We start from the raw sequence: 104,173 nt of genomic DNA on the forward strand, positions 1-104,173 counted from the left end.
GATATCGATCTCGCGATCATGGAAAACGGCCAGTATGACGAAGGCTGGAAATACATCCACATGATGCCAGAAGAAGCCGCTCAGGCGACGGAAGACCTGGGGGCGAAAACCATGGTGCCAGGGCACGCAGGCCGGTTTGCATTGGCGAACCACAGCTGGGACGAGCCTTTCCGCCGCATAGCCACCGCCAGCAAAGGCCGCAGCTATCAGCTGCTCACGCCGGAAATGGGACAAATACTGGAAGTCAGTCAACCGCGCCAGGCCTTCGATGCCTGGTGGGAATAGCGTTATCAATTATCGAACGAGCAAGATGTAGAAGGAGGTGATATGTCCATGCCTAAAGATTTTATGGAATCTCTGCTTGAGTGGGTCGATGGCAACATGCAGCGCCCGCTGCGTATTGAAGAAGTCGCCAGGCAGTCCGGCTACTCTAAGTGGTACCTGCAGCGGATGTTCTCAGACTGGGCGGGGAAAAGCCTCGGCGCCTACATTCGTGAACGTAAATTGCAGTTAGCGGCAGAAGATCTGAAAAATACCGAGGACAAAATCCTCGATATCTCAGTGCGCTACGGTTTTGATTCGCAGCAATCTTTTACCCGCACGTTCGGGAAACGGTTCAATACCTCTCCCGGCGCCTACCGTCGCGAGCACGAACCCCCGCTTAATTAAGGCCTTTTCTGGGTGGGTATGCGCCGCTTACCCACCCTGTTTTCACTTACTTCAGTAAAGTCGCCCACCGCTCAACCCACGGGCCGGAAACCACTTCAGGCTCCGGATGGTCGTTGGCGTCAATCGTTAAAACCTCAGCAATGCGGGTTGCGCCCTGCTCCTGCAATAAAGCGTCAAACTGCTTGCCGCCGCCGCAGAAGTGGTCGTAGTTGCTGTCACCCAGCGCAATCAAGCCGTAATGCAGTTCAGGCTGGTAACCCAACTGATCTTTGATGGCCTGAAAAAGCGGAACAATGCTGTCCGGCAGATCGCCCTGCCCCGTCGTGGACGTGACCACCAGCGCATAATGGTTGCGGTAATATTGCCACTCGGTCAGGTCGGGATCTTCAAACACCTTTGCCTGATGGCCGTGTTTTTTCAGAATAGTTTCGGCTTCTTCCGCCACTAACAGCGCATTGCCGTACATCGTGCCTACAAAAATACCCACTTCGGCCATCGGTAACTCCTTAAGAATTAGAGACAAGGCTTATCCTGGCAGCTCGCCGGATCATACTCACTATTTTCAACATCCGGTAGCTGACCACGCCAGCCAAATTGTGTCAGCATTTGCATCCAGGTCTCATCCAGCCCCGCTTTTAGCGTCAGCGGTTCCCCGGTAACAGGATGCTTTAAAGAGAGCTGGCTGGCATGCAGCATCAGGCGCTGGCAACCGAAATGCTCCGCCGCCCCACGATTCTGACGCAAATCGCCGTGTTTGGAATCGCCAATAATGGGATGCCGAAGATGCGCCAGATGCCGCCGAAGCTGGTGTTTACGGCCAGTCTTTGGCTCAAGCTCCACCAGGCTGTAGCGCGCGCTTGGATAGCGCCCCACCGCCACCGGCATTTCAACCGTTGCCAGCCCGCGATAATGCGTCACTGCGGGCTGTGGCCCTTTGTCCTGGTCGCTAAATTTATCGGCGATTTTATCCAGCTCTTCAACCAGCGGATAATCCAGCACGGCTTCGTCCTGCAGCCAGCCGCGCACCACGGCATGGTAGCGTTTCTGCATTTGATGCTGCTCAAATTGCTGTGACAGCAGACGACCTACTTCGCTGGACAGCCCCATCAGCAGCACGCCAGAGGTTGGTCTGTCGAGGCGATGAACGGTAAAAACGTGCTGGCCAATCTGGTCGCGGACGGTTTGCATCACCACGACTTTTTCGTGCCTGTCCAGCCAGCTGCGGTGAACCAGCCAGCCGGACGGTTTGTTCACGGCAACCAGCCATTCATCCTGGTAAATAATCTCCAGCATCAACCCTGTTCCGCGTCAAACAGTGCATCCAGCTCAAGCAGCACGGCAAGGAGAGGTTCACGCACGGCATGCGTCGCATCCAGCGCCATCTCATAATAAGGGGCGATAGCAAAGGCGTCAGGCAGAGGATGCTGGCTGTCCAGCAGCGCGTGCATACGAGGGATCAGGACCCATTGTAACCATTCGTGGGGCTGCAGCGTATCCATGCAGAAAGGCTGCGTGCTCTCGAATGCTGTGGGATCGGGAGGCAGGCCCTGCCAGAGGGAATGATCGCGCAGGATCTGCTCAATGGTGAGTAAATGATGGCGAACCAGCGTCTGGCGCTCCATGAAAACCTCATTCGTCAGTGGAAAAGAGCGGTACAGAATAACACTTCTTCGCTGCCCGTGAAAAAGGCATAAAAAAAGGGAGCACTGTTTACACAGTGCTCCCGGTTCGTTTCGCAGCTAATCCAGCTACTTTTTATGCTCCCTGCTCATCCATGACAACTTTGTCCTCTGGTCTCCTGACCAGCAATCCATCGCCAGGGCTTCCTGCTGCCATCATCCTGATGGGTGTCCAACATCATCCTGACGCGAAATCCTTAAGTCTTCCTGACCCACCGCACTCCTGTTACGGCTCTCATTCTCCGTCCTGGAGGTGTCCTTTAACTCTGCCTGAGTTATCCATGCTTCATCTGTGAAGCCTTCCTTGTTCGCCATCCCGGCGGGTTCCTTTTGTAAGAAGCGACATCATCCTAATGTCTCCTTCATTACGTCGACATCCTGTCGATGGATATAGAATCCCCTATTTGCCCGCATGTGACAAGGGATGCAGCGGTGCTGCGGGCAAAAACTTTCATTCGGAACTTTCCTAAAACAAAAATAACTCATTGTTTTATAAAGGTATCGACAAATGAGAGTCGCTTTCATCTGCCGTCAAATGTAGCGATCTCTCACATGGCTTGTAAGAGATCTCTCACAAGGCCTTGGGCAAAAAAGCTAGATCACCTGTGGCGTTAAGGCATTCAGAAAGTCAGGAAGAGAGGCGGAAAGCACGGTCCGCTGCGGGGTGCCGATTCTTTCAAGCACCACTTCACCTGTCAAGTTGCACAGTGAGACAACTTCCATTTCATCGTCAGTCGTCGCTAAAAATAGCGTCGGAGATAACTTCAAACGCTTCTGCGTCACCAGATGACCAATCAAATTTTCCTGCACGCGAACAAAGTCGTCCTCGCTCCACGCCTGCAGCAGCGTCAGCGCAGTATTCCCATGTTCGGCGGGCATATCGCCGGCAAATTGCGTGGTGTAAAACGCTTCAACGGCAGGTTGGAGGGAAATATCCAATGCTCGCTCTACGGCGCTTAAATCCGCTTCGGGTATAAACGGCTGGGGCTGCCAGCGCACGTCTCCCCCGGTGGTCGTTACAATGCACGGCGAAGGAATGCCGTACAGTGCTTCACTGGCAGGCCAGCCTCCCGTTTCCTCCTGCCACTGGTCGCAAAAACGGCGGGTAAACTCTTTAAGGGCAAAGGCGACTTCGTTCATTAATTTCTCACTCGCGTAGGCTGGGGTACAATAAAAGCCAATTGTACCTTTATCTCGGTGAAACATGTCCTACGAAAATCACCAGGCTCTAAGTGGCCTGACGCTGGGTAAGCCCACGGCTTATCAGGATCAATACCAGCCTTCGCTACTGCAGGCCGTACCGCGCAGCCTGAATCGCGACCCGCTTGGCCTCCACGCCGACAGCCTGCCATTCAGCGGCGGCGACATCTGGACGCTCTACGAACTCTCATGGCTGAACAGTAATGGCCTGCCTCAGGTCGCCGTGGGCCATGTGCAGTTAGACGCCAACAGCGTCAATCTTGTGGAGTCCAAAAGCTTTAAGCTCTACCTGAACAGCTTCAACCAGACCCGCTTCGCCGACTGGGAAACCGTCCAGGTAACGCTGAAGCGTGATTTAAGCGCCTGCGCCGAAGGCGACGTCAGCGTGGTGCTGTTCCGCCTGCATGAGCTGGAAGGCCAGGAAATCGCAGCGTTCAGCGGAGAATGCATCGATGAGCAGGACATCACCATCGACAGCTACGACTTCAATGCAGATTATCTGCAACAGGCCGCGGGGGATGAGATCGTGGAAGAGACGCTGGTTAGCCACCTGCTGAAGTCCAACTGCCTGATCACCCACCAGCCAGACTGGGGCTCCGTACAGATTCGCTATCGTGGTCCAAAAATCGATCGCGAAAAGCTGCTGCGCTATCTGGTTTCCTTCCGCCATCACAACGAGTTTCATGAGCAGTGCGTAGAGCGCATCTTTAATGACCTGCAGCGCTTCTGCCAGCCGCACTCGCTCAGCGTCTACGCACGCTACACGCGTCGGGGCGGGTTGGACATTAACCCGTGGCGGACGAATACCGATTTCCATCCTGCTTTTGGCCGCCTGACCCGCCAATAAGTGCGAAATAGCTCCCAGCGCCAAAAGTGAATGTGGTTTACGGGTTGTTAAAGTGAACAAGCCAGGGCTATTGTAATCTGTGAGAACGGCACTTTTCGTTCCGTAAGGAGTTCACTTGATTACACATATTAGCCCGCTTGGCTCAATGGATATGTTGTCGCAGCTGGAAGTCGATATGCTTAAACGCACCGCCAGCAGCGACCTTTATCAACTGTTTCGTAACTGCTCACTGGCGGTCCTTAATTCCGGTAGTCAAACCGACAGCAGCAAAGAGCTGCTTTCTCGCTACCAGAACTTTGACATCAATGTGTTACGCCGTGAACGTGGCGTAAAACTCGAACTGATTAACCCCCCGGAAGACGCCTTTGTTGACGGCCGAATCATCCGCGCGCTGCAGGCTAACCTGTTTGCAGTCCTGCGCGATATTCTGTTTGTTAACGGCCAGATTACCAACGCAGGCCGTTTTCAGCATTTGAACAAAGAAAACTCTATTCATATCACCAACGTGGTGTTTTCTATTTTACGAAATGCCCGCGCGCTGCACGTGGGTGAAGCCCCGAACCTGGTGGTTTGCTGGGGCGGGCACTCCATTAACGAAAACGAATACCTGTATGCCCGCCGTGTGGGCACTCAGCTCGGCCTACGCGAGCTGAATATCTGCACCGGCTGCGGGCCGGGGGCGATGGAAGCACCGATGAAAGGTGCTGCCGTCGGCCACGCCCAGCAGCGCTATAAAGAAGGGCGTTTTATCGGCCTGACGGAACCTTCGATTATCGCCGCCGAGCCGCCTAACCCGCTGGTCAACGAGCTGATCATCATGCCGGATATTGAAAAACGCCTTGAGGCGTTCGTGCGTATTGCCCACGGCATTATTATCTTCCCTGGCGGGGTCGGTACCGCAGAAGAGCTGCTCTACCTGCTTGGCATTCTGATGAATCCGCACAACCACGATCAGGTACTGCCGCTGATCCTCACCGGGCCGAAAGAGAGCGCGGATTACTTCCGTGTGCTGGATGAATTCATCGTTAGCACCCTGGGCGAGAAAGCACGACAGCATTATAAAATCATCATCGACGACGCAACTGAAGTCGCCCGCCTGATGAAAAAAGCGATGCCACAGGTGAAAGAGAACCGCCGTGAAACCGGTGATGCCTACGGCTTCAACTGGTCCATTCGCATCTCGCCGGATCTGCAGATGCCGTTTGAACCGACCCACGAAAACATGGCTAACCTGCAGCTCTACCCTGATCAGCCTGCGGAAAAGCTGGCCGCCTCGCTGCGGCGCGCCTTCTCAGGCATCGTTGCCGGCAACGTGAAGGAGCCAGGTATTCATGCCATCGAAAAATACGGCCCGTACAAACTGCACGGGGACCCGGACATGATGAAACGCATGGATGTTCTGCTGCAGGGCTTTGTCGCCCAGCACCGCATGAAGCTGCCCGGCAGCGCCTACATTCCCTGCTACGAAATAGTGCGTTAACCTTCCAGGGCGGCCAGCGGTCGCCCTTCTTTTTCCTCTTCCACGTTCATTATTTACAATGAAGATAACCATTTAAAACCGCGTCTAAAATGCTTCTGCAATATATTTGTTAAGCTCTCCCCCCTGATTTATATCGTGCTTTTAAATAAATAACGCTCTGGTTTTACATATTACTCTATATAATCTCATTCACATTAATGGCAATGGCCTAATAGCTCCCCCATTTCAATAATATAAAATCATCATCTGCCGCCCCCAAGAAATATCAAGTCTCATAGAGTTGTTGTCTTTCGTACTAAACCAATCATTTACAATGCTTACAACTATTTATCAAATATGCATTATCATAATGAAAACAAGCTCGCAGCACCTCGCCGCACATCTCTTTATTCAGAAGTATTAAAACAAACGATCGCACTATAATCGCACTATATTTAAAACATCATTGCAGCATGCGCAGTTTAATTAAGAGAGAAAAAACATTAATTAAGAGAAAAAAACACTGAGCAGCCTGTAAACCATGCTCAAATACGCTCCCAATCAAAACTTTGCAGTGGTGGCTTTTATGCCTGCTCGTGGCCTAACTCATAACTTGCTCTTAGCTGTTTTCATCGCTCTGCCCATGCACGCTTTTGCTGGCCCGGTGATCAATGTGGGTCCGTTAAATGAGTATATCTATTCCGGTAAAAATACCCTCGCCAAACGCATTTATAACTCCGGGGATGCCACGGCATTTGTACGCGTTGAGGTTAGTGAAATAGTTTATAACGAGCATAGCCCGGCAAAGGAAATTCCGCTTGATAATGCGGCCATTGTTAACGGGCAGGGCGCCGGGGTTATTTCGTCCCCGCCGCGGCTAATTATCCCTGCGGGCGGAATGCAAACCAACAGACTGGTCTATACCGGCGCCCGGAATAAAGAGTCTTATTATCGCGTGCGTTATATTCCCGTCGTGCCGAAAAACAGGGATGAATTTACGCTCAGCAAGGACGAAGTTGAAAAGTATCAGGATGCCATCAACGCCAGCGTCAGCGTACTCACCGGGTTTGGCACCATTGTGACCGTTCATCCCGATAGTGTTCGCTTCGATACGCAAATTACGGATAAAGGTAAAAAACTGCGTATCAGCAACAGGGGGAATGCCTCCGTGGTTATCAGCGACCTGAAATCCTGCGATGCAACACTTAAAGACTGTAGCCCCCCCGTCAATATTCAATTAAGGCCCGGCCGGAGCCTGGAGCGGGACATTGTGCCGCAAAAAATCTGGCACTACACGCTGAATGAAGGTAGTCAAAAAAAGGCGCTGAAATCAGGTTCGTAATTTGAAGTAACCCTGTTCTCTCTCTTATCAAAAGGAATGATATATGTACGCAAAAAAAATCACTTTACTCGGTGCCCTTCTGGCGACGGCATCGGCGGTTCACGCTGCCCCTCTGCAGGTTGATTTCAACGTAGAGGCGGCGATCCCTGCTACTGATTTCTTCGTCACGCCAGTTAACGGCTGGAATGCCCAGACGCAAAAAATGGCATGGAATGCGGCGACGGGCTCTCTGGATGGGTTTTCTCAGCAGCTGCAAATGAAAAATTCCGGCGGGAGCATCAAAGCCTATCTGTCCGGGCAGCCTGTGCTCAGCTCGGCCAGCGGTACGGATACCATCGATCTCCAGGTGGCCATTGCCGGCCAGACGTTGCCGGTTGACGCCGTGTCAGCGGTCACGCTGTACAACACGACCGAAGCCGCAGCAGAGAAAACGGCCACCCTGACGGTAAGCCAGAAAGCGGCTGGCTCTAAACCAACGGCCGGGACCTACATCGGGGCCGTGACCATGATGTTTGATACCGATACGCCTTAATTTTAGCGGCAGCAGTATTCATGGATTGTTCGGTTACCGAACAATCGTGCATTGAGGAGAAAAGAGAGAGGGATTTCTCTTTTCTTTCTTCGGAAAGAAAATTTCAGGCGTTTGATATTATGGGATTCTTGCGTCCATTAACAGGGTCGTTATTTCTGCTTTTCAGCAGTGTAAATGTTTTGGCTCAGCCTGCGACGCTTGCCAGCCAGGCAGCGGCTATGCCGGATGATTTTCAGGCGTATTTCTTCAATGCCCCGCTTTCAGCCCGCATCATGGTAGATAACCGGGTCCTGGGCGATGCCATGATCATCGTGACGGAGGATAACCGGGCCAGGATTATCCATTTTACTGATAACGGCGACAGTGAGTTTAGCGAGGCCGAACGCCAGCGCTGGTTAAAGGCGTTCACTGACTTTGTTCCGCTTGGGAAGTGCAGTGACCATGCCTGCCCGCCGGGGCTGCTGGCGGCGGATTACAGCCTGAGCGATGCCCGCCTCGTTTTACTCACGCAGCAACCGGGAAACGACGCGAATAAATACTGGTATACCTTACCCGAAGATGGGGATTCAGGCCTGCTGCTGAATAACCAGCTTAACCTCAGCGGCAGCGAGCAGCAGTCAAGCATGAGCTGGAACGGGGGCCTGGAGGCGGCGCTGGGGAGCTGGACATTAATGAGCCAGTTTCAGCATGACCAGACCCGCAGCAACAGCCTCGGCAGCACTTCCCGCCATGCCATAACCTCTCTCTACGTTCAGCGTGAATTTCAGCAACACTTTCTCCGTACCGGGCTATTTACGCCGGACAGCCAAGGCCTGATGCGCCAGCTTTATACGCCGGGAGGCGGTATCAGCACGCTGGCGGGCATGATGGCGGGCAGCGGCGATGCACTACTGAAGGGCGGGGATATTCCGGCGCTTTATCCCGTCTACGTCTCCGCCAACCGTGAAGGTGTGGCTGAAATTTACCGCGACGGTACCCTGATAAATTCTCAGCCTGTTGAACCCGGCCTGCAAATGTTAGACACCGTGCCGCTGCCGGCCGGTATCTATGAAGTTGAAATTCGCCTCATTGAAGACGGCCGTGAGAGCAGCAGGGTCACTGAAACGATCAATAAACCCACCCGCTGGCGAACGCCGGGCCAGCGCCTGCGCTATAACGTGTTCGCCGGGCAGCAGCAGACGCTGTGGAACAGTGACAAAAATGAAGATAACGGTGAATTTGCGGCCGGGGCCAGCGTCAATTACCTGCTGCATCCGCTGGCGACGGTCGGCGTGGCCGTGCAGAAGACGGGGGAAGAGCGTCAGGCCGGGGTTTCACTCGACTGGCAGGCGGCAAAGCCGGTGCAGCTGTACGGTAATATCTGGCGGAGCAATCTCACCGGTCACGGGTTTGATACCCAGGGAATATGGTCGCACGCAAAGGGTAACGTCGCCCTCAGCCACAGCCGGAGCTGGTATCGCCAGGAAGATGAACCCTACCGGTATACGGCTCGCCCTTCGCTGGAACACAGCAGCGTGCTGTCCACCACCTGGCGCCTGAACAGCGAGAACAGCCTCACCGCCCGTCTGACGCACAGAAGCCGTCACAGCGGTATCGGTGCCGACGTGGGCTTTAATACCCGCACCGTACTTGCCGGGAACGCCATTAACTGGCGGCTGGCCGCGTTTGATCGCCCCTACGGCAATGGCAGCACGTTACGCAACCGCGGCGTGAGTCTCTCCGCCAGCTTCGCGCTCGGCGGGCAGAAACGCAGCGGCAATATCAGCGTCGGCAGCCGAACGGATACCAGCGGCAGCCGGGATCTCTATACCTCCGCCTCGGTCAATCAGACCTGGGACAAAGGCCCCGTGAAGATGACGACGGCGACGCTGACGGCGGACCGCCACGGCGCAGGGTTCAGCACTTACAACCAGTTTGATACGCCGATGATGGCGGGCACTTTCTGGGGGCAGAGCTCAACGCTGGACGGCAGGCTGTCCGGCGGCCTCAATACCGGCAGCCTGCTGGCGTTGGGTGGCGGGCGGGTCACAATGTCGAAACAGGCGGCACATTATCAGGGCGGCGGCATGATAGTGGATGTCTCCTCCGACGATAAAAATGCCGAACTGGTGGCGCTTTATCCGGGCGGTGCCGTGCCGCTCAAGCCGGGCAGGAACTTCATTCCGGTCGATGCCTGGCAACCCGGCACGGTGCAGATTGACTTCCCCGGCACGGAAGCCCCGGCGCTGAAAGTCGAGCCTGAATACCTGAGCTACCAGCATATTCGCGGGGGCGTCAGTGCGTATTCCGTGAAAGTGATGAAAACGGTGACGGTGATGGGGCGCCTGGTGGACGGCAATGGCCACGCCCTGGGCGGTGCTCAGGTGGTGAATCATGCCGGCAGGACGGTCACCGAATCCGACGGGCTGTTCACCCTCGAAGTGCATGAAAACAACCCGGTGCTGGCGGTGGAATACCGCGCAATGAACCAGTGTGAAATACGCCTGAATCCCACCACGCAGAAAACGGCCGATGAGATTATTTTCCTCGGCAATCTGACCTGTGACGAATTACCGCTGGCGGGGAACGCAGGCTATGCGGCCAGCAAAGCAGCCAGGAATAAGGACATATAATGTTTACCCGACAGATGTATATTATCGACTTCATTAATAACGCCCTGTTTCGCAGAAGAAATACGGCAGCACTGTCCGCGCTGCTTTTATTGGCGATGATATCCACAGTCAACGCTGCAACGGTGGACGTCACTACGGAGTTTATCGCCGACCTGCAGCAGCCGCAGAAGAATGCGTTTGTGAATACTACCCCGGTCTCAGGATTTTGTTCTCAGTACTCTAAGTATTGTAATGTGGGAGAGTTCAGTATTTTGATTCCTGGGGTATCGGCGGAAAAGTATTTTGACTCTACGAGTGATAACCCACGCAATTATACATCAATAACACTTGATGGCACGGCAAGGAATATTGTTTTAAGAGATGGTAAAACAGGGAATCAAATTACTGGGGTATTTCGTCTGGCTTTTTTTGGTATGCAACACACGTCGTTAGATGGATATAACATATTTAATGCAATGAATGGCACGGGTATTTATCCTCAGGGCGGGTGCTCAGGGCGGATTGGCGTTGGTATTGGTTCTTCGAATAGTCAGTTCAGACATGGATGGGGAGTGCCAGAAAAAAAGCTGACCTGCTACAAGGAGCTTGGTAACTCTTTTCAAGGTTATGTTCGTGTTTCCGATTTTAGCTTTGGCTATACGTTAGAAACACTCAATCCATTAGGTGTTTATAGCGGTGACTACGAAGGTGAAGTGGTTTATACCGTTGGTGAAGGCGAAGATATTGACTTTAATGCCGAAACAACCTCTGACACTGAAATTAGAATAAAAATAAAGGCGACCGTACGCCATGCCTTCCAGGTGAAGTTTCCCTCCGACGCGGAATTTATCAAGGTCAGCCTGGCCCCGAAAGGCGGCTGGAGCCAGTGGGCAAACGGTGGGCGTGTCCCTGATTCCCTGAGTCAGGAGGTCCCCTTCACCCTGTCGTCCACGTCCGGCTTCACTGTCAATATGCGCTGTGAGTATGATTTGGAGGGGGCCTGTGCGTTACGCGAAACAACATCCCCCACCGGAGAAAAAATACCGCTGGAGGTTTCTCTGACCTTACCGGGTTATAAAACGGAAAACGGAAGAGAAGCCAGAAATCTGCTGTTGAATTCGTTACCGGCTGGCCATGTTATTTTACCTCCCGGCGAGTTTGTTGTTCATCGTCGCTCACAGGTTGATTTTAAAGTCCGGAAACCCGGCGTTGAAACGATGGTGAAATCCCCAGGTTCAACCTGGAAGGGAGTCGTGACGCTATTGTTTGATGCTCAGGCGGACTAGGGAACGGAGAACCGAACGTTCTGTCGAAGATGGGTTATTCGGCGTATTGCGCGATAGCGCTGCTGAAGGATCCGTCTTCCTTTTCACCCCCACAAACTTGATAAACAGATCTTCTCTGCCAACCGCCAGCGTTTGAAGCCATCCCTCAGCACCAATACTAAGCTGCCATTTAATCGATTGCGCTCACACTTAAAAGCACAAACATTGCGACCTGAAGCAAATACTCGTTGAAAAATGCTGTTTTAGGCACTTTCTTTGGCAAAAACCGAGTTATTTGGTCAGGTTTAATTTATTGCATCATCCACAAGTGCTAGGCTTCGCGACCATAAATGTCATGTTGATGTCTATGAACAGACTGTTATGCGGATTTGTTGCTTAACAAACGTAGATTATCGCATTTGGGATCGCGATCACTGATACAGTGATGACATAAATGTATCTTTCCGCCCGCCGATAGTTACGGGCCACAACTACTTCAAAAACGCGCCCGGCCAGAATTTAGTTTCAGCAGTTATGCCTCACACATCGCGTTAACTGCGAATTTTTAAACATTGCACGAAACTTTCCTTTGGAGATGTAGATGGAAACCACTCAAACCGGCAGTATTGTCTCTGCTGAGAAAAAAGGCGCATGGCGCAAGACCGACACCATGTGGATGCTGGGCCTGTACGGTACAGCTATCGGTGCAGGCGTCCTGTTCCTGCCAATCAACGCCGGCGTTGGTGGCCTGATCCCGCTGTTCATCATGGCGATTCTGGCTTTCCCAATGACGTTCTTCGCACACCGCGGTATGACCCGCTTCGTGCTGTCCGGTAAAAACCCGGGCGAAGATATCACCGAAGTTGTAGAAGAGCACTTTGGTGTTGGCGCAGGTAAGCTCATCACCCTGCTGTACTTCTTTGCTATCTACCCGATCCTGCTGGTTTACAGCGTGGCTATCACCAACACCGTGGACAGCTTCATCACCCACCAGTTGGGCATGACTGCACCGCCGCGCGCTATCCTTTCTTTGATTCTGATTGTCGGCATGATGACTATCGTGCGCTTCGGCGAGCAGATGATCGTCAAAGCGATGAGCATCCTGGTATTCCCATTTGTTGCGGCTCTGATGATTCTGGCGCTGTACCTGATTCCAAACTGGAGCGGTGCGGCGTTTGAAACCCTGTCCTTCAGCGCAACCCCGGCAACCGGCAGCGGCCTGTGGATGACCCTGTGGCTGGCAATTCCGGTCATGGTGTTCTCCTTCAACCACTCCCCTATCATCTCCTCCTTCGCCGTGGCTAAACGCGAAGAGTACGGCGATGGCGCTGAGAAAAAATGCTCCAGCATCCTGGCTCGTGCACACATCATGATGGTGCTGACCGTCATGTTCTTCGTGTTCAGCTGCGTGCTGAGCCTGAGCCCTGCTGACCTGGCCGCGGCAAAAGCGCAGAACATCTCTATCCTGTCTTACCTGGCTAACCACTTTAATGCACCGGTTATCGCCTGGATGGCGCCAATCATTGCGATGATTGCCATCACCAAATCCTTCCTCGGCCACTACCTGGGTGCACGTGAAGGCTTTAACGGCATGGTCATTAAGTCTCTGCGCGGCAAAGGTAAGAGTATTGAAATCGGTAAACTGAACAAAATTACCGCGCTGTTTATGCTGGTGACGACCTGGGCAGTGGCGACGCTGAACCCAAGCATCCTCGGGATGATTGAAACCCTGGGCGGCCCGGTTATCGCGATGATTCTGTTCCTGATGCCGATGTATGCTATTCAGAAAGTACCGGCGATGCGTAAGTACAGCGGCCATATCAGCAACGTCTTTGTTGTGATTATGGGCCTGATCGCTATCTCCGCTATCTTCTACTCGCTGTTCAGCTAAGCAAGCTAAAGAGTCGCCCGCCAGGGCGACTCTCTTCCCCCAAGTCACTTACGCAGGGAAATCTTATGATTAGCGTATTCGACATTTTCAAAATCGGTATTGGCCCCTCCAGCTCACATACCGTCGGCCCGATGAAGGCCGGTAAACAATTTTCCGATGACCTGATTGAGCAAGGGATCCTGCGCGATGTCACTCGTGTAGTTGTGGATGTCTATGGCTCTCTGTCCCTGACAGGTAAAGGCCACCATACCGATATAGCCATTATTATGGGCCTGGCGGGTAACCTGCCGGATACCGTCGATATCGACGCTATTCCGCACTTCATCCAGGATGTAAACACCCACGGGCGCCTGATGCTGGCCAACGGTCAGCATGAAGTTGAATTCCCGGTGGACTGCTGCATGAACTTCCATGCCGACAACCTGGCGCTCCACGAGAATGGTATGCGCATCACCGCTCTGGCTGGCGACAACGTGCTGTATTCTCAGACCTATTACTCTATCGGCGGTGGCTTCATCGTTAATGAAGCCCATTTTGGTGCGCAGAGTGAAAACCCGGTCAGCGTGCCCTATCCGTATCAGAATGCTGCAGACCTGCAAAAACACTGCCGTGAAACGGGCTTATCGCTTTCCGGCCTGATGATGCAGAACGAACGAGCCCTGCATAGCCAGGAAGAGATCGACGCCCACTTTGCGGCGGTCTGGGAAGTCATGAGCAGCGGAATTGAACGCGGTATCACTACAGAAGGCGTGCTGCCGGGTAAAATGCGCGTTCCGCGCCGTGCTGCAGCCCTGCGTCGTATGCTGGTGACCACCGATAAAAACAACTCTGACCCGATGGCAGTTGTGGACTGGATCAATATGTTCGCGCTGGCGGTGAACGAAGAAAACGCAGCCGGTGGCCGTGTGGTCACCGCGCCAACAAACGGGGCCTGCGGTATTGTTCCGGCTGTGTTGGCGTATTACGACAAGTTCATTCGTCAGGTGAACGCTAACTCCTGCGCCCGCTATTTCCTGGCCGCCGGTGCTATCGGTTCTCTGTATAAAATGAACGCATCTATCTCCGGCGCGGAAGTAGGTTGTCAGGGAGAAGTCGGCGTAGCCTGTTCAATGGCTGCGGCAGGCCTTACTGAGCTGCTGGGCGGTAGCCCTACTCAGGTGTGTATCGCTGCGGAAATCGGCATGGAGCATAATCTGGGGCTGACGTGTGACCCGGTTGCAGGCCAGGTTCAGGTTCCGTGCATCGAGCGTAACGCCATTGCGGCAGTTAAAGCCGTGAATGCTGCACGTATGGCTATGCGCCGCACCAGCGAGCCTCGCGTCTGTCTGGATAAGGTTATCGAGACAATGTATGAAACGGGCAAGGACATGAACGCCAAGTATCGCGAAACCTCTCGCGGTGGCCTGGCGCTGAAAATTGTCGCCTGTGACTAAAAATTAAGGCTCCCGGCTGGGAGCCTTTCAGACGACTGACCAACTTCCGGTGAAAAAGAAAGATCCGCCGACTGGTTAAAAAACAGGAAAATCACTTTATTGATTTTCGGCTGATAACCACAAAGAGGGAAAAACCACGTTTTTTTCCTCTTTGTCAGCAACCTTTAAGGCTCCCGCTTGGGAGCCTTTTTCTTAGAGCGCCGCTTTCAAACGCTTCACGGCTTCCACCAGTTGCTTATCCGTTGCCGTCGCGTAGGAGAAACGCAGCGTGCGTTTATCCGCATGATCGCTAAAGAAGAACTCTCCCGGCACGTACACCACGCCTTTCTCCAGCGTTTTTTGTAGCCAGGCCGTGGTATCAAAGTCGTAGCGGAAAGCGGCCCAAAGGAACATCCCACCCTGCGGCTGGTTAAAGGTAATGTGCTCACCAAGCTCTTCTTCCAGCAGACGCGACAGCGTCAGGCACTTCTGCTTATAAGCCTCACGAATCAGCTCAATCTGCGGCTCAAGACGCCCCAGTTTCAGGTAAGCCGCCGCCAGCGCCTGCGTAAACGAGTTAGCGTGTAAATCAGTCGCCTGCTTAATGATGGCGACCTTTTGCTTCATCCACTCCGGGAGAATAATCCAGCCGACACGCAGCCCCGGAGCCAGAATTTTCGAGAACGTTGAGGTATAGACCACGTGATCTTCATGCCCTAACTCTGTGGCGACCTGAATCAGGGTCTTCTCGCGGCGATCGGTAAAGCTAATCGCCCCGTACGGATCGTCTTCAATAATCACAAAATCATGTTCGGCAGCCAGTTTCACCAGCTTTTCACGACGCTCAGCGCTCAGCGTTGTGCCGCTTGGGTTACCAAAGGTTGGCACCAGATAAACGCCTTTCACTCGCGTAGTTTTCAGCAAAGCTTCCAGCTCATCGACAATCATGCCGTGCTCATCCCCACCTACGGATTCAACCTTCGCGGCGGTCAAACTGAGGATTTGCAGCGTGGCCAGGTAGGTCGGGCGTTCAACGACGAAAACGTCACCTTCGTCTGCCAGCGCACGAATCAGCAAATCCAACGCCTGCTGGGAACCAGAGGTGATGAGCAACTGGTCGCTGCGCGTAGTAATCCCGCGAGCCTTGCACAGCTCAACTAGCTGGTCACGCAGCTCGGAATTGCCTTCGGTCAGGCCATACTGAAAAGCGTCGTTAAAGTTCTCTTCCAGCACTTTACGGGTCGCCAGCTCCAGCCCTTGTCTGTCAAACAGCTCACTGGAAGGAATGCCGCCAGCCAGTGAAATCACGCCGGGCATTTTGCTGTGCTTAAGAAGTTCGCGGATGGCCGAGGGTTGCAGGTTTTGAATGCGTTGCGCGAGGTGTTTAGTATTACTCATATTGATGTTCTCTATTTTTTTATGCGTTAGAAATATACATAGCCCGCTAACAACTACGCAATGGCTTTCCACCCGGCCCCGATAAGGTTTTGCGAGAGGCATTCCTGAATGCTGCGATGAGAATAGCTCATCATGGCGGGAAGTGTTAGGGTAGGCCCATCAGAGTGACGAGTTAATTTCTTATGGCTATTCATTTACTTATCGTCGATGCCCTGAACCTGATTCGCCGCATACATGCGGTGCAGGGTTCGCCCTGTGTCGATACATGTCTGCATGCGCTGGACCAGCTTATTGGCCACAGTCAGCCTACTCATGCGGTGGCAGTGTTTGATGACGAAGAACGTCGCGAAGGCTGGCGGCATCAAGTTCTGCCCGACTACAAAGCGGGCCGTTCGCCAATGCCAGACGACCTGCATGCCGAAATGCCAGCTCTGCGGGATGCTTTTACCCGTCGTGGCGTTCAGTGCTGGCATTCAAAAGGCAACGAGGCGGATGATCTTGCGGCCACGCTGGCGGTGAAAGTCGCCTCCGGCGGCCATCGGGCAACCATTGTGTCCACCGACAAAGGCTATTGCCAGCTGCTGGCCCCAACGCTGCAAATTCGCGATTACTTCCAAAAACGCTGGCTGGATGCGCCCTTTATTGCTCAGGAATATGGCGTTCAGCCGGAACAACTGGGGGACTTCTGGGGGCTGGCGGGCATCAGCAGCAGCAAAATTCCCGGCGTGCCCGGTATTGGCCCTAAAAGCGCCACACAGCTCATTAACCAGTTTTCTGACCTGGAAACGCTCTATCAGCGGCTCGATGAAGTCCCGGAAAAATGGCGTAAGAAGCTGGAGCTGCACAGAGAAAGTGCGTTTATCAGCCGCCAGGTGGCAAGGCTTGAGACGGATTTACAGCTCGACGGGAACTTACAGCAGCTAAGGTTGCCTGGTGCATTGCCTTCTGCATAACGCAAAAGAAATCCCCTTGCCCGGATGAGCAAGGGGTTGGTCATTAACGTTCGTCGCGACGGCCACCCACGGCCGCCCACCAACGGCGGATGTGAACGGTCACTTCTTCACGATCGTGGTAAAGCTGGCGGGCTTTGATTTCCGCGTTAATCCCGTTGCTCTCGAGGATTTCGCGGATCTGCGCCAGGTTTTGCGACACCTCTTCGTAGCGCTTTTTCATCGGCAACTTGAGGTTAAAGATAGTCTCACGGCACCAGCCGTTTACCAGCCAGGTTGCCATTAAATGGGCTACTTTCGCCGGTTTTTCCACCATGTCGCAGACCATCCAGGAGATGTTGGTGCGGGTCGGGCGGTATTTGAAGCCATCTTCGCGCAGCCAGGTGACCTGTCCGGTGTCCATCAGGCTCTGCGCCATCGGGCCATTATCAACGGACGAAACCCACATATTGCGTTTTACCAACTGATAGGTCCAGCCGCCCGGGCAGGCACCCAAATCCACGGCGTACATGCCGTTGGCCAGACGCTCGTCCCATTCATCGGCGGGAATAAAGACGTGAAACGCCTCTTCCAGCTTCAGCGTGGAGCGGCTTGGAGCATCCGCTGGGAACTTGAGGCGCGGGATGCCCATATAGAACGGCGAATTGTTGGTGGTGTAGGAGTAACCTGTGTAACAGCAGCCAGGGGCGATGAAGAACACATGCACAACCGGACGCTTCGGCGTTTCGTAGTTGGTCAGCACTCCGGCTTCGCGCAGGCTGGCACGCAGCGGCACGGTAAACTTGCGACAGAACTTCATCAGCTCTTTGCTTTCGTTGGTGTCGGCCACTTCAACCCGCAGGTCGCCGCCCTTTTCCACCACGCCCTGCAGCATGCCGACAATAGGCGTGATGCGGTCTTCCGGCGGTAAATCCTTTAGCAGCTCGCCGGCAACAAACATCTGGCGGGCAAAAATCAGGTCGCTGAACGGCAGCTCGCGCGCCAGCTTTTCCGCCTCTTCCGGCTGATAGCATTCAAATATGACATAACCGCTGTGCTCTTTAACGCGGGCAAAGCCGTAGACACCGCGCTGACCCGCTTTGTCGGTTATCTCTGCCGCACACTCTTTCTCGAATCCCTGTCGGCAGTACAAAATCACTTTATTCATGGCTTACGCCCTTACGTTTCAGGCGCACAGCACCAATTAACATCAATATCCAACCGGCCAGGAAGCTGACGCCGCCCACCGGGGTAACAAACGCCCACAGCCGCAGGTGCGACAGGGCCAGGCAGTACAAACTGCCGCTAAATAATACGGTGCCTAACGCCATAAAGACGCTGCTCCAGTAGAACCAGATGCTGATGCGACGCTGCATTGCCACCGCAAGGCCAAAAATCGCGAGCGTGTGAAACGCCTGATACTCAAGCCCGGTCTGGATCCATCCCATCTCTGCAACACCCAGAGACTTGCTCAATACGTGCGCCCCAAAGGCGCCCAGGGCAACAAAAACAAAACCGCTGATGGCGGCAAAAATCAGCATGAATCGGCTGGTCATGGTGTAACCCTAAAGTAAGGCGTGGCCGCGCCACGCGAAGGTTGCTTATTGTTCGTAGCGAAAACGGAATTTTTCTTGCTCACTGGCCGCCTTTGCCAGGATCCACTGTCGAAACGCGGCTATTTTACCCAGTTCTGCCTGGCTGTCATGACAAACCAGATAAAAGGCGTTTTTACTTACCAGCACATCATTGAATGGGCATACCAGACGGCCCGCTTCGATTTCCGTTTGGGCCATGACGTTATTGGCCAGCGCAATCCCCTGCCCGTGAATCGCGGCCTGGAGTACCATTGCGCTGTGGCTGAAAATGGGCCCTTGCTGGACATTAATATGGCTCACGCCAAGCTGGCGGGTATAAGTCTGCCAGTCGCGGCGCGAAGCGTCATGCAATAAAGTGTGCCTGGCCAAATCTTCCGGCGTTTTAATCGGTTTGTCGCCGGTTAGTAGCATAGGCGAGCAAACCGGCAGCAAATACTCAGCATAAAGTTTTTCGACTCTTAGCCCCGGCCAGTTTCCCCGCCCATAGAATATCGCCACGTCCACGTCGTCAGACAGCTTGTCTTCCTGGCGGTCCACCGCCTGAATTCGCACGTCGATGCCCGGATAAGCTGAGTTAAAGCTTGTTAAGCGAGGCACCAGCCAGTGAATCGCAAAACTGGGCAATAAACTCACCGTCAGCGCGCCTTTTGCACTGCGCGCCTGCAGCTTGCGGGTGGCTTCCGTCAGCTGGGAAAAAATCTCTTTAATATCCTGATAATAACTCTGCCCCTCCTCCGTCAACAGCAACGATCGGTTACGGCGGCGGAACAGCTTCAGGCCAAGAAAATCCTCCAGGGACTTGATCTGGTGGCTTACCGCGGCCTGAGTAACGAACAGTTCCTCAGCCGCTTTAGTAAAACTCAAGTGACGAGCCGCAGCGTCAAAAACGCGCAGCGCATTCAGAGGGGGTAATCGCTTAGACATGGGGTTATTTGGCTTAAGTGTTAATAAGAGTTAACAAACAGATAGCGTTTGTTTACCTATTAGTTTTTTTTATCTGAGCCATTATAAATTGTCCGTTGAGGATGCACCAGCAAATACCTATAGTGGCGGCACTTCCTGAGTCGGAACGAAAAGTTGTCTGGAATGCGTGTTCTGGAGGGCTTTTGGCTTACGGTTGTGATGTTGTGTTGTTGTGTTTGCAATTGGTCTGACATTTCGGACCACGGTAGCTAAGCTACCCCTTTTCACTTCCTGTACATTTACCCTGTCTGTCCATAGTGATTAATGTAGCACCGCCGAATGCGGTGCTTTTTTTTGCCTGCAGTTTTACTTCTTCAGCTCAACCATCTCTTTCACGTCCGAACGGTTAATCTGCTGCATATTGCCGTTAGCATCTTTGTACTTGATCATCCCTGTTTCGTCATCGGTTTTTGGCTTACCTTCAGAGACAATCGCGCGTCCATCGTTGGTGTGCATGATGTAGTTCGGGCTGGAACAAGCTGCAAGTGCAAAGGTCATCATACAGGCAGAAACAATAGCGATAGATTTGTTCATTATTCTTCTCCTTGTGGATAGCGTTTAATGCTGTTTAAGTCTTTCCTACTAACATGCTTAAATATTAGTCCAACAATAATTAGCATAACCTGCTTCTCACATTCTGCCAGGAGAAACAGACAATTCCGAGAAAGACGGAAACCTTGTGCCAACGCCAGTTTTGCGCGACGATCTGTGCATTGAACTGAGGATCCCCATGACAGCATTTAACCCCGCTCATTTTCGCGCGCAATTCCCCGCGCTGGCAGATGCAGGCGTCTATCTCGACAGCGCGGCCACGGCGCTAAAACCCCAGGCCGTGATCGACGCTACCCAACAGTTTTACAGCCTGAGTGCCGGGAACGTTCACCGCAGCCAGTTTCCAGAAGCGCAGCGTCTGACGGCGCGCTACGAAGCGGCACGTGACCAGGTAGCACGTTTGATCAACGCCGAAAGCGGTAGATCCGTGGTCTGGACCCGGGGCACAACCGAAGCCATAAACCTGGTTGCGCAGTGCTATGCCCGCCCTCGCCTCAAAGACGGGGATGAAATCATTGTGAGTGAGGCAGAACATCACGCCAATTTTGTGCCGTGGCTGATGGTGGCTGAGCAAACCGGTGCGAAAGTGGTGAAACTGCCGCTGAATGACCAGGCTCTGCCCGATCTTAACCAGCTTCCTGCATTGCTGCATGGCCGCACTCGTATCCTGGCGCTTGGGCAAATGTCTAACGTCACCGGGGGCCGCCCCGATCTTGCAAAAGCTATCAAGCTTGCCCACAAAGCAGGCGCCGTCGTGATGGTTGATGGCGCGCAGGGCATTGTTCACTGCCCGCCGGACGTGCAGGCGCTGGATATCGACTTTTACGCCTTTTCCGCTCATAAACTGTATGGCCCGACCGGCATCGGCGCGCTCTATGGCAAAGCAGATCTCCTTGAGCAGATGTCGCCGTGGCTCGGCGGCGGGAAAATGATTACCCATGTCTCATTCGACGGGTTTAAGACTCAGCCAGTGCCCTACCGCTTTGAAGCCGGGACGCCAAACGTCGCGGGCGTCATTGGCCTTAGCGCTGTGCTGGAATGGCTTGAAACTGTCGATTTACAGCAGGCGGAAAACTGGAGCCGTAGCCTGGCCACGCTCGCGGAGTCCGAGCTGGCAAAACGCCCCGGTTTCCGTAGCTTCCGCAGTCAGGACTCCAGCCTGCTGGCGTTTGACTTTGCGGGCGTTCACCATAGCGATATGGTCACGCTGCTGGCCGAATCAGGCATTGCGCTGCGGGCGGGCCAGCACTGCGCGCAGCCCTTGATGGCCGCATTAGGCGTTAGCGGAACGCTGCGCGCCTCTTTCGCCCCTTACAACACACAGCAGGATGTGCACGAACTGCTCGACGCAGTCGGTCGCGCCCTCGATATTCTGGTGGACTGAATGCAGGCTAATCATCCCTTTGGCACAGAAATTAACGCAGATATGCTGCGTAGCACCTTCGAAGCGCAGCGGCAGTGGGAAGACAAATACCGCCAGCTGATTTTATTGGGTAAGAAGCTGCCGGCGCTGCCGGAGGCATTAAAAACCGAGAGTATTGAAATCAGCGGCTGCGAAAATCGCGTTTGGCTGGGCCACGAGCGCCTGCCGGACGGAACGCTGCACTTTTACGGTGACAGTGAAGGACGCATCGTTCGTGGCTTATTGGCGGTGCTGTTGACCGCGGTAGAGGGGAAAACCGCCCGGCAGCTATTGGAAAACGATCCGCTAAGTCTGTTTGACGATCTGGGGCTTCGCCATCAGCTAAGCGCTTCCCGCAGCAGCGGGCTTACGGCCCTTGCCGCGGCCGTTCAACAGGCCGCGCACGAGGATTAATCAGGCGGCGGTTCGTGCCGCCTTCGCCATCATCTTCTTCAGCACATGAGACACCGCCACAAAAGCAAAGCTGGCGGTTACCATGGTCGCCGCCCCAAAGCCCGAGGCACAGTCCATCCGTTTTGGACCTTCGGCGGTGCTTTTCATCGCGCAAACTGAGCCGTCAGCCTGCGGATACACCAGCGCTTCAGTTGAAAATACGCAGTCTACGCCAAGCTTCCCTTTACTGTTTTTCACCACGCCGAAATCACTTTTCAGGCGTTCACGCAGCTTCGCCGCCAGCGGATCCTGAATAGTTTTAGCCAGATCGCTAACCTGAATCTGTGTCGGATCGATTTGCCCACCGGCTCCCCCCGTGGTCACCAGCGGGATCTTATAGCGGCGGCAATACGCGATCAGCGCCGCTTTTGGCCGCACGCTGTCAATGGCGTCGATAACATAGCTGAATCCCTGGCTAAGCAGCTCAGCGGCGTTGTCAGCGGTAATAAAGTCATCCACCACCGTAACCCGACATTCAGGATTGATCTCCTTGATGCGTGCGGCCATGACTTCCGTTTTGGCCTGGCCTACGCTGTCTTTCAGGGCATGGATTTGGCGGTTGGTGTTGGTGACGCAAACGTCATCCATGTCGATTAGCGTAATGGCCCCAATCCCGGTTCGCGCCAGCGCCTCTGCCGCCCACGAGCCCACCCCGCCGATGCCAATCACGCAAACGTGCGCTTCTGCAAAAAGCTGAAGCGCCGCCTGGCCATACAGACGAGCGGTGCCGCCAAAGCGTTGCAGCCAGGCATCAGAGAGAACGACAGACATCGGGGAAATCCTCAGAAATAAAAAACGGGCTGATTATACAGCCCGTAGATAAAGGTGGAAACGCTGCAGCATTAACCGTTAAAAACGCTGCCCGTGCCAGGCGCCGCTTTCAGCACCCAGACGCGCCCGTAATGGTTGTACCAACCCGCGCGGTGCCCGGCATCCGGGCCAATGCCCTGATAGATATCGAAGTGCTGACCTTTGATCGCGCCCCCAACGTCGAGCGCCACCATCACGCGCAGCTCGTACTGGCCGGTGAACTTCCCGTTATTGTCCAGCAGTGGGACTTCGGTCAGCAGCGTGGTGCCAGCAGGAATGATGGAGCGGTCAGACGCCACGGAGGCACGTCCAATCAACGGTACCGCGCTCGCGCCTTTCACCGGCGCATAGCTTGCGGGTTTAAAGAAGACAAAAGAAGGATTCTGCTCAAGCAGCTCCCGCACTGCCGCTTCGCTATGGGTTTCTCCCCAGTGGCGAATCGCCTGCATCGACATATCTTCTTTCTTCACTTCGCCGCGGTCGATCAACACCTTGCCGATGCTGCGATAAGCGTGGCCGTTTTTACCGGCATAGCCGAAGAAGGTCAAAGGCTGACCATCGCCAAAATCAATGTAGCCGCTGCCCTGCACATCCATGATGAAGTTATCCATCAGAGAGTTGCTGTAGGCCAGCACATAGCTGTCGCTCAACCCACCGGCGTAGATTTCCGCGCGGGACGGTAGACGCCCACGTTTTGGCGGCATGCGGTAAATAGGGTACTGGAACTCGCCCTGGCGAGTATGACGAGCCTGAATCACCGGGGTGTAGTAGCCGGTAAACTGCACGTTGCCGTAGTTGTCAGCCCCTTCCATCTGCCAGGCATCAAGGCCGAACTGCTTCAGCTGGCGGGTATCGCCCCCGGCACGCAGCCACTGCTGCACGGCATTATAGATATCGCTGCCGTTATTATAGAGGCGGGGAGAAGCAGAACGAATCTGGTTAACCTGCTCGGCATAGTCGCCGCCGTTGATAGGCGCGCCAACCGCATCAGGCTGATTCACCAGTGAGAAAGGCTGGGAGAATTTCCCGTCTTTATATTGCTGACCGCGATCGGTCGGTTTTGATGAACAGGCGGCCAGCATCGCTAACATGGCCCCCGCCGCTGTGTACTTAATCCAACGTCCTTTCATTTACCTTTCGCCCTGCTCGTTGCCTCTGTATGCCTCGCCGAAGATAGCAAACGCGCCGCCAGAATTAAACGAGTTGCACACCCCTCACAGCAAAAACGTCTGTTTTATGGCCACTATGCGGGTTAATTCAACAACTAAGGGGAAATTCAGGTATTTACTCGAAAAAAGGGTTGCATCAAAAAGCGAGCGGAGTATAGTGCGCATCCACGGACGCGGGGTGGAGCAGCTTGGTAGCTCGTCGGGCTCATAACCCGAAGGTCGTCGGTTCAAATCCGGCCCCCGCAACCAATTAAAAGTCGCTGATTTAACAGCGCAATGATGAAAAATCATTAAAAAGAGTAGTATGACGGACGCGGGGTGGAGCAGCCTGGTAGCTCGTCGGGCTCATAACCCGAAGGTCGTCGGTTCAAATCCGGCCCCCGCAACCAACATTGAGAACACCCTTACGGGTGTTTTTTTGTTTCTGCCGTTTGTAAAAAAATAAGGCAGGTTTATCTCCCGCCTTTATCAGCCATTTTAGCCTCGTCTTGCCAGCCTTGAGCTATCCGAGAAGTACGCCTTAATCCCCGCCAGAATTGACTCCGCAACTTCCTGCTGGAATTTGGCCGTACGCAGCTTGCGCTCTTCTTCAGGGTTACTCAGGAACGCTGTCTCCACCAGAATAGATGGAATATCCGGCGCTTTTAGCACCGCAAACCCGGCCTGATCTACGCTGTTTTTATGCAGCTTGTTCACTTTCCCCAGCCGGTTAAGCACCTCTTTCCCGAACTTCAGGCTGTCGTTAATGGTCAGCGACTGCACCATGTCGAACATCGTGTGGTCGAGATAGCGATCCCCACTTTTGCCCACGCCGCCAATTAAATCCGAGGCGTTCTGCGTTTGCGCCAGGTATTTCGCCGCCGTACTGGTCGCCCCTTTAGTGGACAACGCAAAGACCGACGATCCGCGCGCGGCAGCGGTCGTAAATGCATCCGCATGAATAGAAACAAACAGGTCGGCTCGCTGTTTTTGCGCCTTGGCAACGCGCACTTTCAGCGGGATGAACACATCTTCATTACGCGTCATGTAGGCCTTCATATTGCCCTCTTTATCGAGCAGGGCCTTCAGCCTGCGCGCAATACTGAGCACAATATCTTTTTCGCGGGTCTTGTTTGGGCCTATCGCACCGGGGTCTTCGCCGCCGTGGCCTGGATCAAGCATGATGACAATCGGCCGGTCCCGCCCGGCTTTACCCGGCTTCGGCCCTTTTTCCGCCGGCATTTTCTTGTCTAACTGGCCGTTGTTGTAATCTTCCAGTAATGCCAGCAGCGGATCTTGTTCGCTATTCATGTTGGCGGGATAAAGATCCATCACCAGGCGCTCTTTGAATTCGGCGACCGGGGCCAGCGCAAACAAATGCGGGGTCACGTTTTGCTTCAATTCAAAAACCATGCGCACGGTCTTGGGATCAAACTGCCCCACGCGGGCGGATTTAATGAAGGGATCGTCGCCGCGAACCTGTCTGCCAATGCCTTTTAAAACTGAATTTAAATGCGCCCCCTCAATATCCACAACCACCCGCTCCGGGTTGCTGAGCGCAAACTGGCGGTACTTCAGCTGATGGTTAGATTCCAGCGTCACGCGGGTATAAGACGAGGCCGGCCAGACGCGCACGGCGATCACCTGGCTTGAGGCAGCAAAACCGACCTTGCTGACGCTCAACAACCACATGGCTCCGGCACCCTGAAGTAAACGGCGGCGACTCATTAACGAACTGGAATCTGGCATGGCTCCCCTGAGCGATAAAATCACTGAATAGACGAATTTATTTTTTGAGCCAAAAACTTTAGCGAAACACGCGGTTACTGTCATCTATAAAAGGGTAAACGTTCAGAAAAGGAGATAAAAAGTCAGGGAGGAGGAATTTTATCCTGGATGAAAATTGGCGCTTGCACCGAACGCCATAAAAGAATAAAAATACACAAATTACGAATAATCATGCAATGAGGGTGTGCCGTGGTAAAGGAACGCAGAACTGAACTGGTCCAGGGATTCCGCCATTCTGTTCCCTATATTAATGCCCACCGGGGAAAAACGTTTGTCATCATGCTCGGCGGCGAAGCCATTGAACATGAAAACTTTTCCAGCATCGTCAACGATATTGGCCTGCTTCACAGCCTGGGCATTCGCCTGGTCGTGGTGTACGGCGCACGTCCGCAGATTGACGAAAACCTGGCCGAACACCACCACGAGCCGGTTTACCATAAACACACCCGAGTCACCGACGCAAAAACCCTCGAACTGGTGAAACAGGCTGCAGGGCTGCTTCAGCTCGACATCACCGCGCGACTCTCCATGAGCCTGGGTAATACGCCGCTTCAGGGTGCCCATATCAACGTGGTCAGCGGTAACTTTATCATCGCACAGCCTCTGGGCGTGGATGACGGCGTGGACTACTGCCACAGCGGGCGCGTCCGCCGTATTGATGAAGAAGCCATTCACCGCCAGCTGGACAGCGGCGCGATTGTACTGATGGGGCCAGTCGCGGTTTCCGTGACGGGGGAAAGCTTTAACCTCACCTCCGAAGAAGTGGCCACCCAGCTTGCGGTTAAGCTGAAGGCAGAGAAAATGATTGGGTTCTGCTCCGCTCAGGGCGTGACCGACGACCTGGGGAACGTGATTTCTGAGCTGTTCCCGAACGAGGCTCAGCAGCGTATTGAAGCCCTGGAAAGCACCGGCGACTATCATTCCGGCACAGTGCGCTTCCTGCGCGGAGCGGTGAAGGCCTGCCGCAGCGGCGTGCGCCGCAGCCACCTGCTCAGCTATCAGGAAGATGGTGCCCTGCTGCAGGAACTGTTCTCCCGCGATGGGATCGGCACGCAAATTGTGATGGAAAGCGCCGAGCAGATCCGCCGCGCCACCATCAACGACATCGGCGGTATTCTTGAGCTGATCCGCCCGCTGGAACAGCAAGGGATCCTGGTGCGCCGCTCTCGTGAGCAGCTGGAAATGGAGATCGACAAGTTCACGATTATTCAACGGGATAACCTGACCATCGCCTGCGCTGCGCTTTATCCGTTCCCGGAAGAAAGCATCGGCGAAATGGCCTGCGTCGCGGTGCACCCTGACTACCGTAGTTCGTCCCGGGGCGAAGAGTTGCTGAACCGCATAGCCAACCAGGCGCGGCAGATGGGGCTGAGTAAATTGTTCGTGCTGACCACCCGCAGCATCCACTGGTTCCAGGAGCGGGGCTTCCTGCCGGTGGACGTTGAGCTGCTGCCGGCGAGCAAAAAAGAGATGTACAACTATCAGCGCAAATCAAAAGTGCTGATGGCCGACCTGACCTGAAAAAAGGGAAGGCATAAAGTGTGCCTTCCCTTGTCTTTTATTCTCCAGAGAAAATCGCCATAAGCCCGCTGCGGCGCTCCGTACGCGTGGCTATCGCTTTATTCAACACGCGTTCATCGGCATACAGCGACAGCTGCTTACGGGCGCGCGTGATCGCGGTGTACACCAGCTCACGCGTCACCACCGGCACAAACTGATTCGGCAATACCAACGCGGCGTGGTCAAATTCAGAACCCTGAGATTTATGCACGGTCATGGCGAAGGCCGTGTCGTGTGCAGGCAGGCGGCTGGGCTGAACGGATTTTACTGAACCATCCGGCATTGAAAACCACACGCGAAGCCCTTCCTCACGCTGCAAAGCAATACCTATATCGCCGTTAAACAAGCCAAGCGAGCTATCATTGCGGGCAATCATCATCGGACGCCCGTCGTACCAGCGGGACAGCGCCTGCGAAGGCCGCTGAATCAAACGCGCCTGTACCAGCGCCTGCTCAATACGCTCATTCAGGCCGCTGACGCCGAAAGGTCCTTCACGTAAGGCACACAGCAACTGATAACGGCCAAAGGCATCAATGATCTCCGCAGGCGCGGCTTTCTGACGCACCAGCTGCAAATACTCGCCGTAGCCGCTGACCACGTCGGCAATCATCGCCGTATAATCTTCCGGCTCCAGCAGCGGCTGCAGTGAGATGTCCGTAAACCCTTGTCCAAACGCAGCTTTCACCTGCCTGCTATCGCTGGCATTAACGGCAAAGGCCAGTTGACCGATGCCGGACTGACTGTCGAACCGATAGCTCTTACGCAGCAGGCAAAGCCCGTCACGCAGCGCGATCCCCCGGGTGCTCTCCCCTACGGGTACCTCACAGCCCGTGAGCCGTTTTAATTGCTCCGCACGCTCAGCCGAATACCCGTCGTTCACGTAATGGCAGATATCGCCCAGCACCGCCCCCGCCTCTACGGAAGCCAGTTGATCTCTGTCTCCGAGGAAGATGACGCGGGCCTGCTCCGGTAAAGCATCAATCAGCCGGGACATCATCGGCAGATCTACCATCGACGCCTCATCCACCACCAGCACATCCAGGTGCAGAGGATTCCCGGCATGGTGGCGTAACCGCTGGCTGTTTGGCTGCGCGCCTAAAAGCCGGTGCAGCGTCGAAGCCTCTTCAGGCAGGCGCTTTTTCTGCTCATCGCTGAGCGGCAGCTGGCGCAGCGCACTTCCCAACGATTCCGTCAGGCGTGCGGCCGCCTTGCCCGTAGGCGCCGCAAGCTGAATGCGCACGGGCTGGCCATCGGAAAGCTGAACCAGCGCGCCCAACAGCTTTGCCACCGTTGTGGTTTTACCTGTTCCCGGCCCGCCGGAAATAACTGAGATACGTCGGGTCAACGCCACCGCTGCGGCCACTTTCTGCCAGTCCGTCTGTGGGCTGTTACCAAACAGCGCGTCGAGGATTTCGCGAAGCCGAGTCTCATCCACCGCAACAGGCTGGTTATGTTCACCGAAGAAGGCCGCCACCCGATGCTCGTTGCTCCACATACGGTTGAGGTAAAGGCGGTTATCAATGAGTTTCAGCGGCGTGGGTTCGTCGCCCGAACTGACCGAATGGGAAGCCAGTAATGCGCTGTGCCAGCCCGAAGTAGGCTCCGCCTCGGCAAAAAGCTGAGCCACAAGTTCAGGATGTTTGCCAGCAAAGGCATATTCGGGCTTGATGCGCTCCAGCGGCAGGCAGACATGCCCCTCGCCTGATTCTCGGCTCAACAGCGCTGCGGCCAGCATAACGGCGGGCTGCTTATCGTTAGCCACCATCATGGCAAACTGTGAATCCAGCGGCCTGAGAGCTTTCAGCACCACCGCCTGGTTGAGTAGCTGAGACATACTCACTGTGGGATCTCCTCTGCTGCCCCGGCGAACAGCGCATCCATTGCTTCAACCAGTCTGACGTCCGGTCGCGTAGAAAAAATACCCTGCTCCGGCTTACCCTGCTCCACGCCTCGCAGGAACAAATAGATAACCCCACCAAAGTGCTGCTGGTAGTTATACCCGGCCATACGGTGGCGCAGGTAGCGATGCAGCGCCAGCGTGTAGAGCTGGTACTGCAAGTCGTAGCGGTGAGACTGCATCGCCTTCGCCATCGCCTCCTGGGTGTAGGCGCTGCTGTCTTCACCCAGCCAGTTAGATTTATAGTCCAGCAGGTAGTAACGCCCCTGCCAGCGGAACACCAGGTCGATAAACCCTTTCAGCATTCCCTTCACCTGACGGAAGTCCAAAGGCGGGCAGCCAGCAGACAGCGGGTCGTAATGACGAACCAGACCGTCTAACGCCGGCGCCTGTAGCTCATTGTCGATAGGTAAATAAAATTCCAGCTCCACCTGTCTCTCCTTCGCAGAAAGCAGGTTCAGGGCAACGCCGGTGTCATTGAGCGGCGCAGCAAGCACCTCTTCCAGCCAGCGGCTCACCACCGGCTCCCACTCGCCGCTAAACCCATTGGCAAGCAGGTGTTTTTCTGTCTCTTCAGGCTGTACTGGCTGTGTAAAATCAACCTCTTCGAAAAGGCTGTGTAAGAAAGTACCCGGTGAAGCCCCGCGCGGGAAAGTATGCGGCGTAAGTAACGGCTCACTTTGCTCCGGGGCTTCCCCAACGGCGTCAACGTCCAGGCGTGGCACTAAATCCAGAACCCGACTGTTGCCGTGCTGCTGCAGACCAGAATAACTGGTCACGCGCCAGTTATCGGTGATTCGACGCTTGAGCTGGCGGGCGGCAAGCTCGGGCAAAGCATCGGGCCGCGGCTGCCACGGAGTATCGTCCCCGGAAGAGAGCGTTTCAACGTCGATGGCTTCGCTTTTCAGACCATCAAGCGCCTGGCGCAGTCCCTCTGCATCGAGCGCTTCCCCTTTTTGCAGCAAATAGCCCAGCGCACTGAGGTGCAGGTCGCTGTTGCCTTTTTTGGCTCTCGAACCGCGGAACAACGGCGCAACGCCCAAGCTGCAGTGCCAGACGGAGCGGGTCAATGCCACATAGAGCAGACGCAAGTCTTCCGCCAGACGTTCTTCTTCGGCCAGCCCCAGGCTTTCCGCATCGTTGCTCAAATCCAGAAGTGAGGTAAAGGTGGTCCGGTCGTGATAAAGGCCGCTGCTCTGTGGGCGATAGTTGGCCACGAACGGCAGCCAGACCAACGGATACTCCAGCCCTTTGGATTTGTGGATGGTCACCACCTGGACCAAATGTTTATCACTTTCGAGCCTCAACTGCTGACTGGAAGCGTTGCTGTCCGGCTCGGCAATCCTCTGCGCCAGCCAGCGCACCAGCGCATGCTCGCTCTCCATTTCTGCCGAGGCTTCCTGTAACAGTTCGCTGATGTGCAAAATATCGGTCAGCCTGCGCTCTCCCCCCGGCGTGGCCAGCAGGTTTTCAGCTATATTTCTCGCCCCGATTAAGGCTCTTAACATGGGCATCACGCCCCGCTTAAGCCACTGCTCGCGGTAGCCAAAGAATTCGTCAACCAGATTATCCCAGGCCAGTTCGTCGTTGTTCAGAGACTCGATAGCATGGGCATCCAGCCCGAACATGGCTGTCGCAATGGCGCTGCGCATGGCCGTCTCAATTTCAGGCGTCAGTACGGCCTGTAGCACCCACAGCAGCTCACGTGCCTCAACGGTAGCAAACACCGAATCGCGGTTAGAGAGATACACCGAAGGAATATTTAGCGCGCCCAGCGCATCACGTACGATGGCCGCTTCTCCGCGGCTACGAACCAGAATCGTCATATCCGATGCCCTGAGCGGCCGGGCGTCATCCCCCTGCCAAAGCAGCGCATCCCCCCGTTGCCCGGCGGTGAGCCAGTCTCGAATTTGCCGTGCACACTGCGATGCCATCGCTTGTTGGTAATCACTTACACCGACGCCATCCCCCGGCTGGAGCCACATTTTCACCGCCGACTGGCTTTCACCCTGGACCGTGAACCGTAGCCCACCGTTGCGGGGCGCTGATTTAACCGGCAGGAACGGGATCTGGCGGAATAAGAACGGATTCTCAACCTGCTGGAACAGCGTGTTTACGCCGTGGATCATCGAGGGTGACGAGCGCCAGTTAGTGTCCAGTGTGTAGTGGGCACTAACTTCCTGACGCGCCTTCATGTAGGTAAAAATATCGGCGCCGCGGAAAGCGTAAATAGCCTGCTTAGGGTCACCAATCAGCAACAGCGCGGTGCCCTGCTGCTTGATATACAGGCGGCGGAAGATACGGTACTGCTGCGGGTCGGTATCCTGGAACTCATCGATCATCGCCACCGGGAAACGGCTGCGGATCGCCGTCGCTAAAGCGTCGCCGCCGGGCTGATGCAGAGATTCATCGAGCCGACTCAGCATATCGTCAAAGCCCAGTTCGCCGCGGCGGCGCTTCTCCTGTTGAACAATATAGCGAATTTCCGCCATGGCTCTGGCAATCACCAGGTCACGCAGCGTTAGCGGCTCTGCAAGCAATGCGTCGATGGCGGTGAACAGGCTGTGCCGGGGCACTTCGCCTTTTTTGGTTTTCTCTTCAAGCGTGCTTTGCGCAAACTTCGCCAGCGCCTCAGGGAGCTGATAACTGGTGGTTTCCAGCTGCGCCCACTGGCCAACAATTTCCAGCCAGTTTGGCAAATGTTTACTGCTGTAGCTGCGTTTATCCACGCCAGAATCGCTAATCAGGCTTGCCAGCTCACCCGCGGCTGCTCTCCATTGAGCTTTGACCCCGTCGATAGCGGCGATTATTTTTTCATGGCGAGCCAGCAGCGTTTCATCATCCGCCGGGGGCTGTTTCAACTGGGGCTGTTCACCCTGAAGCCAGCTATTGATATCCCTTAAAAGCGCTTCCGGCCCCGACCACTCCTCACTCATCGCCTGCGCCACAGGTTTTGGCAGCGGGTAGCAGTGACGCCGCCAGAAATCAGCACAGGCGTGACGGCGCAGCAAGGATTCATCCTCGAGTAGCTGCTGCTCGAACAGCATCCCGGACTCAAAAGCGTTGAGGCTGAGCATCCGCTGGCAAAAGCCGTGGATCGTGAAGATAGCGGCCTCATCCATCTGCTGTTCGGCTAACAGCAGGGTGCGGGCAGCGAGCTGCTTGTTGGTAATCTGGGCAAGTAAGTTTTGTATCAGTGGATTTTTGGTGCGGTTACGAATACAGGCAATGCGCAATTCGTGGATATTCGCCCGAATACGGCCACGCAGTTCTTCGGTGGCCGCTTCGGTGAAAGTCACCACCAGCAGTTCTTCAACCCCCAGCGGACGGGGGAAAGCATTCTCTCCCCCTAAGCCCAGCAGCAGCCGCAAATAAAGTGCGGCAATGGTAAAGGTCTTACCGGTCCCCGCGGAAGCTTCTATCAACCGTTCGCCGAACAGCGGCAAACTTAAAGGATCAAGGGGCTGCGCAGTTACATCGGTCATTATTTCTCGCTTACTAGTGGTAACGCCTGCTGCAGACTGCGTGCCCCCTCCCAGGTTTTCCACCCTTTTGGAGCTGCATACTCTGCTTTGCCGTTATGGCTGCCGGAAATCTGTGACAACACCGCCATTCCCTGGGGAGCTATCACCGCCTGATGGAAGAAATCAGCCAGCTTCTGCGGCGTTAATTTCTTAATTTCGGCTATCACTTTATCACGGGAATCAAACGCCATGTTTCGGCGGTCGAAATCTTTGCTAAGCTGCGCCGCTTCTTCCGCAAGCGTTTGAGGCGCCTGCTGCATCTGGGCAATCATCCCCTGCTGGATTTGGGCAAACTCGGCGTCGCTCATGCCGCGCAGCTTTTTCTCGATAACCGGATAAAACGCTTTAAACCGCTCATACAGGTAAGCTGGCTGCTTATCGCTGCTCTGAAGCAGGAACCCCACTCCCCACTGGCGACCAATGGACATAGGGAAAGCAAACACCGCATAGCCAAGCTGCTCTTGTGTACGCAATTGATTATAGAACCAGGGCTGAATGATTTGCCCCAGCATTGAGCCATAGGCCGTGCTGGTGGCTTCGTTATAGCCTTTGGGTACATAAACCGCCGCCAGCGCCGAGTCGGTGCTGCTTCCGGCTTTTTCAAACATCGCCAGATGCTGCTTATTAATCAGCACATCGTCATTCCGGCACCATTCTCCCCCCTTTGGAGCCAGCTGGGCTTTGACGTTTTCCGCCAGCTGTTTGGTCTGCTCTGGAGACATGTTGCCAATGACCATAAACTCAGGCCGGGAATTGGTTTTCAACCGCTCACGATAATCCAGCACGTCCTTAAGCGTCAGCTCCGGCAGCAACGCCCGACGGGTACTACGCTCAAAATAAGGCACCTGCGAAACCATCTGCACCGGCGCAATCGCCTGCTCAAAGGCTTTGCCTTTGTCCGCCGAATCCATCATCTGGGCATACCAGGACTTGGCCTGATCCAGCTGTTCCTGCGTTGGGGTATAGCTGAAATAGCCCTTCAGCAGCGCTTCAAACAGCTGCGGCAGGCGCTGCGTATAGCCGTTGGCGTTAATCATCAGCCCGCTATTGGCGTTAGATGAGAAACTGATGCCGCCAACCGATGCCTGATTGCTGAGTTCATCCAGCGCAATGCCCGCAAGGTAATCATTGATAGCAAACAGCACCTGATTCTTCGCGCTGTTCATCACCTGTGGATTACGCAGCACAAGCGTCACGTCCGCTTTTGGCTCGTTGCCAAAATAGCGGCTCGGCATATACACCACCCGCAGATCCGGCTCGTGGATCAGCAGCTCAGGATGGTCGTACTGCTTCTGTGGCTTATAAAGCGTGAAGTCATCGGGAATGTAAGGATTCAGTTGAGGCAGCTCAAGCTTGATAGCATCTGCCTTCTGCTGCCAGTCGGCATAGGTCTGCGCAGGAATTTTGTCAACTTCGTAAGGCGCATCAACGAAATAAGCCGTTTTATTGTGTGGCTCCTGCGGGCTGACATACCACACGCGGGCATTTTGCGGCGTCATCATATCCAGACGCGCTTTAATCGCGTCAGGATCGTACTGGTCAGCGATATTTGCGGAATCTAACGTATGGGTGACCGGGACGCGCAGCATGGTATCCGCCAGCCATTCGATATAGTCCATATCACGGGTGATGGACGGGTAACGGAAGTCGAGATCCAGCACGTGTGCAAGCTCGTCAAAGTAACGTTTATCGATACCTTTGGCGCGCAACTGATCGAGATAGCTGAATATCGCCGCAACCACCTGGTCACGATTGGCCAGGCCTTTATCCGTCAGGGAGACGGAGATGGCGAAAACACCGCTGTTACCGGCCACCATCGGGTCAGAATCCGCGCGAATGCTCTCCGCAAGCCCCTGCTTTTGCAGCCAATCCGACAGCGTATCGTGGCTACGGTTGCCGATCAGGTACCCAATCAGCTCATCGGTTTTGCTGCGGAATTTATCGCTATTGTTATCAATGCGAAACTCAACGCGAACCACCTTGCGCGGCATGACCGGCACATAGTGGATGAAGATCCCTTTTTGCGCGTCAGTCACCACCGGTACATCGATAACCGGCTTTTCGATATTTTTGTCAGGAACGCGGCCGTAAGTTTCAGCGGCAATCTTCGCCAGTTCAGGCAAAGGCTTGTTGCTGTAGATAACGGCTTTCATCAGGTTTGCCGAGTAGTACTTATTTCTGAATGCCACCAGCGCGTCGAGCAACTTGCTGCCGGGTTTGTCACGCAGGGTTTCAAGGTTGCCGCCGGAGAAACGCGCCGCCGGGTGTAAAGGGTTGATGGTTTCGGCGCTAACCTGTGCCATGCGCATCCCGTCACGCGCACGGGCCATCGTCAACTCGGCGTTTACCGCGTTACGTTCACGCTCGGCATATTGTGCCGCGAGGTTAGGTTCAGCAATGGCGTCGGCCAGGCGGTCTACGGCACCGTCGAGCGCATCGTTTTCTACTTCGAGATAAAATGCGGTTCGATAGGTGGCGGTACTGGCATTGTGGCTGCCGCCATGTTTTTTGAGGAATTCAGACAGGCTATCCGGGTCCGGATATTTTTTGGACCCCATCAGCGTCATATGTTCCAGAAAATGGGCAAGCCCGAGGTGAGCATCTGGATCTTCCAGTGAGCCAACCGGCACCACCAGCGCTGACAGCGACTTCACCGCCTGCGGATCGGAAACCAGCAGCACGGTCATACCGTTATCTAAACGAATAGCCTGATACTGACGAGGATCTTTTTCACTTTTACGGATGGTGTCCTGAATCGGTTGCCATCCGTTATCTGCCTGACTGCAGGGTGCCCAAAGAGCAACGAACAAGAAAAGCGCGGTAAACCAGGTGCTGCATTTAGGCATTCACAAACCTCGTCTTCACTAACTTACTCATCATTAACAACTTTTCGAAGCTATCCGTCGAACGCCGTTGTTATACTTCGCCAGCCCTGAGCAAGAAATCGCATCATAATTGAACTCACCGGGCTGTGCAATTTTTATACAATCCTTGTTCAGGATTGGTTGAATCTGAACAGAGGCAGCAGGTAGCGCTCGGCCTCTGCGATAATCGCTTCGTAATACTCGGCATCAAGGGTACGGTACAAACGTTGCAGCCAAATATCAGCCCCTTCCCCTTCCACCATATGGTTTCCTTCCCAGGCAGCAAGCAGCTTAGTCCGGGCTTTCTGCTGCGTCTCCTCATCCCATAAAATGGCATCATTTTGTGGGTCATAACAGGTTTTTATCCACGCGCCACCGCTGTTATGCAGCAGCAGCAATGGCTGACGGAGACCTTCTTTATAACCCTCAATCAGTTGCAACAACCAGGCTTTAGCTTCGTCCTGTGCCATATGAGGGAAACGCCACTGTGAATCTTTGCGCCCGAACATTCGGCTTTCGCCCGAATAGCCGCTGGCACAGTAAACCAAATGTTCAATCCACAGCTGCATGCCATGAGCCACATTCAGCACCGAAGGGCGCCAGCGCAGCAAACCATCAGCCTGTACGTCCGACAGCCAGCCCGTCACTCTGGTTCCGTCTATGTGAAGATCCACTTCACAGCTTTCCCCTTTTTGCCGTTCGGCCAGCACTTTTTCAGCCAGCGTTTGCATTTCATTCCGCTGGTTTTCCCACAAGATTTCACCGAAGGCCCCGTAAGGTAAAACGCCAGCTGCCCGGTAACGCACAAACAGCTGGTGCGGATCATCTTGCTGAACCAGAGCATTAAGCAGGTGCTGGTTTAACTGAAAACGATCGAGTACATCGAGGGTAAAAGGCTCTTCATCCGGCAATTCGGTATCTTCCAGGCGGAAGTTAATGCCGAGACGCATTTGGAAAAATGCCCGCACCGGGTGCCGCCAAAAGCGCTGGAGCTGCTCAAGGGAGATGTCGCCCCAGGGATCCGCAATCAAAGGCTGAATAAAGTGGGCATGCGCTACGCCGCTGCCGCTTGCCGCTGGCAGCCACTCCTGAGCAAAGCTTTGCCCATCGCCTCCGGCAAGGTAGTTGGTGCTGTCAAAAGGTGTTCGGGCATGAAGCGTGACCAGATGCTTTCTCACATGCTCACTGCTGTCATCTGCATTACATTCAGCATCTCCGGGGAGGTAGTGACTGCGAGCGATGTAATCCAGCAGTTCTTCCACCAGCACCGACGGGTAACGCCTGCTGTTGTCCTGAATCGAACGGCCGATATAGCTGATGTACAGCCGCTGCTGGGCCGAAATAAGCGCTTCCAGGAACAGATAGCGGTCATCGTCTCGGCGGCTGCGGTCCCCGCGCTGCGGGTGCTGGCTCATCAGGTCAAAGCCCAATGGCGCAAGCGCTCGCGGATAGACACCGTCATTCATGCCCAGCAAACAAACGACCTTAAAGGGAATGGCGCGCATTGGCATCAGGGTACAGAAGTTTACCGGCCCGGCGAGGAAGCGCTGGCTGATGCGCTCCTGGTCAAGACGCTGGGCCAGTTCATCACGCAGCAAGGTTAATGACACGGGCTGCTGGTAGGCTGCATCAGTGCCTTTTTCAATCATCTCCTGCCACTGCTGCTCAATCAGCGCCAGTGCGGCTTCTGTTTCACCATCAGGCAGGAAGAAGCTGTTCAGCATGTCCCTGCATAGCGGTAGCCATTCGTCTAAAGGGCGCTCCTGAGTTAACAGCTGACGCCAGCGGTTCAGCTGCATCAGCAACTCCGCAAGCTGCCCCACCAGTTCGGCAATCAGGCCGCTGGACTCATCATAGGGCAGCACAGAATCCCAGACCCCAGCCTGGCTTTCCATCGCATAGCCAAGCAGCATCCGGGTCAGGCCAAACCGCCACGTATGCTGCCCGGTCGCAGGCAGTTCCAGTTCTCGAACGTTGTCATCATCAATGCCCCAACGTACACCTGATTCATTCACCCATTTACGCAGATAGCGCAGCCCTTCTTCATCAATAGAGAAACGCGCCGCCAGGGCAGGCACTTCCAACAATGAAAGCACATCTTCTGCTGCGAAACGGCTTTCCGGCAAGCCAAGCAGTAAAATGAACGCCTGCAGGGCCGGGTGAGCCTGGCGCGCCCGACGGTCAGAAATGGCAAACGGCAGCCAACGCTCATCCTTCGCGCTACCAAATACCGCCTGGATAAACGGACTGTAGCTATCAATATCCGCAACCATCACGATGATATCGCGCGGGGTAAGTTCTGGATCGGCCTCCAGCATCGCCAGCAGTTGATCGTGCAGCACTTCAACTTCTCGCTGCGGGCTATGGCACTCATGGAATGTCAAAGAACGATCGTTAAGATCCAGCAGCCGTTTACCGTCACTGTGTTCATACTCCTCAGCCGTCAGCCCCAGCACCTGCGAATCTTTCAGCTCCAACAGGTCACTTTGCAGGCCGCGGAGAAGGTTATCGGGTTCTAAATCGACAAAAACATCGATCTCTTCAAAACGCTCCAGTTCGGAAAGCAAAAACGCGTAGTCGCGCCCTAATTTCCCCCAAGAGGCCAGCAAGGAATTCCCCACATCCTGCTCACCAAGCTCATTGAACAACGAAGAGGCATTGTCGTTGTCCTTAAACAAGGTCTGCTCTTGTTCTGTCTGATGCCGACGACGACGACGGCTGACAAGACGAGCAAGGAACGCGGGATCTTTAATATCCCCCCAGTAGTAGCGGCAGGGGTTGGTAAATAGCACATGGACGTCGATATGCTTACCCAGCGCCTGCAGAGCCTGGAGGTACACCGGTGGCAGAGCGGAAATCCCACAAATAAAGACGCGAGATGGGAGCCCCGTCGGGCAAACCTCGCTTTTCTCAAGAGCGCTAATAAAGCGCTGGTAGAGATTGGCTCGATGCCATTCTGGCTGCCCCAGCTCAGCGGTGTAGCGCACCAGTTCCGCCCAGAGCGGAGCCTGCCAGAGCTGAGACTCTCCCACGCCTTCGACAAGCTCGCCCTTCTCCCAGCGGCTTAGCCAGCCGGGACGATAGACAAGATACTGGTCATAAAGGTCGGCAATCCGGGAAGAAAGCTGAAACAGCTTACGGCTGCTGTCGTCTACCTGCAGATAGTGGCCAAGCATCTTGAACTCTGGCTTGTGGAGCATATTGGGGATAAGCGTCATCAGCTTCCAGCTCATGCTCTGCTTGTTGAAAGCGCTCACTTCCGGGATATCGGGCAATACCTTCACGAACATGTCCCAGATAAAGCTGGCGGGCAGCGGAAACTCGATGTTCGCCGCAATACCAAACTTCTGTGCCAGCGTCATTTGGAGCCACTGCGCCATCCCGGTGCTTTGCACCAGCACCACTTCCGGCTCAAAAGGATCCGGCAATGGCTGGTGCTCCACAATGAACTCCATAATGGCTTCCAGCACATCAAGGCGGTTGGAATGGTAGACACGCAACATGAAATCGCTACTCCTGACGTTGTTCTGACCGTGGGCAATCGAGCCTCAAAAGCTGCGCTATCCGGCCCTCTGGACTTGTTACAGTAACGTCGATGCTGACACATCCCAAAGACGATGTCTGCTGTTGATGCACATTCCATGCATCTGAAAGTGGAGGAACTTCTGGCTCGGTCTGCTCACGCGCGACTCGCCACAGCTGCCTTAGCTGCCATTGGCTGGTGAAACCCTGCTGCAATACACCGTGGTACCCCAGCAATGCGGTCATCACTATCGCAAACAGCGCCAGGGCACATAGCACCTCCGGGAGGCTGAAGCCACGCTGCCGGGAAACTATCGAGGCAGTTTGCATAAGTCATCGTCCAGTAAAGGGCAAAAATCCAGCCAGCCCTGCGCGGAGGCCACTAATTTATTCCCCTGAAGTCCCCCCCAGCGCCACAATGTGAACGGTAGCGTGGGCCCGGCAACAGAACCGGAAGCAGCCAGTAAGGCCTCACCTTTATCGGTTAGATGCAGGCAGGCGTGCCACTGATTACGCGACTCAAACTGACATTGCCAGGTTCTCTGGGGTTGCCAGCTTTGTTTTTCCCCCCATGCCAGCGCAGATCTTGCAGCCGTCTGATTTTTAATAAACTGAATTTCGGCGGCAACCTCAAAGCGCTGGGCGCTAAGTTGCCGGGAAAGCCCACTCAGCATCAGAGAACCAACTGCAAGCAGCATCAATACCATCAGCAAAGAGGTGCTCCCTTTCTCTTGCTTGCCGCTCATGAATTTTCTCCACTCACCGTGTAGCTAAGCTCCACAGGACGCCCACCTTGCTTCAGATATGCAGCAAGACTCACGAGGAATAAAGGCCTGCCGGTTTTGCGATTCAGGCGAACCACGGAAAAATGCTGCACCACCAATTGCGTCGGGTCAGACATTCTTTCCCAGCCGGTGCCTTCACAATGCTCTACGCCCTTTTGAGTCTCCAGGCTGCCGTTACGCAAGCGATAGCCCGTCTGTTCATTTTGACTACCAGGGGTCGTGTCCCACCGGCCATTACCGTTGGCATCCCACTGCAATATCACACAGCTTCCGTTGTTCATAAGCTTTACAGCCTCCCCCTGACACTTCCCTCGGCAATAACCCGCACGCTGTAAATTTTTTCCAACGGTGAACGCCATTTGCCAAAGCGCTTCCTGCTGAGCAACGTAGCTGTACTGGCGTAAAACCTCGCCCTGCAAAGCGGGGAAAAGCCTTGAAGTGCCTAGTAACAGCACGCTGCTCAAGGCCATCGCAATAAGCGTTTCGAGTAACGTAAACCCTCTCTGAGCGTTCAACATGACTTGTCTCCGGACATTTCGCACAGCCGGATGCGCCCCCAAACCGAGAGCGTCACTTTCCAGCGCCCGACCTGACTTTTCACAATAAGGTGGCCTGGCCAGGCTGTGTTGCGAATTCCGTAGAAACCTAACCCGGCAGTCATATCCTCCACGACGATATCGTCAAACTCGGGGGTAAACGTCAGATTTGAGTTTCCCGAACAGTTTTCTTCAGCGGCACGGCTTGTCAGGCACCAGCTTTTCCCCAATTGATGCAGCGCCAAAAGATGGGTTTGGTTGTGCCAGTTGGCATCATTTCTTAGCCGCGAGAGAAAGTGACTCAGTTGCTGAGCCGTTTGCCGCAACTGCACTCTCTGCTGCCACTCGTGCCAGCCGTGAAGCCCACCAGCGCTGAGTACGGCAACAATGGCTATCACCACCATCACCTCAATAATGCTAAAACCACGTTGGTTGATTTTCATGGGAGGAGTGTGGGCCACAGAGGTTGAATCAGCCAGTTCGCAAATCAGATGATGCGACACATATCGGAAGATAATTAAGGCGTTACGGAGAGTTGTATACGCTCTGGAATCAATGCCGAAGAAGCAAAACCAGGGCAAAAAAAACCGGCGCACTCAGGCACCGGTTCTGTCACTCTGTCGGCAGGCTAAATGGCGACAGGCGCTTTGATCGCCGGATGCGGATCGTAGCCTTCAATCTCGAAGTCTTCGAAACGGTAGTCAAACAATGACTCCGGCTTACGTTTGATAACCAGCTTAGGCAGCGCGCGCGGTTCACGGGTTAGCTGCAGACGTGTCTGTTCCAGGTGATTGCTGTACAGGTGCGTATCGCCCCCAGTCCAGACAAAGTCGCCCACTTCCAGGTCGCACTGCTGCGCCATCATATGCACCAGCAGCGCATAGCTGGCGATGTTGAACGGCAAACCAAGGAAGATGTCGCAAGAGCGCTGGTAGAGTTGGCAAGAGAGTTTGCCGTCTGCCACATAGAACTGGAAAAACGCGTGGCAAGGGGCCAGCGCCATTTTATCCAGCTCGCCCACGTTCCACGCAGAGACAATAATGCGCCGAGAATCGGGATCGTTTTTCAACTGGTTGAGCACGGTGGTTAGCTGATCAATATAACGCCCGTCAGGGGTTGCCCAGGAACGCCACTGCTTGCCGTAAACCGGGCCGAGATCGCCGTTTTCATCCGCCCATTCGTCCCAAATCGTCACCTTGTTTTCCTTCAGGTACGCGATATTGGTATCGCCATTCAGGAACCACAGCAGCTCATGAATGATCGAACGCAGGTGACATTTTTTGGTGGTAACCAGCGGGAAGCCTTCCTGCAGGTTAAAGCGCATTTGATGCCCAAAAATCGACAACGTGCCGGTACCGGTACGGTCCGCTTTTGGCGTGCCCTCTTCGAGCACTTTTTTCATCAAATCAAGATACTGTTTCATGTCACCTCACGAAAGTTGCTGCTGCGGACGGCGGTAAGCCCAGACCATCATAATGATACCGGCAACAATCATCGGAATCGACAGGATCTGCCCCATGCTGATGTACTGTACCCAGGTGCCGGTGAACTGCGCATCCGGCTGGCGGAAGAATTCGACGATGATACGGAACGCACCGTAGCCAATCAGGAACAGGCCAGAGACGGACCCCATTGGGCGAGGCTTACGAATAAACAGGTTCAGGATGATGAACAGGACAACCCCTTCCAGCGCCAGCTCATAAAGCTGAGACGGGTGGCGAGGCAGTACGCCGTAGGTATTGAACAGCGATTGCCATTCCGGGTGCGTTGCCAGCAGGCCAACGTCTTCACTGCGTGAACCAGGGAACAGCATGGCGAAGCGGAAGTTCGGGTCAACGCGGCCCCACAGTTCGCCATTGATAAAGTTGCCGAGGCGCCCAGCCCCTAAACCAAACGGGATCAGCGGAGCAATAAAATCAGAGACCTGGAAGAAAGTACGCTTGGTGCGGCGCGCAAACCAAATCATCACGCAGATAACACCGATCAGGCCGCCGTGGAAGGACATACCGCCGTCCCAGACTTTGAACAGGTAGAGAGGATCGGCAAGGAAGACCGGCAGATTGTAGAAGAAGACATAGCCCAGGCGTCCCCCCAGGAACACGCCAAGGAAACCTGCATACAGCAGATTCTCTACTTCATTTTTCGTCCAGCCGCTGCCCGGACGGCTGGCGCGGCGCCCGGCAAGCCACATGGCAAACACGAACCCGACCAGGTACATGAGCCCGTACCAGTGCAGGGAAACCGGCCCGATGGAGAAAAGCACCGGATCAAATTCAGGGAAACGCAGATAGCCACTATTCATCTGTCACCACAAGCTATTGTTACCTCACCCAAAATAGAAGGTGAGTGGCAAGTACGCACCACTCTCGATGCGCTCCGAAAGCAGCGGATCATAGCACAAACAGCCAGAGTGATTGATTACGGAAGTTGTAAAAGATGTGTAATGTCCCGGTGGTACCGGGGCATTCAGGGCGTATCCGGGAGTGTGAACCAACACCAGGCATCGAAGAAAACGAACAGGGAAACCCCTTTGGGGTTTTCGGAAGATGGGCCACAACAAGGGAAAAACCACGCTTTTTCCCTTGTTGTCAGACGGGGAAAATGTCCCGGTGAGATCGGGACATTGAGAACGGATCAGCGCCCACCGCGAATCAGGCCACCCATGCCGCGGCGCTCCATAAACGCCGCTACCTGGTGGCGCACTTCTGTCGCCATTTGAGCCTCAAGGGTACGCTGAGCAAGCACTTCGGCTTCTTCAAGCTGAATATGGCGTAACAGGTATTTAATACGCGCGACGGAACGGCCGTTCATTGAAAGATGACGGTACCCCATGCCCACAAGAATCGCGACGCACATCGGGTCACCGGCCATTTCACCGCACAGGCACAGATCGAGGTCATAGCGCTCGGCCTCACGGGCAATCAGGTTCAGCGTACGCAGCATCGCCGGATGCAGGCTATCGTAAAGGTTAGCCACCCTCGTGTTGTTACGGTCAACCGCCAGCAGATACTGAGTCAGGTCGTTTGTACCAACGGAAATAAAATCAATACGCCCGGCCAGATGCCCCAGCATGAACACCATGGAAGGCACTTCAACCATCACCCCAAGCCTGAACTTCGGCAACTGGTAGCCTAATTCCTCTTCGACTTCCCGGCCCGCACGATCGATAAGTCTGCGCGCATCATCGATTTCATCAATGCTGGTGATCATCGGCAGCAGGATACTCAAATTCCCCGTAGCCGCATTCGCACGCAGCATGGCGCGGACCTGGATCAGAAAGATCTCTGGCTGATCCAGCGTAATACGAATGCCTCGCCAGCCAAGACAGGGATTCTCCTCGCTGATAGGCATATACGGAAGCTGTTTATCCGCCCCGACGTCCAGCGTTCGCAGCGTCACAGGTTTGTCGTTAAACATCTGCAACATGCCCTGATACTGTGCAACCTGCTCTTCTTCGGACGGGAAACCGCTTTGCAGCATAAAAGGAATTTCGGTGCGGTACAGCCCGATGCCGTCGATACGGCTACCAAGCTGTTCTTCATGCTCAGGACTAAGCCCGGCATTCAGCATGACCTGCACCCGCTCGCCGCTTTTTAACGCCGCGGGCTGCTCCACATCATCTTCCGCCAGGCGACTAAGTTCGTTCTCCTCGGTCACCAGGCGCTGGTATTCCTGCAGCAAAACCGGCTCAGGATCCACCAGCAATTCACCGCGATAGCCGTCTACGATCAGCATTCGGCGATGCAGAGCCGATGGCTGAATATCCGCGCCCATGACGGTTGGGATACCGAGCGCACGGACCATAATGGCGGCATGAGAGTTTGCCGCACCATCGCGCACGACAACGCCCGCGAGACGGTTTTGCGGCAGTTCGGCAAGCGTGGTGGCTGAAAGTTCGTCGGCAACCAGCACAAAGCGCTCAGGCCAGGTATTCGGGCTTTGAATCGTGTCATCGAGATGGAACAACAGGCGCTGCCCCAGCGCTCTGAGGTCGCCCGCTCGCTCTTTCAGGTAGCTATCTGAAAGGCTGGCAAACTGTTCAGCAAACTTCTCGACCACCGTTTTCACGGCCCATTCAGCGACCAGGCCTTTATCTACCTCAGCAAAAAGCTCACGCCGCAGGCGGGCGTCGGTCAGCAGGTGAGAGTAAAGATCGAAAATCGCCGCAGTCTCTTTCTGAGCCCCGGCGGCAAAACGCTTGCTGTAGCGGCGGAATTCCCCGGAAGCCTCTTCCAGCGCGGCGGTCAGACGCTCGCGCTCAAGCGCCGTGTCCAGGGTCGACGCTTCAAAAACTTGCTCCATCAGCGGGACGGTTGTGTCCATCCAGCCTTCGGCAATCGCCACGCCAGGCGATGCAGGTAGCGCGCGGATACGGGTCTGGCGATACTGTCCAAACAGGGCCGCTAACTGAGACTGCGATAATATCCCGGCCATTTGCGTTGCCAGCGTAACGAGGAAAGACTCTTCGCTCTCATCGTACTGCCGGTGTTCACGCTGCTGAACAACCAGCACTCCCAGAAGCTGACGGCGCTGGATAATAGGCACGCCGAGGAACGCACGAAAACGCTCCTCTTTTACGGCGGGCACATATTTAAAGCTGGGGTGTTTTTGCGCATCTGCAAGGTTAATCGGCTCCGCGAGCCGCCCAACCAGGCCAACAATACCTTCATCAAAGGCAAGCGTGACGGTGCGGCCGCGCGGTTTCTTTAACCCGCGCGTCGCCATAAGGTAAAAACAGCGGCGCTCGTGGTCGGCGAGATAAACCGAGCAAACCTCGGTATCCATCGCAAGGCAGATGTCAGTCACCAAAATGTCCAGCGCCTCATTGAGGCGCGGGGCACTGGCGACCTTTTCGACTATTTCTCGCAGACGGGTGAGCATTTTTCGCGTGACTTAACCTCTTTTACGTCGCCATGCCGGCGAGTTATTGCGTGGTGGCGTAACTTCCTGCAGTGGCATCACCACGCTGGCAAACTCTTTCATTACCCGGCGATAGACATCGCGCTTGAATGAAACAACCTGACGGACCGGATACCAATAACTGACCCAGCGCCAGCCATCGAATTCCGGCGTACTGCTGGTTTGCATGTTGATCTCACCGTCGCTGCTCAGCAACTGCAAAAGAAACCATTTTTGTTTTTGGCCGATACAAACCGGCTTTGTGTCCCAACGCACCAAACGTTTAGGTAATTTGTAACGCAACCAGTTTCGGGTCGAGGCAAGAATGCGAACATCTTTTCTTTGTAGACCGACTTCTTCGAAAAGCTCCCGGTACATTGCCTGTTCAGCGGACTCGCCAGGATTAATACCCCCCTGGGGAAATTGCCAGGAATGTTGGCCAAAGCGTCGCGCCCACATCACCTGTCCCTGCCGATTACATATTACGATCCCAACGTTGGGGCGGTAGCCATCATCATCGATCACCGGACTACCTCAAAACAAACTTAGATTGCATCGATTGTTTCATACAAGTGTCAGGCGGTAAACCACTCTCTCGGCGGCGCTCGCATGGAATAACATTTGAATAACTCACAAAAGAGAGCCGGGTTATAAACAGGGGACGGTCAAAACCGGCGGTTTTATTCACTTTTTCTGTGGATATAACTGTGAAGAACTACCGAATTACATCGGGACAACTCAGGACAACTAAAATAAGGAGCAATCCTGCCACACATTAAAGCCTTTAAATTTCATAATCATAATACTATAAAAATGACACACGAGTTTCATAATGTGATGATCGTCACATATGAAGATCGTCTACTGATGAAAGATCGCACAATGTTGTTTTTATCCACAGATTGTGCCAACAAGTTAGTCACAAATCGGTGATAAATTGTATTTTAGCGCCTCGTCAAGGCTGTAAATGGAACCAGTAGTCATGCTTTTTCCCAGTTATCCCACTTTTCTGTGGATAACATGGTGTAAGATCCTGTTCATTGTCAGTGACCAGATTTGGAAAAGCCTTTTTAATGTTGCTGCAACGAAACGGCTGACTTTAAAAACTCATTATAAATCAGAATATTGTTAATCTTATCCTCAGACGACTAAACTAAGCTTTCGCTGTGCACAAAGTGCGTTCATTTTTTAACCAAAAAACATCAACGAGTTATGCAACCAATACGTCCGCTCATCACGCCCCCACGCAGTGAAGCCGAGCTGCTCCAACAGGCGCAAAGCGTCGCCGGTTATACTCTGGGCGAGCTGGCTGCCTGCGCTGGCTTACAGACGCCGAAAGACCTGAAGCGCGATAAAGGCTGGATTGGCGTGCTGCTGGAGCTGTGGCTGGGTGCCAGCGCGGGCAGCAAGCCCGAACAAGACTTTGCCGCGCTCGGGATCGAACTGAAAACGATCCCGGTGGATAGCCTTGGCCGTCCGCTGGAAACCACGTTCGTTTGCGTCGCGCCGTTAACCGGTAATAGCGGCGTCATTTGGGAAACCAGCCATGTGCGGCATAAGCTCAAGCGCGTGCTGTGGATCCCGGTTGAGGGAGAAAGGCAGATCCCGCTTGCCGAGCGGCACGTGGGTTCTCCGCTATTATGGAGCCCTTCAGAAGAGGAAGAACAGCAGCTGCGCCTGGACTGGGAAGAACTGATGGATTTGATCGTGCTGGGCCAGGTCGAGCGCATTACCGCCCGTCACGGCGAAGTGCTGCAGCTGCGGCCAAAAGCCGCCAACAGCCGGGCGTTAACAGAGGCTATTGGCGCGGACGGCTCACCTATTCTCACGTTACCTCGCGGCTTCTACTTAAAGAAGAATTTCACCGCAGCTCTTCTCGCACGGCACTTCACGCTCTAATAGCGGCCGCAGAGAATGGAATCCAGGGTTCTGTCAGTAAGTACCGGGGAATGTTACATTTCCCTCGTCCTATTAAGAATTTACCGCTTTCTTTCCCCTGTTCATCAGGTTATTACTAAACTTATTAACAAGATCCCTTCCTGACGAGGAACATACCGATGACTAAATGGGCAGTAGCAATCTCCGCCATTGGTCTTGCCTTTGCCGTTTCAGGCTGCAGCAGTGACTACGTAATGGCCACCAAAGATGGACGAATGATTTTGACCGAGGGCAAGCCGAAGGTCGATGAAGATACCGGTCTGGTAAGCTATCGTGACCAGCAAGGTAATGAAATGCAGATCAACCGCAACGACGTTTCCCAGATTATTGAGCGCTAATCTCGCAGGGTCAGCCCCTCGGCTGGCCTGATGATTTTTCTTCTTTTCCCCTCTTTCGCTTTGCTCCGGCCTCTGCCATGTTTATAGACCTTTTGTCGGGTAACGATGCCTGACGAGTCAAAAGAACAACAGGAAGCCGGCTATGCACTATCACCGTATCCCCCACAGTTCACTTGAAGTCAGCACGCTGGGGCTGGGAACCATGACCTTTGGTGAACAAAACAGCGAGGCCGATGCCCACCAGCAGCTCGACTACGCCGTCAGTCAGGGCGTGAATCTGATTGATGTCGCGGAAATGTACCCGGTGCCGCCGCGCCCGGAAACCCAGGGCTTAACCGAGAGCTATGTCGGCAGCTGGCTTAAAGCTCGCGGCAACCGCGAAAAACTGGTTGTTGCTTCCAAAGTCACTGGCCCCACCCGCAACAACGACGCAGGCATCCGCCCAAACCAGATCCTCGACCGGAAAAACATCCGCGAGGCGCTGGATGCCAGCCTCAAACGCCTGCAAACCGATTACCTCGACCTCTACCAGGTTCACTGGCCGCAGCGTCAGACCAACATGTTTGGCAAACTGGGCTACACCTGGAGCGACACGACCTCGCTGCCGGTAACGCTGCTGGAAACCCTTGAAGCGCTGACCGAGTGCCAGCGTGCCGGGAAAATTCGCTATATCGGTGTCTCGAACGAAACCCCGTGGGGCGTGATGCGCTACCTGCAGCTTGCGGAAAAACACGATCTGCCGCGCATCGTGACCATTCAAAACCCCTACAGCCTGTTAAACCGCAGCTTTGAAGTTGGCCTGTCTGAAATCAGCCAGCACGAAGGCGTTGAGCTGCTCGCTTATTCCTGCCTCGCCTTCGGCGTGCTGTCGGGCAAATACCTTAACGGAGCCAAACCGGCCGGCGCTCGCAACACGCTGTTTAGCCGCTTCACCCGCTACAGCGGCGAGCAGTCGCAAAAAGCCGTTGCGGCCTACGTAGAAATAGCTAAACGCCATAATCTCGACCCGGCGCAAATGGCGCTGGCCTTCGTTCGCCGTCAGCCGTTTGTGGCCAGCACGCTGCTCGGCGCCACGACGCTGGAACAGCTGAAAACCAACCTTGAAAGCCTGCATTTGACGCTAAGCGAAGAGGTGATTGAGGAGATTGAAGCGGTGCATCGCCTCTATACTTACCCGGCACCGTAAAAAAATAAGGCCCTCCAAAAGAGGGCCTTTTTGCTATTTATGCTTGATTTGCCACAGCCACAGGGCGCTAATCGCCAGCGCAAACACCGCCCCAAATCCAATGCCAATGCCAACGATGGACGCCCCGGTTTTCACCGCCAGTGAGAACAGACCCAGCATCAAAAGCATGGCCGTGTTTTCACCAAGGTTTTGCACGGCAATGGCGTTACCTGCCCCGACCGTGTGCTTGCCGCGCTCCTGCAGCAGCGCGTTAAGCGGCACCACAAAGAAACCGCCCAACAGGCCAATCAACACCAGCAAAGCGTAAGACGGCAACAGAGAATGCTGTAGAGCAAAAATCAGTACGCCAACGCCGATTAAAATCCCGGCGGGCATGCAGCGGGCAACGGTTTCCAAAGTCACCAGCTTCGCGGCTGCTCCGGCCCCCACCACAATCCCAACCGCCACCATCGCATTAAGGTAAGTCGGCGTCGCGTTATCCGTGATCCCTAACGCCACCGGTACCCACAGCACCAGCAGGAATCGCAGCGTCACGCCCGCCCCCCAGAATAGGCTGGTGCCTACCAGCGAGAAGCGCGTTTCTCCGCTGCGCCAAAGGCTGCGGCAAGCGGAAAAGAAACTGTGCGTCATCGGCTTGAAACGCCACGACTGGCCGGGGCGCGCGGCGGCAAGTTTAGGGATAAAGACGTTGGCAACCACCGCCCCGCCGTAAACCAGCGCGCAGACAACCAGCGCCGCCGTCAGGTTCCAGTCTGCCAGCACGCCGCCGGCAACGGATCCCAGCAGGATCGCCGCAATGGTAGAAGACTCCATCAGGCCGTTGGCCTTCACCAGCCGATCGCCAGTGGTTAGCTCGCCGAGAATGCCGTATTTAGCCGGTGAATAGGCCGCCGCGCCGATGCCCACCAGCGTGTAGCCGACAAAAGGATTCAGCCCCAGCGCAATGACCGCCGCACCCACAAGCTTCATGCTGTTCGCCAGCATCATCACTCGCCCTTTGGCGAAACTGTCGGCTACCTGTCCCACAAACGGCGCAAAGAGGATGTACGCGCCAACAAACACCATTTGCAGCACGGGCTGGCTCCAGTCCGGGTAGAACTGCTGCTTGAGCACCGCGAGCGTGGCGAACAACAGCGCGTTATCGCCAAAAGCCGATAAAAACTGCGCCGCGGTGACCGCCATCATGCCCCGGGACCACAACGAACCGCTATTGCCAGCCTGTTCAGCCATGAGCTTTCTCCGCTTCATCAACCTGTGCTTTCAGGGTGACAAAATCTGGTTTTCCGCTGCCTAGCACAGGCAGCTGTTTGAGGAAGCGAATATCGCGTGGCACCGCCAGCTCAGGCACGCCGTGCTCACGCGCATAATGCAGAAGTTTTTCGCGGTTAAGCTCGCTGTCGGTGGTAAACATCACCAGCGCCTCGCCTTTGGCGGCGTCGTGCTTAACGACCGTAGCATGCAATTTGTCAGGCGAAATGCCGATCGCCATCTGTTCGACCATCTCAAGCGACACCATCTCCCCGGCGATTTTGGCAAAGCGCTTCGCACGCCCCTGAATCACGCAATAGCCCTGCTCGTCAAAGGTCACGATATCGCCGGTGTCGTACCAGCCGGGTTCCATCTCACCCAGGCCATTTTCAGCCTCAGGCTTCTCCAGCACGCCCGGATTTTCCACGCGCAGATAGCCGTTCATGATGTTTGGCCCTTTTAGCTGCAGCCTTCCGCCCTGTTCAATACCGGGCACCGCCAGCAGGCGAGCATCCATTGCCGGAAGAATGCGGCCCACGGTGCCCGGTTTCGCCGCCATCGGCACGTTGATAGACACCACCGGCGCGCACTCGGTCACGCCGTAGCCTTCCAGAATGCGCAGGCCAAACTTGTCCTGCCACAGCTGCTTCGTGCTTTCCTGCAGCTTTTCTGCCCCGGCAACTACATAGCGCAGGCGGAAGAAATCATACGGGTTAGCAAAACGGGCATAGTTGCCGAGGAACGTCGAGGTGCCAAAGACCACCGTGCAATTGCGGTCGTAAATAAGCTCCGGCACCACGCGGTAATGCAGCGGACTTGGGTAAAGGAACACTTCCGCCCCGGTCAGCAGCGGCGTGAACAGCCCGACCGTCAGGCCAAAAGAGTGGAAGAGCGGCAGCGCGGACATAAACCGATCATCGGCGGTGAAGTCCGCGATGGTGCGAATCTGCTCTACGTTGGCCAACAGGCTTTTATGGCTGTGCACCACGCCTTTTGGATTGCCCTCCGAGCCGGAGGTAAACAGCACCATCGCCGCATCTTCCGGCTGCTGTTTCACCTGGGCCAGGCGAGGCGCAAGCAGATGAGCAAAGATCCACACTTTATCCTGCAGGGTGATGGTGGACCTTAAATCTTCCAGATACACCCAGCGCACCTGCGCCAGCTGTTCCGGCAGGTGCCACAGTTTGCCCTTATCCAGGAACTGCCGGGAGGTAAAGACCGTCTTGATTTGCGCCGCCGTAATCGCGCTGGTCAGCCCTTTTACGCCAGCCGTGTAGTTCATCATTGCCGGAATACGGCCCCGGGATGAAGCGCCAAAAATCACCGCCGCGCTGATCGCCGCATTCGGCAACATCAAACCAATGGTTTCACCCTGTTCGCTGTATTTATCGAGGATTCGGCCCACAAACAGCGTTTTTTTCAGCAGCGAACTGTAAGTATCTGGCTTGAAATTTATGTCTTCAATACAGTTTTTACTCGAACCATACCGATCTTTCGCCGCCAGCAGCGCCTCAAAAAGCGTCTCACGCGGGCGCACGGCCATGCGCGCTTCCATCATGATTTGGTGCAGCATCTCGCCGGCCATTTTACGGCGATCCCTGGCCCGTGGGGCTTCTGGCATTGCAATCGACGTTGGCGGAAGAAGATGCAGGGTAATACGCGGGAAAGCCCGGCGTTTTACTAGCCCTTTCAGGCGGCTAAAGAAAGTCAGCTCCGCGCCGTCGATGCGCAAAGGCACCACCGTGGCCTGTGCTTTGGCCGCCACAAATCCAGCTCCGTCGTAGATTTTCATCAACGATCCGGTCACGCTGATGCGTCCTTCCGGGAAAATCACTACCGGGCGCCCCTGTTCCACCAGGCGCACCAGGTGCTTGATAGACATCGGTTTGGTCGGGTCCAGCGGAACAAAATCAATGAGCGGCTTAAGCCAGCGCATAAACCACTGCTGGCTTATTGAGGAGTAGACCGCAAATACGGGGCGCACCGGCAGAAAAAGTGCAACCAGGATCCCGTCCAGAAATGAGACGTGGTTTGGCACAATCAGCACCCGCTGGCGTTGAAGCACCTGCGGATCGCCGGAAAGGGTTACCCGGAACAGAATGCGAAATAGCGCACGGAAAAAAGCAAGAAGCATAGCGACTCTCTTTGTCGTCTGTCGGTCAGCATTAAGTGTAGAGTCGCAGAGTACACCAGTTGCGTTAAGTGCGGGAGGGGGCTCAAAAAATGGCAAAAAAAAACCTGCGCATCTGCGCAGGTTGGTGCAAAAGAATTGTACTCAGCAGAGTACCAGGAATTCTCACCAATCAATACCTCTGGGATCTGAATTGTCTCGTGCCGCCAGCAGCGAAACCAGCGGCAAAAAGCAAGGGAATGAGCCCAAGTGCAACCAGGTGTTTAAATTTTCGATTCTTGTTACAGGCGGCTGGATTCAGGCAAAAAAAAACCTGCGCATCCGCGCAGGTTGGTGTAATTCATAGGATCAGCAAATAATCGCTGACTTCACCTATCAATACCTCTGGGACCACAAATGTAGCAGCGGCGTCTTCCATTAAGCTATGCTGAAATCGCAACAGCCGACTGCAAAATGTAAGCAAAGATTTGGGCGGAAACGTTTAAAAATCCGCGACATGCACTAAAAAGAGGCAACCTCGTGAAGCAAGTGTAACCGTTACACGCTTTCACCTTGATTTTGCTCTACTTTGCGATATTCCCATCAGTTGTTGCCTTGCAGTCATCAGGGAATTCCGTAAAACTAAACGCAGTGTAAACGATTACCCCTAACAGGAAGGCTTTTCATGGCGACAATTAAGGATGTGGCTCGGCTGGCTGGTGTGTCTGTCGCCACGGTTTCACGCGTCATCAACCACTCCCCAAAAGCCAGCGATGCCTCAAAGCAGGCGGTGAATAGCGCCATGGAAGCGCTGAATTATCATCCCAACGCTAACGCGAGAGCCCTTGCCCAACAGGCCACGGAAACCATTGGTCTGATCGTGGGCGACGTTTCCGACCCCTTCTTTGGCGCGATGGTTAAAGCCGTGGAGCAGGTTGCCTACCGCACCGGCAACTTCCTGCTTATCGGCAATGGCTACCACAGCGAACAAAAAGAGCGCCAGGCCATTGAACAGCTTATTCGCCACCGCAGCGCGGCGCTGGTCGTTCACGCCAAAAAACTCCCTGATGAGGAGCTAATTTCGCTGATGAAGCAAATCCCCGGTATGGTGCTCATTAACCGCATTGTGCCAGGGTTTGAGCAGCGCTGCGTTGCGCTGGATGACCGCTACGGCGCCTGGCTTGCGACGCGCCATTTGATTCAGCAGGGGCACACCCGCATCGGCTACATCTGTTCCAACCACCAGATATCGGACGCAGAAGACCGCCTTCAGGGCTACTACGACGCGCTCCGCGAGCACAATATCCCCGTCAACGAGCGTCTGGTGACCTTTGGTGAACCCGATGAAAGCGGCGGCGAGCAGGCCCTGACGGAGCTGCTGGGACGCGGCAAAAACTTCACCGCCGTGGCCTGCTACAACGACTCAATGGCCGCCGGGGCGATGGGCGTGCTGAACGACAACGGCATTGATGTACCCGGTGAGATTTCGCTGATTGGCTTTGATGACGTGTTAATTTCACGCTACGTGCGGCCCAGACTGACCACGGTTCGCTACCCGATTGTGACCATGGCGACTCAGGCAGCAGAGCTCGCGCTGGCGCTGGCCGAAAACCTGCCGCTGCCGGAAATCACCCATATGTTCAGCCCGACGCTGGTGCGCCGACATTCGGTGGCCTCTCCGGGCGACAACGCTTAAAGCGTAAGTTGATAAAGATGTACGGGCTGGTCGGGGTAATCCAGCCCATCGCCAATGTAGCGCCAGCCAAACCGTTCATAATAGGTCTTACAGGCCGAATACAGATACAAAGACTCAAAACCCAGCTGGCGGGCATATTCCACGACGTGTCGCTGTAAAATCTCGCCCAGTCCCTTTCCTCGCTGGCTTTCATCAATATACAGCGCCGCCAGCCAGGGCCAGAGATCTTGCCGGCTGATCAAATCACAGCGCCACAGCCCCACGGTCCCCACCATCTTTTCGCCCTCCAGCGCAATAAACGTCAGGGGCATTTCGCCTTCCCGCTGGCTGGCGGCAACAATAGACGCAAAAAAGCCTCGGCTTTCCTGACTGCCAAACGCCTGCCAAAGCCACTCCGTGACTTGCTCTACGTGCTGAGGGGCCTGGTATAACGGGACAATTTTCACAACGATATACTCCTAAAAAACCACACCAAATTCTGAAAGCGTGATCCGGGACGACAATTTGCACGGCGAAACGGCAAGGCCGCTTGCGGGCGAAACTCCTGTGATAAACTGCTGGAAAATCGCGACAGCGTCCAGATCGGGAAGGAAACAATGGTAACAATGTTAGATGTCTCGTTACGCGCAGGGGTTTCCAAAGCGACGGTATCTCGCGTGTTAAACGGCACCGGACAGGTTAAAGCAAGCACCCGCGAACAGGTATTTAAGGCCATGGAAGAGCTGGGCTATAAGCCTAATTTTCTGGCACGATCGCTGGCAAACCGCAGCAGCAACAGTATCGGGCTGGTTGTCTCCACCTTCGATGGCTTCTACTTCGGGCGCCTGCTGCAGCAGGCTTCACGCCGCACGGAATTCTACGGTAAACAGCTGATTGTCACCGACGGGCATGACACGCCTGAAAAAGAGCTGGATGCCGTACAAATGCTGGCGGACAGGCACTGCGACGCCATCGTTCTCTACACGCGTTTTATGAGCGAACGGGCGTTGATGTCGCTGATGAATGCGATTCAGGTGCCGCTGGTCGTCATTAACCGGGACGTCACCCAGGCCCGTGAACGCTGCGTCTTCTTCGAGCAGCAGGATGCCGCCTTTCAGGCCACCGAATACCTTATCCAGCAAGGTCACCGGGAAATTGCCTGCATTACCGTGCCTATTTCCACGCCAACCGGCAAGGCGCGCCTGATGGGGTACCGGAAAGCACTGCAAAAACATGGCATTGCGTGGGATGAGAGCCGGGTGAAATACGGGGATTCCAGCATGACCGAAGGGCACCACCTGTGCCAGGAGCTGCTGACCAGCGGCGTGACCTTCAGTGCGCTGTTTTCCTGTAACGACGATATGGCGCTGGGTGCCTCTAAAGCGCTGCACCAGGCCGGGATCCGTATTCCACAGGATATTTCGCTGTTCGGCTTTGATGACGCGCCTAGCGCCCAGTGGCTGGAACCAGCGCTGTCATCCGTCTATCTGCCCATCGACAACATGATCATTACCGCCATCGATCAGGCCATTAAGCTAGCGAGCGGCGAACCGTTAGCCCCCATCCCGCCATTTGTGGGGACGCTGGTACTGAGGGACTCCGTTGCGCCCGGCCCCTTTTTCGAGGCCGGACGGAAAGTCTCAAAGTAGCTCGAGCGCCAGCAGCTCCTGAATCGTCTGGCGGCGGCGAATCAGGCGCGCGCTGCCGTTATCAAACAGCACTTCCGGCAGCAGCGGACGACTATTGTAGTTAGAGGACATAGAAGCCCCGTATGCGCCGGTATCGTGCAGCACCAGGTAATCACCCGGTTTTACCGGCGGCAGCAGGCGGGTTTCTACCTTGCCGCCTTCCTGCTGGGTAAATACATCCCCGGACTCGCACAGCGGCCCCGCCACCACGGTTTCTTTCGGCTCCAGTGCGGACAGATCCCTCCCGTCACCCGCCAGCGCAGAAATATGGTGGTAGCTGCCGTACATAGACGGACGCATCAGATCGTTAAAACCAGCGTCGATCAGCACAAAGTGGCGGGATCCCATATCTTTCACCGCGCGCACCTGCGAAACCAGCACCCCGGCTTCCGCCACCAGGAAACGCCCCGGCTCGATCTCCAGCTTCACCGGGTGCCCCAGATGAGCGGCAATTTTTTCGCGCGCGGTATTCCACAGGCCGAAATAGTGATCGGTATTGATCGTTTCCTCACCTTCGCGGTAAGGAATGGACAGCCCACCACCCGCAGAAATCGCCTCAAGATCCTGGCCGAAGTCGATGACCTGCTGCACCATCGCGCCGCACACCTGTTCGAGATGGCCATAATCCACGCCGGAACCAATGTGCATATGGATTCCCACCAGATGAATGCCGTAGCGCTGCATAGCTTCCAGCGCTTTCGGCATATCGCTCAGCCAGATACCGTGCTTACTGTTCTCGCCGCCGGTGTTGGTTTTCTGGCTGTGCCCGTGTCCAAAGCCCGGGTTAATACGCAGCCAGACACGGTGCCCTGGCGAGACTTCGCCGAGCTGATGCAGCATATCCACAGATCCGATATTGACCGGGATTTTCTGCTCGGCCACCAGCGCCAGCGTGGCGTTGTCGATCACGTCGGCGGTAAAGACGATATCATCCGGGTTTTCCAGCGGCTTGTAGCCTGCCGCCAGCGCGCGCTCGATTTCCCCCTGCGACACCGAATCCACCTTCACGCCCTGCTCACGCATCAGTTTCAGGATGTGGATATTCGAGCAAGCCTTTTGGGCAAAGCGAATCACATCAAACTGGCGCAGTTTGGCAATTTGCTGGCGAATGATCTCCGCATCATATACCCAAACCGGGCAGCCAAATTCAGCGGGCAGGGTCAGCAAGTTTTGCGCGTTCAGCGCGGTGGTGGTGTCGTGCAGCGAGCGTGGCATGGTGAACTCCGGTAAACGTCATTTTCCCTATTACGCCACAGAAAGTGAGGGATAAAAAATATCGTTTTCTAGCGAGTCTATTCAAATATGATATGGTTTAGAAAATGCCCCTCACCCTAACCCTCTCCCCAGAGGGGACAGTAAATTGCCCCGATGCAATTTCTGTTTCCCCTTCAAGGAAGAGGGCCGGAGTGAGGATGAACGCCCCCAGCTTCAGACAAACTAGTTTTTCCCCCTCGCCCTTCCAGGGAGGGGGCCGGGGTGAGGATAATCAACATCAGCGGAACAACATCATGCCAGCCATCAACCTGCGCCACATCGAAATCTTCCACGCCGTGATGACGGCCGGCAACCTCACCGAAGCCGCAGGCCTGCTGCACACCTCCCAGCCCACGGTCAGCCGGGAGCTGGCGCGCTTTGAAAAGCTCATCGGCCTGCAGCTGTTCGAGCGCAGTCGGGGCCGCCTCTACCCCACCGTTCAGGGACTGCGGCTGTTTGAAGAAGTTCAGCGCTCCTGGTACGGACTGGATCGTATTATTAATGCCGCCGAAAGCCTGCGTGAGTTCCGCCAGGGCGAACTGTCTATTGCCTGCCTGCCGGTATTTTCTCAGTCATTTCTGCCGCGCCTGATACACCCTTTCCTGGCCCGCTACCCGGAGCTCAGCCTGAACATCGTGCCGCAGGAATCCCCGCTGCTGGAAGAGTGGCTTTCCGCCCAACGCCACGACCTGGGGCTGACGGAAAACATCACCACGCCTGCCGGGACGGAACGCCAAACCCTACTCACTCTGAATGAAGTTTGCGTGCTGCCCGCCGGGCACAAACTAGCCGCGAAAGCAGAACTCACACCGCAGGATTTTGCCGGGGAAAATTACATCAGCCTGTCTAGAACCGACAGCTATCGGCAACTGCTGGACTCGCTGTTTCAGGAATATGACGTAAAACGAAGAATGGTGGTGGAAACGCACAGCGCCGCGTCCGTCTGCGCGATGGTTCAGGCGGGGGCTGGCGTGTCTATCGTCAACCCGTTAACCGCGCTGGATTACCACGAACGCGGCGTGGTGGTACGCCCGTTCAGCGTGGCGGTGCCTTTTACCGTCAGCCTGATTCGGCCCCTGCACCGCCCGGCATCAGCCCTGGTCAGCGCGTTCAGCGACCACTTACAGCACAACATGCATCTGTATACCGACCCGCTCAACGCGCTACTCAACCGCTAGCTTATTGCCCGGTCACCGGCTGCTGATGCCCCGTGCCGTTGCTAAAGTTAATCAGGCAAAGTATCAGGCCAACCACTGCCAGCGCAGCCGCGGCGACCGGCACCGCCGTCAGGCCGAAGCCACGATCAATGACCGTGCCGCCAACCCAGGCACCGAGCGCATTGCCGACGTTAAAGGCCGCAATATTCAGCGTGGACACCAGATTAGGTGCTTCTTTGCCGTGCAGCACCACGTTGATTTGCAGCGCCGGTACCGTGGCAAACGCCGCCATCGCCCACAGGAACAGCGTGATTTCCGCGAGCCATGCGGCATGGCTTGTCCAGCTGAAAAGTAACGAGAAGACCGCAATCAGGCTGAAGCTGAGGATCAGGCTGAACGAGACTCGCCAGTCCGCCAGCCGCCCACCCAGAATGTTCCCCACCGTCAGCCCCGCACCGATCAGGAACAGCGTCCAGCTCACGCCCTCTGGCGTAATGCCTGTCACCTGTAGCAGCATCGGTGCAACATAGCTGAACAGCGCGAACATCGCCGCAGAGAAGAACACCGTCATACTAAGCGATAGCCAAAGCTTGCCGTGCGCCAGCGCTTTGATTTCGCTTTTTAAGTCAGTGGCTTCTTCATCTTTCTGCGACGGCAGGCTCACTCCCAGCGCCAGAAACGCAATCACCCCAATAACGGCCACGCCCCAGAAAGTAGCTCGCCAGCCGTAAAGCTGTCCGAACCAGGTGCCAATCGGCACGCCCAGCACGTTAGCCAGCGTCAAGCCGGTGAACATCAGCGCCACCGCCGAAGCCTTGCGCCCGGCAGGTACGAGGCTTGCCGCGACGACTGCGCCAATCCCAAAGAACGCGCCGTGGCACAGCGCCGTAATAACGCGCGCCAGCATCAGGAAGTTGTAACTCAGCGCGAGGGCACACAGCAGGTTGCCAACAATGAAAATCACCATCAGCAAAATTAACGACAGCTTGCGCGGCAGTCGGGCGGTCAGCAGCGCCATGATAGGCGCGCCAATGGCGACCCCCAGCGCATAGCCGCTGATCAGCCAGCCGGCGACGGGAATGGAGACATGGAGATCCCCTGCCACTTCGGGCAGCAGTCCCATAATCACGAACTCCGTCGTGCCGATGGCGAACGCACTCATCGCCAGCGCCAGTAAGGAAACAGGCATTGTATAACTCCGGTTGCAGACATGATGAAAAGCCATTGCTGTGCGCAATCGCCTGTAGTGTGTGAGGATTTCAGAGGAGCAGCTTTTTGGAATAATGTGCGCTACATAACAAATTTATAACACATTAGCGGCCGGGCATGACCCGGCTCGTCGTGGGGAAAAAACACTACTTACGCTTATTTAATTGATATATAAGGATAAACTATTACTCTTCACCGCACATAAAGCGAACTGCATCGGCGGCGTGGATGGCGGCGGTATCAAACACCGGCAGCGGGCAGTCCTGCTGACTGAGCAGCAGGCCAATTTCGGTACAGCCGAAAATAACCCCTTCCGCCCCCTGCGCCTGCAGCGCCTGAATCACCTGCTGATAATAGCGCTTCGACTCAGGGTTGATCACCCCGAGGCACAGCTCATCGAAGATTATCTGGTTGATACGCTGACGCTGGGAGGCGTCAGGAATAATCGAGCGGATCCCGAACTGCGCCTGCAGGCGGCCACGATAAAAATCCTGTTCCATGGTGTAGCGCGTGCCCAGCAAGGCCACCTGGCTTACGCCCTGAGCCGCAATCACCCGCCCGGTGGCGTCGGCGATGTGCAGAAACGGCAGCGAGCAGCGGGATTCAATATGCTCCGCGACTTTGTGCATAGTGTTTGTACACAGCACAATGCCTTCAGCCCCGGCCTTTTGCAGCCCCAGCGCCGCCTCAGCCAGCATCTCACCGGCCTTGTCCCACTCACCGGCAGACTGGCAGGCCTCAATCTCGTGAAAATCGACGCTGTGCAGCACAATTTTGGCCGAATGCAGCCCGCCCAGACGCTGTTTGATCCTTTCGTTAATTAATCGGTAGTAAGGAATGGTGGATTCCCAGCTCATGCCGCCCAGCAGCCCAATCGTTTTCATTGTCATCCCCTTTTGCCATTTCCCTTCGGTTATAACCCTTATTCCGGTAAGAAAAAAGCCTCCGAAGGGAGGCTTTAAAAGGAATGCAGCGCGCTAAACAATTTCCAGCTTTTTCTGCCTATCGGCCATGACATTGCGCATTAGCACGTAGCCACAGGCGCCAATCAGGCCAAGCAAAGCCGCCAGCACGACGATGAGGGATTTCCCCGGGCCTTCTTTTTTCAACGGCAAAGAAGGATTCATTTGATAGCGGAAGGGCTGGAAGTCAACGTCGTTAACCTTGACCTGCTCAAGTTTAGTTAAATAGTACTCCCGGTTTTGAACGCTGGCGTTTAATTCCGCCACATCTTTAAGCGCGGATTCAATTTTCAGTTTTTCGGCCAGCCCATCAGCCCCCAGCGCAACCGAGTAATCAGGATCGTCTTTTACCGCTTGCCCATTGCTGTATACCGGCTTTTTAATTCCCGCCGCGTTAGCAACTTCAAGCGAGTAGCCCAGACGCTGAATATTAACTTTATGCTGGTTTTCGAGGTTTCTCTTATCCAGCTCGAGTTTATCTTTCTCTACCGCGCTTTTTAATTCAACGCTATAGCGTAAATTTTGCACAACATCCTGATTAACTCGCTGCGCAATAAAGTGAATATAACCGCTCAGCACTTCCCTGGCCTCTTCTGGATTCGGTCCAGTGAAGCTTAAAGCCCATGAGGTATAGGGGATGGCATCCGGCAGTTTAGAATCTGCGGTATTTACCGATTTGAATTTTGCAGCCGTTTCCTGAATAGCCTGGTGTAGTTTTACGCTATCGTCCGAGTTAACGGCATTAACAAGCTTTTTAACATACTCAGAATTGGCCAAATACTCTTCACGCAACGCCTGCGAGTCAAAGTCTTTCAGGAAGGCTTGATAAACATGCCCGGCGTCGACATTAGGCGCTGCATCCAGAACCGTCAGCTCAACCATCGCGCGGTGCAACTCGATTAGCTGAGAGGATTCTGGCGGCGTAATAACGGCCTTGCTTGACCATTTCTGCGGCATCAAAAAGCTAACGCCCAACCCGGCTAATGCAGCAGCAAATGTGATAGCAATTATCGTTTTTTTTGCCGCGAAAAGGGTACTTAACAGGTGAATCAAATCAATTTCCTGACTCGATTCAGTTATCACCGAAAACGCACGGATATCTTCCACAGGAGCATTTTTTAATTCAATTGCGGACATGTTAACCAACTCATAATAGATGCCAGACGAAACTATACCGACAGGAAACCAATGGATTGAGCACAGAGCTAAATAACAACAAAATAATCAATGATATTTAACACCACGCATTCATAGAACCGAGCATGGTTGAAGAGAAGCAAAGCATTGCGCCATTATTCCCAAGAATAATCCTAAAAACAACCACCAAATATTGAGATTTGTTTTTTTTTCAGAAATAGAAATGCGATTCAACTCACTTTTCATGGCGTGTCAGGTCAGAGACTGCGTTGAGTTTGGCGAAGCATACTCTCAGCACGTTGTGGAAATTAATCGAATGAAAAATATATGTTAACTCTCATTGAGATCACATTAGAGTGAAAGGGCTATCGGTTCTTCACGGAAAAGAAGCTGCTTTGCCCGGGAAGATTCCCCCTCTTCCTCCCCCCAAAAACGAGCGATCTCGGCCTGAACCCAGTCGCTAAAATAGCCGACTCGCGGCAGCTCCCGCTTACCCTGGGGGATCTCCAGCCAGTAACCATTTCCGCTTTCAAGCTCCAGCTCTGCCAGCGGCACCAATAACCCGCCACGCAGCTCGTTGCGGATCATCATCCTGTCGAGCACCGCATAGCCTGCCCCGGTCACACAGGCGTTGATCACCTGATCCTCGGTGCTGAACTCCAGCCCGCCGGAAAGCAGACTGTCATTTTCTCCCGTCGCAGCAAGCCAGCGCGACCAGTTATCCAGTCGGATGTCGCCGTTAAGAATATGCAGCTGTGGCTGCGAGGCCAGCGGGGGAAAGACGCCGTCAATCATCAGCAGCGGGCTGGCCACCAGCAGCAGTTTTTCATGGCACAGCCACTGCCCCCGTCCTTCACTTTCCTGGCGGGTGCCAAAGCGGATGGCGCAGTCAAAATCGCTGTATTTCTGCCGGGTTTCGCTGATAAGGGCAATTTGTAGCTGGCCGTTGCGCTGGCGAAGCGCCACCAGCCGCGGTGCCAGCCAGCGGGTGGCAAAGGTCGGAGCAACCTGCAGGCGAAGATGCTGGAGAGGATTGCGCAGCTGAACGTGGCACACGCCCTCTTCAAGAATATCCAGAGACTGGCGTACCACCGGCAACAGCAGCATCGCGTCCTGGGTCAACTCCAGCCCGCTGTGGGTACGCACGAACAGCAGCTTGCCGAGAAACGCCTCGAGCTGTTTGATTTGCCGACTGGCCGCGCTCTGGGTAATGCACAAGGCCTGCGCCGCTTTGCTAAAGCTAAGCGTCCGGCAAGTCTCTTCAAAGACCCTTAACATACTGAGTGACGGGAGTTTTCTCATTGTTGTCATTATCCGCGGGCGAGCGCCAGTCATGTTAATAATATGTTTCTAACCTGCCCTGAAACACCATCCCCCGCCGCAGCTATTTCTGCAAAACAGGAGGAGGATCACATGCGTTTTTTGCCTGGGGGTATGACTAAAACGCACTCGCCTGCTGAGGCGCTTTACTGCCACATTGTTAACGTACTTGAAACATAAAAAATACAAATACCCTACAAAACCACCTCACAGGAGGAGGCATCATGTCCCACCTGACACAACAGTACACCCGTATGGATGACGTGCCGTTAAACCGTTTCCATATCAAAATCGCCGGCCTGACCTTCGGCGCACACTTTACCGACGGCTACGTGCTCGGCGTCATCGGCTTCGCGCTGGCCCAAATCAAACCTCAAATGGGGTTAACGCCCTTCTGGGAAGGGATGCTCGGCAGTTCGGCGCTGATCGGCCTGTTTCTCGGCAGCCTGGTGTTGGGCTGGATCTCCGATTACGTTGGCCGCCAGAAGATCTTCTGCTTCAGCTTCGTGGTGATAACCCTCGCTTCGGCGCTGCAGTTTTTCGCCACCACGCCAGAACAGTTGTTCTTCTTGCGGGTAATGGTCGGCATCGGCCTCGGCGGCGACTTCTCCGTCGGCCACACTATGCTGGCCGAGTTTTCCCCCCGAAAACATCGCGGCGTCCTGCTCGGCTCATTCAGCGTGATCTGGACCTTTGGCTACGTGGCCGCAGGCTTTGCCGGGCACTTCCTGACGGCGCTAGGGCCGGACGCCTGGCGCTGGCTGCTCTCTTCTTCCGCCCTGCCCGCGCTGATTATTCTGCTGATGCGCATCGGCACGCCGGAATCCCCGCGCTGGCTGATGGGCAAAGGGCGACGAGAAGAAGCGATGGCGATTGTCCATAAACACTTCGGCCCTAACGTGCTGCTGGTGGATGAAGCCCCCGTCGCCTCAAAACAGCGCTTTATGTCGCTGTTCGGGCCGAAATACCGCCGCCGCACCGCCTTCAACAGTCTGTTTTTTGTCTGCCTGGTGATCCCGTATTTCGCCATCTACACCTTCCTGCCGTCGATTCTGCAGGTGATGGGGCTGAACAATAACTTCACCACCGACCTGCTGCTGAACGCCCTGCTGATCGTCGGCGCGCTGCTCGGGATCCTGCTGACGGTGGTCTGCTCGCGCCGTGGCTTCCTGATCGGCTCGTTCGTCTTCCTCGCCGCCTGCCTGGTGATGCTCAGCATCATTCCGGTCAGCCAGTCCGGCTGGTTAATTCTGTTCTTTGCCGCCTTCACGCTGGTGATGTCGGCGGTCAGCAATCTGGTGGGCGTCTTCCCGGCTGAAAGTTTCCCGACGGAAGTGCGCTCGATGGGCGTCGGCTTTGCCACCTCCATGAGCCGCCTCGGCTCCGCCATCGGCACCGGCTTACTGCCGCTGGCCATTCTGAATTATGGCATGCAGGCCACCACCGGCATGCTGGCGCTGGTCCTCGTCATCGGTGCCGTTGTCTCTCTCGCCTGGGCGCCTGAAACCAAAGGGTTAACCCTGGTCGATGCCGCTCACGATCCGGCCCAGCGCCACGGCAATGCCGCCGCTGAACCGGCTAAATAACGCTCACGCTTAACAGGAGAAGTCTCGTGGAAATGTATATCGGAGAAGGGTTTGAAGGTAACGGCGTTAACGCCTCGCACATCAACATCATGATTGGCCCACGCAGCGGCGTGGTTGGCCAGGCGTTTTCCAGCAGCCTCGCTTCACCCAGCCAGGGTCATTGCCCGTTTATGGTGGTGATCAAACCTAACGTTCCGGCCAAACCGATGACGCTGTACGTCAACAAAGCGGAAATCAGCGGCGAGCTGCACGGCAATGCCACCTGGGGAGCCTCTCAGGCCGCCATCGCCAAAGCGGTCACCGAAGCACTTCTGGACGGCACGCTGCCGCCGGAAGCAGAAGACAACTGGTGCATCGTCACCGCCAACTGGGTCAATCCCGGCTGCAACGATATCGACGAGGTGTACCACAACAACTACCGCGCCTGCCGCCAGGCCATCCGCGCGGCCATGGGAAAACTACCGCAGCGCAGCCAGATTGCCGACGCCCTGCCGCAGCTCGGTAACCCTTTCTACACCCCAAAAGCCTGAGGAGGCGAAATGGAATACGTCAATCTGGGCCACAGCGGCCTGAAAGTCTCTCGCCTGTGCCTCGGCACCATGAACATGGGCAGCAAACAGTGGAAACCTTGGATTTTTGACGAGTCGCAAAGCGAGCCGCTGATCCGTCACGCGCTGGAATCCGGCATTAACTTTATCGACCTCGCGGACTTCTACTCCAGCGGCGCGGGGGAGGAAGTGGTCGGCAACGTGTTAAAACGCATTGCCCGCCGCGATGACCTGGTCCTCACCACCAAAGTCGGCTACCCCATCGGCACCGGCTTTAACAACCAGGGCCATTCACGCAAACACATCATGGAAAGCATCGACGGCAGCCTGAAGCGCCTCGGCACCGACTACGTCGATATCTACATGCTGCACTACTTCGACGTGAATACGCCTGTCGAAGAGACCTGGGCGGCGATGAACGACATCGTGCGCAGTGGCAAAGCGCGCTACGTCGGCGTTTCCACCATGTACACCTGGCAACTGGCGAAAATCCTTTGGTGCTGCGAGCGCTATGGCTACGCGAAACCCATCAATATGCAGCTGCAGCTGAACTGCGCCTACCGCGAAGAAGAGCGGGAAATGATCCCTTTCTGCCGCGACCAGGGGCTTGGCGTGTCAGTCTTTAGCCCGCTCGCCCGCGGCCTGCTGAGCTGTGACTTTACCTCCGTGCGCAACCAGACCGACTTCTTCACCCAGGAGATGTACGCGGACATCACCTCCCGAAACGTTGCGCAGTCCGTCAGCCATGTAGCCCAGCTGCGCGGCCTGCCTCCGGCACAAATTGCTCAGGCGTGGGTCCTGAACCATCCGGGCGTGGACTGCATGCTGGTTGGCGCAGATTCTGTACAGCAAATTGACAGCGCAATTGCCGCACTCGGCACACCGCTGGATGAAGATGAGCGCTACGAACTGGAGCGTAACTACACGCCGTGCGACGTCATCAACGACTACACCGCAGGCAAACGTATTGCGCGTGAGAGCCGCGCCGCTCGCGGCCTGTTTATCGACAACGTAACCACAAGGAACATCGCATGAGCAGCTTTGACGCACTGGTTCGTACCGGCTGGTACTGCAACGGTGAATGGCGGGACGCCGACGAGCTCTATGCCGTATTAAACCCGGCAACCGATGAAATAGTGGCTCAGGTAGCCAACGCCGGAGCAAAAGAAACCGAGGCAGCCATCGCTGCCGCATACGCCGCCCTGCCCGCCTGGCGAGCATTAACCGCCAAAGCCCGCTCGCAGATCCTCCAGCGCTGGTTCGCGCTGATCATGGAGCATCAGGCCGAACTGGCGGAACTGATGGTCACCGAACAGGGCAAAGTACTGGCAGAAGCCAAAGGCGAAGTGGCCTACGCCGCCAGCTTTATCGAATGGTTTGCCGAGGAAGCCAAACGCGCCAACGGCAAAACCATTCCTTCCACAAAAGCGGGTAACCAAATCCTCACCTTCAAGGAGCCAGTTGGCGTGGTCGCGGCTATTACCCCGTGGAACTTCCCGCTGGCGATGCTGACCCGCAAACTCGGCCCCGCGCTGGCAGCGGGCTGTACCGCCGTGATTAAACCGGCGAACGAAACACCGCTATCGGCCTTCGCGCTTATCGTGCTTGCCGAACGGGCAGGCGTCCCGGCTGGCGTGATTAACGCCGTCACCGGTGATACCGTGGCAATCGGCAGCACGCTGATGGCAAGCCCGACGGTGCGTAAAATCTCCTTCACCGGCTCCACGCCAACCGGCAAGCTGCTGATGCGCCAGGCGGCGGATACCGTGAAAAAACTGTCGCTGGAGCTGGGCGGTAACGCACCGTTTATCGTCTTTGACGATGCGGACATTGACGCCGCCGTAGAGGGTGCGATGGCGGCCAAATTCCGCAACAGCGGGCAAACCTGCGTGTGCGTTAACCGTTTCTACATCCAGGCCGGCGTGTATGAGCAGTTTGTTGAGAAACTCGCTGCCGCCGCGCGGGCGCTGAAAGTTGCCCCTGGCCTGACATCGGGTGCACAGCAGGGGCCGCTGATTCACCAGAAAGCGGTTGAGAAAGTGGAAGCCCACGTGAAGGACGCCCTTGAGCACGGCGCGCGCCTGCTGTGCGGCGGCGAGCGTCACGCCCTCGGCGCATCGTTCTACCAGCCTACCGTGCTGGCCGACGCTACCGAAGCCATGCTGCTGGCCCGCGAGGAAACCTTTGGCCCGCTGGCGGCCTGCTTCCGCTTCAGCGATGAACTGGAGGCGATTGAACGCGCTAATGGCACGCCGTTTGGCCTTGCCGCCTATCTTTATACCCGCGATCTCGCCCGCGCCTTCCGGGTGACACAGCAACTGGAAAGCGGCATGGTCGGCGTTAATGAAGGGATTATCTCCACGGAAGTCGCGCCTTTCGGCGGCGTGAAGGAGTCCGGCCTCGGCCGCGAAGGCTCCGACTGTGGACTAGAAGAGTACCTGGAAACCAAGTATGTGAATCTGGGTGGACTGCTGTAACTGTTGCCTTAGCGATGCGGCCCTCTCCACGAGGAGAGGGCGCAGAGTATTATCTCCGTAAATGTTTCCAACCGATAAGCGTAATGCCCACGGCACATACGATCAGCGTCATATCCAGCCGTTGTCCCCAGCCGGCAACGAAAAGCCCGGCACCAATCAGCACGTAATAGACCAGGCCGAAAAGTGCGCCTGCCGTCCCCCGGCAATCTGAGTAGGCGCTGAGCGCAGTGCCAAGCACCACCGGAATTGCCATCGAAAAGGCCAGCATCACCATAAACATCGGTCCCAGGAACCACGGGCTGGCCGACAGCAGGCCAACGCCCAGGCTCCCGATCAGGCCCCAGATACAGGCGAGGCGTAAAAGCGTGGCTGAACTCGTGCCGCGCTGGATGAGTTGATGGTTAAGCTGCGCGCCAGCCAAAGAGCCAAGCGCCAGCAGGACACCGCTTAATCCAAATGTACCGGGCTCCATGCCAAACCGCTCAAACATAAACGGCGCCAGGCCGTAATAGCTGAACAGGCTCACGTTAAACAGCGCGACCAGCGCCGTTGCACGCCAGATCTGCATATCTTTCAGCATTCGCACCGCGACGCTGGCGATGGGCTGACTCTGATGCTGCGCAGAGCGAGTTTCTTCCAGCCGCCAGGCGCTCCAGATAAAGAGCAGCAGGGCAAGCGCCACAAGAGCATCAAACACTCCCCGGAAACCGCCCCAGGAAACAAGCATCCCGCCCGCCCACAGGCCTATCGCCGGGCTTACCGCCAGAGCAATGCCCATAAAAGCGAAGATCTTTGCCAGCGTCTGCCCGCTAAAGCGGTCCCGGAGTATCGTCTGGGTGACAACCGACCCGGCCGCCGCACCAAAGGCCGCGATAACGCGTGCCGCGAGCAGCAGTCTGAAATCGTGCGCCAGCAGCGCAAGGACCGACCCTACTGCGTAGCATGCCAGGCCCAGCAACAGGGCTGGCTTACGGCCAGCCAGATCGCATACCCGCCCCCAGACCAGAACGCCGAGGGCAAAGCCCGGGAAATAAATGGACAGCGTCCAGGATGCATCCTGCGCGCTGACCGCGAAATACCCGGCAATATCGGTCAGTGCCGGGCTATAAAAGGTTTCCACAATCTGCGGAAACATCAGTAGCGCCGTTAAGAGCGCCATACCGCGATGTGTTTTCACAATACGTCCTCCTCAAAAAGAGGCGCTATTGTAGGAAAACGTCAGATGAATCATTATAAACATTATGACATTTAATATCGGAAATCAGACATTATGAGCTGGCTAAGTGCGGATGCAGAATTTAACCCTGACGCGCTGCATAACGGCGTGATTGGCGTGCAGGCTGAACTTGGGGATCATGATTCCGGGCTACATCGACACCGGATGGGGCAGTTGCTGTTTACCCGGGAAGGCTGCGTGAAGCTCACGCTGGATGAAGGCCAGGTACTCTCTTTGCTGCCGCCGGGTAAAGTCGCCTGGCTCCCCGGCGGCGTCAGCCATCGGGCAGAAATGAAAAGTAGCGTGGCCTACCGCTCAATCTGGTTTGATATAAAACGTTACCCCACGCTGCCCGCCACCGCGCTGGTGCTCAACGTCACGCCGTTGCTCAACGAACTGCTGGAGAGGATTTCGGCCAGCGCCTGGGAAACGGACTGGGAACAAGGCGCCCCGATGCACATGGCCGCCCTGTGCGTAGCGGAACTGAATGCCGCACAAGAAGTCCCGATGACGCTGCGCTTCCCTCAGGATAAGCGGCTGCGCCACCTGACGGGCGACACGCTGCCGCCGCCGCTCAACGAACTGGCCAGCGTAACCGGCGCAAGCGAGCGCACCATTGGCCGTATTTTCCTCCGGGAAACCGGCCTCTCCTACCAGCCATGGCGGCAGCAGTGGCGTTTAATGAAGGCGGTGGAAATGCTGGCCAGCCACGCGCGGGTTACCGTTGTTGCCTCGGAGCTAGGTTTTTCCAGCGACAGCGCCTTTATCTACTTTTACCGCAGCATGACCGGCCAGACGCCGGGCATGCTGACGGCGAAACAGACTTAACGTCGGCTGATGGCCAGCTTCGCGGCAAAGAGCAGAAACACACAGCCGGTAACGCGATCCATCCACTTCACAACGCCAGGCTTTCTTAGCACGCCGGAAGCGTAGCGCGTGGCAAGAATCAGCGTCAGGGACCACAGCGTGCCAAGCACCGCATGAATAGAAACCAGCAGGAAAGTCCAGAGGATCGGCGAATGGCCGGAGGGGATAAACTGCGGCAGGAAAGAGACGTAGAACACGCCCATTTTCGGATTAAGCACGTTGCCTAACATGCCGCGCAAAAACCAGTTGCTGGCTCGGGTTGAGTCAGCGGAGGCAAGACTAAAACTCTGGCGAGGACGCAAAAGCAGCTGAATACCCAGCCAGCATAAATACGCGGCACCGCACCACTTCAGCAAGGTATAGGCAAATTCAGACACCGCCAGCAGAGCGCCAAGTCCAAAGGCAACCAGCGCCCCCCACACAAAACAGCCTACGTCGATGCCAAGCGCGGCATGAAAAGCTTTTTTGCCCCCTTCGGCGGCGGCAGTTCTCAGGATAAGGGCGGTATCGAGACCAGGGGTAAGCGTGAGCAGAGTGGCAGCTAGCGTGAAAGCAAGAAGCGCATCGGTGACGGACATTTTTCTAACTCCGAAAACGATAAATCTACTGAAATTCAGCTCAGCCGACAATGCCCTGATGCCGTTATTTTTCGCCGTAAACTGTCCCGTTCATTGCCGCGGTAACGCCCGCGGTTCCTCTGTCGATCAGGTCAAGAAATACGGCGGCGGCGGCGGCGTTGCTCAGCGTCTGGCTAAAAGTTCGATGAGCCTGAATCAGCGCCGCGCTCCACGTGGCCAGCACCAGGCCCGCCGCCAGCTGAGTGTGCGGGTCGCTTTTTTCAAGGCCGGCCCCGGCGGCCAGCTCATGCGCCAGCGCCTGGGCAAATTCATCCCGAATCTCTCTGGCTCTCGCTTTCAGTGCCGGGCTGTGCTCAATCGTCGAGACAAACCCCTGCCCCGCCACGGAGAAAGCCACCACCGGGCTATTCTGCTCCACCAGATGGTGAGCAAAGCGACGCAGCGCTTCCAGCGGCCCCGTGTTTTTATCCCGCTGACTCAGCGCACGGCGCAGCATCTGCAACCCTTCTTCTTCGCGGTCGAAGAACATCTCCTCTTTGCGCGGGAAGTGGTTGAACACCGTCATTCTCCCCACCTCTGCCGCCGTGGCGATTTCGTCAATCGTCACCTGTTCAAAGCCCTTTTCCAGAAACAGCCGGGTGGCAACATTAGAAATTTTCTGGCGGGTGGCGAGTCGGTTCAGGGTTCGGCGATCGACGGACATTGACAGGATCCTGCGGAATGGATAATTATGTACTGAGTATATATTGGTACTTAGTACAGGTAAACATGAACAAAGCGCTGGTTGTCATTTTCTCCACTATTTGCCTGGATGCCGTCGGCATCGGCCTGATCTTTCCGATTCTGCCGCGCCTGCTGGAAGAGGTGACACACACCCCGGATATCGCCCACTGGATCGGCATCATGACCGCGCTGTATGCCCTGATGCAGTTTGTTTTCGCCCCGCTGCTGGGGGCGTTGAGCGACAACTATGGTCGCCGCCCCGTGCTGCTCGTATCCCTTATCGGGGCCGCCGTGAATTATTTGATCATGGCCTTCGCCCCGCACCTGTGGATGCTGCTGCTGGGCCGCGCTATCGCCGGGTTGACCAGCGCGAACGTCTCGGTGGCGATGGCTTACATCACCGACGTCACTCCGGCGGATAAACGCGCCCGTCGCTTCGGGCTGTTTAACGCCATGTTTGGGGCCGGGTTTATCATCGGCCCGGTGCTTGGCGGCCTGTTGGGCGATGCCTGGGTGCGGCTGCCGTTTATTGCGGCTGCCGTGCTAAACACCGTTAACCTGCTAATGGCGCTGTTTATGCTGCCGGAATCCCGCGAACCCGCCCGCCAACGGTTCAGCTTTGCCGTACTCAATCCCCTGCAGCCTCTGCGCCGCATTTTCACCCTGAAAGGGCTAATCCCGATTGCGATGGTCTTTTTCATTCTGAGCGCAACCGGCGAAGTATACGGCACCTGCTGGGCGCTTTGGGGGACCGATACTTTCGGCTGGAACGGGCTGTGGATTGGGCTTTCTCTCGGCGCTTATGGCATCTGCCAGACGCTGACGCAGGCGCTGCTTCCCGGCCCGATAACCCGCTGGCTGGGGGAGCGCGGCGCGGTGCTGTTTGGCATTTGTAGCTCGTGTATTGCGCTGACGATGCTGGCCTTTGTGCAAGCAGGCTGGCAGGTGTTTGTGATTATGCCGCTGTTCGGGCTGGGCGGCGTTGGCGCCCCGGCCCTACAGGCGCTAGCCACCCGGAAAGTAGATGAAGCCAGCCAGGGCCAGTTGCAGGGAATTCTGGCCTCGGCGGTCAGCCTCGCGTCTATCATTGCCCCGCTGGGCTTCTCAAGCTTCTACTTTGTGGTGCAGGATTCGTGGCCAGGCGCTATCTGGCTGTCGGTGATTGTGGTGTACGCCGTTGCCGTGCCGCTGGTGTTGTTCAGCACCCGCGGCAAAAGTGAAATACAGCCAATAAGCCCATAAAGCAGCCAGAGAACGATGGCGGAAAAATCACATCGTAACATGCAGGCCTATTTTAATTTCTCCAGCGGAAAGGGCCTGTCCTGTACCACGGTTTTCATCACCAGCGTCGAGCGGAGATGCTGCACACCGGGCATGGCCGATAGTTTTCTGTCATACAGCGCCTGGAACGAAGGCAGGTCCCGGGTTACGACCTGCATCAGATAGTCCGGGTCGCCAAACAGTCTCTGCGCCAGCACAATTTGCGGGATATCTTCCACAGCTTCTTCAAACGCGCTGACGGCCTTTCTGTCCCCTTCTTTGAGCGTCGCAAAGACCAGAGCCACAAAATTAAAGCCCATCTTGCCCGGGTCAAGGTTAGCCCGATAGCCCGTAATGACCCCCTCTTGCTCCAGCGCTCTGAGCCGACGATGGCACGGCGAGAGGCTGAGGTTAACCCGCTCGGCCAGGTCGGTAATGGACAGACGCCCATCGGCCTGGAGTTCAGCAAGAATTTTTCTGTCTACGCTATCCATTTGGAATATTCTCTCTTTTAACAAGAGTTTTGAGCATAACATTGAAAGCCCATTGCCGGGGATTAACCGTATTCTTTCTTTCCCGTTATCCAAGAGAGAAATACCATCATGGCGATGAGCCTTGCCGCAGGATTTTGGCTGGTTTCGTTCCTGCTAATCATCACCCCAGGAGCTGACTGGGCTTACACTATCAGCGCCGGAATCAATGGCCGCAGAATTATTCCCGCCGTGGCCGGACTGATGTCGGGCCATGCTATCGCGACAATCATTGTTGTTGCCGGCGTGGGGGTTCTGCTCGCCGGACATCCGCTCGCTTTATCCGTCCTCACGCTGCTGGGTGCGCTCTATTTGCTCTGGCTTGGCCTCACTATTTTGCGCAGCCCTCCCGGGCTGAACGCCGCCGCTCAGAACAACGGCAACTGGCAACAGTGGGCCATCAAAGGGATGTGTATCAGCGGCCTGAATCCGAAAGTGTTTCTGCTTTTTCTGGCCCTTTTACCGCAGTTTACCGATCCCCAGGGGAAGTGGTCAGTGGCGCAGCAGATGTCCGCTCTGGGTGCGATGCACCTGGTGACCTGTACCCTGATTTATCTCTTGATTGGTTACGGTTCAAGAGCGCTCTTAAGCACCCGCCCTCAGGCCGCTCGCAGGGTGAGTATGCTTTCGGGTGTCCTCATGGTAATCATTGCGCTGCTGCTGATTTACGAGCAGTTGAAATAGCGAAAAAAAGAGGCAGGATACCTGCCTCTGAGGAACTACGCCTGATGTAGGGTGAAGACACGAATACTGTTGAGCAACAAGCCGGACTGCTCAACCAGGGAGGCGTTTTGCTGAGTGGTGGTATCGATCTGCCCCATCGCAGCATTAATTTGCGCGATGCCGTCGCTTTGCTCATGACTCGCGCGGGCAATTTCATCCACCAGCTGCCGCACGCGGGCAACGTTTTCAACGATTTCCTGCATGCCCTCATCCGCTTCCGTGACCAGCTTACGGCCATCGGTGATTTTGTTCACGGACGCGCTAATGATGTCACGAATCTCTTTCGCGGAGGCCGAACTTCTCTGCGCCAGCGTTCTCACTTCCCCGGCTACCACGGCAAAACCGCGCCCCTGTTCACCGGCTCTGGCAGCCTCAACGGCGGCATTTAATGCCAGGATATTTGTCTGGAAAGCAATTCCTTCAATGGCCGCAATGATATCGGTCATCCGGCCTGCATCAGCATGGATTTCGCCCATGGCATCGGCCACCACGTGCATACGTTCGCTGTTGGCCTTGACCATTTCTCCGGACTCATTAAACAGCGTATTCACCCGATGGGCATGACTGGCGGTGCTCTTGATCGTCGACGTTAGCTGCTCTAAGGTCGCGGCAGTTTGTTCGACGCTCGCCGCCTGTTCCTCTGTTCGTGAGGCGAGATCCTGGTTCCCGGCATCAATTTCATCCGCTGCCAGGGCAATACTTTCCGCCCCGCTGCTGACGTTCCTAACCGTACTCCCAAGCGAAGTAATCATTTCCTGCAATGAATGCATGAGCTGCCCCAGCTCGTCCTTCGCATGCACATGTACTTTGGCGGTGAGATCGCCCTGCGCCACCCTGCCGGCAACGTTAACGGCCTGCAGCAGCGGATGCGTAATACTGCGGGTTATGTACCAGGCCGTTGCCGCCCCCAGCGCCACACCCAGCGCCACTAGCAGCAACATGAGCAGCTCATTATTACGGGAGTTTTTCTGAATGCTGGCATGCGTGTTGTCGATAAGCTGTTTTTGGAAATCCAGCAGAGCCTGCAGCCCCTGCCGATATTCTTCGCTTATCGGAATAAAAAGTTCCGAGATATAGCTATCCATGCCCTCATGTTCGCTCAGCTCAGCCCGGGCCAACCCTTCGGAACGAACCTGCAAATACTTTTCACGCACGGGGACAAGATTCGCCAGCAGGTGCTTGCCGGTTTCCAACGCAATCAAAGATGTGAGCTGGGACTGGACCCGGGTGGTGACCGCCGAATTCTGCGCAATGCTGGCGAGCAGTTTCTTACGCAGCATCGCATTTTCAGTTCCCATTGCCGCGATAGCGTTCCCGCTGCTCTTGTCGACCTGCGCCAGCCATTCCTCGACCAGCCTTTCCTTCAGCAAATGCTGGTTAATCATCTCATCGACGGCGTGAACATTATTCCGGCTGAACAGGCTGGCGCCGATACCCATCAGAATCATTAAAAACAACAGCAGAAAAAAACCGCCGCTCAGCCTGACGCCTACACGCAAATTACTTAGTTTCATTCTCGTTCCTTAGAAAACCACATCCCGGAGTGCCCCCGGCGCCTGGCGCGAGGGAATGGCGTGTTTTGTAACCACGTTGTTAACCGATATCGGAGGTCACGGTTATTTCTGCAGGCAAAAACCAGGGGGGAACGGTCGATAAAGCAGCATTTTGGCCCGAAGCAATGCTTTAATGTGATCTGCATCACAATGAAGAAGTCATTGAAAAATAAAAGGCCCTGGCATATTCATGCGTCGAAGCCTTTTATTATTTGCTCTAAAGTTAAAGATTAAAACGCCTGCCAGTGTTCCTCTTCTCTTTTTAACGCCCGGCGCGGTGCCAGCTGGGGCGATAATATTACGCTTGCCTCATCGCTTGCCCCCAAATGCAGGCTGCTGGTTCTTTTTTCCAGCTCGAACACTTGTTTATTCAGCACTTCTGAAGATCCGGCCAGCTCTTCCACCACCGCTACGTTCCCCTGGGTGACTTTCTCCAGTTCGGAGAGCGCCGTGGTAATTTGCTGAATACCTTTTTCCTGTTCGTTGGTGGAGATAAAAATATGCCCCATCAGCGCGTCGATATTTTCTGAACCGGAAACAATATCCTTCATATTTTTTTCCGCTTCGGAGACCAGGCTTGCGCCCTGCAGAACGTTTTGGTTGGTGATATCAATTAACGACTTAATGTTCTTGGCCGATTCCGAGCTTTTATGCGCCAGATTTCTGACTTCACCGGCCACCACCGCAAAGCCTTTGCCGTGTTCCCCGGCGCGGGCGGCTTCCACCGCAGCGTTCAGCGCCAGGATATTGGTCTGGAAGGCAATGCTGTCGATGATGGTAATGATTTCCGTCATCTTGTTGGCGCAGTCGGTGATTGAGGTCATGTTGCTGGTCAGCTTCTGCATCAGGTCACTGCCGTGGTTGGCCGAACGGTGCGCGCCGCTGGTGATATCGCTCAGCTCACGGGTGCTGTCGGCATTGTTTTTTGTCCCGGCGGAAATCTGTTCCATGCTCGATGCCGTCTGAATCAGCATCGCCGACTGCTGCTCGGTTTTCACCGACAGCGTGGCGCTCTGGTGCGCCAGGCTTTCAGAAAGCGCTTTGGCCGACTGGGACGACTTGCGAATATCCATTACCAGGGTAGTAATTTCGGCGGAAAGCGTATTTATGCCCGGAATCAATCGTCCGGCACAATTATTACCAAACTCAGGGATATGCACCGATAAATTCCCCGAATTAATTTCGTCAATGCTCCGCTTAACGTTATTAATGGGCCGTACAAGATATATCGTCATATACGTCCACAGGGAGAAGATTAAGACAACCCAGGCAATATTAAGCATGGCTAAAACAAGCACGCTAGCTGATAAAGCAAATGCTAAGAAATCTATAACTAAAAAGGATATTGCCAAAAAATAGACAATAACGCTTCGAACGCTGGCATTCTTAAGCATAGGTAATCCTGTGCGAGACTTGGGCGGGTATATTATTTATTACCTGGATTTATGGAAAAGCCATCCCATAAAATAAATCAGAATTTAACGCCGACATAAGTCAACTGAAAAGATTTTAAATCCGCACTTTTCGTTTAAGAACGACGCCTTTCTGAATATATCCGTGACGTTACGATCAAGTCACTTTCATCAGCGCTGCATTTAGTAACTTGCATTTTGAAAGTCACTATGCCAATTTGTCACCAGACGATAACCCCGCCCCCGGATCGAACCATGAAAAACGAACCTCTGTGCAGCGCTCCCTGCCCCATTGCCCGCAGTCTTGGCCGTATCGGCGACAGCTGGAGCATCATGATCCTGCGGGATGCCCTGGCAGGTTTTACCCGCTTCGATGAATTCCAGAAGAGCAGCAACGTGGCGCCCAATATTCTTTCGCGCCGCCTGAAAGAGCTGGTTGATGATGGCTTACTGGAGAAGGTTTGCTACAGCAGCTCACCGCCGCGCTACGAATATCACCTCACCCAAAGCGGGCGTGATTTCCGCATGGTGATTCTGGCACTGGCGGAATGGGGCAACCGCCACTTCGCGCCCGAAGGGCGTCAGATGCAGCTGGTGGAGCGCGAAACCCAGCGCCCGGTAGAGCCCATTCTTACCGATAAAGAAACCGGCGAGCTGATTGAGCCGGGAAAATACGCCATGGTGCCGGGTCCAGCGGCCTCACCGATGATGAAATACCGCCACGACTACCTGCAGCGTAAACACGCCGGCGACGCCGGGCTTAAATTCCAGCCAGAACCGTACAGAGAACCCCAGTAATGAACGCCGCCCATAAGAAAAAATTGATCACGCTGACCGTACTTGGTGCCGCGGTGTTGGCGGCCGCAGGCTATGGTACATGGTGGTGGCACAGCGGGCGTTTTATTCAGTCGACTGACGACGCCTACATCGGCGGGGATATCAGCGCCATTTCAACCAAAGTCTCCGGCTACATTCAGCAAATTGCGGTGCAGGACAACACGGCGGTGAAAAAAGGCGACCTGCTGATCCGCATTGACGATCGTGATTACCAGGCCGCGCTGGCGAAAGCCCTTGGGGAAGTTGCCGCCCAGCAGGCTGCGCTGGCGGATATCGCCGCCACGCGCCAGCTACAGCAGGCGACGATTGAAGGTTCCACCGCTTCTTTAGCGGCAGCGGCGGCGGCAACGGACAAAACAGCCAACGACAACCGCCGCTATAACGCCCTGGAAGCCTCGAGCGCCATTTCAGCCCAAATACGCGACAACGCCTCGGCGGATTATCGCCGGGCGCGAGCGGAACAAAGCAAAGCCCTGGCCGACAAAGCCGTCGCCCAGCGCCAGCTCGCGGTGCTTGATGCCCGTGAAAAACAAACCCAGGCCGCGCTGGAACAGGCGCAGGCTAACCTGGCGATGGCGAAGCTGAATCTCAGCTATACCGAAATTCGCGCCCCGTTCGACGGCGTGATCGGTAACCGCCGCGCGTGGACCGGCTCCTTCGTGACCAGCGGCATGCATTTACTGTCGCTGGTGCCTTCCCAGGGGCTTTGGGTCGATGCCAACTTCAAGGAAAACCAGCTGGCGCACATGCGAGCCGGTTTACCGGTGACCGTGGTGGCCGACGTGCTGCCGAACCACACCTTTAAGGGCCACGTTGCCAGCGTCTCTCCGGCGACCGGCTCCCGGTTCAGCATTCTTCCGGCGGAAAACGCCACGGGGAACTTCACCAAAATCGTTCAGCGGGTTCCGGTGCGGATAGCGCTGGAAGGTGACGGCGCAAAACTGGATGTGCTTCGTCCGGGGCTGTCGGTCATCGTTACCGTCGATCAAAAGAGCACGCGATGAGCACCGCCCAGGCCGCACCGATGCCGCAGGGCATCTCTATGCCAATGGCAAAAAAGATCTTCGCTTTTGCCAGCATGTGCGTCGGGATGTTTATTGCGCTGATTGATATCCAAATCGTCTCCGCGTCGCTGCGGGATATCGGCGGCGGCCTTTCGGCTGGGGATGATGAAACTGTCTGGGTGCAAACCAGCTACCTGATCGCCGAGATCATTATTATTCCGCTGTCCGGGTGGCTGGCGCGGGTGATGTCCACCCGCTGGCTGTTTGCCGCCTCGGCGGCAGGCTTCACCCTGATGAGCCTGCTCTGCGGCTGGGCGTGGAATATTCAAAGCATGATTGCCTTCCGTGCCCTGCAAGGGCTGGCGGGCGGCTCGATGATCCCGCTGGTGTTTACCACCGCCTTCGCTTTCTTTCAGGGCAAACAGCGTGTTATTGCCGCCGCGACCATCGGCGGCCTTGCTTCGCTGGCTCCGACGCTTGGCCCCACCGTCGGCGGCTGGATCACCGAGAACTTTAACTGGCACTGGCTGTTCTTTATTAACGTCATCCCGGGGATTTATATCGCCGTCGCCGTGCCGCTGCTGGTGAAGGTGGATAGTCCTGATTTCTCGCTGCTGCGCGGCGCGGACTATTTCAGTATTTTGCTGCTGGCGGCCTCGCTCGGCTGCCTGGAATATACGCTGGAAGAAGGCCCGCGCTGGGGTTGGTTTGATGACAACACCATCGCCACAACCGGCTGGATAGCGCTGCTGTGCGGCATCGCCTTTATTATTCGAACGCTGCGCCACGCCCAGCCGGTGATGGACCTGCGGGCGCTCAAGGACAGAACCTTTAGCCTCGGCTGCTATTTCTCGTTTATGGCCGGGGTGGGCATTTTCGCCACGATCTATTTAACGCCGCTGTATCTCGGCAGCGTACGTGGCTTTAGCGCGCTGGAAATCGGCCTGGCGGTGTTTTCCACAGGCCTGTTCCAGGTGATGTCGATTCCCTTTTATGCCTGGCTGGCAAACCGCGTGGGTCTCCGCTGGCTGCTGATGGCCGGGCTGATCGGCTTTGCCATTTCGATGTACAGCTTCGTGCCGATCACCCACGACTGGGGCGCGGACCAACTGCTGCTGCCGCAGGCGTTTCGCGGCCTTGCGCAGCAGTTCGCCGTCGCGCCTACGGTGACGTTAACGCTGGGCAGCCTGCCGCCCGCGCGGCTTAAGCTTGCCTCCGGGCTGTTCAACTTGATGCGTAACCTCGGCGGCGCTATCGGCATTGCGCTGTGCGGCACGGTGTTGAATGACAGAACCAACCTGCACTACAGCCGCCTGGCCGATCATCTCAATACCGCTAACCTCGCGATGACGGATTTTGTCCAGCGCAGCGCCGCCAGCCTGGCCGCGCAGGGATTGTCCCCGGATGCCGCCACCAGCGGGGCGCTAAAAAACTTGTCCTCCCTGGCACTGCGCGAGGCACGCACTCAGGCATTTTCGGATGCTTTTTACCTGATCATGATAGGTTTTTTGATTGCTGCGATGCTGGTTCCGTTAATGAAAAAGCCGCAGCCACACTGATATTTCAGGAGAATAATGATGGGCGTTTCAGCGAAAAGGATTGTGGTCACAGGTATGGGTATCGTCAGCCCGCTGGGCTGTGGCGTGCAGCATGTCTGGCCGTCGCTGCTGGCGGGAAAATCCGGCATCTCGGCGCTGGATGAGAACGTCGTGGCAGATATCCCCTGCAAAGTGGCCGGTCAGGTGCCGTCCGTAGAACAGGATCCTGAGCACGGCTTTGATCCGCTGGCGACGATCTCCGCCAAAGAACGTAAAAAGATGGATCGGTTCATCGAGTTTGCACTGGTTGCCGCCCATGAAGCGCTCGCCCAGGCGGGCTGGTCTCCAGCTTCGCAGGAAGAGAAAGATCGTACCGCAACGGTGATTGCCACCGGGATCGGCGGCTTCAGCGAAATAGCCAATGCAGTGCGCACCACGGACGAGCGCGGGCCACGTCGCCTGTCGCCGTTTACCATCCCCTCTTTCCTCGCCAACCTTGCCGCCGGGCATGTGTCCATTGCGCACGGCTTTCGTGGGCCGATTGGTGCCCCGGTGACCGCCTGTGCCGCCGGAGCCCAGGCCATTGGCGATGCCGCCCGCTTGATCCGCAGCGGCGAGGCTGATATTGCCCTTTGCGGCGGCGCAGAAGCGGCCATTCACCGCGTCAGCCTGGCCGGATTTGCTGCCGCACGCGCGCTGTCTACCGCCTCCAACGACAATCCCGAAGCCGCCTCACGCCCGTTCGACCGTGACCGGGACGGTTTTGTGATGGGCGAAGGCGCCGGGCTTATCGTGATTGAATCCCTGGAACACGCCATGGCTCGTGGCGCAACGCCGCTGGCTGAGCTGGTCGGGTACGGCACTAGCGCGGATGCCTGGCATTTGACCGCCGGGCCGGAAGACGGCAACGGCGCAAGGCGAGCAATGGAGGCGGCCCTTCGCCAGGCCGGCATTGCAGCCGCGGATGTTGACCATATCAACGCGCACGCAACCTCGACGCAGGTCGGCGACAAAGGCGAGCTGGCGGCGATTAAAGCGCTTTTCGGCACGCTTCCGGTGGCTGTGACGTCAACGAAATCCGCCACCGGCCACCTGCTGGGCGCCGCGGGCGGCATCGAGGCTATATTTACTATTCAGGCATTGCGTGACCAGGTTGTGCCGCCGACGCTGAATCTGCATCACCCCGATGAAGAGGCGGCCGGGCTGGATCTGGTGGCGCTTACCGCCCGGCCGCAGACGCTGCGCTATGCGCTGTCGAACGGGTTTGGTTTTGGCGGCGTGAATGCAAGCCTGCTGTTGAAACGGTGGGAATCCGGGGAATAACCAGACCCTCACCCCGGCCCTCTCCCTGGAAGGAAGAGGGGGAAAACCGACGGAAAATCTCTGCTCGATCCAGTCCCCCTCATCCCTCCTGTACGCTCCGGGGAAAGGGGAGAAACCAAACTCGATCCAATCCCCTCTCCCCTTTGGGGAGAGGGTTAGGGTGAGGGGCAATCATCAGCCACCTGCCTCAAACACCTGCTGCAACCACGCCCTAACCTGCCGCACATCTTCTCTCCGGGCCTTTTCGTGGCTGGTCACAAAATAATAGTTCGCCCCAGGCAGCGCGCCCGGCAGCGCAATATGCAGCAAGCCCTGCTGCAGCGCCCGGCGAATCAGCAGCTCGCTTGCCAGCAAAATCCCCTGCCCGGCTATCGCCGCCTGAATCGCATGGGTTTCGTCGTCAAAATGAATGCCGCTCTGCACATCCAAATCTTCAGGCCCAAAGACGGATTTCCAGTGCTGCCAGCTGGGTTCCGGGCTGGGCACATGCCGGTTATCAATATGAAACAGCGTCATCCCCGCGAGATCCTTCACGCTCCTGAGCTTTAGCTGCGGGCTTGCCACCAGCACAAAGCTGTCGCTATGCAGCAGCGTGCTGTCGAGAGATTCATCGGCCTGCATGCTGTAACGCACCGCACAGTCCGCCATTTTTCCGTGGAGATCGGCCAGCGCTACGCCGCTGTGAAAGCGCAGCTCCAGCGAGGGATGCTGCTGATGTAAAGACGGTAAACGCGGCACCAGCCAGTTAGTCAGGAAGTTCGAAGTAGTGCTGAGCGTGAGCGTGCCGGGCTGAGATATTGTAGCTATGGACTCAACGGCCTCGCGCAGCATGGTGAACATGTTTCCGGAGGCGCGAAACAGAATCTCCCCCGCCGCAGTCAGCGCCACGCCCCGAGCAGAGCGAGTGAATAATCGCTGCTCCAGCGAATCTTCCAGCAGGCGAATTTGGTGGCTGATGGCGGTGGGCGTCACGCCAATTTCTTCCGCTGCCGCTTTAAAGCTGGCGTGGCGTGCCACGGCATCAAAGGCCCGAATGGCCGTGAGTGGCGGGAGTCGACGATTTTTCATGAGTGAATTTAACTCATCCTTGGCTGAATTATATGATTTTGATTGCACCATAAACAAAGGCTTAGCCTGTTATTCACGCTCATCAAATGATGAAAATGATTCATCACAGAGAAAATAGCAGGAAACGCCGATGACACAAACTTATGCGAAACCCGCCGCCGGGTCCTGGCGCGCTTTATCCGCGCCCGGCATTGCACAGGCGCTGATTGCGCTGGACTATGCAATTGTCTACGTCGCGCTCCCCACGCTGGCGCAGAGCCTGAATCTTTCTCTCAGCGAGATGCAGTGGGTGGTTTCCCTGTATGGCCTGACGTTTGCCGCCCTCTTGCTGGCGGGCGGCAGCCTCTGCGACCGGCTGGGGGCACGCCGGATGTTCAGCTTCGGCATGGCGCTGTTTTTACTCTCGTCAGCGGTTGGTGGGCTGGCGCAGGGCGGCACGCTGCTGCTCATTGCCCGCTGCGGACAGGGGATGGCGGCAGCGTTGTTGCAGCCTGCGGTACTGGCGCTGATGGCGCAGCGGTTTCACGGCGAGGCGCACCGACGGGCGCTGGCGATATGGAGCGCCATCGGCGCGCTGGGTCTGGTTGCGGGCGTGATACTGGGCGGGATCCTGGCCGCGCTGGACTGGCGAACCATTTTCTTTATTAACATTCCGCCGGGGCTGCTTGCGCTGTGGCTGGTTCGCCGGGATTATCTCCCGCTCAGCACGCAGGGCGAAAAACAGCAGACGGGCATCGGGTCGCTGGTCGGGTGCTTCGCCGCCGGGGCACTGGTCTGGGCGCTGATGCGCTATGGCGAAACCGGGCAGCCTGACTATATTGCCAACCGCTTCGCCGTTGCCATGGGGATCCTGTTTATTCTGCACGAGCGCTACGCCCCTCAGCCTTTACTGGCCCGCTCGCTTCGCGCTCTGCTGGGCCTGCAAACGGGCTGGCTCAGCAGCGCCTGTTATATGGCAAGCGTGGGGAGCCAGTTTTATGCCATGACGCTATTCTGGCAGCAGACGCTGCAGCAGGATGCCGTTACCACCGGGCTGATGTTCACGCCGCTCGCGCTATTAATCGTCGCGGGCAATACTCTTTTTACCCGCCTGACGGCCCGTTACGCCAGCGCCACGGTTTTGGCCGTCGGGTTTGCCTGTTCGGCACTGGGGCTGGGGCTGCTGTCCGTCGGGGTGGCGTCCCCGCTGTCTGCAGTATTTATCAGTGGTATCGCCTTAAGCGGGCTTGGCCACGGGCTCATCTTCCCGGCGATGTTCGCTGTGGGGCTGTCATCCACCCCGCTTGATCAACAGGGACGCGCCAGCGCCCTGATGGCCACCAGCCAGTATATGGCCGGGGCAATGATGCTGGCGGTGCTTTCCGTCGTGCTCGGGCAGGCTCCCGATATAACACAGTGGGCAACGGCTTTCCGGCTGCTGGGCGCTGCCGCTGTGGCAGGCATGCTGCTTGCGGCATGCCAGAAAGCGAGTTAAACAAGGGCAATCTGCGTGGGGAAAGGTGAGAGAGATTCGGGCCGGATGAATGCTACATTTATACTAACTGTTTAATTCTTCTCCCTTATCATCGAATTTTCCCGCGTTAAGGATCCCAATATGACCCAGCAAGCTGACCAGGCTGACGCTAAACACTACCTTGTGCGCCTGATTGCGGTCGTACTTACCGGCATTCTTGCCGGCATCGCGGGGATGCTTCTCGCGCTGATTTTACACGCTATTCAGCACCTGGCTTTTGGCTACAGCATTGACCAACTGGTTGGGAGCGAGACGTTCCTTGAGGGCGTGACGGACGCCACGCATTTACGCCGGGTCGCGGCGATTCTTGGCGGCGGGGCCGTCGCCGGATTTGGCTGGTGGCTGCTCGCGCGTTACGGCAAGAAAAGAGTGTCTATCGCTGCCGCCGTGGCAAATCCTGCCGTGCCGATGCCTACGGGCACCACCACTGTTCATGCTTTGCTGCAAATCATTACCGTTGCGCTGGGTTCCCCGCTCGGGCGTGAAGTGGCCCCTCGGGAAATGGGCGCGCTGGCGGCCGGGCTCCTCGCCCGGAAGTTCAGCCTGCAGCCGGATGAAACCCGGACGCTGATTGCCTGCGGCGCGGGCGCGGGCCTGGCTGCGGTGTATAACGTGCCCCTTGCCGGAGCGCTGTTCACGCTGGAAGTGCTGCTGATCTCGTTCAGCTGGGAGAAAGCGCTGGCGGCGGTTATCACTTCGGCAGTAGCGGCCTGGGTCGCCACGCTGGGGCTGGGGGATGAGTCGCAGTATCACTTCGCTTCTTTTGCGCTTCCCCACGCGTTTATCGCCTGGGCCATTGTTGCCAGCCCGCTGCTCGGTTATGCAGCCTGGCTGTTCCGCAAGGCGACAACAAGCGTGAGAACGCAGGTAAAAACTAACTGGCAGATGCCGGTATTTTGCCTGCTGGCCTTTGCGCTGCTGGCCGTGCTTAGCCTGTGGTTCCCGCAGCTGCCGGGCAACGGCAAAGGTCCGATGCAGCTTGCCATCAGCAACGGCCTGAGCTTTAACTTCGCGGCGATTTTGCTGGCGCTGAAAATGCTGGTGATCCTCGCCGTCCTGCGAGGCGGCGCTGAGGGTGGGCTGCTGACGCCGGGCTTAACGGTGGGCGCTTTGCTAAGCCTGCTGCTGGCGGTGGTCTGGCAGTTTGTCTTCCCTGGCGGGGACGTGGGCAGCTTTGCGCTGGTCGGTGGCGCGGCGTTTTTAGCCGCTTCGATGCAGATGCCAATCACCGCCGTGGCGCTGGTGATGGAGTTTACCCATATGGATCACGGCTATTTTGCCCCCGCGCTGCTCTGCGCCGCCGGGGCTTATACAACCTGCCGAATTCTGGATAAGAAATACCGGTACTAACCTCTTCAGTGGGAAGAGATAAATGCCGACTCTGCAAGCGGGGCCGGCATGGAAAAATGCTGCCGCATGCGCGCCACCTCGCTAAGCGGCGTGAGCCCAAAAAGACGCTTAAATTCGCGGCTGAACTGCGACACACTTTCGTAGCCCACGCGGGCGCTGGCCGCCGAAGCGGTCAGATCGTTTCGCAGCATCAACAATCTCGCCTGATGCAGTCTTGTGGATTTGAGATATTGCATGGGGGAAGTGTTGGTCACCGCTTTGAAATGGCTGTGGAAAGTGGGCACGCTCATGCCCGCTTCTTTTGCCAGAGCATCAACGTCCAGATGCGCATTAAATTCAGCATGAAGCTTGCGCAGCGCCTTCGCCACTTTGCCAAACTGCCCCTGCATCGTCAGCGCGCTGCGTAACGTCTGCCCCTGCGCGCCCGTCAGTACCCGATAATAAATCTCCCGCATCATAGCCGGCCCCAAGAGATCGGCATCCAGCGGCGTCGACATCACCTGGAGGAAACGCAGTACGGAGGCGCTCATCGCTTCGTCCATCGGGCTGGACATCATGCTGCGTGGCTCGCAGGCCAGCTCAATGCCTCGGCCATCGAGCGCGAGCATCACCTCCGCAGCCAGCGTAAAGTCTAACCTCATGTAGATAGCCAGCATGGGTTCTTCGGCGCTGGCCTCCGTTTCCATGGTGAACGGCACGGGCACGGAAACCATCAGGTAGTGCTGGGCATCATATAAATAGACATCCTCACCTAAAAAACCCCGTTTACGCCCCTGCACCACAATCACAATGCCGGGCTCATAAAGAACCGGGGTTCGCATCAGCGGGCGATTAGAGCGTAAGAAACGGACTTCGTTCAGCGCGGTGAGATTGTAGCCTTCATGCGGGGTTAACCGATCCAGAAGCTCAACCATTTGTTTACTGGCCAGAAGGCTGGCGTTTGTCATAGCGGTTCATCTGGCCAAGGGAAATGTTGGCAGAGTCTGGCAGTGAAACCTCACCTCGTCCAGACACCTCATAGGAATAGGCAAACATCAGAGAGGATCCAGGCTACTCACTCAGTCCTTCCAGCCCTACGATTTACCTCCCATTAACGGAGGACATAATAATGAGCCAGTCGAAGTTATTTTTAATTACCGGCGTCAGCAGCGGCTTTGGCCGTTCGCTGGCAGAAGAAGCCCTGAAAGCCGGACACCGCGTGGTTGGAACCGTGCGTAATCACCAGGCGAAGGAAGCCTTTGAGGCGCTGGCACCCGGCAAGTGTTTTGCCCGAATTCTGGACGTCACCGACTTTGATGCCGCAGCCCCGCTGGCGGCTTCGGTGGAACAGGAGATTGGCGCTATTGATGTACTCGTCAACAACGCAGGCTACGGGCACGAGGGGGTGATGGAAGAATCCCCGATGAGCGAACTGATTCACCAGTTCAACGTCAACGTATTTGGCGCCGTCGCGATGATAAAAGCCTTTTTGCCTGGGTTCCGCACTCGTCGTACGGGCCATATTATCAATATCACTTCGATGGGCGGCTTTATCACCCTGCCCGGTATCAGCTACTACTGCGGCAGCAAATTTGCCCTGCAGGGCATCTCCGAAACGCTGAGCAAAGAGCTCCTGCCTTTTAATATCGCGGTCACCGCCGTGCAGCCCGGTTCCTTCAGAACCGACTGGGCCGGGCGATCTATGGTGCGAAGCCCGCGCAGCATCAGCGATTATGACCAGAGCTTCGGCCCGATTCGCGACGCGCGCCAGAAACGCAGCGGGCAGCAGCCGGGCGATCCGATCAAAGCCGCCAAAGCAATTTTGGCGCTTATCGACAGCCCTCATCCACCGGCAACCCTGCTCCTGGGCAGCGACGCCGTTACCTTCGTCAAAGAGAAGCTTGAGCGAATGGAAGCAGATATTGAGGCGTGGGAAACGGTAAGTCGTTCGACTGATGTGCAGTAGCGGCCCACAAAATAAAAAGGCCCGGTACCCCATAAAGGCTACCGGGCCAGGTGCTTAAAAACCGTTATTTAGCTTCGTTGGCATCCGCGTTTCTCAGCATGTTTCTGACCGGAATAATCAGCGCGGCCAGCACAACGGCGCAGATAACCAGGGCGATAGAGACGTGGGAGAACAGCTCCGGCATCAAGCTAAGCTGATCTTTTTTGATGTGCCCGCCCATAATACCCGCCGCCAGGTTACCCAGCGCGCTGGCGCAGAACCACAGCCCCATCACCTGGCCGCGCATTTTCTGCGGTGCCAGCAGCGTCATGGTCGCGAGGCCGATTGGGCTCAGACACAGCTCACCGAGGGTCAGCAGCAGGATGCTCCCTACCAGCCAGAACGGAGAAACGCCGCTCTGCGTCGCCAGCACCTGGTTTGCCGCCGCCATCATCACCGCAAAACCTGCCGCCGCAAACAGAATGCCGATAACGAATTTCGTCATGCTGCTCGGGTTCAAATTACGCTTAGCCAGCGACGGCCAGAACCAGCTGAAGACCGGGGCTAACAGGATAATAAACAGCGCGTTGATCGACTGGAACCAGATCGTCGGGATTTCAAAGCTGCCCATCTGGCGGTCGGTATAGTCACGCGCAAAGATGTTGAAGGAGGTCGGCTTCTGCTCAAAGGCAGACCAGAAGAACGCCGCCGCAATCAGCAGGATCAGGCAGGCCAGCAGGCGCGAACGCTCGCTGCTGGTTAAGCCCGCAAAGAAGAACATAAACAGGAAGTAGAGGCCCACGCAGGTAGAAATGATGTAGGCGGAGCTTTTCGCTATCACCGTCGGGTTGAACGGAATCGTACCATTGGAGATAAGTACCACCAGCCCGGCAAGCAGCGCCATGGCAAGCGTCACCCATTTACCGACGTTTTTACGCTCGGTCGTCGGGCGGTTCCAGGTGGAATCCAGGCCGACTTCTTTGTCGTAGCGGCGCATTTGCGGAATGGCGTAGAAGCGGAAGATGAACAGCGCAACCAGCATCCCTAAGCCACCCAGGCCAAAGCCCATATGCCAGCCGTATTTTTCATGCAGCGGGCCGATGATCAGCGGGGCAATAAACGAGCCCATATTGATGCCCATGTAAAACAGCGAGAAGCCCCCGTCGCGGCGGGTATCTTCTTTTTTGTACAGCGTGCCGACCATGACGGTAATACAGGTTTTGAACAGCCCGGTTCCCAGGACGATCAGCAGCAGGCCGACAAAGAAGAAGGTGTTGCCCACGAATGCCGACAGCGCAATCGAGAGGTGGCCGAGGGCAATAATCAGCGAGCCATACCAGACGGCGCGGCGCTGCCCGAGCCAGTTATCGGCCAGCCAGCCGCCCGGTAAAGACGTGATATACACACCGCCGGCGAAGATCCCGACAATGGCGGATGCCTGCTCAATCGGCAGCCCCATCCCGCCCTGAAGCAGCGCGGCGCTCATAAACAGAATGAGCAGCGGGCGAACCCCGTAGAAAGAAAAACGTTCCCACATTTCGGTGAGGAAGAGCGAACTTAACGGGTACGGATGCCCGAAAAATGTTTTTGTTTTCGTCGCAGAGTGACTCATCTGTGAACTCCCATAGGTTATCTTTTTTTTGATGCGGTGTTGATAAAACGCCGTTCCCGGCGTTCGGTTGCAGATTTTTAATCATAGGCTGGTCGTTAGCCAGCGGCGGCTACTTTAGCGTAGATCGTTGAAAAATCATCAGGACGAAGAGTAACTTTAGTGTCTAATAGAGGGTTTTTAGATTAAAAATCGACTTAACTCTCATTTTTCATGATAAAAATCTCATTAAATGCGCTTTCATCTTGACAATAAAATCTCAAACAACCAAAATTAAAATTCATTAAAAACAATTAATTAAATAAAAATCACGCTTTTTCACGAAACACTCGCCATTAACCTACAACTCATCAGGGTTTACCCCATTACCTAAGCCCAAAATCGCGTTAACCCCCCATCGATGTATCACTGCGGAATAAAAAATCGGCACCGCTTCTGCGCGTATCCCTGAAACATCACCTCACTGACACGAAAACTTCATCTTTTGCTTATACTTTCACCAACAGGAAGTTAGGAGGAGCTGACATGTTTAGTATCGATAACGTACTTGACGATCTTTGGCCTCAGGCTAAGCCTGCACCCTGGCAAAAAAATCTGTTAAGACGCCTGCTGCATGAGGAAGAGTTTCAGGCCTTTGCCGGGCAATACCCTCATCTTCGTGGCCTCGACATGGTCGAACAGGTACTGGACCACCTGCAAATCCGCTGTAATATCTCTCCCCGTGAATTAGAAAATATCCCTGAAAGTGGCCCCGTGGTGATGATGTCCAACCATCCAACGGGCACGCTTGATGGACTGGCGCTGCTGTATGCCGTTTCCCGCGTCCGCCGCGATGTTAAAGTCGTCACCAATCGCCTGCTCAATCACCTCGAACCGCTGAGTTCTCTGTTTATCCCGGTCGACAATATCAATGGCCGCACGCCTAAATCATCGCTTGTGCAGATGGAACAGCAGCTGCAAAACGGCGGCGTACTGATCTTTTTCCCGGCGGGAGAAGTGTCTCGTTTATCCCGGGAAGGCATTGCCGAAGGACACTGGCACACCGGCTTCATTAAGCTTGCCGCGAAGTACCGCGTGCCGCTTCTGCCGGCCTTTATCCACGCGCGTAACAGCGCCCTGTTTTATGCTGGCACGATGGTTTCCCCTGCGCTGCCGTTGCTGCTGCTGATGCAGCAAATGTTCCGCCGCCGCAACTCCACTTTGCCAATCACGCTTGGCCAGCGCATTCCCTGGGAAAGCTGGCATAGTCCACAGCAAATCCCGCGCGAACTGGCTAAAAAGTGCCGCCAGCACGTTCAGCTGCTGGGTAAAGGGCTGTCCGGCAAATTCACAACGGAAAGCGCGATTGCCCGGGCGGAAGACCGGGCCACGCTGCGCCGGGAGCTGGCTAAAGCCGAGTGTCTGGGCCGAACCGCCGACGATAAAGTGATTTATCTTTGGCAGCGAAACGACACCAAAGAAGAGGCTCCGCTGCTGCGCGAGCTTGGTCGCCTGCGTGAGATAGCATTTCGCGCCGTAGGTGAAGGCTGCGGCAAACGCCGGGATCTCGACAGGTATGATGACGATTACCTGCATTTAATCCTTTGGGATGAGCAGGACCTGGAGATCGTCGGCGCCTACCGCTTTATGCCTACCGCTCAGCAGATCAAAAAACGCGGTTTAGACGGGCTTTACAGCTATAGCCTGTTCCACTACGACGAAAAAATGGACGATGTGCTGCAGCACGGCATCGAGCTGGGGCGCAGCTTTATTCAACCTCGCTACTGGGGCCGCCGTGGCCTGGACTATTTATGGTCGGGGATTGGCGCTTACCTGGCCCGTTACCCGCAATATCGCTACCTGTTCGGCCCGGTATCTATTTCCGGTGGCCTGCCGCCGGACGCACGCGATCTGCTTGTCGCCTTTTATCGGCTGTGGTTCCCGGCGAGCCATCCGCTGGCCTCGTCCCGCAGCCCTTACCCGGCAAGCCTCCCCGACGTGCTGGCGCAGTTCAAGGGAGAGGATTACGGCGAAGATCTGACTCGGTTAAAATCCCTGCTCAGCAATATGGGCTGCGGCATCCCGACGCTGTATAAGCAATATTCGGAACTCTGCGAGCCGGGCGGTGTGCAGTTTATTGATTTTGGCAGCGACCCGGCCTTCAACAACTGCGTCGATGGGCTGGTGCTGGTGGATTTAACGTTCCTGAAAAAAAGCCGCTATGAGCGGTACGTCGGGATGCATTTATCAGGGCAGGAATAACTGTTAGCTAAGGTGGGAGAAGCAGTCTCCCGCCTCACCTTAAGCTGGCAAAGCCCATTGACCACAATTTTAGTGGTACAATCCACGCCGTTTTCCTTCTTTCCGCCAACATATCATGACAACCACCGAATTTAAGCGCCCGAAGCTTGTGCTGCCGGACGGTGCAAACAAGCTGTTATTGCATACCTGCTGCGCGCCCTGCTCTTCCGAAGTCATCGAGGCTTTGCTTGCCTCGGATATCGACTTTACGATTTTTTTCTACAATCCCAATATCCATCCGCAAAAGGAGTATCTCATCCGTAAGGAGGAGAATAAGCGGTTTGCCGGGCAACACGGCGTGCCCTTCATCGACGCGGATTATGATGCCGATAACTGGTTTGCGCGCATGAAAGGTATGGAATGGGAACCCGAGCGCGGCGCGCGCTGTACGGCCTGTTTTGATATGCGCCTGGAGCGCACCGCGCTGTACGCGGCTGAACACGGCTTCGAGGCGATTTGCAGTTCGCTGGGAATTTCACGCTGGAAGAATTTTCAGCAGGTTTGCGAATGCGGCCAGCGAGCAGCGGCGCGTCATCCGGGAATGTTTTACTGGACCCACAACTGGCGTAAGCAAGGTGGCTCCGCGCGCACGGTAGAGATCTGCAAACGCGAGCAGTTTTATCAGCAGGAGTATTGCGGCTGCGCTTATTCTTTGCGGGATGCCAACGCTTATCGAACATCGCAGGGGAAAGCGTTAATCAAGCCGGGTAACTATAAACATGTTTAAGAAAAGGGAATCAAGGGAACAATGCTCAAGTATTTAAACATAAATTAGTGAACATATGAAATAACGGGAACTATTCCGAAAACTATCGCGTAGAGTCTGGTAAATAACCAGATGTAACAATTCTTCTCACTTGGAGCGGGTTAATCTATATGCGTTAGCGCTTTATCTATTGAGTGATAAATGAGCACCCAAAAATAAATTTAACGATGAAGTTGCGCCTTAATATATAGAGGCTAAGGAGTCGATGAACCAAGACAACTGGGGGAATAGAAACATCAACCTCATAACTCAATGATATTACTTACCAATCCACTTGAATTCTCTAAATTTTTCTCATAAAACATCTCTCCTAAATAATACAACCTTAAGGTTCACCAAGCTCACGGGGAATAAAATACATTTTTTCGTAATGTCAATAACTTTCAGTAACAAACTTTGGTGCTTTTTTTTGACATTTATTTAATTTGGTATTCTTTGTACTCTCGTCTGGGAATGAACTCACATACGTGAACTCTTCATATGAGGATGAATAAGGCGCAAATAAATGCATGTTCATTGATAGTAACTCGCCACAAGTATTGATAATTATTTTCCCTAGTGTACTTGGTATAGTAACGGGCGGTAGCTTACCTGAAAGCGCCATAAGAAAAGGAGCATGCCCCCCTATCTGATAATGCTAATACATTAATATTTTTTTTTGCAAAGATTCAAAGCAACCTCATAAAAATAAAAACACCAGAGTATCAATTATAAATTACCCACTCATTAACACCAGAGCTTAAGGAATATGCTTTGAAAATTAAAAAAATTGCCATGTCGATTTCCATGATCGCTTATGGAATAAACTTTGGAGTTTCAGCATCAAGTGACACTGTATACGAAAGTGGTTCAAGAGAATTTGCAAGCTTTCTCACGTACAGTGAAAAATATAATACCTCATCAAATTTTGTTGTTACAGGATCGGGCACATCAATTGCCGCAAAGTATACTAATACATTACCGCTAAGCGGCACCATAAGTATCGGTAACGGTGCTGCATCGGGCGATAAAGAAGCTTATATGCAGGTGCAAAATGGTGCAACTGTGTTAGCAGAGCAAAATATTTTCATTGGAAGCGATAACAGTCTGTCGTCATATATTGTAGTTTCCGGAAATGGCTCCTCACTAACCAGCCCCCAGATCCGTGTTGGTAATGCTGGAGGAGGTAAAAACAATATTCTCAACATTATCGATGGCGGCAAGGTTAACTCGTTTGATGTTTACACCGGATATGGCGCTGAAGGCACGATTAACGTACAGGGAAATGGTTCAGCTCTGACTGTAAAGCCTGGCCGCGATGCGGCCGGCACCCCATTTCAGCAATTAACAATTGGATCTCAAGGTTTTATCGGAGAACTAAACGTATCCGATGGAGGTATTGTTAATGTCTCTAATGGAGCATTACTAAGTATGGGGGGGACTGGTTACGGCCGAGGTGGAACTGGATATCTCAATATATCTAATGGTGGCATTGTCAATGCAGATATGCTCGCTGCCGGTAACAGCAATGACAATTCTGACACCGCTATTACCGTCATGGGTGAGGGCTCAGCGTTAAATGTTAATACTTTCTATCTCGGCGCAGATGAAGGTACAGCCAAAACTACGGTTACCGACGGAGCAAGCATCACCGTTGCAGACAAATTATACCTTGCGACAAGTTCTGCTGGCACTACGGAGATGATCATTTCCAATGGCGGCAAACTGTCCATTGGCGGGCAGAACGGCATTGTTTATGGGGGAAGCAGTATTCCACCCCTTTTTACTCTCGACGGTGGAATCCTTCAGGCATACAAATCGACGCTAACATCCAGCATCGATATCAATCTAAATGGAAATAGTATCTCTTCATTAGACACTAACAGTGTAGGCATGTCACTTTCAGGCATTATAGCAGGTACGGGCAGCCTACAAAAATTAGGAGATGGAACGCTGATTTTAGGCGGTAACAATACTTATACTGGCGATACTCTGATTGAGAAAGGAACGCTCAAGACGGGTGTGGAAAATGCAATCATGACCTCCCACAGCTTGGTCGTTAACTCTGGTGCCAGTTTAGATCTTGGAGGTTACAATCAGCAAGTAAATGCCCTATCCGGAAAAGGAGAGATTCTACTAGGCGATAATACCCTCACGGAAAATAATACTGCTGGCACCGCTACCACATTTTCAGGCAAGATTTCTGGCAGGGGAGGCATAAGTAAAAATGGTGAAGGCAGCTTTATTTTATCCGGAACCAACACTTACACAGGTACTACTACGGTCAGCCGCGGCACACTTAAAACCGGTGTTGAGGATACTTTTGCCTCCACCTCCGGTGTGACGGTAGCTGAAGGTGCGACCCTTAATCTCAGCGGCAACAGCCAGACCGTCACCACACTGAACAACAGTGGTACCGTATTAATTAATGATACCGGCGCAGATGCACTGCCGAAAGCAGTAACACTGTACGGTGACATGATTAACAGCGGACTGGTAATGATTAATAACGGAGCCACTAATGCGGGCCAGACCCTGGCCGTGGAAGGCGACTGGACCGGAAATGGCGGTACAGTTTCTCTCGGAACTGTGCTGGGTGGCGATGACAGCCTGACAGATAAGCTGACCATCAGCGGGAATGCTTCCGGCACCACCTACATCAGGGTCGCCAACGAAGGCGGTATCGGGGCACAGACCCTGGAGGGAATTGAAGTTATTTCCACCGGTAACTCCGCCTCCGGTGCCTTTATTCAGAAAGGGCGAATTGTAGCCGGCAGTTATGAGTATCATCTCCAGCAGGGTACCCCTTCCGGCATGAATAACAATAACTGGTATCTCACCAGTCAGAGTGAAAATAATAACGGTAATAACGGTAATAACGGTAATAACGGCAATAACGGCAATAACGGCAATAACGGCAATAACGGTAATAACGGTAATAACGGTAATAACGGTAATAACGGTAATAACGGTAATAACGGTAATAACGGTAATAACGGTAATAACGGCAATAACGATAATAACGGCAATAACGATAATAACGGTAATAGTAATGGAACTCATAACAATGCTGATACCGGACACACTTATCGTCCTGAGCGAGGAAATTACGCCGCCAACCTTCAGGCAGCCGCAACAATGTTCAACATGCGTCTCAAAGACCGTCAAAGTGGCATGATATACACAAACCTGGCCACCGGAGAGCGTCACGAAAGTAGTCTGTGGGTACGCTCTGTGGGGGGCCATACGGAAGGACATGTCTCGGACGGTCAGTCAAAATACGCCGCAAACCGGATAGTCTTCCAGATGGGGGCAGATATCTTCAACGGCAGCACCGGCAACGACGATGCGTGGCATCTTGGTCTGATGGGCGGCTACGGTAAACAGTACAGTAATTCCCGTAACACTTTGTCCGGTTATAACTCAAAAGGCTCTGTGTGGGGTTACAGCGCTGGTGTCTACAGCACCTGGCACCAGAATTCGAAGGACAAAACCGGCCTGTATGCAGACAGCTGGATGGCATGGAACTGGTTCGATAACTCCGTTAAAGGTGATGAACTGGCGTATGAGAAGTACAAATCAAAAGGTCTGAGCGCGTCACTGGAAACGGGGTATGTTTTCCATACGGGTTCATACAGAACCTCCGGCGGAATGGAAAACAACGTTTACATAACGCCCCAGGCACAGGTGCTATGGTCCGGCGTGAAAGCCGATAATCACACGGAAGTCAACGGTACGAAAGTGGAAGGCAGGGGAAGTGATAACGTCCAGACACGCCTGGGTGTACGCTTGTCAATGACCGGACAGAGCCATCATGACAAAGGTTCCTTCCGTCAGTTTGAACCTTTTGTGGAAGCAAACTGGGTTTATACCGCGAAGGATTATGGCGTGAAGATGGGTGAAAGCAGTGCATATCTTCAGGGGCAACGCAATGTGGCAGAGCTAAAAACTGGTGTTGAGGGCCACATAAGCGAAAATCTGAGCGCATGGGGCAACGTGGCGCAACAGATGGGGTCAGGTAGTTACCGGGACACTCAGGGTATGCTGGGAGTGAAATACGCCTTCTGACAAGAAGGAATACGGTAGAACTCTAAAGCGCCTCTCTGGAGGCGCCAACCTAAAAAAATCATACAGAGATGAGTCATTATAATAATAGCCAGAACAGACTTAATCAGCATTGTCTGAAAGATGCCCGCCTTCCAGCCCAAACTGCACGAAAGAAAAGTAATAAGCCATATACGAAGTAAACATTTTAACAAAAGACTCATAAATAGTTATCTCACCAGTTTTTTTGTTAAAAGAGAGCATATTTATTTCTTCGGCCGCAATTAGTATATTTCTCAAGTGCGTTCTAGAAACACCACATTCTTTAGATACTAAGCTTAATATCGCTTTTGGCTTATTATCCTCTATGGCAAGCATATAGAGATAAACAAGAATCATATGGCCTGAATCTTTTGAAATAAAAACATCCAAATCATTGACAAAATTAATAATAAATAGTGAAGATCTGTGGATTTTTGCGTATGATTTAAAAAAAACAGAAATCTGATCATCAGATATAATCTTAGGATTATATGGGCCTTCAAACATCAAGCTTAGTGCAGGAACCATTGTGTTCAACAATTTTATAATATCTAACCTACCTTTTCTTGTTATCTTAAAACTTTTTTTCCTTTTGTCATTATCACTCTCCCTAAGTGAAATCCTTCCACTAACATTAAATAACAACAACAAAGATGTAATTGTATTATGACTAACCAACCCCGTAGTCAAACACTCGCTCACAACGTCAGACAAAAAAGCTTCATCCTTATTAAAAAAAACAGATGCAGTCACAGTCGAAATGACAAAGCGATTATTACTAAATATATATTTATAATATAACCTATCTTTCTTGAACTCTTCAATCATAAGCCTACAATGCGTTTCAACTGCAGGAATAAATAGACTATCTCTTGAGATAACTTTATAGAGATGCTGTATTCTGTTGTAAACCTTTAATTTCAGCTCCATATTCAAAACCTTTTTCAACATGTTTGGTAATTAAAATCATCCTTCATCCTCATTATACAATAAAATCACACAACTACTTAATAACTGTTTCATATATTGACGAGCGTGAACACTCTCATCTATTTACATAAAAATCAATAGCAAACAACAGCACAAAAAGTAAAAACATTAAATAATAATTATAATTTATTATTTAGCATCACAGGCCAATAAAGTTTGTTGCGCTAGTGAACTATAGTTCTGTAGATACCCAGTATTTTATAATAAATTAATCGCCGTATACTTAAAGTGGTTAAAACAAAAAAATTGATATGCTGAATTAATTGCAAAATAAAAATCGCTCCTTACACAAAAAAATATAATTAATGATCCACATCAATATTCAGACTCCAGACTGCGCGCCATCACAAATAAATGATGCCAATTTTCAAATTAGAAAAAAAAGAAATTAATTACTACTCAAGGGCTACAAATGAGATCTGTTTTCAGGAAATTACTTTATTACAGCGGAAGTTACACCCCCCTTGCAGGATAAGACTAAAAAAATCAAAGGATATATTTCATATAGCCATATTTAGATATGTATATGCAACAATATCAATTTACATTTAATTTTTTGAAAGTTACGAAAATTGAAAAAAAACTAGTTAAATAAATTGAAATTCGTTAATTTTGAATATTAACCTTGGGACATGCGGAAAATCATTCTTCGTAAAAAAGATAAAAACAAGATTTGATTAAACTGACACCCCTTCAAAGAGATTAAATGCAAGCTGTTAACTTTAAAATAACTCACTTTAACTAAACTAACAAAAACACACTTGGCTGGGTAACTATAGTTCTGGAAACATTTTCACTCGTACAATAATAAAACCCCACTACCATACTGTAAAAATCTATCCTTGGCAGGCCTAAGCCTGCCAAATATATTTACTTAACGATATCTTTCGTCCATACACCAATAATAGGCCGAGAAAAAATTGCCAATACTGCAATGAGGCTAAACTCAATTGATACAGACCAACAAATATGCCCTAATAGTTCACTCCAGAATTCGTAACCGTTCAAATTCCACAGCCAACCAGTTTTTCCGCCAAGGTAAACTGGATAACGGAAACCCAGTGCAGGTATAAGGAATCCGTGCATAACAAACGTAATGATGACTCCATAAGCCGCACCATACCAAAGTCTAACTTTTGGCACATAAGCTGAGAGTAAAATATAAATGCCAGCAAAGATAAAACTAAATAGCCAATGATAGAGCATTACAGCACCGGGAATAGTAATTCCTTGGTATATGTAATCCATCGAGTGCGAGTTAACCCCCAGCCAGCCCAACCAGGCATCAATGTTCAACGCGGGAGGAGAAACTTCCCCTGCGAGACGAGGTGGCATATTAACTTCAGTACCTGATTTAACTAATGAGCTTATCGCACCACCAATGAAAGTCGCCCACAACAAAATGCGTACGTTAGTTTTTTTCCATGCGCTCATAATTTATCCTTAAAAGTAAAATTGATACCATCATACACCTCAATCAAGTTACTGGATGTTTCTGTACGCGTCAATATTTTACGTTTCTTTAATATCTAATGATACGCAATTGAATCAATATACTTTTAATTTGTTATTTACGCTCTGCTGCGTGGAGGATAGTGCAGTCAATCAGTAAGAGATCACAGTTAATATTATTGAAAGCTATTGGTGTAACATCATTATTTTAAATCACGAAATTTAATTCACTACACTGCCCCCTTTTCTATGATGACTGACTTGTTGGCCTAAAGTAAGATTGACCCCGAATATGCTCCAGTCATAATCAGGAATAACCGGCTTCATGTTGGTTGCATGTTCTGGCAACCGGCAGACTTTTCAGCAAATTCGGACGGGGTCATCCAGCCCAGCGCAGAATGAGGACGTCTCTGGTTATAGTATATGCGCCAGGCTTCGATTTTGCACCGGGCATCCTCCAGCGACATGAACCAGTTTTCGTTCAGGCACTCCTGCCGCAGTCTGCCGTTGAACGACTCCACGGTCGTATTGTCCGTGGGCGTTCCCGGTCGTGAGAAGTCGATGCGGATCCCTCTTTCGTACACCCATTTGTCCAGCATTTTCCCTGCAAATTAAGAGCCATTATCGGTTTTCAGCAATTGTGGGTGTTGTGGTTCACGCAGGCCGGGATGCAGGCCATCGCCCCCCGCGCCAGAAATAAACACCTTCAGCAGTGCCGCCGGCTTTATGAGCAAATCCGCAACCTGAGCCCGCAGCGTCAGGCAGCCCGGACGGGCGCTCAGCGCCAGCTTCTCCTTTATCTCCATCATTCATTCTCCTCATTCACCCCCGCGGGAGCGCGGGGGTGAATAAAAAATCATCATTAAAAATAAAAACCAAAGGTTAAAAACTAAAGACTAAATGCTAAAGACCCTGACGACACACGACGGCTACATCCCTGACTACCGCGGATTGTTTATCGTTATCCCGGTAGTTCACGTTCCCATTGCCGAGCGTAACCACGTAGTGCGCTGTGCTGTCATACTCATCTGATGTCCAGGAGAATGCTGAGCTGAACCCTTTACTATACGAAGACATGTCACCCCACTCATTCCACAGATGGCCTATCGCACTGCGTTTTGAAACGGTTCCTAGTTTGCTGGCGGTCATCTGTAGAACCGTTGGCATACTATACCCTGACTGCGATGAGCAGTACGTGTTTGCCTCAGCCCAGGTATTAGTTGTAGCTCCGCTATTTATGAACCAGCTCTTAAGCGTGAAGCTGTACTTAATGATTTTCCCCTGACCACTGGTCGGGGTGCCGGTGATGGTCACTTTACTGCCCGTCCCCGTGCCGGTGAACTTCACCACTCCACTGGCCACTGATACCCAGCTGGCGTCGGATTTCCATGTGTAGTCAGTCGCGCTCTTGCTGTCCTTCGGCACGATGGTGAACGTCGCCCCGGTAAAGCCGGTGGTCGGGAATGTCCCCTCTTCACTGGTCTGTGTAAAGGTGTAAGCATTGACATGCGTATTGATGGATGCGGGGGCCTCATCTCTCAGCGTAATGGCATACTTCTCAGACTTCGGCGGCGTGTCCCACCCGGCAAGCTTCAGCGATGCCTGATTGTCTGTGCTCATCGTCCCTGCCGTGTACGTCGCCGTGTAGGTTCCGTCGCTGTTGTCCTTCCAGCTGCTGTCCGTTTTAAGCGTTGCGTTCGGCACCGTCACCGTGGAGGTGGTCAGCAGGCCCGCATCGCCCGTCAGGGCCGTGCCGTTCCTGTCCTTCAGCGTCACCTTGATGGTGATGTCGTCGCCTGAGACGTAGGTGTCCTTGTCCCGCGCGATGAGGGACTGGCTCTGGTCCGGCGTGGTGGCCGTCAGCGTCACCGTTGCACTCAGACTGCCTATCGCGGTACCGTTGTACTCCGGCACCACGGTATATTGACCCGCCGTGGTCCCCTTCAGGGTAGCCGTGTAGGTACCCGCTGTGCTGCTCTCCGTGATGGCGCTTTCCGTGATGATACCGCTGGCCAGTGTCTGACCACCGCTGTCTTTTACCGTGAATGTCAGACTGTCCTTCAGCCCCGTCAGGGCGTTACCCTGCGCGTCCTTCGCAACCAGTGTCAGCGTAGAGGTGGCCGCGTTGTCAGCCGCAATGGTCTCCGGGCTCGCCGTGAACACCGACTGTCCCGCATCCGGCGTGGTGCTGCTGATGGTCACTCCGGCCGGGGAGAGCGTGACGCCACTTACCGACGGTGTTAACGTCACCGTCTCAACATCCGTGCCCGCCGTCACCGTCACGGTGTACACGCCCGCGGATTTTCGGGTCAGTGCCGATACCGTGGCGCTTTTCAGCGTGCTGTTTTTCAGGCTGATGTCCTTCACATCCATGTCCACCGCCTGGTTATTCCCGTCCCGCAGACTCAGGGTCAGAGCCTGCACACTCCTGCCGTCCGCAGCCAGCGAAGAGGTGGCGGGCGTGAACGTACTCTGCACCGCGCTGACCTGAGGCGCCTGCACCGTCACCTGAGTTTCAGCCTGATTTGAGCGGTTTCCTTTTCTGTCCACCGCCACACCCTGCACGGTATAGCTGTTGACGTCAGCCCGGTAAACCGGCATCACCACGGCCCAGCCCTCTCCGCTCTGCACGATTTTTCCTCCCGCGGCGATGAGTAATGAAGCCGACCAGTCAATGCGCTCCAGACCGTACTTGCTGTTGACGGATACCCCCAGAGACTTCTGCTCCCCGGTATGCCCCGTCACCAGATCGGCCGTCTTCAGGCGAATAACCTCTTTCTTGCGGTACTCCAGCACGATGTTGTTATTGCGCTCCACCAGGTCATATCTGCTACCGGCCAGGCTGCGCATGGCAGCCACCGCGTCCGGATTAATCTGGTGCTGCCAGGGCATACCCAGCTGGTAATTCATGTCCACGCCAAAGCGTGTTTCGGCGTTTGACCCGGCCCCCTGACGCTGCTCTGCACTGAACGTCAGCAGCGGCACCGGCGTATAGTTAATCCCCGCCGTAATGGCGTGCGGGTCACGCTGTCGACTGTCAATGCCGAACAGGGCGACTTCTTTGCCATAGTACTGCTCATAGGTCAGCTTGCCGCCGAGCTGCGGCAGCGCCGGAAGCCAGTACTGTGCCCTGACATCCCAGCCTCTGGCCGGACGCTCCTGGTAATCGGTCAGGTCAGGGGAATCCTTCCACCCGGTCAGGGGGATATATCCGTTAAAGCCCAGCTTCAGGAAGTCTCGCCAGTATTCAAGGCCGGCGCCGGCACGGGCGTGGTCCCGGGACAGGTCGTAATCGAGAAAGCTGTTGGCACCGAACATCCATGCATCATAGAAGCGCCGGACGCCGGCACCAAGATTAGCCTGAGTCCGGTCATCGGTGCGGTGAATGCTGCCCTGAGAAAAAACAAGCCTGTCCTTTTGTTCGTACAACGGGACAAGCAGGTCAAGTTGTGAGTTTTTCAGAGAGAAATTTTTATCCGCATCCAGCTGCACTCGGGCCGTACCGAAACGACTCAGCCACTGCTGAATTTCACCACTGGCAGCACCGCTCGCCATCCCGCGCGCCATGGACGCTGCCGCGTCGCTTCTGGTGCTGGCTGAGATGAAATTACCGGCCTGTGAGGCATAGCCGGCGACTTTCGTCTGCGCATCATCTTCCTTTTCCTTTTTGTCTGAAACCGCCCCTGACGGCGTATCATCCCAGCGAACTTCCGGGAGCGGAGCCACAGGAACGTCCAGCTCATCCCCCGCCTGCAGGTGGTCAAATCCGTGAGCGAAAGTGCGGAACTGGTTCAGTTTACGCAGTGAATCTACGGACATATTGTATTTTCTGGCAACGGACGAAACGCTCTCCCCTTCACCAAGGGTGTACACCCGGGTCTGCATTGCTGAAACTGCCTGCTCATGCAGAAAACGTCCGTCACTGCCGGCCGTGCCGGCGACCGCGGGCGTAAAAGCGACCGCCAGGGGAAAGGCTGCCTGTACGGCGATGTTTAGCCAGGCAAATAATCGCATTCTCAGCGACACGGGAACTAAGGATGATGTCTTCACAAATGACTCCATAAATTACGCCGGTTCTGTCCGGACGTCGGCTGTGTACAAATAAGTGAGTTCCAGAGAACGGGGGTTGTAAGTTGCAATGCCGTGATGCGTCAGCTGCCGTTTCTCTGAAGGCCACTCCACGGCGCGATACGGAGGCTTGCATCGGGAGGGGCTCCCCCCTTCCTTCTTGCATCCTCATGCCGCTTCAAATTTGTTTTCTATTTATTAACGCCCTCTAAGCCAAAAATGCCTGGTAATCCCTGGTTTCGTTCATTCACAAACTGTAGAAATGCCAGTTGCCGCATTCCGGTCTTCTCAAGAATTTTTTTTCGATGTGCGTAGAGTGTCTTTAAGGGTTTTCCGGTTATACGGGAAACCAGATGAATGCTCATCCCTGACAAAAAAAACGGCAGCATGTGACGTTCGGTGAGTGTCAGGTTAATATTTTTGATACGGGCAAATTTTCCCTGTGAGTATTGCCCTGACTGACGTAAAGCCAGGCGTAACGAGGTAATATCCTGTCGCTGACTAACGCAGAGGTATCTCTGATTTGCAAACGGACATAACCTGCCGCTCTGTTCGCAGGCCAGCCAGACCAGGATGGCATCTGGTCGAAGCGCATGAAGGGTATTCAGGGCCGACCACTCCCCCCGGAGCACAATCCGGCTGTCCACCGCGATGATGACCCGCCCGGCAGCCCTGACCTCCGGAGGCAGGTATGGCGAACTGAACCCGATACGGAGGGAGTCCATTTCAGGCAGCAGTGCAGCAAGCCCCGTGTATAACCAGTGGTTTTCAGTCAATACAATCAGCATCACGTCGTTTTTCATATCCCGCACCGCTTCATGTAAACGGACATTCCCTTGTGCGTGAGCTGCATTTTCTCTGATAGCTCCTGGTATACGCAGGCCGTGCATAGAATGGTGCAGGGGATATCTTTCATACTGACTGCCCGCATGAATAAGTGCAGAAGCCTGAATTCAAAAGGCGTGAGAAAACGGGTTTCGGAGTATTGGATATTTTTTTCTCCGTTGTCAGGTGCCTGCCTAATCTCACCGGCAACCCGCTCAGGCCTGCAGTCTGAGGGGAATATGGCATATACAGAGGTAAACTCGGTCAATAATAAGAGCGGCAATGGATATAGCGCCTGGCAGGGGATAACAATGCCCCTTTTTAAATTAAAAACCTGAGGACATATTAAAAATATATAAAATGGAAATTCATCAAGATTAACAAAGTAAAGATTTTCTCTGCCCGCTATCTCAGCAATAGCCATGAACCCCTTTCCAGAAAGAGGCTCATTTTCGGGCCAGCACGCGCACTTATCCATGTGATTTTCCTTCCCAGGATTAAAAACCAGGCTATTACTTACGAGCAAAAAAAGAACGGCTACAGATGAAAATAAACAATCTCAGTCAGACGCTATGGTGTTGTTTACACATAGAATTCTCGCGACAACAGTGTATTTTGATCATTATACACACAATCAAAGGATAGTCAAAAACGATCAATTATAACCACATGATAGCCTGTGACTATCAAAAGGTGGTAATCGATCGATGTCGCCTGTATTAATCAAGCATCAGTTTGAAAATATTAAGTGCGCGGGTGGGAATAAACAACAATAACCGAGAGGGAGATGTTCCAGGTAAACTCATATCACTGAAACCTGAATGAATTGCACAATTTTGTATTTATCACCTGCGTGAGCATCAGCCTGTTAACTTTAAAAAAATGGATATTTGAGCAACTTTGTATTTATGATGGTGTTTTATTCTTTGTGAACGCCAATGAGCCATATGAAAACAATATCACCCAGGCCATTTCAGTTATGGATGACCCTTGCCGGAGCAACGGTGATGCTCTGTATTATTCTTATATGCTCGGGTTTGTGGATGCAGTACCGCGCAATGACTGCTGGTGTGAGCGGTATACTCAGGCTTACTGATGAATACTATCAACCAGCATCCGCCACGCTTAGTCGGATTAGTGAAGCAGGTGCTCATGACTGCGAAACAATCCTGCCGTTGCTGACATCTCTGGCAACGCTAACACCTTACACCAGGAGCGCGGGGATCATTTCAGGCAAGACAATAATCTGTTCCTCCTTCAGCGGAAATAAATCCTGGCCTGTTAAAAGCATTTTTCCGGATGTGAGTGTGTCTGACGGGAATATGCCGGCAGTGGCCTCATCAATCTCGATGAA

General features: G+C 54.6%; 84 protein-coding genes, 2 tRNA genes and 1 pseudogene (1 of these 87 only partly in view). 40 read left to right on the top strand and 47 right to left on the bottom strand.

Going from position 1 to position 104,173, the window contains the following annotated elements; genetic code table 11:
* Together A936_RS12800 and A936_RS12805 are read left to right on the top strand one after the other, a co-directional pair.
* A protein-coding gene (locus tag A936_RS12800; protein WP_008458394.1) for an MBL fold metallo-hydrolase crosses the window boundary here: on the top strand, nt 1-285 show its 3' end. The gene continues 843 nt to the left of window position 1, outside the view; 285 of the gene's 1,128 nt are visible here — the last part of the coding sequence; its start codon lies off the left edge, out of view; its stop codon occupies nt 283-285.
* Nucleotides 286-327: 42 nt separating this feature from the next.
* A complete protein-coding gene (locus A936_RS12805; RefSeq protein ID WP_008458396.1) occupies nt 328-669 on the top strand; it encodes a helix-turn-helix domain-containing protein in 342 nt (113 codons plus the stop codon).
* 46 nt (nt 670-715) lie between these two features.
* Here A936_RS12805 and A936_RS12810 read toward each other — a convergent pair whose 3' ends face one another.
* The 4 genes from A936_RS12810 to syd form a co-directional block, all read right to left on the bottom strand.
* The gene (locus A936_RS12810) at nt 716-1,165 is read right to left on the bottom strand and encodes a flavodoxin (RefSeq protein ID WP_008458397.1); all 450 of its coding nucleotides are present in this window, start codon (nt 1,163-1,165) and stop codon (nt 716-718) included.
* Nucleotides 1,166-1,182: 17 nt separating this feature from the next.
* A complete protein-coding gene (truC, locus tag A936_RS12815; protein ID WP_008458398.1) occupies nt 1,183-1,962 on the bottom strand; it encodes a tRNA pseudouridine(65) synthase TruC in 780 nt (259 codons plus the stop codon).
* Nucleotides 1,962-2,291, bottom strand: a complete 330-nt coding sequence (locus tag A936_RS12820) for a YqcC family protein (protein WP_008458400.1) — start codon at nt 2,289-2,291, stop codon at nt 1,962-1,964. Before A936_RS12820 ends, truC begins: the two co-directional genes overlap by 1 nt.
* A gap of 651 nt (nt 2,292-2,942) precedes the next feature.
* Nucleotides 2,943-3,488, bottom strand: coding sequence for a SecY-interacting protein (syd, locus tag A936_RS12825; RefSeq protein ID WP_008458402.1), 546 nt, complete (start codon nt 3,486-3,488; stop codon nt 2,943-2,945).
* Between the two features lie 64 nt (nt 3,489-3,552).
* On the opposite strand from syd, the gene queF reads away from it, so the two are divergent.
* From queF to A936_RS12865, 8 genes are all read left to right on the top strand, one after another.
* Complete coding sequence (queF, locus tag A936_RS12830) at nt 3,553-4,395, top strand: NADPH-dependent 7-cyano-7-deazaguanine reductase QueF (RefSeq protein WP_008458404.1); 843 nt, start codon at nt 3,553-3,555, stop codon at nt 4,393-4,395.
* 115 nt (nt 4,396-4,510) lie between these two features.
* On the top strand, nt 4,511-5,875 hold the full coding sequence (ppnN, locus tag A936_RS12835; protein ID WP_008458407.1) for a nucleotide 5'-monophosphate nucleosidase PpnN: 1,365 nt from the start codon (nt 4,511-4,513) through the stop codon (nt 5,873-5,875).
* A 520-nt stretch (nt 5,876-6,395) separates the two neighbouring features.
* Nucleotides 6,396-7,196 carry a hypothetical protein gene (locus A936_RS12840; RefSeq protein WP_008458408.1) on the top strand — a complete coding sequence of 267 codons (801 nt, stop codon included), beginning with the start codon at nt 6,396-6,398 and terminating at the stop codon, nt 7,194-7,196.
* Between the two features lie 43 nt (nt 7,197-7,239).
* The gene (locus tag A936_RS12845) at nt 7,240-7,728 is read left to right on the top strand and encodes a CS1 type fimbrial major subunit (protein WP_008458411.1); all 489 of its coding nucleotides are present in this window, start codon (nt 7,240-7,242) and stop codon (nt 7,726-7,728) included.
* Between the two features lie 179 nt (nt 7,729-7,907).
* The gene (locus A936_RS12850) at nt 7,908-10,340 is read left to right on the top strand and encodes a CS1-pili formation C-terminal domain-containing protein (RefSeq protein WP_237717581.1); all 2,433 of its coding nucleotides are present in this window, start codon (nt 7,908-7,910) and stop codon (nt 10,338-10,340) included.
* Complete coding sequence (locus A936_RS12855; RefSeq protein ID WP_008458414.1) at nt 10,340-11,605, top strand: hypothetical protein; 1,266 nt, start codon at nt 10,340-10,342, stop codon at nt 11,603-11,605. The genes A936_RS12850 and A936_RS12855 overlap by 1 nt, the downstream gene beginning before the upstream one ends.
* Nucleotides 11,606-12,185: 580 nt before the next feature.
* Complete coding sequence (locus A936_RS12860) at nt 12,186-13,475, top strand: HAAAP family serine/threonine permease (protein ID WP_008458416.1); 1,290 nt, start codon at nt 12,186-12,188, stop codon at nt 13,473-13,475.
* 65 nt (nt 13,476-13,540) lie between these two features.
* Nucleotides 13,541-14,908, top strand: a complete 1,368-nt coding sequence (locus tag A936_RS12865) for an L-serine ammonia-lyase (protein WP_008458418.1) — start codon at nt 13,541-13,543, stop codon at nt 14,906-14,908.
* Nucleotides 14,909-15,100: 192 nt separating this feature from the next.
* Here A936_RS12865 and A936_RS12870 read toward each other — a convergent pair whose 3' ends face one another.
* On the bottom strand, nt 15,101-16,285 hold the full coding sequence (locus A936_RS12870) for an aminotransferase-like domain-containing protein (protein WP_008458420.1): 1,185 nt from the start codon (nt 16,283-16,285) through the stop codon (nt 15,101-15,103).
* Between the two features lie 182 nt (nt 16,286-16,467).
* Between A936_RS12870 and xni the strand changes: the two genes are divergently transcribed.
* On the top strand, nt 16,468-17,238 hold the full coding sequence (gene xni / locus A936_RS12875; RefSeq protein ID WP_008458422.1) for a flap endonuclease Xni: 771 nt from the start codon (nt 16,468-16,470) through the stop codon (nt 17,236-17,238).
* A gap of 43 nt (nt 17,239-17,281) precedes the next feature.
* On the opposite strand, the gene rlmM is transcribed toward xni, so the two are convergent.
* From rlmM to A936_RS12895, 4 genes are all read right to left on the bottom strand, one after another.
* Nucleotides 17,282-18,382 (bottom strand): 23S rRNA (cytidine(2498)-2'-O)-methyltransferase RlmM, encoded by a 1,101-nt coding sequence (gene rlmM / locus A936_RS12880; protein WP_008458424.1) that lies wholly within the window; start codon nt 18,380-18,382, stop codon nt 17,282-17,284.
* A complete protein-coding gene (locus tag A936_RS12885; RefSeq protein WP_008458426.1) occupies nt 18,375-18,770 on the bottom strand; it encodes a DUF423 domain-containing protein in 396 nt (131 codons plus the stop codon). The genes rlmM and A936_RS12885 overlap by 8 nt, the downstream gene beginning before the upstream one ends.
* A 45-nt stretch (nt 18,771-18,815) precedes the next feature.
* Nucleotides 18,816-19,733 carry a glycine cleavage system transcriptional regulator GcvA gene (gene gcvA, locus A936_RS12890; protein WP_008458428.1) on the bottom strand — a complete coding sequence of 306 codons (918 nt, stop codon included), beginning with the start codon at nt 19,731-19,733 and terminating at the stop codon, nt 18,816-18,818.
* Nucleotides 19,734-20,078: 345 nt separating this feature from the next.
* A complete protein-coding gene (locus A936_RS12895; RefSeq protein WP_008458430.1) occupies nt 20,079-20,306 on the bottom strand; it encodes a YgdI/YgdR family lipoprotein in 228 nt (75 codons plus the stop codon).
* Between the two features lie 196 nt (nt 20,307-20,502).
* Here A936_RS12895 and csdA point away from each other — a divergent pair, with 196 nt between their 5' ends.
* The gene (gene csdA / locus A936_RS12900; protein WP_008458432.1) at nt 20,503-21,708 is read left to right on the top strand and encodes a cysteine desulfurase CsdA; all 1,206 of its coding nucleotides are present in this window, start codon (nt 20,503-20,505) and stop codon (nt 21,706-21,708) included.
* A complete protein-coding gene (gene csdE / locus A936_RS12905; RefSeq protein ID WP_008458434.1) occupies nt 21,709-22,140 on the top strand; it encodes a cysteine desulfurase sulfur acceptor subunit CsdE in 432 nt (143 codons plus the stop codon).
* Here csdE and tcdA read toward each other — a convergent pair whose 3' ends face one another.
* A complete protein-coding gene (gene tcdA / locus A936_RS12910; protein WP_008458436.1) occupies nt 22,141-22,950 on the bottom strand; it encodes a tRNA cyclic N6-threonylcarbamoyladenosine(37) synthase TcdA in 810 nt (269 codons plus the stop codon). It abuts the gene before it with no gap.
* 71 nt (nt 22,951-23,021) lie between these two features.
* Nucleotides 23,022-24,119, bottom strand: a complete 1,098-nt coding sequence (mltA, locus tag A936_RS12915; RefSeq protein ID WP_008458439.1) for a murein transglycosylase A — start codon at nt 24,117-24,119, stop codon at nt 23,022-23,024.
* Nucleotides 24,120-24,330: 211 nt separating this feature from the next.
* Here mltA and A936_RS12920 point away from each other — a divergent pair.
* Nucleotides 24,331-24,407 (top strand) — tRNA-Met (locus tag A936_RS12920).
* A 63-nt stretch (nt 24,408-24,470) separates the two neighbouring features.
* Nucleotides 24,471-24,547 (top strand) — tRNA-Met (locus A936_RS12925).
* 88 nt (nt 24,548-24,635) lie between these two features.
* Here A936_RS12925 and amiC read toward each other — a convergent pair.
* Nucleotides 24,636-25,886 (bottom strand): N-acetylmuramoyl-L-alanine amidase AmiC, encoded by a 1,251-nt coding sequence (gene amiC / locus A936_RS12930; protein ID WP_008458441.1) that lies wholly within the window; start codon nt 25,884-25,886, stop codon nt 24,636-24,638.
* 228 nt (nt 25,887-26,114) lie between these two features.
* Between amiC and argA the strand changes: the two genes are divergently transcribed.
* Nucleotides 26,115-27,446: an amino-acid N-acetyltransferase gene (gene argA, locus A936_RS12935; protein WP_008458442.1), complete on the top strand. Its 1,332-nt coding sequence runs from the start codon at nt 26,115-26,117 to the stop codon at nt 27,444-27,446.
* Nucleotides 27,447-27,483: 37 nt separating this feature from the next.
* Here the strand turns inward: argA and recD are convergent, their stop codons facing one another.
* The 12 genes from recD to rppH form a co-directional block, all read right to left on the bottom strand.
* On the bottom strand, nt 27,484-29,325 hold the full coding sequence (recD, locus tag A936_RS12940; RefSeq protein WP_008458445.1) for an exodeoxyribonuclease V subunit alpha: 1,842 nt from the start codon (nt 29,323-29,325) through the stop codon (nt 27,484-27,486).
* Complete coding sequence (gene recB, locus A936_RS12945) at nt 29,322-32,867, bottom strand: exodeoxyribonuclease V subunit beta (protein ID WP_008458447.1); 3,546 nt, start codon at nt 32,865-32,867, stop codon at nt 29,322-29,324. The genes recD and recB overlap by 4 nt, the downstream gene beginning before the upstream one ends.
* The gene (gene ptrA, locus A936_RS12950; protein ID WP_008458449.1) at nt 32,867-35,752 is read right to left on the bottom strand and encodes a pitrilysin; all 2,886 of its coding nucleotides are present in this window, start codon (nt 35,750-35,752) and stop codon (nt 32,867-32,869) included. Before ptrA ends, recB begins: the two co-directional genes overlap by 1 nt.
* Before the next feature lie 149 nt (nt 35,753-35,901).
* Nucleotides 35,902-39,273, bottom strand: coding sequence for an exodeoxyribonuclease V subunit gamma (gene recC, locus A936_RS12955; RefSeq protein WP_008458450.1), 3,372 nt, complete (start codon nt 39,271-39,273; stop codon nt 35,902-35,904).
* A 7-nt stretch (nt 39,274-39,280) separates the two neighbouring features.
* Nucleotides 39,281-39,622 (bottom strand): prepilin-type N-terminal cleavage/methylation domain-containing protein, encoded by a 342-nt coding sequence (locus tag A936_RS12960; protein ID WP_008458452.1) that lies wholly within the window; start codon nt 39,620-39,622, stop codon nt 39,281-39,283.
* On the bottom strand, nt 39,604-40,038 hold the full coding sequence (locus tag A936_RS12965; protein ID WP_008458454.1) for a DUF2509 family protein: 435 nt from the start codon (nt 40,036-40,038) through the stop codon (nt 39,604-39,606). Before A936_RS12965 ends, A936_RS12960 begins: the two co-directional genes overlap by 19 nt.
* A complete protein-coding gene (locus A936_RS12970; protein WP_008458455.1) occupies nt 40,035-40,595 on the bottom strand; it encodes a prepilin peptidase-dependent protein in 561 nt (186 codons plus the stop codon). The genes A936_RS12965 and A936_RS12970 overlap by 4 nt, the downstream gene beginning before the upstream one ends.
* Entirely contained in the window at nt 40,589-41,056 is a 468-nt protein-coding gene (locus tag A936_RS12975; protein ID WP_008458457.1) for a prepilin peptidase-dependent protein, read from the bottom strand. The genes A936_RS12970 and A936_RS12975 overlap by 7 nt, the downstream gene beginning before the upstream one ends.
* A gap of 185 nt (nt 41,057-41,241) precedes the next feature.
* Nucleotides 41,242-42,036, bottom strand: a complete 795-nt coding sequence (gene thyA / locus A936_RS12980) for a thymidylate synthase (protein WP_008458459.1) — start codon at nt 42,034-42,036, stop codon at nt 41,242-41,244.
* Nucleotides 42,037-42,042: 6 nt separating this feature from the next.
* Nucleotides 42,043-42,915 carry a prolipoprotein diacylglyceryl transferase gene (gene lgt / locus A936_RS12985; protein WP_008458462.1) on the bottom strand — a complete coding sequence of 291 codons (873 nt, stop codon included), beginning with the start codon at nt 42,913-42,915 and terminating at the stop codon, nt 42,043-42,045.
* Between the two features lie 332 nt (nt 42,916-43,247).
* A complete protein-coding gene (gene ptsP, locus A936_RS12990) occupies nt 43,248-45,494 on the bottom strand; it encodes a phosphoenolpyruvate--protein phosphotransferase (protein ID WP_008458464.1) in 2,247 nt (748 codons plus the stop codon).
* A 12-nt stretch (nt 45,495-45,506) separates the two neighbouring features.
* Complete coding sequence (gene rppH, locus A936_RS12995) at nt 45,507-46,037, bottom strand: RNA pyrophosphohydrolase (protein ID WP_008458467.1); 531 nt, start codon at nt 46,035-46,037, stop codon at nt 45,507-45,509.
* Between the two features lie 687 nt (nt 46,038-46,724).
* On the opposite strand from rppH, the gene mutH reads away from it, so the two are divergent.
* From mutH to A936_RS13010, 3 genes are all read left to right on the top strand, one after another.
* A complete protein-coding gene (gene mutH, locus A936_RS13000) occupies nt 46,725-47,411 on the top strand; it encodes a DNA mismatch repair endonuclease MutH (protein WP_008458468.1) in 687 nt (228 codons plus the stop codon).
* A 158-nt stretch (nt 47,412-47,569) separates the two neighbouring features.
* A complete protein-coding gene (locus tag A936_RS13005) occupies nt 47,570-47,788 on the top strand; it encodes a YgdI/YgdR family lipoprotein (RefSeq protein WP_008458470.1) in 219 nt (72 codons plus the stop codon).
* A gap of 142 nt (nt 47,789-47,930) precedes the next feature.
* Nucleotides 47,931-48,974 (top strand): NADP(H)-dependent aldo-keto reductase, encoded by a 1,044-nt coding sequence (locus A936_RS13010; protein WP_008458473.1) that lies wholly within the window; start codon nt 47,931-47,933, stop codon nt 48,972-48,974.
* A 33-nt stretch (nt 48,975-49,007) separates the two neighbouring features.
* On the opposite strand, the gene lplT is transcribed toward A936_RS13010, so the two are convergent.
* Together lplT and aas are read right to left on the bottom strand one after the other, a co-directional pair.
* Nucleotides 49,008-50,204, bottom strand: a complete 1,197-nt coding sequence (gene lplT / locus A936_RS13015) for a lysophospholipid transporter LplT (protein ID WP_008458475.1) — start codon at nt 50,202-50,204, stop codon at nt 49,008-49,010.
* Entirely contained in the window at nt 50,197-52,356 is a 2,160-nt protein-coding gene (aas, locus tag A936_RS13020) for a bifunctional acyl-ACP--phospholipid O-acyltransferase/long-chain-fatty-acid--ACP ligase (RefSeq protein ID WP_008458476.1), read from the bottom strand. The genes lplT and aas overlap by 8 nt, the downstream gene beginning before the upstream one ends.
* Nucleotides 52,357-53,017: 661 nt before the next feature.
* On the opposite strand from aas, the gene galR reads away from it, so the two are divergent.
* A complete protein-coding gene (galR, locus tag A936_RS13025; protein ID WP_008458479.1) occupies nt 53,018-54,028 on the top strand; it encodes an HTH-type transcriptional regulator GalR in 1,011 nt (336 codons plus the stop codon).
* Here the strand turns inward: galR and A936_RS13030 are convergent.
* Nucleotides 54,025-54,474 (bottom strand): GNAT family N-acetyltransferase, encoded by a 450-nt coding sequence (locus A936_RS13030; RefSeq protein ID WP_008458481.1) that lies wholly within the window; start codon nt 54,472-54,474, stop codon nt 54,025-54,027. The genes galR and A936_RS13030 overlap by 4 nt on opposite strands.
* 150 nt (nt 54,475-54,624) lie before the next feature.
* On the opposite strand from A936_RS13030, the gene A936_RS13035 reads away from it, so the two are divergent.
* Nucleotides 54,625-55,656, top strand: a complete 1,032-nt coding sequence (locus A936_RS13035; protein ID WP_071530500.1) for a LacI family DNA-binding transcriptional regulator — start codon at nt 54,625-54,627, stop codon at nt 55,654-55,656.
* Here A936_RS13035 and lysA read toward each other — a convergent pair.
* On the bottom strand, nt 55,648-56,910 hold the full coding sequence (gene lysA / locus A936_RS13040) for a diaminopimelate decarboxylase (protein WP_008458484.1): 1,263 nt from the start codon (nt 56,908-56,910) through the stop codon (nt 55,648-55,650). The genes A936_RS13035 and lysA overlap by 9 nt on opposite strands.
* Before the next feature lie 293 nt (nt 56,911-57,203).
* On the opposite strand from lysA, the gene A936_RS13045 reads away from it, so the two are divergent.
* Entirely contained in the window at nt 57,204-58,127 is a 924-nt protein-coding gene (locus A936_RS13045; protein ID WP_008458486.1) for a LysR family transcriptional regulator, read from the top strand.
* 1 nt (nt 58,128) lies between these two features.
* On the opposite strand, the gene A936_RS13050 is transcribed toward A936_RS13045, so the two are convergent.
* From A936_RS13050 to A936_RS13065, 4 genes are all read right to left on the bottom strand, one after another.
* Nucleotides 58,129-59,295 (bottom strand): MFS transporter, encoded by a 1,167-nt coding sequence (locus A936_RS13050; protein WP_008458489.1) that lies wholly within the window; start codon nt 59,293-59,295, stop codon nt 58,129-58,131.
* Between the two features lie 205 nt (nt 59,296-59,500).
* Nucleotides 59,501-60,199 (bottom strand): aspartate/glutamate racemase, encoded by a 699-nt coding sequence (locus A936_RS13055; RefSeq protein ID WP_008458491.1) that lies wholly within the window; start codon nt 60,197-60,199, stop codon nt 59,501-59,503.
* 93 nt (nt 60,200-60,292) lie between these two features.
* On the bottom strand, nt 60,293-61,414 hold the full coding sequence (gene wzz(fepE) / locus A936_RS13060; RefSeq protein WP_008458492.1) for an LPS O-antigen length regulator Wzz(fepE): 1,122 nt from the start codon (nt 61,412-61,414) through the stop codon (nt 60,293-60,295).
* 351 nt (nt 61,415-61,765) lie between these two features.
* On the bottom strand, nt 61,766-62,716 hold the full coding sequence (locus A936_RS13065) for a LysR substrate-binding domain-containing protein (protein WP_052154799.1): 951 nt from the start codon (nt 62,714-62,716) through the stop codon (nt 61,766-61,768).
* Nucleotides 62,717-62,958: 242 nt separating this feature from the next.
* On the opposite strand from A936_RS13065, the gene A936_RS13070 reads away from it, so the two are divergent.
* From A936_RS13070 to A936_RS13085, 4 genes are read left to right on the top strand one after another with little or no spacing between them, the layout of a single operon-like run.
* Entirely contained in the window at nt 62,959-64,320 is a 1,362-nt protein-coding gene (locus tag A936_RS13070) for an MFS transporter (RefSeq protein WP_008458494.1), read from the top strand.
* 26 nt (nt 64,321-64,346) lie between these two features.
* On the top strand, nt 64,347-64,850 hold the full coding sequence (fae, locus tag A936_RS13075) for a formaldehyde-activating enzyme (RefSeq protein ID WP_008458495.1): 504 nt from the start codon (nt 64,347-64,349) through the stop codon (nt 64,848-64,850).
* Between the two features lie 9 nt (nt 64,851-64,859).
* The gene (locus tag A936_RS13080; RefSeq protein ID WP_008458496.1) at nt 64,860-65,903 is read left to right on the top strand and encodes an aldo/keto reductase; all 1,044 of its coding nucleotides are present in this window, start codon (nt 64,860-64,862) and stop codon (nt 65,901-65,903) included.
* Complete coding sequence (locus tag A936_RS13085) at nt 65,900-67,345, top strand: NAD-dependent succinate-semialdehyde dehydrogenase (RefSeq protein WP_008458497.1); 1,446 nt, start codon at nt 65,900-65,902, stop codon at nt 67,343-67,345. The genes A936_RS13080 and A936_RS13085 overlap by 4 nt, the downstream gene beginning before the upstream one ends.
* Before the next feature lie 49 nt (nt 67,346-67,394).
* Here the strand turns inward: A936_RS13085 and A936_RS13090 are convergent, their stop codons facing one another.
* Nucleotides 67,395-68,522 (bottom strand): multidrug effflux MFS transporter, encoded by a 1,128-nt coding sequence (locus tag A936_RS13090; RefSeq protein WP_008458498.1) that lies wholly within the window; start codon nt 68,520-68,522, stop codon nt 67,395-67,397.
* 93 nt (nt 68,523-68,615) lie between these two features.
* On the opposite strand from A936_RS13090, the gene A936_RS13095 reads away from it, so the two are divergent.
* Nucleotides 68,616-69,389: an AraC family transcriptional regulator gene (locus A936_RS13095; protein WP_008458499.1), complete on the top strand. Its 774-nt coding sequence runs from the start codon at nt 68,616-68,618 to the stop codon at nt 69,387-69,389.
* Here the strand turns inward: A936_RS13095 and A936_RS13100 are convergent.
* Nucleotides 69,386-70,006 carry a LysE family translocator gene (locus A936_RS13100; protein ID WP_008458500.1) on the bottom strand — a complete coding sequence of 207 codons (621 nt, stop codon included), beginning with the start codon at nt 70,004-70,006 and terminating at the stop codon, nt 69,386-69,388. The genes A936_RS13095 and A936_RS13100 overlap by 4 nt on opposite strands.
* A gap of 64 nt (nt 70,007-70,070) precedes the next feature.
* A complete protein-coding gene (locus tag A936_RS13105; protein ID WP_008458502.1) occupies nt 70,071-70,709 on the bottom strand; it encodes a TetR/AcrR family transcriptional regulator in 639 nt (212 codons plus the stop codon).
* A gap of 65 nt (nt 70,710-70,774) precedes the next feature.
* On the opposite strand from A936_RS13105, the gene A936_RS13110 reads away from it, so the two are divergent.
* Complete coding sequence (locus A936_RS13110; RefSeq protein WP_008458503.1) at nt 70,775-71,971, top strand: TCR/Tet family MFS transporter; 1,197 nt, start codon at nt 70,775-70,777, stop codon at nt 71,969-71,971.
* A gap of 47 nt (nt 71,972-72,018) precedes the next feature.
* Here the strand turns inward: A936_RS13110 and A936_RS13115 are convergent, their stop codons facing one another.
* Nucleotides 72,019-72,483, bottom strand: a complete 465-nt coding sequence (locus A936_RS13115) for an Lrp/AsnC family transcriptional regulator (protein WP_008458505.1) — start codon at nt 72,481-72,483, stop codon at nt 72,019-72,021.
* A 108-nt stretch (nt 72,484-72,591) separates the two neighbouring features.
* On the opposite strand from A936_RS13115, the gene A936_RS13120 reads away from it, so the two are divergent.
* Nucleotides 72,592-73,203, top strand: coding sequence for a LysE family translocator (locus A936_RS13120; RefSeq protein ID WP_008458507.1), 612 nt, complete (start codon nt 72,592-72,594; stop codon nt 73,201-73,203).
* 35 nt (nt 73,204-73,238) lie between these two features.
* Here the strand turns inward: A936_RS13120 and A936_RS13125 are convergent, their stop codons facing one another.
* Together A936_RS13125 and A936_RS13130 are read right to left on the bottom strand one after the other, a co-directional pair.
* Nucleotides 73,239-74,756: a methyl-accepting chemotaxis protein gene (locus tag A936_RS13125; RefSeq protein ID WP_008458509.1), complete on the bottom strand. Its 1,518-nt coding sequence runs from the start codon at nt 74,754-74,756 to the stop codon at nt 73,239-73,241.
* A gap of 269 nt (nt 74,757-75,025) precedes the next feature.
* Complete coding sequence (locus A936_RS13130) at nt 75,026-76,189, bottom strand: methyl-accepting chemotaxis protein (protein ID WP_008458511.1); 1,164 nt, start codon at nt 76,187-76,189, stop codon at nt 75,026-75,028.
* Nucleotides 76,190-76,462: 273 nt separating this feature from the next.
* Between A936_RS13130 and A936_RS13135 the strand changes: the two genes are divergently transcribed.
* The 4 genes from A936_RS13135 to fabF are packed head-to-tail and all read left to right on the top strand — an operon-like array spanning nt 76,463 to nt 80,909.
* Complete coding sequence (locus tag A936_RS13135; protein WP_008458513.1) at nt 76,463-77,005, top strand: winged helix-turn-helix transcriptional regulator; 543 nt, start codon at nt 76,463-76,465, stop codon at nt 77,003-77,005.
* Nucleotides 77,005-78,048 carry an HlyD family secretion protein gene (locus tag A936_RS13140; protein ID WP_008458515.1) on the top strand — a complete coding sequence of 348 codons (1,044 nt, stop codon included), beginning with the start codon at nt 77,005-77,007 and terminating at the stop codon, nt 78,046-78,048. Before A936_RS13135 ends, A936_RS13140 begins: the two co-directional genes overlap by 1 nt.
* On the top strand, nt 78,045-79,607 hold the full coding sequence (locus tag A936_RS13145; protein ID WP_008458517.1) for a DHA2 family efflux MFS transporter permease subunit: 1,563 nt from the start codon (nt 78,045-78,047) through the stop codon (nt 79,605-79,607). The genes A936_RS13140 and A936_RS13145 overlap by 4 nt, the downstream gene beginning before the upstream one ends.
* An 18-nt stretch (nt 79,608-79,625) precedes the next feature.
* Complete coding sequence (fabF, locus tag A936_RS13150) at nt 79,626-80,909, top strand: beta-ketoacyl-ACP synthase II (RefSeq protein WP_034809070.1); 1,284 nt, start codon at nt 79,626-79,628, stop codon at nt 80,907-80,909.
* Between the two features lie 174 nt (nt 80,910-81,083).
* Here the strand turns inward: fabF and A936_RS13155 are convergent, their stop codons facing one another.
* Nucleotides 81,084-81,977, bottom strand: a complete 894-nt coding sequence (locus A936_RS13155; protein ID WP_008458521.1) for a LysR substrate-binding domain-containing protein — start codon at nt 81,975-81,977, stop codon at nt 81,084-81,086.
* Between the two features lie 130 nt (nt 81,978-82,107).
* Between A936_RS13155 and A936_RS13160 the strand changes: the two genes are divergently transcribed.
* Together A936_RS13160 and A936_RS13165 are read left to right on the top strand one after the other, a co-directional pair.
* A complete protein-coding gene (locus tag A936_RS13160; protein ID WP_008458523.1) occupies nt 82,108-83,451 on the top strand; it encodes an MFS transporter in 1,344 nt (447 codons plus the stop codon).
* A 120-nt stretch (nt 83,452-83,571) separates the two neighbouring features.
* Nucleotides 83,572-84,840 carry a chloride channel protein gene (locus A936_RS13165; RefSeq protein WP_008458525.1) on the top strand — a complete coding sequence of 423 codons (1,269 nt, stop codon included), beginning with the start codon at nt 83,572-83,574 and terminating at the stop codon, nt 84,838-84,840.
* A gap of 5 nt (nt 84,841-84,845) precedes the next feature.
* Here the strand turns inward: A936_RS13165 and A936_RS13170 are convergent, their stop codons facing one another.
* Nucleotides 84,846-85,787 (bottom strand): AraC family transcriptional regulator, encoded by a 942-nt coding sequence (locus A936_RS13170; RefSeq protein WP_008458527.1) that lies wholly within the window; start codon nt 85,785-85,787, stop codon nt 84,846-84,848.
* A 161-nt stretch (nt 85,788-85,948) separates the two neighbouring features.
* Here A936_RS13170 and A936_RS13175 point away from each other — a divergent pair, with 161 nt between their 5' ends.
* Nucleotides 85,949-86,785: an oxidoreductase gene (locus A936_RS13175; RefSeq protein ID WP_008458529.1), complete on the top strand. Its 837-nt coding sequence runs from the start codon at nt 85,949-85,951 to the stop codon at nt 86,783-86,785.
* A gap of 64 nt (nt 86,786-86,849) precedes the next feature.
* Here the strand turns inward: A936_RS13175 and A936_RS13180 are convergent, their stop codons facing one another.
* Entirely contained in the window at nt 86,850-88,376 is a 1,527-nt protein-coding gene (locus A936_RS13180) for a peptide MFS transporter (RefSeq protein ID WP_008458531.1), read from the bottom strand.
* Between the two features lie 522 nt (nt 88,377-88,898).
* Between A936_RS13180 and olsF the strand changes: the two genes are divergently transcribed.
* The 3 genes from olsF (at nt 88,899) to A936_RS13195 (ending at nt 95,466) form a co-directional block, all read left to right on the top strand.
* Entirely contained in the window at nt 88,899-90,614 is a 1,716-nt protein-coding gene (gene olsF, locus A936_RS13185) for a bifunctional ornithine lipid synthase OlsF (RefSeq protein WP_008458533.1), read from the top strand.
* 115 nt (nt 90,615-90,729) lie between these two features.
* Entirely contained in the window at nt 90,730-91,380 is a 651-nt protein-coding gene (locus A936_RS13190) for an epoxyqueuosine reductase QueH (RefSeq protein WP_008458534.1), read from the top strand.
* Nucleotides 91,381-92,172: 792 nt separating this feature from the next.
* On the top strand, nt 92,173-95,466 hold the full coding sequence (locus tag A936_RS13195; RefSeq protein ID WP_083845850.1) for an autotransporter outer membrane beta-barrel domain-containing protein: 3,294 nt from the start codon (nt 92,173-92,175) through the stop codon (nt 95,464-95,466).
* A gap of 99 nt (nt 95,467-95,565) precedes the next feature.
* On the opposite strand, the gene A936_RS13200 is transcribed toward A936_RS13195, so the two are convergent.
* The 6 genes and pseudogenes from A936_RS13200 to A936_RS13230 all read right to left on the bottom strand — a co-directional run bounded on the left by A936_RS13200 (nt 95,566) and on the right by A936_RS13230 (nt 103,297).
* The gene (locus tag A936_RS13200) at nt 95,566-96,414 is read right to left on the bottom strand and encodes a hypothetical protein (RefSeq protein ID WP_157141414.1); all 849 of its coding nucleotides are present in this window, start codon (nt 96,412-96,414) and stop codon (nt 95,566-95,568) included.
* A gap of 930 nt (nt 96,415-97,344) precedes the next feature.
* Nucleotides 97,345-97,908 carry a DUF1440 domain-containing protein gene (locus A936_RS13205; RefSeq protein ID WP_008458541.1) on the bottom strand — a complete coding sequence of 188 codons (564 nt, stop codon included), beginning with the start codon at nt 97,906-97,908 and terminating at the stop codon, nt 97,345-97,347.
* A gap of 341 nt (nt 97,909-98,249) precedes the next feature.
* Nucleotides 98,250-98,570 (bottom strand): annotated as a pseudogene (locus A936_RS13210) (integrase core domain-containing protein); the annotation flags it as partial.
* Nucleotides 98,571-98,829: 259 nt separating this feature from the next.
* A complete protein-coding gene (locus A936_RS13220; RefSeq protein WP_237717582.1) occupies nt 98,830-101,976 on the bottom strand; it encodes an inverse autotransporter beta domain-containing protein in 3,147 nt (1,048 codons plus the stop codon).
* A gap of 209 nt (nt 101,977-102,185) precedes the next feature.
* Nucleotides 102,186-102,797: a helix-turn-helix domain-containing protein gene (locus A936_RS13225; RefSeq protein WP_008458549.1), complete on the bottom strand. Its 612-nt coding sequence runs from the start codon at nt 102,795-102,797 to the stop codon at nt 102,186-102,188.
* Nucleotides 102,794-103,297, bottom strand: coding sequence for a hypothetical protein (locus A936_RS13230; RefSeq protein ID WP_008458550.1), 504 nt, complete (start codon nt 103,295-103,297; stop codon nt 102,794-102,796). The genes A936_RS13225 and A936_RS13230 overlap by 4 nt, the downstream gene beginning before the upstream one ends.
* Nucleotides 103,298-103,877: 580 nt before the next feature.
* Between A936_RS13230 and A936_RS23960 the strand changes: the two genes are divergently transcribed.
* Nucleotides 103,878-104,173, top strand: a 296-nt coding sequence (locus A936_RS23960; protein ID WP_353591820.1) for a CSS-motif domain-containing protein, incomplete at its 3' end; no start/stop codon positions are given.

It is taken from the genome of Enterobacter sp. Ag1 (genome assembly GCA_000277545.1).
Taxonomy (GTDB): domain Bacteria; phylum Pseudomonadota; class Gammaproteobacteria; order Enterobacterales; family Enterobacteriaceae; genus Cedecea.

Excerpts from the sequence above, each read along its gene's own strand:
- A936_RS12805 (WP_008458396.1), top strand. The coding sequence starts at position 328 with ATGTCCATGCCTAAAGATTTTATGGAATCTCTGCTTGAGTGGGTCGAT.
- A936_RS12810 (WP_008458397.1), bottom strand. The coding sequence starts at position 1,165 with ATGGCCGAAGTGGGTATTTTTGTAGGCACGATGTACGGCAATGCGCTG.
- truC (WP_008458398.1), bottom strand. The coding sequence starts at position 1,962 with ATGCTGGAGATTATTTACCAGGATGAATGGCTGGTTGCCGTGAACAAA.
- A936_RS12820 (WP_008458400.1), bottom strand. The coding sequence starts at position 2,291 with ATGGAGCGCCAGACGCTGGTTCGCCATCATTTACTCACCATTGAGCAG.
- syd (WP_008458402.1), bottom strand. The coding sequence starts at position 3,488 with ATGAACGAAGTCGCCTTTGCCCTTAAAGAGTTTACCCGCCGTTTTTGC.
- queF (WP_008458404.1), top strand. The coding sequence starts at position 3,553 with ATGTCCTACGAAAATCACCAGGCTCTAAGTGGCCTGACGCTGGGTAAG.
- A936_RS12840 (WP_008458408.1), top strand. The coding sequence starts at position 6,396 with ATGCTCAAATACGCTCCCAATCAAAACTTTGCAGTGGTGGCTTTTATG.
- A936_RS12845 (WP_008458411.1), top strand. The coding sequence starts at position 7,240 with ATGTACGCAAAAAAAATCACTTTACTCGGTGCCCTTCTGGCGACGGCA.
- A936_RS12855 (WP_008458414.1), top strand. The coding sequence starts at position 10,340 with ATGTTTACCCGACAGATGTATATTATCGACTTCATTAATAACGCCCTG.
- A936_RS12860 (WP_008458416.1), top strand. The coding sequence starts at position 12,186 with ATGGAAACCACTCAAACCGGCAGTATTGTCTCTGCTGAGAAAAAAGGC.
- A936_RS12865 (WP_008458418.1), top strand. The coding sequence starts at position 13,541 with ATGATTAGCGTATTCGACATTTTCAAAATCGGTATTGGCCCCTCCAGC.
- A936_RS12870 (WP_008458420.1), bottom strand. The coding sequence starts at position 16,285 with ATGAGTAATACTAAACACCTCGCGCAACGCATTCAAAACCTGCAACCC.
- xni (WP_008458422.1), top strand. The coding sequence starts at position 16,468 with ATGGCTATTCATTTACTTATCGTCGATGCCCTGAACCTGATTCGCCGC.
- rlmM (WP_008458424.1), bottom strand. The coding sequence starts at position 18,382 with ATGAATAAAGTGATTTTGTACTGCCGACAGGGATTCGAGAAAGAGTGT.
- A936_RS12885 (WP_008458426.1), bottom strand. The coding sequence starts at position 18,770 with ATGACCAGCCGATTCATGCTGATTTTTGCCGCCATCAGCGGTTTTGTT.
- gcvA (WP_008458428.1), bottom strand. The coding sequence starts at position 19,733 with ATGTCTAAGCGATTACCCCCTCTGAATGCGCTGCGCGTTTTTGACGCT.
- A936_RS12895 (WP_008458430.1), bottom strand. The coding sequence starts at position 20,306 with ATGAACAAATCTATCGCTATTGTTTCTGCCTGTATGATGACCTTTGCA.
- csdA (WP_008458432.1), top strand. The coding sequence starts at position 20,503 with ATGACAGCATTTAACCCCGCTCATTTTCGCGCGCAATTCCCCGCGCTG.
- csdE (WP_008458434.1), top strand. The coding sequence starts at position 21,709 with ATGCAGGCTAATCATCCCTTTGGCACAGAAATTAACGCAGATATGCTG.
- tcdA (WP_008458436.1), bottom strand. The coding sequence starts at position 22,950 with ATGTCTGTCGTTCTCTCTGATGCCTGGCTGCAACGCTTTGGCGGCACC.
- mltA (WP_008458439.1), bottom strand. The coding sequence starts at position 24,119 with ATGAAAGGACGTTGGATTAAGTACACAGCGGCGGGGGCCATGTTAGCG.
- amiC (WP_008458441.1), bottom strand. The coding sequence starts at position 25,886 with ATGCCAGATTCCAGTTCGTTAATGAGTCGCCGCCGTTTACTTCAGGGT.
- recB (WP_008458447.1), bottom strand. The coding sequence starts at position 32,867 with ATGACCGATGTAACTGCGCAGCCCCTTGATCCTTTAAGTTTGCCGCTG.
- ptrA (WP_008458449.1), bottom strand. The coding sequence starts at position 35,752 with ATGCCTAAATGCAGCACCTGGTTTACCGCGCTTTTCTTGTTCGTTGCT.
- recC (WP_008458450.1), bottom strand. The coding sequence starts at position 39,273 with ATGTTGCGTGTCTACCATTCCAACCGCCTTGATGTGCTGGAAGCCATT.
- A936_RS12960 (WP_008458452.1), bottom strand. The coding sequence starts at position 39,622 with ATGCAAACTGCCTCGATAGTTTCCCGGCAGCGTGGCTTCAGCCTCCCG.
- A936_RS12965 (WP_008458454.1), bottom strand. The coding sequence starts at position 40,038 with ATGAGCGGCAAGCAAGAGAAAGGGAGCACCTCTTTGCTGATGGTATTG.
- A936_RS12970 (WP_008458455.1), bottom strand. The coding sequence starts at position 40,595 with ATGTTGAACGCTCAGAGAGGGTTTACGTTACTCGAAACGCTTATTGCG.
- A936_RS12975 (WP_008458457.1), bottom strand. The coding sequence starts at position 41,056 with ATGAAAATCAACCAACGTGGTTTTAGCATTATTGAGGTGATGGTGGTG.
- thyA (WP_008458459.1), bottom strand. The coding sequence starts at position 42,036 with ATGAAACAGTATCTTGATTTGATGAAAAAAGTGCTCGAAGAGGGCACG.
- lgt (WP_008458462.1), bottom strand. The coding sequence starts at position 42,915 with ATGAATAGTGGCTATCTGCGTTTCCCTGAATTTGATCCGGTGCTTTTC.
- ptsP (WP_008458464.1), bottom strand. The coding sequence starts at position 45,494 with ATGCTCACCCGTCTGCGAGAAATAGTCGAAAAGGTCGCCAGTGCCCCG.
- mutH (WP_008458468.1), top strand. The coding sequence starts at position 46,725 with ATGCAACCAATACGTCCGCTCATCACGCCCCCACGCAGTGAAGCCGAG.
- A936_RS13005 (WP_008458470.1), top strand. The coding sequence starts at position 47,570 with ATGACTAAATGGGCAGTAGCAATCTCCGCCATTGGTCTTGCCTTTGCC.
- A936_RS13010 (WP_008458473.1), top strand. The coding sequence starts at position 47,931 with ATGCACTATCACCGTATCCCCCACAGTTCACTTGAAGTCAGCACGCTG.
- lplT (WP_008458475.1), bottom strand. The coding sequence starts at position 50,204 with ATGGCTGAACAGGCTGGCAATAGCGGTTCGTTGTGGTCCCGGGGCATG.
- aas (WP_008458476.1), bottom strand. The coding sequence starts at position 52,356 with ATGCTTCTTGCTTTTTTCCGTGCGCTATTTCGCATTCTGTTCCGGGTA.
- galR (WP_008458479.1), top strand. The coding sequence starts at position 53,018 with ATGGCGACAATTAAGGATGTGGCTCGGCTGGCTGGTGTGTCTGTCGCC.
- A936_RS13035 (WP_071530500.1), top strand. The coding sequence starts at position 54,625 with ATGGTAACAATGTTAGATGTCTCGTTACGCGCAGGGGTTTCCAAAGCG.
- lysA (WP_008458484.1), bottom strand. The coding sequence starts at position 56,910 with ATGCCACGCTCGCTGCACGACACCACCACCGCGCTGAACGCGCAAAAC.
- A936_RS13045 (WP_008458486.1), top strand. The coding sequence starts at position 57,204 with ATGCCAGCCATCAACCTGCGCCACATCGAAATCTTCCACGCCGTGATG.
- A936_RS13050 (WP_008458489.1), bottom strand. The coding sequence starts at position 59,295 with ATGCCTGTTTCCTTACTGGCGCTGGCGATGAGTGCGTTCGCCATCGGC.
- A936_RS13055 (WP_008458491.1), bottom strand. The coding sequence starts at position 60,199 with ATGAAAACGATTGGGCTGCTGGGCGGCATGAGCTGGGAATCCACCATT.
- A936_RS13065 (WP_052154799.1), bottom strand. The coding sequence starts at position 62,716 with ATGAGAAAACTCCCGTCACTCAGTATGTTAAGGGTCTTTGAAGAGACT.
- A936_RS13070 (WP_008458494.1), top strand. The coding sequence starts at position 62,959 with ATGTCCCACCTGACACAACAGTACACCCGTATGGATGACGTGCCGTTA.
- A936_RS13080 (WP_008458496.1), top strand. The coding sequence starts at position 64,860 with ATGGAATACGTCAATCTGGGCCACAGCGGCCTGAAAGTCTCTCGCCTG.
- A936_RS13085 (WP_008458497.1), top strand. The coding sequence starts at position 65,900 with ATGAGCAGCTTTGACGCACTGGTTCGTACCGGCTGGTACTGCAACGGT.
- A936_RS13095 (WP_008458499.1), top strand. The coding sequence starts at position 68,616 with ATGAGCTGGCTAAGTGCGGATGCAGAATTTAACCCTGACGCGCTGCAT.
- A936_RS13100 (WP_008458500.1), bottom strand. The coding sequence starts at position 70,006 with ATGTCCGTCACCGATGCGCTTCTTGCTTTCACGCTAGCTGCCACTCTG.
- A936_RS13105 (WP_008458502.1), bottom strand. The coding sequence starts at position 70,709 with ATGTCCGTCGATCGCCGAACCCTGAACCGACTCGCCACCCGCCAGAAA.
- A936_RS13110 (WP_008458503.1), top strand. The coding sequence starts at position 70,775 with ATGAACAAAGCGCTGGTTGTCATTTTCTCCACTATTTGCCTGGATGCC.
- A936_RS13115 (WP_008458505.1), bottom strand. The coding sequence starts at position 72,483 with ATGGATAGCGTAGACAGAAAAATTCTTGCTGAACTCCAGGCCGATGGG.
- A936_RS13120 (WP_008458507.1), top strand. The coding sequence starts at position 72,592 with ATGGCGATGAGCCTTGCCGCAGGATTTTGGCTGGTTTCGTTCCTGCTA.
- A936_RS13125 (WP_008458509.1), bottom strand. The coding sequence starts at position 74,756 with ATGAAACTAAGTAATTTGCGTGTAGGCGTCAGGCTGAGCGGCGGTTTT.
- A936_RS13130 (WP_008458511.1), bottom strand. The coding sequence starts at position 76,189 with ATGCTTAAGAATGCCAGCGTTCGAAGCGTTATTGTCTATTTTTTGGCA.
- A936_RS13135 (WP_008458513.1), top strand. The coding sequence starts at position 76,463 with ATGAAAAACGAACCTCTGTGCAGCGCTCCCTGCCCCATTGCCCGCAGT.
- A936_RS13140 (WP_008458515.1), top strand. The coding sequence starts at position 77,005 with ATGAACGCCGCCCATAAGAAAAAATTGATCACGCTGACCGTACTTGGT.
- A936_RS13145 (WP_008458517.1), top strand. The coding sequence starts at position 78,045 with ATGAGCACCGCCCAGGCCGCACCGATGCCGCAGGGCATCTCTATGCCA.
- fabF (WP_034809070.1), top strand. The coding sequence starts at position 79,626 with ATGGGCGTTTCAGCGAAAAGGATTGTGGTCACAGGTATGGGTATCGTC.
- A936_RS13155 (WP_008458521.1), bottom strand. The coding sequence starts at position 81,977 with ATGAAAAATCGTCGACTCCCGCCACTCACGGCCATTCGGGCCTTTGAT.
- A936_RS13160 (WP_008458523.1), top strand. The coding sequence starts at position 82,108 with ATGACACAAACTTATGCGAAACCCGCCGCCGGGTCCTGGCGCGCTTTA.
- A936_RS13165 (WP_008458525.1), top strand. The coding sequence starts at position 83,572 with ATGACCCAGCAAGCTGACCAGGCTGACGCTAAACACTACCTTGTGCGC.
- A936_RS13170 (WP_008458527.1), bottom strand. The coding sequence starts at position 85,787 with ATGACAAACGCCAGCCTTCTGGCCAGTAAACAAATGGTTGAGCTTCTG.
- A936_RS13175 (WP_008458529.1), top strand. The coding sequence starts at position 85,949 with ATGAGCCAGTCGAAGTTATTTTTAATTACCGGCGTCAGCAGCGGCTTT.
- A936_RS13180 (WP_008458531.1), bottom strand. The coding sequence starts at position 88,376 with ATGAGTCACTCTGCGACGAAAACAAAAACATTTTTCGGGCATCCGTAC.
- olsF (WP_008458533.1), top strand. The coding sequence starts at position 88,899 with ATGTTTAGTATCGATAACGTACTTGACGATCTTTGGCCTCAGGCTAAG.
- A936_RS13190 (WP_008458534.1), top strand. The coding sequence starts at position 90,730 with ATGACAACCACCGAATTTAAGCGCCCGAAGCTTGTGCTGCCGGACGGT.
- A936_RS13200 (WP_157141414.1), bottom strand. The coding sequence starts at position 96,414 with ATGGAGCTGAAATTAAAGGTTTACAACAGAATACAGCATCTCTATAAA.
- A936_RS13205 (WP_008458541.1), bottom strand. The coding sequence starts at position 97,908 with ATGAGCGCATGGAAAAAAACTAACGTACGCATTTTGTTGTGGGCGACT.
- A936_RS13225 (WP_008458549.1), bottom strand. The coding sequence starts at position 102,797 with ATGAAAAACGACGTGATGCTGATTGTATTGACTGAAAACCACTGGTTA.
- A936_RS13230 (WP_008458550.1), bottom strand. The coding sequence starts at position 103,297 with ATGGATAAGTGCGCGTGCTGGCCCGAAAATGAGCCTCTTTCTGGAAAG.